The 82,430-nt window shown below is 45.6% G+C and carries 76 protein-coding genes, 1 other RNA gene and 1 riboswitch; of the genes, 41 read left to right on the forward strand and 36 right to left on the reverse strand.

Translation table 11 applies throughout. The annotated features are described in order from the left end of the window. The 7 genes from D1Z90_RS21985 to D1Z90_RS14770 form a co-directional block, all read left to right on the forward strand. On the forward strand, nt 1–2,607 hold a 2,607-nt coding region (locus D1Z90_RS21985), incomplete at its 5' end, for an Ig-like domain-containing protein (protein ID WP_119911550.1). A 65-nt stretch (nt 2,608–2,672) separates the two neighbouring features. Further along, the gene (locus tag D1Z90_RS14745) at nt 2,673–4,841 is read left to right on the forward strand and encodes a type I secretion system permease/ATPase (RefSeq protein ID WP_232525265.1); all 2,169 of its coding nucleotides are present in this window, start codon (nt 2,673–2,675) and stop codon (nt 4,839–4,841) included. Continuing rightward, nucleotides 4,834–6,222, forward strand: a complete 1,389-nt coding sequence (locus tag D1Z90_RS14750; protein WP_119911551.1) for an HlyD family type I secretion periplasmic adaptor subunit — start codon at nt 4,834–4,836, stop codon at nt 6,220–6,222. The genes D1Z90_RS14745 and D1Z90_RS14750 overlap by 8 nt, the downstream gene beginning before the upstream one ends. A gap of 19 nt (nt 6,223–6,241) precedes the next feature. Beyond that, nucleotides 6,242–7,549 carry a TolC family outer membrane protein gene (locus tag D1Z90_RS14755; protein WP_119911552.1) on the forward strand — a complete coding sequence of 436 codons (1,308 nt, stop codon included), beginning with the start codon at nt 6,242–6,244 and terminating at the stop codon, nt 7,547–7,549. Between the two features lie 2 nt (nt 7,550–7,551). Further along, on the forward strand, nt 7,552–8,253 hold the full coding sequence (locus D1Z90_RS14760) for a transglutaminase-like cysteine peptidase (RefSeq protein WP_119911553.1): 702 nt from the start codon (nt 7,552–7,554) through the stop codon (nt 8,251–8,253). Nucleotides 8,254–8,262: 9 nt separating this feature from the next. Next, nucleotides 8,263–10,185, forward strand: coding sequence for a bifunctional diguanylate cyclase/phosphodiesterase (locus D1Z90_RS14765; RefSeq protein ID WP_119911554.1), 1,923 nt, complete (start codon nt 8,263–8,265; stop codon nt 10,183–10,185). 68 nt (nt 10,186–10,253) lie between these two features. Next, nucleotides 10,254–10,946: an SIMPL domain-containing protein gene (locus D1Z90_RS14770; RefSeq protein WP_119911555.1), complete on the forward strand. Its 693-nt coding sequence runs from the start codon at nt 10,254–10,256 to the stop codon at nt 10,944–10,946. Nucleotides 10,947–11,048: 102 nt separating this feature from the next. On the opposite strand, the gene serA is transcribed toward D1Z90_RS14770, so the two are convergent. From serA to zapA, 5 genes are all read right to left on the reverse strand, one after another. Further along, nucleotides 11,049–12,278, reverse strand: coding sequence for a phosphoglycerate dehydrogenase (gene serA, locus D1Z90_RS14775; RefSeq protein WP_119911556.1), 1,230 nt, complete (start codon nt 12,276–12,278; stop codon nt 11,049–11,051). 129 nt (nt 12,279–12,407) lie between these two features. Beyond that, complete coding sequence (rpiA, locus tag D1Z90_RS14780; RefSeq protein ID WP_119911557.1) at nt 12,408–13,061, reverse strand: ribose-5-phosphate isomerase RpiA; 654 nt, start codon at nt 13,059–13,061, stop codon at nt 12,408–12,410. A gap of 63 nt (nt 13,062–13,124) precedes the next feature. Beyond that, the gene (locus D1Z90_RS14785) at nt 13,125–13,712 is read right to left on the reverse strand and encodes a 5-formyltetrahydrofolate cyclo-ligase (protein WP_119911558.1); all 588 of its coding nucleotides are present in this window, start codon (nt 13,710–13,712) and stop codon (nt 13,125–13,127) included. 14 nt (nt 13,713–13,726) lie between these two features. After that, nucleotides 13,727–13,910: non-coding RNA, 6S RNA (ssrS, locus tag D1Z90_RS14790), on the reverse strand. A gap of 4 nt (nt 13,911–13,914) precedes the next feature. Continuing rightward, on the reverse strand, nt 13,915–14,214 hold the full coding sequence (gene zapA / locus D1Z90_RS14795; RefSeq protein ID WP_119911559.1) for a cell division protein ZapA: 300 nt from the start codon (nt 14,212–14,214) through the stop codon (nt 13,915–13,917). 166 nt (nt 14,215–14,380) lie between these two features. On the opposite strand from zapA, the gene D1Z90_RS14800 reads away from it, so the two are divergent. From D1Z90_RS14800 to D1Z90_RS14820, 5 genes are all read left to right on the forward strand, one after another. Continuing rightward, entirely contained in the window at nt 14,381–14,953 is a 573-nt protein-coding gene (locus D1Z90_RS14800) for a UPF0149 family protein (RefSeq protein ID WP_119911560.1), read from the forward strand. Between the two features lie 4 nt (nt 14,954–14,957). Further along, nucleotides 14,958–16,274: a Xaa-Pro aminopeptidase gene (gene pepP / locus D1Z90_RS14805; protein WP_198419206.1), complete on the forward strand. Its 1,317-nt coding sequence runs from the start codon at nt 14,958–14,960 to the stop codon at nt 16,272–16,274. A 1-nt stretch (nt 16,275) separates the two neighbouring features. Continuing rightward, complete coding sequence (gene ubiH / locus D1Z90_RS14810; protein WP_232525266.1) at nt 16,276–17,487, forward strand: 2-octaprenyl-6-methoxyphenyl hydroxylase; 1,212 nt, start codon at nt 16,276–16,278, stop codon at nt 17,485–17,487. Between the two features lies 1 nt (nt 17,488). Beyond that, nucleotides 17,489–18,694: an FAD-dependent monooxygenase gene (locus D1Z90_RS14815; RefSeq protein WP_119911561.1), complete on the forward strand. Its 1,206-nt coding sequence runs from the start codon at nt 17,489–17,491 to the stop codon at nt 18,692–18,694. Nucleotides 18,695–19,124: 430 nt separating this feature from the next. Beyond that, nucleotides 19,125–20,411 carry a GGDEF domain-containing protein gene (locus tag D1Z90_RS14820; RefSeq protein ID WP_119911562.1) on the forward strand — a complete coding sequence of 429 codons (1,287 nt, stop codon included), beginning with the start codon at nt 19,125–19,127 and terminating at the stop codon, nt 20,409–20,411. A 167-nt stretch (nt 20,412–20,578) separates the two neighbouring features. On the opposite strand, the gene D1Z90_RS14825 is transcribed toward D1Z90_RS14820, so the two are convergent. From D1Z90_RS14825 to D1Z90_RS14855, 7 genes are all read right to left on the reverse strand, one after another. Then, entirely contained in the window at nt 20,579–21,430 is an 852-nt protein-coding gene (locus D1Z90_RS14825; protein WP_119911563.1) for a TIGR03899 family protein, read from the reverse strand. A gap of 334 nt (nt 21,431–21,764) precedes the next feature. Next, nucleotides 21,765–22,250 carry a DUF3299 domain-containing protein gene (locus tag D1Z90_RS14830; RefSeq protein ID WP_119911564.1) on the reverse strand — a complete coding sequence of 162 codons (486 nt, stop codon included), beginning with the start codon at nt 22,248–22,250 and terminating at the stop codon, nt 21,765–21,767. A gap of 2 nt (nt 22,251–22,252) precedes the next feature. Beyond that, nucleotides 22,253–23,509: an ABC transporter permease gene (locus D1Z90_RS14835; protein WP_119911565.1), complete on the reverse strand. Its 1,257-nt coding sequence runs from the start codon at nt 23,507–23,509 to the stop codon at nt 22,253–22,255. Continuing rightward, on the reverse strand, nt 23,496–24,215 hold the full coding sequence (locus tag D1Z90_RS14840) for an ABC transporter ATP-binding protein (RefSeq protein ID WP_119911566.1): 720 nt from the start codon (nt 24,213–24,215) through the stop codon (nt 23,496–23,498). The genes D1Z90_RS14835 and D1Z90_RS14840 overlap by 14 nt, the downstream gene beginning before the upstream one ends. Before the next feature lie 19 nt (nt 24,216–24,234). Further along, complete coding sequence (locus tag D1Z90_RS14845) at nt 24,235–25,080, reverse strand: ZrgA family zinc uptake protein (RefSeq protein ID WP_119911567.1); 846 nt, start codon at nt 25,078–25,080, stop codon at nt 24,235–24,237. A gap of 32 nt (nt 25,081–25,112) precedes the next feature. Continuing rightward, a complete protein-coding gene (locus D1Z90_RS14850; protein WP_147378775.1) occupies nt 25,113–25,418 on the reverse strand; it encodes a hypothetical protein in 306 nt (101 codons plus the stop codon). Nucleotides 25,419–25,594: 176 nt separating this feature from the next. Further along, nucleotides 25,595–26,491 (reverse strand): hypothetical protein, encoded by an 897-nt coding sequence (locus D1Z90_RS14855; protein WP_119911569.1) that lies wholly within the window; start codon nt 26,489–26,491, stop codon nt 25,595–25,597. Nucleotides 26,492–26,640: 149 nt separating this feature from the next. Here D1Z90_RS14855 and D1Z90_RS14860 point away from each other — a divergent pair, with 149 nt between their 5' ends. The 3 genes from D1Z90_RS14860 (at nt 26,641) to D1Z90_RS14870 (ending at nt 29,095) form a co-directional block, all read left to right on the forward strand. After that, nucleotides 26,641–26,967: a hypothetical protein gene (locus D1Z90_RS14860; protein ID WP_119911570.1), complete on the forward strand. Its 327-nt coding sequence runs from the start codon at nt 26,641–26,643 to the stop codon at nt 26,965–26,967. 153 nt (nt 26,968–27,120) lie between these two features. Continuing rightward, a complete protein-coding gene (gene mpl / locus D1Z90_RS14865) occupies nt 27,121–28,485 on the forward strand; it encodes a UDP-N-acetylmuramate:L-alanyl-gamma-D-glutamyl-meso-diaminopimelate ligase (RefSeq protein WP_119911571.1) in 1,365 nt (454 codons plus the stop codon). Next, nucleotides 28,478–29,095 (forward strand): flavin prenyltransferase UbiX, encoded by a 618-nt coding sequence (locus D1Z90_RS14870; RefSeq protein WP_119911572.1) that lies wholly within the window; start codon nt 28,478–28,480, stop codon nt 29,093–29,095. Before mpl ends, D1Z90_RS14870 begins: the two co-directional genes overlap by 8 nt. An 86-nt stretch (nt 29,096–29,181) precedes the next feature. Here the strand turns inward: D1Z90_RS14870 and D1Z90_RS14875 are convergent, their stop codons facing one another. After that, nucleotides 29,182–29,802: a TetR/AcrR family transcriptional regulator gene (locus D1Z90_RS14875; RefSeq protein WP_119911573.1), complete on the reverse strand. Its 621-nt coding sequence runs from the start codon at nt 29,800–29,802 to the stop codon at nt 29,182–29,184. Between the two features lie 210 nt (nt 29,803–30,012). Between D1Z90_RS14875 and hpt the strand changes: the two genes are divergently transcribed. The 4 genes from hpt to trmB all read left to right on the forward strand — a co-directional run bounded on the left by hpt (nt 30,013) and on the right by trmB (nt 32,994). After that, on the forward strand, nt 30,013–30,540 hold the full coding sequence (gene hpt, locus D1Z90_RS14880) for a hypoxanthine phosphoribosyltransferase (protein ID WP_119911574.1): 528 nt from the start codon (nt 30,013–30,015) through the stop codon (nt 30,538–30,540). 98 nt (nt 30,541–30,638) lie between these two features. Beyond that, nucleotides 30,639–31,550, forward strand: a complete 912-nt coding sequence (locus D1Z90_RS14885; RefSeq protein ID WP_119911575.1) for an ABC transporter ATP-binding protein — start codon at nt 30,639–30,641, stop codon at nt 31,548–31,550. A 2-nt stretch (nt 31,551–31,552) separates the two neighbouring features. Beyond that, nucleotides 31,553–32,326: an ABC transporter permease gene (locus D1Z90_RS14890; protein ID WP_119911576.1), complete on the forward strand. Its 774-nt coding sequence runs from the start codon at nt 31,553–31,555 to the stop codon at nt 32,324–32,326. After that, nucleotides 32,323–32,994, forward strand: coding sequence for a tRNA (guanine(46)-N(7))-methyltransferase TrmB (gene trmB, locus D1Z90_RS14895; protein ID WP_119911577.1), 672 nt, complete (start codon nt 32,323–32,325; stop codon nt 32,992–32,994). The genes D1Z90_RS14890 and trmB overlap by 4 nt, the downstream gene beginning before the upstream one ends. Nucleotides 32,995–33,049: 55 nt before the next feature. Here trmB and panD read toward each other — a convergent pair whose 3' ends face one another. From panD to thpR, 9 genes are all read right to left on the reverse strand, one after another. Then, entirely contained in the window at nt 33,050–33,430 is a 381-nt protein-coding gene (gene panD / locus D1Z90_RS14900) for an aspartate 1-decarboxylase (protein WP_119911578.1), read from the reverse strand. 60 nt (nt 33,431–33,490) lie between these two features. Further along, nucleotides 33,491–34,354 (reverse strand): pantoate--beta-alanine ligase, encoded by an 864-nt coding sequence (gene panC, locus D1Z90_RS14905; protein WP_119911579.1) that lies wholly within the window; start codon nt 34,352–34,354, stop codon nt 33,491–33,493. Between the two features lie 8 nt (nt 34,355–34,362). Beyond that, nucleotides 34,363–35,157: a 3-methyl-2-oxobutanoate hydroxymethyltransferase gene (gene panB, locus D1Z90_RS14910; protein ID WP_119911580.1), complete on the reverse strand. Its 795-nt coding sequence runs from the start codon at nt 35,155–35,157 to the stop codon at nt 34,363–34,365. 14 nt (nt 35,158–35,171) lie between these two features. After that, a complete protein-coding gene (gene folK / locus D1Z90_RS14915) occupies nt 35,172–35,669 on the reverse strand; it encodes a 2-amino-4-hydroxy-6-hydroxymethyldihydropteridine diphosphokinase (RefSeq protein WP_119911581.1) in 498 nt (165 codons plus the stop codon). After that, the gene (gene pcnB / locus D1Z90_RS14920) at nt 35,666–36,943 is read right to left on the reverse strand and encodes a polynucleotide adenylyltransferase PcnB (RefSeq protein WP_198419216.1); all 1,278 of its coding nucleotides are present in this window, start codon (nt 36,941–36,943) and stop codon (nt 35,666–35,668) included. The genes folK and pcnB overlap by 4 nt, the downstream gene beginning before the upstream one ends. A 209-nt stretch (nt 36,944–37,152) precedes the next feature. Continuing rightward, entirely contained in the window at nt 37,153–38,037 is an 885-nt protein-coding gene (gene gluQRS / locus D1Z90_RS14925; RefSeq protein ID WP_119911583.1) for a tRNA glutamyl-Q(34) synthetase GluQRS, read from the reverse strand. Nucleotides 38,038–38,136: 99 nt separating this feature from the next. Next, nucleotides 38,137–38,586, reverse strand: a complete 450-nt coding sequence (gene dksA, locus D1Z90_RS14930; protein WP_119911584.1) for an RNA polymerase-binding protein DksA — start codon at nt 38,584–38,586, stop codon at nt 38,137–38,139. Between the two features lie 165 nt (nt 38,587–38,751). Beyond that, nucleotides 38,752–39,468 carry a DNA/RNA nuclease SfsA gene (sfsA, locus tag D1Z90_RS14935; RefSeq protein WP_119911585.1) on the reverse strand — a complete coding sequence of 239 codons (717 nt, stop codon included), beginning with the start codon at nt 39,466–39,468 and terminating at the stop codon, nt 38,752–38,754. Between the two features lie 20 nt (nt 39,469–39,488). Continuing rightward, nucleotides 39,489–40,052 (reverse strand): RNA 2',3'-cyclic phosphodiesterase, encoded by a 564-nt coding sequence (gene thpR, locus D1Z90_RS14940; RefSeq protein ID WP_119911586.1) that lies wholly within the window; start codon nt 40,050–40,052, stop codon nt 39,489–39,491. A gap of 76 nt (nt 40,053–40,128) precedes the next feature. Here thpR and hrpB point away from each other — a divergent pair, with 76 nt between their 5' ends. Together hrpB and mrcB are read left to right on the forward strand one after the other, a co-directional pair. Continuing rightward, the gene (hrpB, locus tag D1Z90_RS14945) at nt 40,129–42,579 is read left to right on the forward strand and encodes an ATP-dependent helicase HrpB (RefSeq protein ID WP_158587151.1); all 2,451 of its coding nucleotides are present in this window, start codon (nt 40,129–40,131) and stop codon (nt 42,577–42,579) included. A gap of 9 nt (nt 42,580–42,588) precedes the next feature. Next, nucleotides 42,589–44,967, forward strand: a complete 2,379-nt coding sequence (gene mrcB / locus D1Z90_RS14950) for a penicillin-binding protein 1B (protein ID WP_119911588.1) — start codon at nt 42,589–42,591, stop codon at nt 44,965–44,967. 1,050 nt (nt 44,968–46,017) lie between these two features. On the opposite strand, the gene D1Z90_RS14965 is transcribed toward mrcB, so the two are convergent. Together D1Z90_RS14965 and hemL are read right to left on the reverse strand one after the other, a co-directional pair. Then, a complete protein-coding gene (locus tag D1Z90_RS14965; protein ID WP_119911591.1) occupies nt 46,018–48,462 on the reverse strand; it encodes a beta-mannosidase in 2,445 nt (814 codons plus the stop codon). 303 nt (nt 48,463–48,765) lie between these two features. Next, nucleotides 48,766–50,046, reverse strand: a complete 1,281-nt coding sequence (gene hemL / locus D1Z90_RS14970; RefSeq protein ID WP_119911592.1) for a glutamate-1-semialdehyde 2,1-aminomutase — start codon at nt 50,044–50,046, stop codon at nt 48,766–48,768. Between the two features lie 219 nt (nt 50,047–50,265). On the opposite strand from hemL, the gene D1Z90_RS14975 reads away from it, so the two are divergent. The 8 genes from D1Z90_RS14975 to D1Z90_RS15010 all read left to right on the forward strand — a co-directional run bounded on the left by D1Z90_RS14975 (nt 50,266) and on the right by D1Z90_RS15010 (nt 58,897). Continuing rightward, nucleotides 50,266–50,943, forward strand: coding sequence for a DUF6776 family protein (locus tag D1Z90_RS14975; protein WP_147378776.1), 678 nt, complete (start codon nt 50,266–50,268; stop codon nt 50,941–50,943). Nucleotides 50,944–51,008: 65 nt separating this feature from the next. Then, entirely contained in the window at nt 51,009–51,359 is a 351-nt protein-coding gene (gene erpA / locus D1Z90_RS14980) for an iron-sulfur cluster insertion protein ErpA (RefSeq protein WP_119911594.1), read from the forward strand. 294 nt (nt 51,360–51,653) lie between these two features. Beyond that, nucleotides 51,654–52,775, forward strand: coding sequence for an efflux RND transporter periplasmic adaptor subunit (locus D1Z90_RS14985; RefSeq protein WP_119911595.1), 1,122 nt, complete (start codon nt 51,654–51,656; stop codon nt 52,773–52,775). Beyond that, entirely contained in the window at nt 52,772–55,903 is a 3,132-nt protein-coding gene (locus D1Z90_RS14990; protein ID WP_119911596.1) for an efflux RND transporter permease subunit, read from the forward strand. Before D1Z90_RS14985 ends, D1Z90_RS14990 begins: the two co-directional genes overlap by 4 nt. Nucleotides 55,904–56,019: 116 nt before the next feature. After that, nucleotides 56,020–56,640, forward strand: a complete 621-nt coding sequence (locus D1Z90_RS14995) for a trimeric intracellular cation channel family protein (protein ID WP_119911597.1) — start codon at nt 56,020–56,022, stop codon at nt 56,638–56,640. 9 nt (nt 56,641–56,649) lie between these two features. Then, complete coding sequence (locus D1Z90_RS15000) at nt 56,650–57,117, forward strand: nuclear transport factor 2 family protein (protein ID WP_119911598.1); 468 nt, start codon at nt 56,650–56,652, stop codon at nt 57,115–57,117. Nucleotides 57,118–57,208: 91 nt separating this feature from the next. After that, nucleotides 57,209–58,552: a peptidoglycan DD-metalloendopeptidase family protein gene (locus D1Z90_RS15005; protein WP_232525267.1), complete on the forward strand. Its 1,344-nt coding sequence runs from the start codon at nt 57,209–57,211 to the stop codon at nt 58,550–58,552. Between the two features lie 21 nt (nt 58,553–58,573). Continuing rightward, nucleotides 58,574–58,897, forward strand: a complete 324-nt coding sequence (locus D1Z90_RS15010; RefSeq protein ID WP_119911599.1) for a hypothetical protein — start codon at nt 58,574–58,576, stop codon at nt 58,895–58,897. 84 nt (nt 58,898–58,981) lie between these two features. Here D1Z90_RS15010 and D1Z90_RS15015 read toward each other — a convergent pair whose 3' ends face one another. Both D1Z90_RS15015 and mtnN read right to left on the reverse strand, forming a co-directional pair. Then, the gene (locus D1Z90_RS15015; RefSeq protein ID WP_158587152.1) at nt 58,982–59,989 is read right to left on the reverse strand and encodes a cobalamin biosynthesis protein CobD/CbiB; all 1,008 of its coding nucleotides are present in this window, start codon (nt 59,987–59,989) and stop codon (nt 58,982–58,984) included. A gap of 8 nt (nt 59,990–59,997) precedes the next feature. Continuing rightward, nucleotides 59,998–60,696 (reverse strand): 5'-methylthioadenosine/S-adenosylhomocysteine nucleosidase, encoded by a 699-nt coding sequence (gene mtnN, locus D1Z90_RS15020; protein WP_119911601.1) that lies wholly within the window; start codon nt 60,694–60,696, stop codon nt 59,998–60,000. A 215-nt stretch (nt 60,697–60,911) separates the two neighbouring features. Here mtnN and tyrS point away from each other — a divergent pair, with 215 nt between their 5' ends. Next, nucleotides 60,912–62,192: a tyrosine--tRNA ligase gene (gene tyrS / locus D1Z90_RS15025; RefSeq protein ID WP_119911602.1), complete on the forward strand. Its 1,281-nt coding sequence runs from the start codon at nt 60,912–60,914 to the stop codon at nt 62,190–62,192. A 62-nt stretch (nt 62,193–62,254) separates the two neighbouring features. Here the strand turns inward: tyrS and D1Z90_RS15030 are convergent, their stop codons facing one another. Then, nucleotides 62,255–63,232 (reverse strand): ribonuclease Z, encoded by a 978-nt coding sequence (locus D1Z90_RS15030; RefSeq protein WP_119911603.1) that lies wholly within the window; start codon nt 63,230–63,232, stop codon nt 62,255–62,257. A 270-nt stretch (nt 63,233–63,502) separates the two neighbouring features. Here D1Z90_RS15030 and D1Z90_RS15035 point away from each other — a divergent pair, with 270 nt between their 5' ends. The 3 genes from D1Z90_RS15035 to asnB all read left to right on the forward strand — a co-directional run bounded on the left by D1Z90_RS15035 (nt 63,503) and on the right by asnB (nt 67,043). Next, the gene (locus D1Z90_RS15035; RefSeq protein WP_119911604.1) at nt 63,503–63,964 is read left to right on the forward strand and encodes a type III secretion system chaperone; all 462 of its coding nucleotides are present in this window, start codon (nt 63,503–63,505) and stop codon (nt 63,962–63,964) included. Nucleotides 63,965–63,974: 10 nt separating this feature from the next. After that, nucleotides 63,975–65,012, forward strand: coding sequence for a hypothetical protein (locus tag D1Z90_RS15040; protein WP_119911605.1), 1,038 nt, complete (start codon nt 63,975–63,977; stop codon nt 65,010–65,012). Between the two features lie 138 nt (nt 65,013–65,150). After that, complete coding sequence (asnB, locus tag D1Z90_RS15045; protein ID WP_119911606.1) at nt 65,151–67,043, forward strand: asparagine synthase (glutamine-hydrolyzing); 1,893 nt, start codon at nt 65,151–65,153, stop codon at nt 67,041–67,043. A gap of 113 nt (nt 67,044–67,156) precedes the next feature. Here asnB and D1Z90_RS15050 read toward each other — a convergent pair whose 3' ends face one another. After that, nucleotides 67,157–68,170, reverse strand: coding sequence for an acyltransferase family protein (locus D1Z90_RS15050; protein ID WP_119911607.1), 1,014 nt, complete (start codon nt 68,168–68,170; stop codon nt 67,157–67,159). Between the two features lie 318 nt (nt 68,171–68,488). On the opposite strand from D1Z90_RS15050, the gene D1Z90_RS15055 reads away from it, so the two are divergent. Both D1Z90_RS15055 and D1Z90_RS15060 read left to right on the forward strand, forming a co-directional pair. Next, on the forward strand, nt 68,489–69,472 hold the full coding sequence (locus D1Z90_RS15055) for a hypothetical protein (RefSeq protein WP_147378777.1): 984 nt from the start codon (nt 68,489–68,491) through the stop codon (nt 69,470–69,472). A 116-nt stretch (nt 69,473–69,588) separates the two neighbouring features. Continuing rightward, a complete protein-coding gene (locus tag D1Z90_RS15060; protein WP_119911609.1) occupies nt 69,589–70,203 on the forward strand; it encodes a hypothetical protein in 615 nt (204 codons plus the stop codon). Nucleotides 70,204–70,283: 80 nt separating this feature from the next. Here the strand turns inward: D1Z90_RS15060 and D1Z90_RS15065 are convergent, their stop codons facing one another. Next, a complete protein-coding gene (locus D1Z90_RS15065; protein WP_119911610.1) occupies nt 70,284–70,976 on the reverse strand; it encodes a hypothetical protein in 693 nt (230 codons plus the stop codon). A 177-nt stretch (nt 70,977–71,153) separates the two neighbouring features. On the opposite strand from D1Z90_RS15065, the gene D1Z90_RS15070 reads away from it, so the two are divergent. After that, nucleotides 71,154–71,453 carry an ArsR/SmtB family transcription factor gene (locus D1Z90_RS15070; RefSeq protein WP_198419218.1) on the forward strand — a complete coding sequence of 100 codons (300 nt, stop codon included), beginning with the start codon at nt 71,154–71,156 and terminating at the stop codon, nt 71,451–71,453. A gap of 24 nt (nt 71,454–71,477) precedes the next feature. On the opposite strand, the gene D1Z90_RS15075 is transcribed toward D1Z90_RS15070, so the two are convergent. From D1Z90_RS15075 to D1Z90_RS15090, 4 genes are read right to left on the reverse strand one after another with little or no spacing between them, the layout of a single operon-like run. Next, on the reverse strand, nt 71,478–71,870 hold the full coding sequence (locus D1Z90_RS15075) for a C1orf53 family protein (RefSeq protein WP_119911612.1): 393 nt from the start codon (nt 71,868–71,870) through the stop codon (nt 71,478–71,480). Next, nucleotides 71,863–72,714 (reverse strand): cobalamin-binding protein, encoded by an 852-nt coding sequence (locus tag D1Z90_RS15080; RefSeq protein WP_119911613.1) that lies wholly within the window; start codon nt 72,712–72,714, stop codon nt 71,863–71,865. Before D1Z90_RS15080 ends, D1Z90_RS15075 begins: the two co-directional genes overlap by 8 nt. Further along, entirely contained in the window at nt 72,714–74,072 is a 1,359-nt protein-coding gene (locus D1Z90_RS15085; protein WP_119911614.1) for a cobyrinic acid a,c-diamide synthase CobB, read from the reverse strand. Before D1Z90_RS15085 ends, D1Z90_RS15080 begins: the two co-directional genes overlap by 1 nt. Then, nucleotides 74,065–74,640 (reverse strand): hypothetical protein, encoded by a 576-nt coding sequence (locus tag D1Z90_RS15090; protein ID WP_119911615.1) that lies wholly within the window; start codon nt 74,638–74,640, stop codon nt 74,065–74,067. Before D1Z90_RS15090 ends, D1Z90_RS15085 begins: the two co-directional genes overlap by 8 nt. A 118-nt stretch (nt 74,641–74,758) precedes the next feature. After that, nucleotides 74,759–74,923: riboswitch (cobalamin riboswitch) on the reverse strand. Nucleotides 74,924–75,149: 226 nt separating this feature from the next. On the opposite strand from D1Z90_RS15090, the gene D1Z90_RS15095 reads away from it, so the two are divergent. The 3 genes from D1Z90_RS15095 to D1Z90_RS15105 all read left to right on the forward strand — a co-directional run bounded on the left by D1Z90_RS15095 (nt 75,150) and on the right by D1Z90_RS15105 (nt 76,583). Further along, nucleotides 75,150–75,542, forward strand: a complete 393-nt coding sequence (locus D1Z90_RS15095) for a hypothetical protein (protein WP_119911616.1) — start codon at nt 75,150–75,152, stop codon at nt 75,540–75,542. A gap of 353 nt (nt 75,543–75,895) precedes the next feature. After that, nucleotides 75,896–76,225, forward strand: coding sequence for a hypothetical protein (locus D1Z90_RS15100; protein ID WP_119911617.1), 330 nt, complete (start codon nt 75,896–75,898; stop codon nt 76,223–76,225). Nucleotides 76,226–76,262: 37 nt separating this feature from the next. Then, nucleotides 76,263–76,583, forward strand: coding sequence for a hypothetical protein (locus D1Z90_RS15105; RefSeq protein WP_119911618.1), 321 nt, complete (start codon nt 76,263–76,265; stop codon nt 76,581–76,583). Between the two features lie 116 nt (nt 76,584–76,699). On the opposite strand, the gene norR is transcribed toward D1Z90_RS15105, so the two are convergent. After that, the gene (norR, locus tag D1Z90_RS15110; protein ID WP_119911619.1) at nt 76,700–78,277 is read right to left on the reverse strand and encodes a nitric oxide reductase transcriptional regulator NorR; all 1,578 of its coding nucleotides are present in this window, start codon (nt 78,275–78,277) and stop codon (nt 76,700–76,702) included. 235 nt (nt 78,278–78,512) lie between these two features. On the opposite strand from norR, the gene D1Z90_RS15115 reads away from it, so the two are divergent. After that, nucleotides 78,513–78,785, forward strand: a complete 273-nt coding sequence (locus tag D1Z90_RS15115) for a hypothetical protein (RefSeq protein ID WP_119911620.1) — start codon at nt 78,513–78,515, stop codon at nt 78,783–78,785. A gap of 80 nt (nt 78,786–78,865) precedes the next feature. Then, complete coding sequence (gene hmpA, locus D1Z90_RS15120; protein WP_119911621.1) at nt 78,866–80,080, forward strand: NO-inducible flavohemoprotein; 1,215 nt, start codon at nt 78,866–78,868, stop codon at nt 80,078–80,080. Between the two features lie 74 nt (nt 80,081–80,154). Here the strand turns inward: hmpA and D1Z90_RS15125 are convergent, their stop codons facing one another. Continuing rightward, nucleotides 80,155–80,526 carry a hypothetical protein gene (locus D1Z90_RS15125; RefSeq protein ID WP_119911622.1) on the reverse strand — a complete coding sequence of 124 codons (372 nt, stop codon included), beginning with the start codon at nt 80,524–80,526 and terminating at the stop codon, nt 80,155–80,157. A gap of 244 nt (nt 80,527–80,770) precedes the next feature. Continuing rightward, nucleotides 80,771–82,186 (reverse strand): FAD-dependent oxidoreductase, encoded by a 1,416-nt coding sequence (locus D1Z90_RS15130; protein WP_119911623.1) that lies wholly within the window; start codon nt 82,184–82,186, stop codon nt 80,771–80,773. Nucleotides 82,187–82,430: the final 244 nt, after the last annotated feature.

The raw sequence follows: 82,430 nt of genomic DNA on the forward strand, positions 1-82,430 counted from the left end.
ATCACGTTAGATGAAAACATCACGGCCGATGACATCATTAACGCGGCGGAAGCGGGTCAACAAATTCCAGTGACAGGTAAAGCGAGCGGCGATTTCCAAACTGGAGATATAGTTACACTCACCGTGAACGGCAAAACCTTCACGGGCCCAGTGGATGTTAATGGCAACTTCAGCATTAATGTTCCAGGTGCAGACTTGGTCGCAGATGGCGACAACGTGATTGATGCTTCGCTAGCAGCGACCGATGCAGCAGGCAACAGCATAACTGTCACAGACACCGAAGGTTATTCAGTCGACACTGAAATGACCAACACGGCCATCACGTTAGATGAAAACATCACGGCCGATGACATCATTAACGCGGCGGAAGCGGGTCAACAAATTCCAGTGACAGGTAAAGCGAGCGGCGATTTCCAAACTGGAGATATAGTTACACTCACCGTGAACGGCAAAACCTTCACGGGCCCAGTGGATGTTAATGGCAACTTCAGCATTAACGTGCCGGGTGCAGACTTGGTCGCAGATAGCGACAAAGTGATCGATGCTTCACTTGCGGCAACCGATGCAGCAGGCAACAGCATAACTGTCACAGACACCGAAGGTTACTCGGTTGATACTGTAATGAAAGATACGGCAATCACCCTTGATGCCAATATTACCGCTGACGATAGCATTAGCTTGGCTGAGGGCAACCAAACGATTGCGATTACCGGCCAAGTAACGGGAGACTTCCAGCTTGATGATCTCGTAACGTTGATCATCAACAATAATACTTACACAGGTAAAGTTGCGGCGAACGGTACCTTCAGTATCGACGTAGTTGGCAGTGATTTGGTCAATGACACTGACAGTACCATTTTTGCTTCGTTAGCTGCGACCGATGCCGCTGGTAACTCTGTCACAGTGACTGATACAGAAGGTTATACAGTGCCCCCTGTAGCTGTAGTAGATACAGGAAGTGTGACTGAAGCTTATGGCCAGCCAGTTAATGCGCCGAGTGCAAGTATTAACGGCGACGTACTTGTCAATGACCGCACTCTAGGTGTCAGTGAGCCAGTGATTGGCGTGCAAGCAGGCTCGGCATCTGGTGATGTCTCGGGAAATATTGGCAGTGCAATTCAAGGCGATTTTGGCAGTTTGGTGCTCAATGCTAACGGCAGCTATGAATATGTGCTGGATAACCAGAACTCATCGGTGCAAGGACTAAATGACGGGCAAACGCTGACTGACACCTTTAGTTACACGATCACCGATGGCAAAGGTAACAGCTCAACGACACAAATTAATATTACTATTAACGGTATTACCGACCCTGAACTGCAAGCGGTTGATGACAGTGCCAGCACCTTAGTTGGTCAGCCTGTTTATGTGAATATTTTGGGCAATGATATTAACCCTGCTGACAGCAATACTGGCGACCAAGATCCAGAAATGACGGTTTCAAACGTTAATGTGGTCTCTGGTAATGGCCAAGCCTACTTTATCAATGGTGAGCTGGTGTACGTCCCTGGTCCATCGGAAGAAACTGCGGTTATCGAATACACAGTTACTAACTTACAAGGGCAAACTGACACAGCTACGGTTACCGTAGATGTAACTCAACGAGTCGTCGACAGTGGCACGCTATATGGTGATGCGGGTAATGATCAAATTTCTACCACCAGCGGTGGCGATGCTGACTCAACTAGCTTTACCCTGCAGCTAGGCGCATACCAAGGTTATCGTACCGATGAAAATGGCAATAGAGTCTTTATTAATGAAGGCTCTCGCATTGAAACATTAGTACTCGCTGAAGAAGAGCAAATCATCGATTCGAAAGGCGGTAACGATTACGTTAAAGGCTCGTTAGGCGCAGACACCATCTTCTTAGGCGATGGTTACAAGGGCAATGAAGCCAACACTATTGCTTTCTTGGATGAAATGGCGAAAAAAGACGAAGCAGAATTGCAATCCTACCATACTGGTGGAGTGTCGAGTGCGGTTGTCGATATTGCCGATGGTGGTGCTGGAGATGACGCCATCTTCGGTGGCAACCAAACTCCGGATGATCCCAACAACCTGATTGACGATTTAGAACGCCCTATCGCTCATTATGACTTTATTTACGGTAACGACGGCGACGACATGCTTGACGGTGGTTTAGGTCATGACGTGCTAAAAGGTGGTACCGGCAACGATATATTAATTGGTGGAGTCGGCAATGACGACCTTACCGGTGGCAGCGGCAATGATATTTTAATCGGTGGTGATGGCGCAGACACATTCCGCTTCTTTGAAGAAGATGCGATTGCAGAAGCGGGTAACAGCCAGCAAGACTCTGGTATCGTAGATACCATTATGGACTTTGATGTTAACCAAGATAAATTAGACTTGTCTGATTTATTGGATACACAAGGCACAGATGTCAGTAACAGTATCGAGCAGTACCTCAACGTGATCGAAGAAGATGGACACGTAGTGATTGAAGTAGATAAAGACGGTTCAGGTCAGTTTAATGGTGACAGCGACATGAAGATCTCGTTGGAAAATGTTGATTATGATACCCACGGCTCGTCACTGCTTACTGATTTGATGGATAATAATCAGTTAATTGTGGATATTAATTAATAACTAAGCCTAGTTTCGGGCTAGGCTTAAATTAATCTCACGTAGTAATAAAGGATTATTAAGCGTTGCAAACACACAATAGCCAAAGGCTACAAAACGATCCTTTACTGGAGTCGTTAGTCTTTATGACAAAGTATTATGGTGAGCCTCATTCTGCCGATGTGTTAACAGCAGGCTTACCGCTACTTGAAGGTAGGCTATCTTTGAGGCTGTTTGAGCGGGCAGCTGCTAAAGGCGGTTTGTCTGCGCGCAGCGTTTCTACATCACTAAAGAAAATCTCACCCCTGTTGTTGCCTTGTATCTTGTTACTAGAAGATAACAGCGCTTGTGTTTTGCTAGAGGTCAACCCTGAGCAAGAAACCGCAAAGGTTATTTTTCCTGCCACAGGTGAAGGTGAAACGCTATTACCTTTGGCTGAGCTTAAGGCTATGTACCGAGGTAAAGCAGTTTATTTAAAACCACTCTATCGATTTGATAAACGCACCCCGCCGTTAATTGAAACGCAATCTGGCCATTGGTTTTGGAGTACAATTCGCGGGTCTTTTTCGATTTATCGAGATGTATTAATCGCGTCTTTACTGATTAATGCGTTTGCGATTGCTAGCCCTTTGTTTGTCATGAATGTTTACGATCGGATCGTACCCAACCTGGCATTTGACTCGCTTTGGGTGTTAGCCATTGGCGTTACCATAGTGTTTATTTTTGATTTTATTATGCGCCAGCTACGGAGTTATTTTATCGACGTGGCCGGTAAGAAATCAGATATTTTACTATCCTCTAAAATTTTCAGTAAAGTCATGGGCATGCGCTTGGAAGCCCGGCCAGAGTCTACTGGAGCATTTGCGCGTCATTTACAAGAATTTGAGTCTATTCGAGAGTTCTTCACCAGTGCCACGGTTGCCGCTTTAGTGGATGTGCCCTTTGCGTTATTAACCCTAACGGTTATTTGGATCGTTGCTGGGCCCATGGTCTTTATTCCAGCAGCAGCCTTAGCGTTGCTACTCTTGTACAGTTTTGTGATTCAAATTCCATTACGCAAAAGCATTGATGAGGGCTCGCGTTTAGCCGCACAAAAATACGCCAACTTAGTCGAAGGTTTAAACGGCATTGAAGGCATTAAAGTCAACGGCGCCGAAGGGATTTACCAGCATCGTTGGGAAGAAGCCGTTGCTCACATGGCTAATTGGGGCATACAAACCCGTAAACTGTCGAATTCTGTTGGCAGCTTGTCATCTTTTCTGCAACAAATGCTCACCGTTTGCTTGGTGCTGTTTGGGGTGTACTTAATAGCCGATGGTGAACTAAGCATGGGTGGCTTAATTGCAGCCGTTATGCTCAGTGGTCGAGCGCTTGGTCCTCTTAGCCAATTGTCTTTGCTTATTACTCGGTATTCGCAAACCAAATCTGGTCTAGCCATTTTAGAGAACATCATGGCAATGCCTAACGAGCAAGAAGACGGTCGCAGGTATATCGATAGGCCAAACATGCAAGGCCATATTCAGTTTCGCGAAGTGAGCTTTTGCTACCCAGAGCAGAATAAACCAGTGCTTGAAAATATCAGCCTGTCGATTAATCGTGGTGAGAAAGTCGCTATTATCGGCCGCATAGGCTCGGGTAAAACTACGTTACAAAAACTGCTAATGGGCTTATACCAGGTTTCTGCTGGCGGCATTCAGATTGACGGTATCGATCAAAACCAAATTCATCCGGCTGACTTAAGGCGCACCATCGGCTGTGTATTACAAGAAACACCGCTGTTTTTTGGCTCAATTCGCGACAACATTACGCTAGGCGTCCCATTTTGTGCTGATGATCTAATCTTAAAAGCCGCGCGCCGCGCGGGAGTCAGTCAGTTTACTGACCAAGACAGCAATGGTTTAGATAAACAAGTGGGTGAAAATGGCCGCTTATTGTCCGGCGGTCAGCGCCAGGCGGTAGCGATTGCTCGCTCCTTATTACTAGAGCCCAATGTGCTGATCATGGATGAGCCCACCAGTGCAATGGACAACCGTTCTGAGCTGCACATCAAGAAGCAACTAGCCAGTTTAGATAAACAGCAAACACTCATTTTAATCACCCATAAAACGAGCATGCTAGACGTAGTAGACAGGCTCATCGTGTTAGATTCTGGCAAATTGGTAGCAGATGGCCCAAAAGAAAAAGTATTACAAGCTCTAAAAGAGGGCAGAGTGACTATCGCAGGCAATGTTGGCACTGGGGTGGCGAATGGCTAAGATGCAAAAGCCGCCTCGGCAAGAATTGGACTTTGTAGACGAGACCAGTGCAGCTGCATTATTAAATACAGCAGTCAGGGCCCGTTTATTGCTTTGGTTTATGCTGCTGTTTGTCATCGTCGGTTTAGTATGGGCTTATTTTGCTGAGCTAGATGAAGTGACTGTTGGCAGTGGTAAAGTGATCCCTTCTTCACAAGTGCAAATTGTGCAAAACCTTGAAGGTGGTATCCTCAAAGAGATCTTTGTCGCTGAAGGGGATGTCGTTGACGTGGGTCAAGCCCTGATGCGCATTGATGACACCAAGTTTCGCAGCGACTTTAGAGAGCAAGAGCAACAAGTATTGTCTCTGACTAGCGATATCGTGCGTTTAAGAGCGGAAATTGCGTCAGTACAAATTCAAAAAGATGATGCTTTGCCATGGCAAGCGCAGGTTGTTATTCAACCTCAAACATTGCCTTACGCAGAAGTGTTTTTGACCTCTTACCCGGAGCAAATTCAAGCGGAAACCATTCGTTATGAGCAAAGCATCGCGTCGCTCAATAATCAGTTATTAATTACCGCACAGCAAATTGCGCAAAAGGCGCAGGAGTTGGTTGAAACCGAGTCTAAAGTGATGCATTTAAAGCAATCTTATAACTTGGTGAAAAAAGAACTATCACTCACCCGCCCATTAGCAAGAGAGGGCGTAGTGTCAGAAGTTGAGCTAATCAAGCTACAGCGGCAAGTCAATGAACAAGCCTCTGAGCTTGCCAGTGCAAAATTGGCGTTGCCAAAAATTGAGTCTGCTCGTAATGAAGCTATCAGCAAGCGGCGAGAAATGGCATTGGAATTTAAGCGCCAAGCCATTGAAGATTTAGACGAAGCGGAAGCCAAAATGGCAGCGCTGAATGAAGTGCAAGTAGGGCTGCGTGACCGCGTGGTACGCACGAGTGTGACATCGCCAGTAAAAGGCAAAGTTAAGACTATTAATATCAATACATTAGGTGGTGTAATTCAGCCAGGTATGGATTTGATAGAAATTGTACCGATTGAAGATAACTTACTGGTTGAGGCACGCATCTCACCCAAAGACATTGCTTTTTTACGACCGGGGCTGGATGCCGTGGTCAAATTGAGTGCGTATGATTTTACCGTTTATGGTGGCCTCAATGGCACCCTTGAACATATCAGCGCAGACACCATTGTCGACGAAGAAGGTAATAGTTTTTACCTTATCAGGGTACGTACCCATGACAATGAAATAGGGCAAGGTAAACAAACACTGAGTATTATTCCTGGCATGTTAGCCAGTGTCGATGTGATGACTGGCAAAAAGAGTGTGTTGGACTACCTCTTAAAACCGATATTACGAGCCAAACAGTCCGCCTTGCGTGAAAGATAAACCTTAGGGAAGAATAAATATGAAAAAGACTCTGATTGCAATGTTAACAAGTACCGTACTGGCGGCGCCAGCATGGGCGGAAACATTAGAGTCAAGCGTTGCGAAAACCTTGGTCTCTAACCCAGAAATTAACCAAGTGGTGAGCCGTTTAGGGGCTTTTAATCGTGCCCAAGACGGTGCTTTTTCTGGCTACTTGCCGAGCATTGACTTAAATGCAGGCATTGGCCGTGAGCGAACCGAGCGTGACGACTTTGATACCACGACTTATACCCGTAAAGAACTGGGCTTGAGCTTGCGCCAAATTTTATTTGATGGTTTTGCCACTAGTGCCGAGTATGACAGAACCGGGTTTGAAGCTAACGCTGAGCAATATCGCTTATTTGCCGATGCTGAAGATATGTCTCTGAATGCTGTGGCGGCGTATCTGAGCGTTCTACAAAGCTCTGAAACCTTGGCTTTGGCGGAAGAGAATCTCGCCATTCACAACAAAATATTCAAAAATATTAACAAACGCACCAAAGCCGGTATTGGATCCTCTTCCGATTTATCTCAAATAGAAGCCCGTTTAGCCCGCGCCAATGCCAATGTTGTGAACGCCAGAAACAATTTTTCTGATGCGGAAACGCAGTATTTGCGTATCGTGAATGAGTACCCAGAAAATTTGACTGAGCCACGTCCCGACTTTTCAGCAATACCCGCAGATTTTGCGCAAGTCATTAAAATTGCCATGGATCAGCACCCTCGGCTTAAGTCTTCGCGCCATGATATTTATGCTGCCAATGCGCAAAACGAGGTGGCTAAGTCGAAGTACTATCCTGAATTTGCGTTAGAAGTAGAAAGCAACTTTTTGGATAACGCAGACGGCAATATAGGCCGTAATGATGAAGTTGTGGGTATGGTGCGAATGCGCTACAACCTATTTTCAGGTGGTAAAGACAAAGCCTATGAAGAAGAAACTGCCTATAAGGTGAATGAGGCTAAATTCGTCAGTGAGAATACTTTACGTCAAATCCACCAAGGTGCCCGATTATCTTGGGATGCCAAGCGTTTCTTAGAGCAGCAACAAGACTTTTTGAAAATGCACGTGACTGCCAGTGAAAAAACCCGCGACGCCTATGCCAAACAATTCAATTTAGGTAAACGTACGCTTTTGGATGTATTGAACACCGAAACCGAATTGTTTGAAGCCAAGAAAGACTTAGTTGCAACCCGCTATGAGTTGATGGAGTCGAACTTTCGCATCCTCAATTCTATGGGCCAGTTGCTAGCAAGCCTAAAAGTAGATCGCCCAAGCAATTGGCGTGATGAACTGCGTGAGATCCAATAATCATGATACGGGCTAAAGATCAGCTTGTAGCCGTTAGCGCATATTGGTCTTTAGCTCTTCTTGTTTGTTTATTTAGCGGCTTAACGATTGCGGCTTATAATCAGCAAGAAAAGGCATGGTTTAATGCCGTAAGAGAAACTTACAGTAAAGCTCAACCGCTTCGCAGGGTGCAAGACTGGCGAGCGCTGGTAAACCAAGCGCAAGCCCTGCCTGAGCCAGAACAGCTTAATGTGGTTAACCGCTTCTTCAATCAATTGCAATTCATTCCTGATCATAAGCTTTGGGGTGAAGAAGACTACTGGGCCACGCCGGTGGAGTTTTTAGCCGCTGGCGGCGGTGACTGTGAAGACTTCAGCATTGCGAAGTACTTCACTTTACTGGAACTTGGCGTACCGCAAGATAAGCTGCGCCTGGTGTATGTTAAAGCCCTAGAGCTTGACCAATTTCATATGGTCGTGGCTTATTACTCAGAGCCAACAGCCATGCCGGTGCTACTTGATAACCTTGATCCCAGCATTAAGCCAGCCAATGAACGTCCGGACTTAGCTCCGGTATACAGTTTTAATGGCCAACACTTGTGGCTGATGAAAGAGCAAGGCCGAGGCCAAAAAGCGGGGAAGGCGTCAAGGCTAACCCGTTGGAATGAGTTAAGAGGTGGTTTTGAAAGCAACCGCCTGAATAAACCCCTATTAGATTTGGACTAGAGACTTGTTATGACACTGCATAAACAATTATTGATCGCCATTCTCGTATTATTTGCTGCCATGCTTGCGGGGGTTTTAAGTTATGAACTGCGTAGCCAGCAAGAAGCCTTACTATCATTGCAAGAAACGGATGTTCGTAACGCCAGTACATCTTTAGGGGTATCGCTGACGCCGTTGTTGCAAAGCGGGGATAAAGTAACCGCGGAGGCGGTATTAAAGGTGGTGTTTGATGGCGGTTTTTACCAAACCATTGAGCTTACCTTCTTACAGGATCGCAGCCGTATTAAGTTACAGAACCCGGCATCCTTTCAAAATGTGCCAGACTGGTTTCTTAACCTTGACTTGTTTCCCACCGTGAGTCACGAAGTGGTATTAACCAGTGGTTGGTTGCAACTGGCAGAGCTCAACATTGTGGCACACTCTGGCTATGCATATAGTCAGTTATGGCACTCTCTGAAAGGGTTAACTCAAATTTTCTGTGTGACGTTTATCGTGGCAGCATTGATTTTAACTTGGCTACTCAGTGCGTTGTTAAAGCCACTTAAACAAATTCGGCAACGCGCAGAAGAGATCCAGAAAAACCGCTTTGGCGAACCACTTGCGATCCCAAGTACTCATGAGCTTAAGCAGGTGGTAAAAGCCATTAATAATATGACCAGTAATTTAGCCGCGCAGTTCAAAGAGCAAGCGCTAGATGCTGAGCGTCTGAGGGAGCAGGTGTACCAAGACAATACCTCGGGCTTAGGCAATCGGTCATATTTTATGGCGCAAGCTCAAGCGTGGATCCAAGACTCTGGTTACGGTGGTGTGGCGCTACTGAGTGTGGACATTCTCGATGATATTTACCGTGAGCAAGGCTTTGCGGCGCGCGATGAGCTGGTGAAGCACTGTGGTAACAAACTTAAAGCAGCCTTGTTGCATAAAGAAGATTTTGCTTTGGCGCGGATCTCTGCCAATGAGTTTGCATTTCTATTACCCGGCGTAGAGCAAGAGCAGTTACTATCTTTTGCTGCAGACATTCAAACTCATATTGCCGATTTAGTGGTGAGCCCAATGGCTTTCTCTCCGGCTATTTCTTTTATGGGACTGACTCAGCGCACATCTAATGAGGGCATTGCAGAGCTGCTCACACAAGCTGATAATGCCTTACAAATTGCGCGCTCTAAACGTGAAGACGGCGTGTATTTACATCAAACGAAAGCGGAGCAAAGTCGCGGACGAATGTCTTGGAAGCATTTAGTGCAACGAGCCATTCATCAGCATAAATTTGTCTTTAAAGCGCAGCCCGCACTAGCAAAAGAGGGTGACAAGCCTTATCACTCAGAGTTATTTGCCAGCATCAAAGACGGCGATGAGCAGTATTTTGCTGGGCAGTTTATGCCTGCGGTAGAGCAATTTAAAATGGGGCCGATGTTTGATCAATATATTTTACAACAAGCTCAAGCCAAGTTAGCCGATAATGTCGTGCCTACTTTGGCGGTGAATTTAACCCTCTCAGCTTGTCTTGATATGGACTTTCACGGCTGGCTTGAGAAGTTCTTAAAGCAATACCCAGATATGGCGCAGCGCTTGTACTTTGAAATCCCTGAGACCGCTTGTGTACTGCATCTTGAGGTGCTCAAAAACTTGGTCGCGATCATCCATCAAGCCGGCTTTATGTTTGGCGTGGACCAATACGGCCGCCATTTCCAATCCCTCGAGTACTTAGAGCTGCTCCACCCAACCTATGTTAAGGTGGATCACAGTTACACCAACCAAGTTCAAAAAGATCAAGCTGACAGCGAGTTTTTGGCTTCGGTGTGTCGCGCAGCGCATAAGTTAAACATCATCACAATTGCCACGCGGGTTGAAGACCAAGCCCAATTAGAGCTACTTTCAGACTTGCATATTGATGGTTATCAGGGATTTATTTCACCCCCTGAGAAAATTTAAGAATATTTAACCCAAAATTGCATCGTCTTGGTTAATACTAGGGTTATTAAAATCCTTGGAGAAAGACGATGCGATTATTATGTTGTTTATTGGCATGTGTGAGTTTAAACCTGACTGCGAGTGAGCTGCCTGATGCTGCCCACATTAGCGTGACGGGCTATTCGGAAGTAACGGCTGAGCCAGACATGGCGGTGATTAATATCAGCGCTTTTGAAATACATAAAGACGTTTTAACAGCAAAGCAAAGTTTAGATAAAAAAGTCGCCGGCTTCATTAACAAAGCTATTAAAATGGGCATTAATGAACAGGACTTAACCGCAGAATCCCTTTATACCTACCCCGAATATGAGTACGGCAAAGACAACAAACGAGAGCTGATTGGGTATCGCGCCTCGAGAAATATTAAAGTCGACTTACATCAGTTAGAACAACTGAGCCCATTGCTTGATTTAGCTTTAAGCCAAGGCCTACAACAGGTAGAACAAATTCAGTTTACCTTAAAAGATAAATCTGAAATTGAACTGGCTGCTCGTGCGGCTGCGGTTAAAGACGCTAAAGACAAAGCTAAAGCATTAGCGGCTTCGTTTGAAAGTCATGTCGGTAAAGTGTACAGCGTGCAATACCGCCAACGTAGCAGCGTGCCTGTGATGAAAATGGCAATGGCAGATATGGCGATGGAGCGCGGAGGCAATAACAGCTACGTGAACGGTGAGATTACCGTTCGTGACCAAGTGCAGGTTGTTTTTTTGCTGCAGCCTTAGGCTCTCGTGAAAAAGCCAAGCCGTTGGGCTTGGTTTTTGGACAAAAAAATACCGCCAATAAGGCGGTATTTTTATCATTAAAGCGGTTATAGCATTCTGTGATTAGTGCAGTAGACGTGCACGAATAGTGCCTTCAATGCCTTTTAGTTTAGCAATCGCCTCGTCGCGTTTGCTACTGTCGATATCCATTACCACGTAACCAATGTTTTCATTTGTTTGCAGGTATTGGGCAGCAATGTTAATGCCTTCCTCTGCAAATGCTTGGTTAATCTGGATCAAGATACCTGGGATATTCTTGTGAATGTGAAGCAGGCGGCTAGTAGCTGTGTGCTCAGGCAGAGACACCTCTGGGAAGTTGTAAGCAGACAAAGTAGAACCGTTGTCTGAATACTTGGTTAGCTTACCGGCAACTTCATAGCCAATGTTTTCTTGTGCTTCTTGTGTGCTACCACCGATGTGCGGCGTTAGGATCACGTTATCAAAACCGCGCAGTGGTGAGATAAACTCATCGTTGTTTGACTTTGGCTCAACAGGGAACACGTCAATCGCCGCGCCAAACAGTTTGTCTGTTTTTAAGGTTTCGACCAGTGCATCGATATCCACCACAGTACCGCGAGAGGCATTGATTAAGATAGAGCCTTGCTTCATTTGAGATAGTTGTTCAGGACCAAACATCAATTTAGTTGAAGCGGTTTCTGGCACGTGCAAGCTAACGATGTCAGACATGTTTAACAACTCTTCAAGGGTCGCTACTTGGTGTGCGTTACCCAATGATAATTTGTTCTCAATGTCGTAGTAATGTACCTGGAAGCCAAGGTTTTCAGCCAAAATACCCAACTGAGTACCGATATGGCCGTAACCAATAATACCAAGCTTCTTACCACGGGCTTCGTATGAATTGTCTGCAGATTTCTGCCATTCGCCACGATGTGCCTTGGCGTTTTTCTCTGGAATACCACGCAGTAACATTAGGATTTGGCCAAGGACCATTTCGGCAACACTGCGGGTATTCGAAAACGGTGCGTTAAATACTGGTACACCTTTTTTCTGCGCTGCTTCTAAATCTACCTGGTTAGTACCGATACAGAAACAGCCAATTGCAACCAGCTTGTCTGCCGCTTCTAAAACTTCAGCTGTTAGGTTTGAGCGAGAGCGGATACCGATGAAATGAACGTCTTTGATCTTCTCTTTTAGATCTTCTTCACTCAGTGAAGTTTTTAGGCATTCAATGTTGCTGTAACCGGCTGCTCTGAAAGTGTCTTCAGCACTTTTATGAAGACCTTCTAACAGAAGAATTTTGATTTTTTCCTTACCTAATGAAAAGGTTGACATGCTTACTTCCCTCGACCCGAAATGTGTCATTGCTCAAATATTTACCTGTTTGACAAGATACATTTTATTTTGAAAATTTACTACAAAAAAAGCGGTGATAACGCATTATCCCGCTTTTTTTTGATCTAATTATAACGTTTTAACGCCCTCTGGCGTTCCTACTAGTACCGCGTCTGCGCCACGGTTGGCAAAAAGGCCATTGGTTACTACGCCAACAATGGCGTTAATTTGTTCTTCCAACTTACGTGGCTCGATAATTTTGAGGTTATGTACGTCTAAAATCACGTTGCCATTGTCAGTTACCACGCCTTCACGGTAAACCGGGTCACCACCTAGCTTGACTAATTCACGAGCGACATAGCTGCGCGCCATTGGAATGACCTCAACAGGAAGCGGAAACTCACCCAAAATATCCACGTTTTTGGTGTTATCAACAATACAGATGAATTTGTCAGCCACGGCGGCCACAATCTTCTCACGTGTTAACGCGGCGCCACCGCCTTTGATCATGTGGTTGTAGTTATTGATTTCGTCAGCGCCATCAACATAAACGCCAATTTCAGACACGCTGTTTAGGTCATAAACCTCAATGCCTAACGACTTAAGTTTTTCCGTGGATGCTTCTGAACTCGAAACGGCGCCTTTAATGTCGTGTTTGATCGTACCTAGGGCATCAATAAAATGATTAACGGTAGAGCCCGTACCCACTCCTACAATAGTATTTTCTTCAACGTATTTGAGGGCAGCCCATCCTGCGGCTTTTTTCATTTCATCTTGTGTCATTGTGTGCTCCGGCGCGACCTTGAATAGAGCGCGGATTATAGCGTAATCACGGGGTGAAAATCACTATTTCCATTGCCAGATTTTTGTCGGGGTAATGACTTCAGGAAGTGGCACATCCCAAGATTCTGTTGGCAGTTGTGGTAAGCACTGTAAATCATGAGCTAAACCAATGGGATATGGTCCTGTTTTATGTTCAAACCAAGGCGCTAAAGTGCGGTCATAAAAACCGCCACCCATGCCTAAACGGTTACCGCTTTGGTCAAAGGCAACCAAAGGCGTAAAAATGATGTCTAGGTCATGAGCTTCAATGGCGGTGTTTTGCTGCCGACAAGGTTCATCAATACCAAATTTATTTTTGAGCATTGGGCTGTCAGCGTGATAGTGCAAAAACAATAACTGGCCTTCGTTGTATGGGTCTAACACGGGCAGGTAAGTTTTGATGCCTTGTGCCCAAAACCATTCAATTAAAGGCAAGGTGCATAACTCGCCATCATGGGCTAAGTACAGGGCGACATGTTTAGCCTGCTGTAACTTTGGGTGGTATTGAAACTGTTGCGGTAAGTCTTGGCTCAGACGTCGCTGTTGCTGCTTGCATAAAGCCCGTCGTTGCTGGCGAACATGTTGACGAATTTGGTGACGAGTTTTTTGCATCGCAATTACTGAATAGGGTTCCCAGAGTGCCGTTACATGGTATTAGCCCTTGAACCCTATGGCTCAAGGTGGTGATCCTGTGGTTACCGTAGGCTTCTCAGTACATGCTGAGCCTGCACAATAGTAACAAGCAAGATCGCCGGTATTGCAATTATCGGCTCAGGGACGTCACCATATTGACGAACACCCCAGGAATAAACTGTTATTCGCCTTTTTCTATCAAGGCGTTTTCGATGGTACTTTGTAACATCTTAATACGCTGATCCATAGTATCAGTGTATTCTTGGTTCTTTGCTTGCTCAAGCTTTAATTCATGGCAAAAATTTAACGCCGCCATCACCGCCAGTTGTTCGCTTTTGGTGACTTTGGTGCGGCTTTTCATTTCGTTCAGTTTTTCATTAAGAAGGTCCGCTGCGCCAGTAAGTGCAGATTCCTGACCAACAGGACAAGCCATTTTATACGATTTACCTAAAATATTGACTTCTACTGCCGATTGGCTCATTGATGAACTCCGAACGAAAGATGCTTTGCCTGTCAGTTAGGCAGCCTATGTTGCCGACTATAAATCGCTAGCTATTAAGTTTCAAGTCCTTGCTAGCACCTTATCGGGTGCAATGTTAGGATTAGTTCAGTGCTTTATCCATTCATTAAAAATTTATTAGGTTAATATGAGCAAGAATAACTTACCTGAATTTGATCATGTGACGCGCGTATTAGAAGGAGCGGAGCTCACCGTTGGAGCCGCTGAAGTCCACGGTGTGTTAGCCGGGATCGTGTGCGCCGGGGTTAAATTAGACGGCCAATCTTGGCAAGGGCCTTTTAATGACTTGGTCAATGAAGGATTTGGTTTACCTTCAGAAGCAAAAATTGTTTGCAATGACTTGTACCAATTGATTTGCCAGCAGCTAAGCGACGGCAATATGGCGTTTTCCTTATTACTACCAGATGATGATCAACCCCTAGACGAAAGAGCAGAAGCTATGTCGCAATGGGCGCAGAGCTTTTTAGTGGGATTTGGCATGCTGCAGCAAAAGCTCAACCAAGCCCCAGAGAACATTCAAGAGTTGATCACCGACATTCGAGATATTTCTCAAGTGTCGTTAGATTTTGATATTGAAGATGAAGAAAGTGAAATGGCCTTTACCGAGGTGATTGAATACTTGCGCGTGGGCGCCATGCTTTGTTTTAACGAATTCAGTAAAACTGCCTCTATTTCAACGGATAAGCCAACCATACATTAATTTTATGATCAGTCGTTCAGAGTTTCAGCACAGGCAACAAGCAGTTGCCAGTTTAATTAAAGATAACAGCGCTCTGCTTGTGGTCGCAAACCAAGAGCAAACCCGCAGCCGTGATACTGAATACAGTTACCGTCAACACAGTGATTTTTGGTATCTGACTGGCTTTAACGAGCCAGATGCTTGGTGGCTATTGACCAAGCGAGACGGTCAAGTTAAAAGCGTATTATTTTGCCGAGCAAAAGATCCATTAGCAGAAATTTGGCAAGGTCGCCGATTAGGCCCAGAACAAGCCGTAGCGCAATTAGGCTTTGACCAAGCGTATGATGTTAATGATAAACAAGCCAAATTATCTGAACTGATGAATGGCTTAAATAGCCTTTATTTTGCCCTTGGGGAAGCGGAGCATGCCGACCAAGAAGTACAGCAATTATTAGCCGGTATGCGTGCTGCTGCGCGTCAAGGCGTGCAAGCGCCTACTGAGTTAATAGATTGGCGTCCATTGGTGCATGAGATGCGGTTATTTAAATCCTCAGAAGAAATTGCATTGATGCGAGAAGCGGGGCGTATTTCTGCCTTAGGACACCTTCGAGCGATGGAACAATGCCAAGCTGGGCAACTTGAATTTCAACTTGAAGCCGACATTTTACATGAGTTCGCTCGCCACGGTGCCCGTTTTGCGGCTTACGCGACTATTGTGGGAGGCGGTGATAACGCCTGTATCTTGCATTACACTGAAAACTCAAGTCCCTTGCAAAACGGCGACTTGGTCTTGATAGATGCTGGAGCAGAATATCAGGGTTACGCCGGTGACATCACTCGAACTTTCCCGGTTAGTGGTCGCTTTAGCGAGCCCCAGCGTTTGCTTTATCAATTGGTATTAGATGCCCAAACCGCTGCATTAGCGATTCTTGGCCCTGGGCAAACGATCAAAGCGGCGAACCAGGCGGCGGTAACAGTCATGGTGTCCGGTTTGGTTGAGTTAGGCATCTTAGCTGGTGACGTAGAAAAACTGATCGAAGAAGGCGCATATAAAGCATTCTACATGCATGGACTCTCTCATTGGCTTGGGCTGGACGTGCATGATGTGGGCAGTTATCAGTCGATTGAGCGGGATCGTGAATTACAGCCTGACATGGTGCTCACGGTAGAGCCTGGCTTATACATAAGCCAAGACGCCGAGGTAGATGAGAAATGGCGTGGCATTGGCATTCGTATTGAAGATGACGTGCTGATTACCTCGGATGGCATTGATAATTTAACCGAATTAGCGCCAAAAACCGTGGCTGAGATAGAAGCCCTGATGGCTCAAGCGAGAGGGTAAAGTGACAGCACAAGCAATGGATGCTCACAGCTTCGACGTAGTGATTGCGGGCGGCGGCATGGCTGGCTCGACATTAGCTCTTGCGCTGCATCATTTAGCGCCGTATTTGCGAGTGGCCTTGGTTGAGGCCCAGCAAGCTCCAGTTGGGCTGCATCCTGGGTTTGATGGTCGTTCAATCGCGTTGGCTTACGGCAGCGTCGAAATTTTTCAACAGTTGAACGTTTGGTCGCAGATGCAAGAGCATGCCAGTGCGATTAAGCAAATCCATGTATCTGACCGTGGCCACAGCGGCATTGTTAACCTTAGCGCTAAAGAGCAACAGTTACCGGCACTGGGTTATGTGATTGAGTTGATGCATGCTGGCCGGGTCTTTGAACATGCCTTAAAGCAGACTGCTGTCAGCCTGTATTGCCCTGCCAGTGTGACAGATATCTCTCAGCAAGAAGATGTCAACTTGGTTACGTTAAGCTCAGGTGAAATATTGCGAGCCAAATTGCTCGTTGGCGCAGATGGCGGTCAGAGTGTGTGTCGTAAAATATTAAGAATGTCGCAGCAGCAAGAAAGTTATGGCACCAGTGCAATTATTGCCAATGTCAGCACTTCGCAGCCTCATTTAGGGCGCGCGTTTGAGCGCTTTACCGAAACTGGGCCATGTGCATTATTACCCATGCAACAAGGTCGAAGCTCTCTCGTATGGGCTTTGCATGACGAGCAAGCGCAGCGTTTAATGCACTGCTCAAACGAAACCTTCTTGCAGCAGTTACAAAGTACCTTTGGTTACCGTTTAGGGCGCTTTGTCAAAACCGGTGAGCGGGCTTGTTATCCATTATCGCTCACCAAATCTGACGAGCCTGTGGCGCACCGCGCAGTATTAGTGGGAAATGCTGCCCATACTTTACACCCAGTTGCAGGGCAGGGCTTTAACCTAGGTCTGAGAGACGTCTATGTGCTGGCGAGTCACTTAGCACAGGTTGGCGAGGATAAGGATGTGGGGAGCTTTAGTTGTTTAGCAAATTATTGGCAGCAGCGCCAGCAAGACCATCAAACAACCATTACCATGACAGACACTTTGGCCAGAGTATTTGCAAATCAATATTTCCCCTTAGTTGCAGCTCGTAATGGAGCTCTGCACCTTATGGACTCCATTTCGCTTTTCAAACAACCTTTGGCGCAACAAGCCTTGGGGCGGTTTAATTTATTTTCGGTGAACTAGCATGATGCAATCGTATGACGTCGTGATTATTGGCGGAGGTATGGTTGGTTTAAGCCTAGCCGCCGCGTTAAACAACAGTGCCATAAAGGTGGCGATCATCGAGGGGCAATTACCCGATGAGCATTTTTCTGAGATCGCCGATAACCGCGTAAGCGCGCTCAGTGCAGCCAGCGAGCGTATTTTGTCTCGCCTAGGTACCTGGCCTGAAATTGCCGACCATGCTGCGGCCTATCAAAGCATGGAAGTCTGGGACCAAGACAGTTTTGGTCGTATTACTTTTGCCGCAGAACAACTGCAACAGCAGCACCTTGGACATATTGTTGAGAATCGCCGCATTCAATTGGCCTTACTGGCTAAGGTCAAGCAGCAAACCAATGTGACATTGTTAATGCCTCATCAAGTGAAACAGTTGGCGATGGGAGAGGGGGAAGCTTGGTTGCAGCTTCATAATGGCCAAGCATTAACGGCTAAGCTTGTGGTTGGCGCCGACGGCGCACAATCTTGGACTCGCCAGCAAATGGCTATTCCTTTGGTTTATCGTGATTATCAACATCATGCTATTGTTGCGACGGTTGCAACCACCGAGTCGCACCAAGGTTGCGCTAGGCAAGCCTTTACACCGCAAGGTCCTTTGGCTTTCTTACCCTTATCACAACCCCATCAATGTTCTATCGTTTGGTCTGTGAGCCCTGAGCGGGCGAGCGAACTTATGGCGTTGACAGAGCAAGAATTTAATAAAGCTTTGACCATGGCATTTGATAACCAACTTGGTTTGTGTCGCGTGTTAAGCCATCGTTTTAAGGTGCCTTTAGCGATGCGCTATGCTCGCAATTTTGCGCAACATCGCTGCGCCTTAGTTGGCGATGCCGCTCACACCATTCACCCGCTTGCTGGCCAAGGGGTGAATTTAGGCTTATTGGATGCCGCCAGCCTTGCCCAAGAGATCATTCGCCATCACGCATCAGGTCTTGATATTGGCCAGCTCAGCCAACTGCGTCAATTTGAGCGTTGGCGTAAAGCCGAAGCGGTCGATATGATTTTGGCGATGGAAGCACTAAAACAGGGCTTCAGCGGTAATCACCCGTTGAAAAAGTTGATCCGTGATGTTGGACTTACTTTGGTAGACAAACTGACCCCGCTCAAGCAGAGTTTTATGGTGCGTGCAATGGGGCAAGCGGGAGAGCTACCGGACTTAGCCAAACCCTAAGCGATTAACAATCTTGAGAAGTACGCCGCATTTTCCTAATACTCGGTCTACACTGAAAGTATGGAGTGAAGGTTAAATGTTCGCCGGGCATATGCGATGAGTTTACTACTTTCATGCTGTACCTTGATGCAGGAAGCTTAACATGAAGCTTCAGCCAAATCGCGCTGACTTTGGCTTTTTGTTGCTAAATTTTTGTACGTTATATAAACAATCCTTACTGGAAACATGAACTGTAAAGTTCATTTAAAAGAACAGCTTGAAGAAAAATTTGGTTGTTTTTTGACTTCTGTGTTGACGTTTTGCTTTTAAGTTTAGTTGACCTAAGGGTCAATATTCACGACATTTAACCTTGGTAAAATTTTTTGCTTGAACTGGCGCCTGTTATCTTGGGGATAGATGATAGGCGCCAATACATAGGAATTAGGTTAAAATGCGCTCAAAATCTTTTAGTTTAGGCTTACTAAGTCTAGTGTTATTCACTGTCTGTGCCTTACTAGCGTATAAATACAGTTTTAATAAAAGTCTGGTTATTGACCCTTCATCTGACTATAAGTTTACCGTGATCACTGACGCTTCCCAAGGCGGTCAAACCACGGCTCAGTTGAAAAAAACTAAACGGGCATTTGAGCTAAGTTGCGACATTAAAAAAGCGTATGCTTGGCCATTTTGTGAATTAGCAGTTGAGTTAACCGAACCAGGCCAAGGCCTAGATCTTTCAACCTATGATACCGTTGCTATCCGTGCGCGCTTTGAAGGGGAAGGCTCACAGCGTATTCGCTTTTACGTGCGTAACAGCCACCCTGACTATACCAAACCCAGCAATGATGCGACGCTCAAAGTAAATGAGGTTGAGTACGCGCCAAACATGTACGCTTCAGAAGTGGTCATCCCATTAGATAACTTCCAAGTGTCTGGTTGGTGGATTGATGAAAATAATGTCCCCCTTGAGCACTTTGCAACCGATTTTAGCAACGTTCCATTAATTGAAGTTGCGACCGGTGGTCATGTGGCTGAGGGCAAGATCAAGATTATCGTTGAAGAAATTCGCTTTGACGGCAAAATGATCCCAGAAACTCATTTCTTAACCTTTATCATTTTTATTTGGGTACTTGTGGCGATCTCATTTTTGCTAAATGACGTACGTTTGGCCCGTAACGATTTGGTTAAAACGCGTAAACAAGCGCAAGAGCTAGAGTCTTTGACTGAAACGCTTAAGTTAGAAAGTAAAAAGTTTGAACAAATGGCAAAACGAGATCCTTTAACAGGCGCAAGAAACCGCGCCGGTATTCGTGATTACTTGTTTGAACAAGTGCAGCAGGTTTATCTCAATAAAATGCCGCTATCTATTATCTTTATGGATATCGACCATTTTAAAACGGTCAATGATACACATGGTCATGAGACCGGTGACGAAGTACTAAAAGTATTTGCTCGCTTAGTGACCAATAATACTCGCCAGTCTGACAGTTTGGTGCGTTGGGGCGGTGAAGAGTTCTTGTTAGTGTGTTCAAACACAGATTCAGAGCAAGCTGAAGCCTTAGCTGAAAATATCCGTGCTGCCATTGAAGTAGCAGAGTGGCCACTTGAGCTTGATGTAACCTGTAGCTTTGGTGTCACTCAAATGGGGCAAGAAGGTACGAGTCAATTTATTGCCCGTGCTGATGAAGCCTTATACAAAGCGAAATCAACTGGCCGTAATAAGGTGGTGACTTTCTAAGCCTTAGGTGCTCATTATATCCTGTCCTGATAAGGACGGGCTATTCCATAAAAGCCTGTCTCTGCGACAGGCTTTTTTGTATCCCCCCTGCATGAAAGATCTTTCTGAAGGGACTTGGGGATGCGTTTATTGGGCTAGAAGGGGGTTATAATAGGCGCAGGACTCAGTTAACTGCTGGTTTCGATGCCACTGGCAACCTGAAAGTTACGCTCCAACAATTCAGTCAAGGCTTTGATATATGCCGCTTCCATTTCTGCAGGGATCAAGCTGGCAAGCTCATTACCCACTGGGGTGAACTTGTAATAATACAGTTTAAGCTTTTTACCGTTGGCGGCCAAACTGATCATATGGTCATTGCAGTTTAGTTTAAGCTCTTGGCCAGGCTGCATTTCTCCGGACTCTAATTCACTGGGGTAAATTAAACCAAGATCTGCCAACATTAATATATTACTGTAAGGAAAACGAAACTTCCCCAGCGATAATTTGGCGACGTCGGGTCGGCTAAACAATTGCATTGAGCTTGGTGGGCGAACATAGCCGGTGATTACCTTATGGCCTGAATCTCCTGAAAACATACAACTGAGATTACAGCAACGTTGAAACACTCCGGCTTCGCGCTGGGTCATCTTTTTCAATGTTTCTAATGATTTAACAGAAAAACTACCTGGACTAGTGATTTCCTGGGCCAGAATCTTAGCCCATAAAGCTTTCATATTATTACCGCAGATCTCTTCAGCTAATCGTAAATAAGCTGTCATCCAATCTGGGTCTACCTCGCCGGCGGCATCATCACTGTTACACTCTTGATAAGCTAACAGCATGATTTGCTCTAAATTTTCTTGTTTTTTGATGGCTTCCATCGCAATTCGCTTTTTAGCGCGCTGAGCAATGTTAAATGGTTGTTCTTTTGTTAAGCGTGCTCCTACGCCATAAGCATTGGCTAACTCTACGGTTTTACTTTGGGTACTGGCCGGGCCCGAGTCGTTATTTAGCGGTGCAATGCGTGTTGTTGGAGCCATCAGTATTCCTTAAACGAATTTCGTAATTACAAAATGTTATTATTGTCAGAAGTGACCAACTTGAACCTTGTTATCAAAATGTTAAGATAAAGTCATGTAGCGCTAAATGGAGAATGGCATGTTTGTTTTAAAAAAGAAAGCATGGAATATTTTGCTGGGTGCTGGGTATTTAGTGAGTTTAGTTGGTTTGGCTGTTTATATATATTAATCAATGTATTCATGGTGTTGAGCTACTAGAGCCTGAAAGTAATGCAAAGCGTTACGCAAAAAAAGCCAGTGGGTATTTACCGACTGGCTTTTTTGTAGAGGGTCACACACTCTGGCGTGCTTGGCGCTAATCTTCGTAAACTTCTACGCTAAGACCTTCCATGGTGTAACCCACGGTGGCTAAATCATTACTCATGCTTTCAGCTTTTATAGTGCCTTCAATCCAGATAGCCCCCCACAAGTCATCAATTGGCGCACCTTCAGGGTATTTCACATAAATAATTTGGTTGGGTGGCGGTGGTGGAACGTGAATACAGGCGCCGAAATAAGGCACTAAAAAGAACTCTGTAATTTTAGTTTCATCGCCTTCTAGAGGCACCACAAAGCCAGGTAAGCGTACTTTTTTACCGTTTAAGTCTTTGCGGGTTTCGCCCACCAAGTTTTGCTCCATGTTTACAGGGGCTCCGTCATGGGAGACAACGGGGGCTGCTTGCTGCTGTTTTAAGCGTTCTTCTTCGGGTAATAGCTCTTCCCATGTCATAGTTTGCACCGCTGCAGCGGCGGCAAAGCTGCACAGCCAAAGCAAAGCAGCAAACGAAAATGAGGTTTTCATCTTTATATCCTTATTGTCATACCATCGGACAGCGACATACGATAAGCCCGCCATGCCGGTACCAAGCCGATTAAAAATCCTGCCGCCACCACGATGGCGAGCAAAGTCAACTCATAGTGCGTTAGCATACTAAAGCTGACGTAAATACCAAACATATCCATGGCCAAAGGCTGGATAATAAGCAGTAAGGTATATAAGGATATCACTCCAAGCAAGGCTCCGGCTATCGCTAGAATGCCTGCTTCGGCAATTAGCAGGGTAAATATGTGCCCGGGGCGAGCGCCAACTGAGCGTAATATCGCCATTTCTCTGCGACGTTCATTCAGGCTGGTCAAAATAGTGGTTAACATGCCAAGTAGGCCAGAAACGACAACAAAGCCAGAAACGACAATTAACGCCTGCTCAGCCATGTTCATCGTGCTCCAAAGCTCTTGCAAGGCAACGCCCGGTAAAATAGCCATAATCGCTTCTTCGCGATATTCATTAATGCTACGTTGCAACATAAACGTTTGCATTTTTGAGCTTAAACCCAGCAGAAAGGCGGTGATGACTTTAGGTTCAAGAGAAACTTGGTCGAGCTGTTCAGGTTGTAATTGTCCCCCTTGTGGACTGCCTGACTCCCAACCGTAGTGAATCGCCTCTATACCGGATAATGGTACATGGATGGTACGGTCGACCGGTGTGCCAGTAGGCTTTAGGATTCCAACAATAGTAAAAGGTAGATTATCGTGGTTACTGAATGACACCGCAGCGCTACCATGTGAGATAACGATTTTTTGGCCAACGGAATAGTTAAGTTTGCGTGCCACCTCTGCACCGATAACGGCATCAGTGGGGTAGTTAAAGACAGCGCCGTTAGCCAATTCTAAATCTTGTTTTTTGCCGTATTTATAAAACTTGAAGTAGTCTTCTGTGGTGCCTAACACGCGATAACCTTTGTGCGCATCGCCCAAAGAGAATGGCACCGACCACTTCACCGCAGGGTTATTAATAATGTCTTGGTAAGTTTGCCAGGATACGTTGTTGGTGGCGTTACCAATTCTGAACACTGAGTAAAGCAATAATTGCACTTGGCCTGTACGTGCGCCGACAACTAAGTCGGTACTAGAGATAGTATTGGCAAAGTTTTCTTTGGTTTGCGTGCGCACTCTTTCTACGCCTAATAAAAGGGTCACGCTTAAAGCTATGGCCAGCACGGTTAATATGGCCGTGACGCGACGGTTGTACAAGCTTTTTAGCGCCAGTTTAGCGATGGCCATTGTGTGCTCCTGCTGCCAAATTGATTTCATCAAGGTTAATGTGACGGCTAAAAAGTGGCTGTAGCGACGGGTCGTGGCTGACGAAAATCAGACTGATGTCAGCTTGGTCACATTCATTAAACAGCAGCTTAATAAATGATTCTCTGGCATCGGTATCTAAAGAAGAAGTGGGCTCGTCGGCGATCAAAAACGCAGGGCGGCCAATGAGTGCTCGCGCAGCCGCTACTCTTTGTTGCTGGCCGATACTCAGTTCTGTCACCGGGCGGTGAAGTAAAGCCGCAGGGATTTCTAGATGGTCCAATAAGCGTTTGGCTTCTTGCTCTAAGCTACCGGAAAGCTGTAGTGCTTTTGCTTTGCGACTTTGTGAAAAGTGGCAAGGTAAACTGACGTTTTCTATCAAGCTTAAATAAGGCAATAAATTAAACTGCTGAAATATATAACCTAAGTGATCTGCGCGAAAGTGGTCTTTGGCTTTATTTGACAACTTAGTCATTTCACTGCCAAGGATTTCAATACTGCCACTTGCAGCTTGGTTGATGCCAGTAATCAAACCTAATAAGGTGGATTTGCCGCTGCCGCTTGGGCCTTTTAAAAAAACTTTTTCACCTTGGGCTATGGTCAGTGCAGGAATCGATAGAGTTAACGGCTGGTTTTCACGCCAGCCGAACTTTAGATCCTGAATACGAAGAAGAGTCTTATTATTCATGGTATCCGTCAGTGATGAGTTACCAAGCTAATTTATCATTAGATGGCGTTAAAGTTTGCATTAATTGTTGGTCATTCACAATGCCTTGCAGCATGACTTTTTCAGTGCCACTGAAATGTTTAAACAAAGTGAAAGTGATTGCTTTAATCTCAGTAGGCTTGCTGCACTGCAGTTGGTAATTAATCACTACGTCTGAATGACTTGATTCATCATGGTCATCATGAGCGTGGTCATCGTGGCCGTGCTCTTTGTCATGATCATCATGCTTGTCGTGACCGTGTTCTTTGTCGTGATCATCATGATGGTCGTCATGCTTGTCGTGACCGTGTTCTTTGTCGTGATCATCATGGTGGTCGTCATGCTTGTCGTGGCCATGCTCTTTGTCGTGATCATCATGGTGGTCGTCATGTTTGTCGTGGCCATGCTCTTTGTCGTGATCATCATGGTGGTCGTCGTGCTTGTCGTGGCCATGCTCTTTGTCGTGATCATCATGGTGGTCGTCGTGCTTATCGTGACCAGCTGTTTCAAATGCCAAGCCAGCAACGTCATATTTTAACAATTTACACTCAGCGCTGGCCGGCAAGGCAAGCACGTTGTTAAAGTCGGCTAAGGTTGCATTTGCTTGCTTGACCGCCTTGTGTTGTTCATCCGTTTTAGGTTTGTGCTCAAAGCCCAGCAGGTTTGCGGCAGGAGTACGCCATTGAATAGCTATTTCGGTTGCAGCCAAAATGAGGTCGATGTTTGCTGCTCCGTGTTCGTGAGCGCCATGGGCACGATGCTCGTGTTCACCTGCAACAGCGTGCGGTGCTGCCAGTGCAAGCGTTAAAACTGCAGGAGTGAATAAACCTTGTTTAAATGTTGCCATGTTAAAAAATCCTTAGAAATATAAAAAACAAATTAAAAAGTGGAACCCTGTAAAGAAAATGAATGAGGAGGGGCGCGTTGCCATCCACTGAGTATGGCAGCTTTCATAGGCAAAGCCGAAGGTACACTTTTTATCGTTGGGGCATGCTGCTTATTCGGAAAGACAGAAAAGCTAGGCGTTAGGGCCACTAAGCTCGGAAGTGAGCAATGCGCGCATGCCTCTTGGCCGTGGTTAAGTTGGTGCTTATGATGAACGTGCCAGTGCTCAGCCCATGCGGTGAAAGACAATAACCAACCGGCAAACACAATGATGACAAGTGGCAGTACACGTTGTTTCAAAAAATAATCCGGTGAGTAATCAACAAGCGACATAAAGGCTAAGCTTGCCAAAACTGTTATGTTATATCAATTAATTTCTGTTGCCCCCACACTCTGGTATTCTGCCCCCATGTTTAATGGGGGGGCTTGGTGAGTGACAAGTTATAATCTTGGGCCCTCGCGGACATGCCAAGTGGTTAGTACAAAGGCTCACTGACCATTTGGGTGTTGGCAATCATCATTTCTTTCAAAAGGTTGGAGGAGCCGGTCAACAAGGTATGTTGGGTATTGTTGATAACCACTGGAGATCCTTGTGCGCCGCTTTTAGATTCTATGGTAAGCCATGCCGGCGAGACGCTGCCGTTGCTGTCAGCGGGGTAAACCAGATACATTTGATAGCTTGGCTCAAGCTGGCTGATGATGGTTGCCAGTAGTAAAGCCTTTTCATCGCTGTCGGCTGCATTTTCGAGTAACACACTTAAAGGGGGAGAAAAGTTCGCTGCTTCTTCCTCAGATTGAGGGATCGCAAACACCCAGCTTTGGGCATTACTTATCGAACGAGGTGCTCCCTCGGTTGAGCGCAACTGCTCTGCAAGCAGTTTGAAAGATTGGCGATAATCGTAAAATAGCTGAGAATAGTTAGGACGAATACAAGGTTTGTCTTGATCTTGCACCATGCAAGGACTTACCCGCAGGAATGTGAACGCATCGTCTTGGTATTGATAATAGGCTTGCCAGAACAATCGCGATTCAACAGTGCTGTCTTTGATCGAAAAAGCATGCTCTATACTGCTGAATTTAATTGCATTTTCGGGAGAGTAATAATTGATAGAGTTTACTACATGACTGAGCCTTGGCTCTATGTAAGTGTGCAGCGCTCTGACGGGTTTATTTAATGAATAACTTAGTTTTTGTTGGTCTTCTATACCTTGTTTGACCTGATTGCGACTAAAATTAGCTTTGATCTCTTGAGATTGACCGTGCTCGTTTTGCCAAAACCAATCAAGCTTTAATGTGCTTGGGTTTGATGTAACGTTTGCACTCAACACTTGGCTGGTGAATAAACAACATAAAAGCGACAATATCGGTTTCATAAGAGCACCTCAGCAAAAAAGTGGCTTAATTAACAAATAGGCTAAAAAAACGATCTGGATCAACTTTTCTTATCAATAAAATGAAGTTGATGAGAAGAATTTTCTCAGAATAAAAATAAAAACATTTAGAAACATGAGGTTAATTGGTTATGCGATTTTTTATTAGCTTGTTGTTTTTTTTTTCATGGGGACTTTGGGCTGGTCAAGTCACGGTCACTAAAAGCAGTGAACCGCAAGTCGATGTTTGGCATTTAAAACAGCAGTTACACCAACAACATTTATGGCGAGAAGCCATGCGACAACAGCAAAACTTATTTTGGATCAGCCAATTACCATTGGGGTGTTTGCTTTTACCTAGGCCCATTAATTATTTTCAATGTGGTCAATCCTATTATCGACCTTATCAATATCAAGGTCAGCAGATTTATATTCAAGTAGACCCACCTAAAGAAGAAAAAATACAGATTAATAAGTAAGTTACCTTGTTATTTCAATTTTTTGTGGATGCATATACTCGCGATTGCCACGGCGGTAACAAGAGCTAGAATCGGTGCATCGCTGCAGAAAATCTTGTATCTTGTGCCTAGTTTTGGCAATGATAACAACAATATTTAAATTAGAGAGCCTCTATGCATATTCATATTTTAGGGATTTGTGGCACCTTTATGGGTGGCATCGCCATTTTAGCTAAACAATTAGGCCATAAAGTGACGGGCAGTGACGCCAATGTTTACCCGCCGATGAGCACGCAACTTGAAGAGCAGGGCATAGAGTTAGTACAAGGGTTTGATCCCAGTCAGCTTGAACCTCGGCCCGACCTGGTTGTGATTGGCAATGCCATGAGCCGCGGTAACCCTTGTGTAGAGGCCGTGCTGAATTTAAATCTGCCTTACGCTTCAGGCCCACAATGGCTCAAAGAACATGTACTCAAAGACAAGTGGGTGTTGGCGGCTTCTGGCACCCATGGCAAGACGTCTACTTCGAGCATGTTGGCATGGGTACTGGAATATGCAGGTATGGAGCCGGGCTTTTTGATTGGCGGAGTGCCTGAAAACTTCTCCGTTTCAGCACGCTTAGGGGGCACGCCTTTTTTTGTTATTGAAGCTGATGAATACGACAGTGCCTTTTTTGATAAGCGTTCTAAATTCGTGCATTACCTACCTCGTACGCTCATTATCAATAACTTGGAATTTGATCATGCCGATATTTTTGAAGATTTAGCCAGTATTCAAAAACAATTTCACCATTTGGTGCGTATCGTTCCAGGCCAAGGGCGAATTATTTACCCCGCAGGCACAAAATCCATCGAACATACGTTGGCGATGGGTTGTTGGAGTGAAACGGAAACATTAGCGCAAGACTGGCAATTTGAGAAAATTGCTGAAGACGGCAGCCGCTTTAAGGTGTTTTTTAAGCAATCGCTTCAAGGTGAAGTGAATTGGTCTTTGTTAGGCGAGCATAATATTGCCAATGCATTGGCCACTATCGCCGCCGCGCGACACGTTGGAGTGACGCCAGAGCACGCCATAGCGGCATTGGCCGAGTTTAAAAATGCCAAACGCCGAATGGAACTTAAAGGAGAGGTTGGCACGGTAAAGCTGTATGATGATTTTGCCCATCATCCCACAGCGATAGCGACCACCTTAGCCGGGTTAAGAGCCCATCTAGGTAAGGGCCGTATTCTCGCAGTATTAGAGCCAAGATCAAATACCATGAAGTTGGGAGTACATCAACAAGAGCTGGTGGATTCATTGCAGCAAGCTGATCATATTTTTTGTTTGCAGCCCGAAGGTCTGCAATGGTCCCTTGACGATTGCTTTGCAACCAGCACAGTGCCTTTTGCAATTTGTGCGCAAGTGAGCGCTTTACAACAAGCAATCTTGGCTGAAGTGCAACCCGGCGATACCATTTTAGTGATGAGTAATGGTGGCTTTGGCGGTATTCATCAAAGCTTACTCAATGAACTTGTCGCAAGAGAAGAGCAATATGTCTAAACAGTTTAAAGGTCAGATTACTTTAGCCCTCACAGGCGCATCTGGTGCGGCTTATGGCGTAGCTTTGTTGTCGCGCTTGGTGCAGTTTGGTTATCAAGTACACTTTTTGATGTCTGAAGCCGCTAAAGTGGTCGTGGCCACAGAGTTACAACAAACCTGGCCTCAGCAACCCCATGAATTAGCAAAATACTTGAGTGAACAAACTCAGGCTGTGCCCGAGCAAATTAAGGTGTACAGCGGGTTAGACTGGTTTTCACCGGTTGCTTCTGGCTCCGGTGCGCCTAAGACTATGGTTATTTGTCCTTGCAGTGGCGGAACGCTAGCATCCATTTGTCATGGCTTATCAGATAATCTCGTTGAGCGGGCGGCAGATGTTATTTTAAAAGAACGTGGACGGCTTATTTTAGTGCCTAGAGAAACGCCGTTTTCTACCTTGCACTTACAAAACATGCTGAGTTTGTCGCAAATGGGCGTGACCATCATGCCTGCTGCTCCAGGTTTTTATCACCACCCGCAAAGCATTGATGATTTGATTGATTTCATGGTCGCGAGAATTCTTGATCACCTTAATATCGACAATGAAGTTAGCCAGCGTTGGGGGCATGAATAGCGCTTTATATGAAGTTGATTTAGCAGGGCTAAGCGCACAAAAAAAGGTCGCACAAGGCGACCTTTTTGTTAGCTAATGATTGCAGTTTACTGATCCTTAGGATGTAAAATTGCAGTAATGTAGCTATATACGAACTCCACCACTTTTTCTTTCGAAGCGTGGCCGGGTTGGTTAATCATTTGAATGATCATATAACCACAACCTGAGAGGGCTCGACAGAACTCGTCAACAGACAAGCGACAGTCGAAGTCGTGATTATCAAAACCTGGAGTGATGACTTTTTTCATCAAGTCAGTGTTATGGCTTAGCAACTTCAAGTAGCGCGGCCATATTTCTTCTCGAACAGACGAGCTCCATTCTAGCCAAATATGTGTATAATCCGGTTTTACGTAAGCGGCTTCTACAACTAGCGCGATGTAGTCGTGGATCGCTTCAAGTGGATCTTTACTTTGGCCGAATGCAGCAGAGGCGATGCCTCTAAAGTACAGTTCGACTTCGGTCAGAACGGCGTTAACCAGATCTTCACGAGTGTTAAAGTAGTTAAAAACGGTAGCAACGGAGACTTGGGCTAGCTCAGCGATTTCCGCGTGTCCCGCTCGACCGATTCCTCTTTTAGAGAAAACTTCAAGGGCACATTCCATCAACTGCTTGCGGCGGGCTTCCGGTGCCAATCGTGTACGACGTCTAAATTCTGCTCTTGGTTCCATGATACTGTCTACTAAAGTTAAGATGAAAATATAATTTTAATTTTATCGTTAACCAGATTATCATTTACAGTCATATTAGTACAATGAATAGATGCGGAATTGACTTTTTTAGTCATAAATAGTGTAGATATATTATTTTTCTTTTAAATAATTTTGTTATTAACCGATTTTATTAGATTTAATCTTTTACAAATATATAGGAAGGCATGAATGAAACATTCTGTTGAAGTTTTAATTCCCGAACAAGATATTCTTCTGCGAGTCTCTGAAATGGCGGCGGAAATAGAAGAAAAATATAAAAATACGGAATGTCTGGTCATGATTGGCTTATTAAGAGGGTCTTGTATTCTACTGGCAGACTTGAGCCGCAGAGTGAACCTACCGACTCAGCTAGACTTTATGACGGCCTCTAGTTATGGCAATAAAATGGAAAGTTCTCGTGAGGTTAAAATCTTAAAAGACCTTGATGATGAGATCCGAGGTAAAGACGTTTTGATAGTAGAAGACATCATAGATACGGGTTTTACTTTGAATAAAACCAGAGAAATGTTGATGTTACGTGATCCTGCTTCTTTAACTATCTGTACTTTATTAGACAAGCCAAGTCGCCGGGAAGTCGATGTACCTGTCGATTGGATAGGTTTTTCGATTCCTGATGAGTTTGTTGTGGGTTACGGTATCGATTTCGCTCAAAAATATCGCAATTTACCTTATATTGGCAAGGTTATTCCTGAATAAATCAATTCAAAACCGCTCTAATCGTTATGTGTAAAATATAACGAGGAATTTTTTATTTTTATTGTTTAATTATTATTTTTTGATGTCGAGTTTATATTTTGAAGGCCATAGAGATAAATAACCTCAGTAAAACTTATGCTGGCGGTGTTGAAGCCTTAAAAGGCATAAGTTTAAATGTGGAGGAAGGGGATTTTTACGCTTTATTAGGACCCAATGGAGCAGGGAAATCTACCACCATAGGTATAATTAGTTCTTTAGTGAACAAGACAGCTGGTCAGGTCAAAATATTTGGTCACGACATTGATAATGCATTGGTTCAGGCTAAGCAACAGATTGGCTTAGTGCCGCAAGAGTTTAATTTTAATCAGTTTGAGCCCGTCGAACAAATTTTGGTCAATCAAGCCGGTTACTATGGCGTGCCCCGTAAGCAGGCTTGGAAGCGGGCTGAGATTTGCTTGAAGCAATTGGATCTGTGGGACAAGCGGCAACAAGCCGCGCGCCACCTATCAGGTGGCATGAAACGTCGCTTGATGATTGCCAGAGCACTGATGCATCAGCCTAAGTTACTCATTTTAGATGAGCCTACTGCTGGCGTAGACATAGAGTTAAGGCGCTCTATGTGGGGCTTTTTGAAGCAATTAAACCAAGCGGGCATGACCATCATTTTGACTACTCACTACCTTGAAGAAGCAGAAATGCTGTGCCGTAACATTGGCATCATAGATAAAGGCGAGATAGTTGAAAATACATCAATGAAAGAGTTACTTGGGCGCATTGATATTGAAACTTTTGTGTTAGACACTCAGCCTATCTCGGTATTACCCGAGCTACCCGGACTCACAGTACGTCAGCTCGATACGCATACGTTAGAAGTCGACGTTGAGAAGGCCGCAGGTTTGAACAAGGTGTTCGCTCAGCTGACTCAAGCTGGCATTGAAGTGTTAAGCATGCGCAATAAGTCAAACCGCCTCGAAGAGCTGTTTGTTAATTTAGTTCAGCAAGGCAAATAATCATGTCGCAACAGTTATATTTCACTGCTTTCAAAAGCATAGTGATCAAAGAAATTTACCGCTTCACTCGAATTTGGGTACAGACGTTAGTGCCGCCGGCGATTACCATGACGCTTTATTTTGTCATCTTCGGTAACTTGATTGGCAGCCGCATAGGCCAGATGAGTGGGGTTAGTTACATTGACTTCATTGTGCCCGGTCTCATCATGATGTCGGTCATCACTAATTCTTACTCCAACGTCGCCTCATCGTTTTATAGCGCAAAATTTCAGCGTAATGTGGAAGAGTTACTGGTTGCTCCTGTTCCTAATCATGTGTTGATTTTAGGTTTTGTCGGGGGCGGCGTTGCCAGAGGCTTGGCGGTGGGTTGCATCGTCACTTTGGTCGCCATGTTCTTCACTGATATTCAAATTCATAACTTTCCCATGCTGGCGGTTACTGTGTTGTTAACGTCATTTGCGTTTGCGATTGCCGGTTTTATTAACGCTGTGTTTGCTAAAAGCTTTGATGACATCAGTATTATTCCGACCTTTATACTGACGCCATTAACTTACCTCGGTGGTGTGTTTTATTCGATTTCACTGCTGCCAGAGTTTTGGCAAGGAGTGTCGCAGGCAAATCCCATTGTTTATATGATTAATGCGTTTCGGTACGGCTTTTTAGGCTTTACTGATGTCTCTTTGACTTTGTCATTCTCGGTTATCATCGGGTTTATCGTCATTTTTTACAGTTTGGCCTACCATTTGGTTGAACGAGGAATAGGGTTAAGAAGTTGAGTGATTTAGGAAACTCACGAGTAGTAGTGTCAAACCAAGAGGGTTTGAACGAACACTTGGATGAAGTGGTGTTAAAGCACCTTAAAACGGATTTTAAAAAGCCGTATCGAGCCCATACTCAGGCTGCTTTTGATCAGCTTGCTGAGCAGATAAAAAGCGATCCGCGGCCGCTCATTTTTGATTCTTGTTGTGGCGTTGGAGAAAGCACCGCCATTATCGCTCGAAAACACCCAGACAGTTTGGTGGTAGGACTTGATAAGTCGGGTCACAGGTTGGCAAAAACGCCATTAGAATTACCCAGCAACGCCATTTTGCTGCAAGTAGATCTAAACGATTTTTGGCGCTTAGCAGTAGCAGCGGGCTGGCAGTTAAGTCATCATTATTTGTTATATCCTAACCCTTGGCCAAAGTCTAAGCACTTACAGCGGCGCTGGCATGGCAGCGCAGTTTTCCCCTATATCCTGCAATTAGGAGGTCAGCTAGAGCTGCGCAGCAATTGGCAAACGTATGTCGATGAGTTTGCTCGCGCCTTGGAGCTCGCCGGTTATCCGACTCAAGTTGAGCAATACCAATCCGCTGAAGCAATGACACCGTTTGAGCGCAAGTATTGGGCCAGTGGCCAAAAGTGCTGGCGTTTAGGCCTCACGTTGACGCCTAACCCGGCATAGATTTCAGGCACAAAAAAGGCGCTAATTAGCGCCTTTTTCACATTTCTTGGCTTAGCTAGGCGACCTGAATAGGCACGTCTTTACTGGTACGCACAACATTGTTGTCTGCGTCCAAGTAAACCAAGCTTGGTTTATGAGTCGCTAACTCTGCTGCGTCCATTGATGCGTAAGCACAGATAATCACTCTATCACCTACTGCCGCTTGACGTGCTGCTGCACCATTTACAGAAATAATGTGTGAACCACGCTCGCCTGAAATCGCGTAAGTCGAAAAGCGTGCGCCATTTTCAATGTTGTAAATGTCGATGCGTTCGTATTCTAAGATGCCTGCAGCGTCTAGAAAATCCTGATCGATAGCACAAGAGCCTTCATAGTTAAGCTCTGCGTGGGTAACACGCGCTTGGTGCAATTTACCTGTTAACATTACCTTTTGCATGGCAATCTCTTCTCCGTATCTCAACTCATGTGGAGGGCCAAATGAGCGGTGCAATATAAATTAAATTGACGCTGGGTGCAAATCTACTGTTTGATTATCAATCAATCTGGCTTTACCCAAGAAAGCCGCCATAAGTATCACAACCCGCTGTGTTTTTTCTGTCATCGCTAATAAATTGTCAGCGTCAACAATGTCGATAGAATCTGTCTTAAATCCGCTTGAATTCAGTGTATTAGTAGCTTTTTCTATCACCTTTGTAAAATTTCTGTTTCCCGCTGAGATTTGTTCAGCGATATGCTGCATCACTGCAAACAAGGTAGGCGCTATCGCTCGTTCTGATGTCGTCAGGTAGCCATTACGAGAGCTCATGGCCAAGCCTGAAGGTTCGCGTACCGTGGGCACACCAACTATCTCGATAGGCAAGGCTAAATCTGACGTCATCTTACGAATTAAAGCCGTCTGCTGAAAATCTTTGTCCCCAAAACACGCTATGTCTGGCTGCACAATATTGAACAGTTTAGTAACCACGGTGCTCACCCCTCGATAATGGCCCGGCCGCAGGGCCCCTTCCAATAGGTCGGCAATACCGGGTACGTCAACTCGAGTATGGTTTTCGAGTCCCTCGGGGTACATTAATTCTGGGGTGGGGGTAAATAAACAGTCAGCCCCTTGTTGTACCAACTTATCGCAGTCTTGCTCCATGGTACTGGGGTAATTTGCTAAATCGTCAGCATTATTAAACTGCATTGGGTTTACAAAAATACTGACGATGACTTTATCTGCCAGAGTTTGCGCTTGCTTGACCAAGGTAATATGGCCTTGATGTAAGTTTCCCATGGTGGGAACGAAGGCAATAGTCAGGCCTTGTTGGCGCCACGCTCTTACTTGTTGGCGCACTGCAGCTATGTCGTTACAAATGTTCATATTGGCTCTTAGTAGAAACTGTGCTCTTTAGCCGGGAACTCACCGGACTCAACTTGACTCTTGTAAAGGCCAACCGCTTTGCGGATATCGCCGGTTTCGGCTAAAAAGTTTTTCGAGAATTTAGGGCAAAAGCCCGCAGAAATGCCAAAGGCATCGTGCATGACTAAGATTTGGCCATCGGTGACATTGCCAGCGCCAATGCCAATAACGGGAATGTTAAGTGCCTGAGTAATGGCCTCGGCAAGAGGCACTGGCACACACTCAAGTACTAATAATTGTACCCCTGCGGCTTCTAGCGCTTTAGCGTCAGCTAACAGTTTATCAGCTTGCTCTGATTGCCTGCCTTGTACTTTATAACCACCAAATACGTTGACCGATTGTGGCGTTAAACCCAGGTGGCCACAAACGGGTACACCGCGGTCAACGAGGCCTTTGATGCTGTCAGCAAGCCACTCTCCGCCTTCCAATTTCACCATGTGAGCGCCATTGCGCATTAACGTGGCGGCGTTGTGGTAGGTGTCTGCTGGAGTCGCGTAGGTCATAAAGGGTAAGTCTGCGATGATCAGGGCTTGTGGCGCTCCTGATTTAACGCAGCGAGTATGATAGCTAATGTCGTCAATACTTACCGGTAAGGTTGAGTCATGGCCTTGTAATACCATGCCTAGGGAATCACCAATTAATAGTACCTGGATCCCCGCTTGATCGAACAAGCTAGCAAAGCTTGCGTCATAGGCGGTAATGCATGTGATTTTTTGTTGTGCTTGCTTCATCTTTTGCAAGCTTGCGGCGGTAATCTTACTCATCATTACTCCTCGGGCTAAACCTGAATAGTAGGGCCTGCCTGTACAATTTCTAAACCATTTTTTGCCACGTCAAGGTTGCTGACTTGGTTACCGTTTGGTAAACAAATGTCAGGCGCAATTTCTAACAACGGGTAGATGACGAATTCACGTTGTGACATGCCATAGTGAGGCACGGTCAGACGCGGTGTAGCAATTTCTTGTTGCCCAAACAGTACTATGTCTAGGTCCAATGTTCGAGGGCCCCAGCGTTCATCTTTGCGTTCACGGCCGTGGGTTTGCTCAATGTGTTGCAATGCATCCAGCAAAGATTCTGGATCCAAGTCAGTAGCAATGGCGAGTACCCCGTTGATGTAATCGGGTTGGTCTTGAGGCCCCATTGGCGCACTGCGGTATAAGCTGGAACAAGCCGTCACTGTTAGCCCAGGTGTGCCTTGCAACACCTCAATCGCAGATAAAGCTTTGGCGACAGGATCGCCTAAGTTACTGCCAAACGCTACATAAGCGAGGGTCATTGACTCGCCTTTGGCTTTTTCTTGTAATAACGGCGACGTTTGCCCACCGGCTTGTTGAGCTTGGCAACCATGCTGCGTTTACTGTCTTCATCGACATCTTGAAACTGGGTCCACCATTCACCTAACTCAATTAAGTCACCGCCTTCAATCTCACCGCGAAGCAGCAAAAAGTCGTAAGCGGCGCGAAATTTTGGGTGGTGAAGAATGCGATAAGCATGCTTGCCATAACGTTTCGACATGCGGGTTTGCAACATCCAAATATCACGCATAGTGGTCGTAAAGCGTTTTGGAATAGCAATGCTCTTAATTTGAAAATCCAGCGTTTCATTCATGGCCATTAAGAAGGCATCATTGCTTGGTAAGCCACTCTCAGCCATGACTTCTTGTGCTTTTTGCTCTACGTTGTACCAGAGTAGAGCTGAGTAGATAAATGCCGGTGTTACTCGTTTTTCGTCTGCGATACGTTCGTCGGTATTGCGCAATGCGGCCGCGATTAAGGCTTGAGATTTAGGGTCTTCAGCTTGATCGAACAAAATGGGATAAAGTTGCTGTAGCAAATTGTATTCTTTCAGCATCTGGTAAGTCTGTTCACCTTGGCCAGACAAGAGCAGTTTTAAGCTTTCTTCAAACAAACGCGCGGCTGGAATATCTTTCAACAATGGCGCTAACTGTTTAATCGGTGAGCTTGTACGTTCACTGATGCGCATTTGTAACTTCACGGCAAAGCGAACCGCTCTGAGCATGCGCACCGGATCTTCCCGGTAACGGGTTTCCGGGTCGCCAATTAAGTCAATTCGACGCTGCTCTAAATCTTGTAGCCCGCCACAGAAATCGCGGATAGAAAAGTCAGCAATGTCGTAATACAAGGCATTTACGGTGAAGTCTCGACGCTCAGCGTCTTCTTCGATACTGCCGTAGACATTATCTCTCAGTAACATGCCTTCTTGCGATTGGGAAGACACGTTTTTCCCTTGCGCTTCATCGCTGTGATGGCCTCGAAACGTGGCGACTTCTATGATATCGCGACCAAATAGGATATGCGCTAAACGAAAACGTCGACCGACTAAGCGGCTATTTCGAAATAGTTTTTTGACTTCATCAGGGGTTGCGTCGGTAGCAATGTCAAAGTCTTTTGGTTTTAAACCTAATAATAAGTCACGGACACCGCCGCCGACCAGGAATGCTTTATGGCCTGATTTGTGCAGACGATAGAGAACTTTTAAGGCGTTTTCGCTGATGTCACTGCGAGAGATATTGTGCTCGTCACGAGGGATATGGTCAGAGTAAGTACTTACCACCTTATCAGATTCTGGCGCTGCAACGCTGCTTTCGAGAGCGTCGTCAGACACTGCCTCTGCTGTTTTCTTTTTGCCTAATACCTTCTTGCAAAAGTCTGATATACGCTTAATGGTGGCATTCCTCTAATGTAACGGGCGTCAATTCTAAGGCGCATATAATATGCAAGAGCCTAGCTAAACACAAATTAACTCACCCATATTTGTTCAGTTTTATTGGCAACTTTATCCAATTGCCAATTTGTGATTGCCCAAGCCAATAAATCCGATTGATGGGCAAACTCAGACAAGGCTGGCGGCAGTTGTCCTAAAAAGCTTAATGCGTGCCAGGTGGTTTGCATTATATCTTGCTGTGCAATGCTAGGTGCATGATTTTGCTTTGAAAGCTTCATTCCCGGTGCCGTCACTGCCAAGGGTAAATGTACGTACTCAGGCACGTTGGCGGACAATTGCTGCATTAATGCAATTTGTCGCCCGGTTGGCACCAACAAATCTGCCCCCCGCACTACCTGAGTAATACCTTGGGCGATGTCATCTAAGGTTACCGCTAAATTATAGGCGTATAAGCCGTCTTTACGATGAATGATGAAGTCTTCTTCCGCCAGGGCCTTGGGTATACGTGTCACGCCTTGTAGCAAATCATCAAATTGATATACCGGCTGAGTAGTACGCAAGCGAATAGCAGATTGTTCAACGGGCAAGTTCAGAGATTGACAATGGCCCTGATAAAAGCCGCCAGCTTGCTTGATTTGCGCGCGAGTGCAGCGACAGGCGTAAGTTAACCCTTGCTGGCGCAATTGTTCTAATGTGGCTTGATAACGCTCGTTTTGTTGGCTTTGATACATGACAGTGCCATGCCAGTTAAGGCCAAAGCGCTCTAAAGTGGCTAAGATACTGTCAGCCGCACCGGCAACCTCTCTGGGCGGGTCGATGTCTTCCATGCGAACCAACCAATGGCCGCCTTGATGGTGAGCCTGCAAGTAACTGCCTAACGCTGCCAGTAATGAACCAAAGTGTAATTCGCCAGAAGGGCTAGGAGCAAAGCGGCCAATATAGTGTGGTGAGCGGGTCATGTAGCAACATCCAAATAGCGTATGCAGTCTCGCGCCGGTTAAATAAAGCGCAATAAAAAAGGGGCGTAATGCCCCTTAATCTCTTTATCGCAGAGGGGATTAACCCGCTAGCTGCTTCTCTTTAATTTCAGCAAGGGTTTTACAGTCGATACATAAATCCGCTGTTGGTCTTGCTTCTAAACGACGAATGCCAATTTCAATACCACAAGAATCACAGTAACCGAAGTCACCGTCTTCTATTTTTTGCAGTGTTTTTTCAATTTTCTTGATCAATTTACGTTCACGGTCGCGAGCACGAAGTTCTAAGCTGAACTCTTCTTCTTGTGCTGCACGGTCCACAGGATCAGGAAAGTTAGCGGCCTCATCTTTCATATGGCCAACCGTACGGTCAACCTCTTCACGTAACTGGTTGCGCCAAGCGTCAAGAATGACTTTAAAGTGGTCAAGTTGCGCGTCATTCATGAATTCTTCGCCGGCTTTCTCCTTATAAGGTTCAAGCCCCGCGATAGCTAATACGCCCAGTGTCTTTTTAGCCTTGCCCTCTGGCATGACATTCTCCTCTTACACACTTATTTGGTGATGAAAGCAAAAATAAGGCGGCTATCTATAGCAAAATACCTAAGGCTGATCAAATGTAAATGTTAATTTATTTGCTCAAAACAGAATTTATTGCTTCTGAATCTTAACAGCCTGTGCTTGTCACCAAACTTTTTATTATTTGCTTGGAATAAACGGAATTGGTTGCGAAAGGTGCCAATTCGTTTCAGTTAATTGCGCTTTATAAGCGAAAATCTCTACTCCTGCCATTAATGCCTGATTGATCAAGTCAGTATAGACCGAGTCTACAAGTTTTGCCGGACTGACCCGGTCAATTCCTGTGTGCAATACCGCAAAAAGCAACACAGCCCGTTTTCCAGATTGCTTTACTTTAATGAGTTCGCGCAAATGTTTTTGGCCGCGTACGGTGACGGCATCTGGAAACAGGCCTTGGCCTTGGTTATCAGCGAGTAAGGTGACCGACTTAACCTCCACGTAACAATCTGCTCGTTCCGGGTCGGTCAGTAGGAAGTCGATACGCGATTTTTCCTCACCGTATTTAGCTTCCCGTTTGAGGTGTCGATAACCTGTTAAGGGTGCAAGTTCATCGGCCAATAAGGCTTGCTCTACTAGTTGGTTGGCACGAATGGTGTTGACGCAAATAAAGTGCTGTGTTGACGTTTGAGTTAACTCCCAGCTGTAAGCGTGTTTACGTTTGGGGTTGTCAGAGTGGCTTAACCAAACGGTATCGCCTGGGCTGCCGCACCCTGTCATGGCTCCGGTATTGGAAACGTGGACGGTAATGGTATTGCCATCGGCTAAGGTGACATCAGCTAAAAAACGCTTATAGCGTTCAATCAGTGTTGCGGGCTGTAACGGGGGGGTAAAATTCATAGTGTCCTTGAGGTGTAAAATTAGTAAGTGGATAAAGGCCAGCTTTTAATGACTTGGTATTGCGCCTGATCACCGGTTAAATCAGATTGATATAAAGCAAACTGCTGACAGTGCCATTGCACCGCGCCAAAGCTTGGTAATGACGCACCAAGGTGACTGTGTCGCCGAAGCGTAAGGTGAGCGAGGTATTCGAAATCATCGACTGGGCAGGCTGCTCCTAAAGTCGTGCGGCAAAGTGTACGCAGTGTTGTCACCAGTTGTTGATGGGCCTGACTGATTTGGCTCGCCTGCCAGGTGAGGTAATGACTGTTTCCTAATAGCCCCGGGCGATCCAGACAAAGCTCAAAGGCCGATAATTGCCAGCCATTAATGGCGTTAATTAAGTCTTGTATTTCAGCCGCTGAGACATTGCCAATGAAAGCCAAGGTAACGTGGTGATTTTGCTTTGGTACCTGACGAGACCTGGCCTCGGTGGGCAAGCCTTGGAGCCAGTTTATTGCTTGTTGCTGTACCTTTTCGGGTACGGCCAAAGCAAAAAAGCAGCGGCGCGCAGCGGGAGCATTATGTTGAGGATGGCGGGTCATAAATAAATTGGCATCAGACTATTGCGTGGATTTACGTTACCATAACCCGTGATAAAAGTTATAAATTGGATGCCCCGTGTTACCTATTTCTGAAATATTCCCTTCATTGAAGCAAGCCTTAAACCAGCAAACTCAAATCATCATCGAGGCGCCAACGGGGGCGGGTAAGTCGACCCATTTGCCTTTGTTTTTATTATCTGAGTTGGACTCAAATCTCGGTAAAATCCTGTTGCTGGAGCCTAGGCGTTTGGCGGCGCGCAGTATCGCTCATTATTTGGCTGAGCAACTGGGTGAAAAAGTGGGTGAAAAGGTCGGCTATCGCATGCGCGGGGACACCAAAGTGGGCCCTGATACCCAGCTAGAAATTGTTACAGAAGGGGTGCTAACGCGTTTGATTCAAGCTGATCCTGAGTTGGCAGATTATCAAATGGTTATCTTCGATGAATTTCATGAGCGCAATTTACACGGCGACTTAGGGCTGGCGTTGGTATTGGATATTCAGCAAGGCCTAAGGGAAGATTTACGCCTGATGGTGATGTCGGCCACGTTAGAAAACCAAAGCTTATTAGCGCTTATTCCAGACGCGAAGTGTCTCACCAGTGCAGGGAGAATGTATCCGGTCAACTGTGAATACGTTGGAGTAACCGCGCGCCATCAAGTCAGTAGTGCCATCGCCAATTTAGTGCACCGACTGATTGCCGAGGGGGAAAGTGGCAATTTGTTGGTGTTTTTACCTGGGCAACGAGAAATCAGTCAGTTAGCACAATTACTGGCGTTGCCGAGACATGTTTTAGTATGCCCATTATATGGCGCGCTTACGTTAAATGAACAGCGCCAAGCGATTGCTGCGCCGCCATCAGGGCAACAAAAAGTCGTACTAGCCACCAATATTGCAGAAACCAGTTTGACCATAGAAGGTATCACAGTGGTGATAGATTCTCTGCTAGAAAGGCGCTTAATTCTTAACAATAAAACCGGTATAGGCAGCTTGCAAACGCGCTATATCAGCCAAGGCAGCGCCAAACAAAGGTTAGGCCGAGCCGGGCGCTTAGCGCCGGGTAAATGTTTTCGCATGATTAGCCAAGAACAGTTTGGCACGTTAGATAAGCATTTAACGCCAGAGATCCTCGCCGCAGATCTCACCGCAACCGTGTTAGAGCTCGCCGCATGGGGAGTCACTGAGCCTGAGCAAATGCAGTGGCTAACTGCGCCGAATGCTGCAAGATGGCAAATGGGGGTGAATGTATTACAAGAAATGGCGGCACTTGATGGCCAAGGAAAAATCACTTCCCATGGCAAAGCCATGGCTGCCTTTTCTGCGCCTCCGCGCATTGCCAATATGCTGTTAGCGGCACAGCAATTAGAGCGTGAATATACCTTAACAGGACTCACTCATTTGGCCGCTAATACGATGGTGATTCTGCAGCGCCAAACGCGACAAAGCAATCTTGAGGTGGAGTGCCAGCAAGGGTTGACGGCAGCCGAAAATAAACTTTACCAACAAGCTTTACAGCAATTAGGCTTGTCAGGTAAACCGGCATTGCCTCTTGAATATATCGGCTTGGTACTAGCATTGGCATTCCCAGACAGAATCGCCACTAGGCGAAGCCACTCTGACGCTTGGTTACTCAGTGGCGGCTTTGCTGCCCAAGGTGAGAGTAGCCTGTGGCATAATGCAAAGTTTATCGTGGTGGCTGACATCGGGGCGGATCCCCGTGGCGGAGATGGTCAGATCTACCGCGCTGCGGCACTGGACATCAAACATATTGAAGCGTATCTCGGGCACTGGTTACAGTGGCACGATAGCGTCATTTGGCACAAACAAAAACAACAAATTGTGGCCGAACGGCAATATCGACTGGGGAAAATTGTGTTGCAAAGGCAACCGCTTAATGACGTTAAACCAGCTCAAAAACAGCAAGCATTACTGCAAGGTTTATTCAGCCTTGATAAGCTTCCCTTCTCTGAGGCGGCATTAAGCTTTATTCATAAAGTGAATACTGCGCGTCAGCTATTACCTGAATTAAGCTTGCCAGATTATACTTTGGCAACGTTAGAGCGTGAGGTTGAGCTTTGGTTGGTGCCTTACTTGGGTAACATTAAGAGCTTACAACAGCTACAACAGCTGGATTATTTGCCATTGCTAAAACAGCGTCTGGATTGGCCACAGCAACAAGCCTTAGATAGCGCTTTGCCAAATTACTACGTAACACCAGCAGGCAGCCAGGCGCGAATTTGTTATGATGCCGACAAGCCACCACAAATTGAAGTGAAAATGCAGCATATGTTTGGCTTGAATGAAACGCCAAGTGTGGCAAAGGGCAGGTTGGCCCTTACCGTGTTGTTATTGTCTCCTGCAGGGCGACCATTGCAAACAACACAAGATTTAGCCGGTTTTTGGCAGGGCAGTTATCAAGCGGTGCAAAAAGAAATGAAAGGGCGCTACCCCAAACATTTTTGGCCTGATGATCCCGCCAATGCTATCGCTACAACCAAAACCAAAAAGTATATGGACGTTAAAAACTAAGAGTGCAGCATGGTCAGCAAAAAAAAGCCGGTCAAAAGAACGCCGGCTAAAAAAAGCAGCAAGAAAAAAGCCAAGAGTAAGTTCCCTATTTCATGGATGTGGCTCTTTCAAACCAGTTTAAAGCTTTGCTTGGTCTTAGTGACGGCGGTGTTTGTCTATGGCATATATTTAGACAGTAAAATTCGCAAAAAGATGGATGGCCAAATTTGGTCATTACCGGCGCAGATATATGCCCGACCCTTGACCTTGTATCCCGGCCTTGAAATCAATAAATCAGAGGTGGTGCAAGAGCTTAAGCTACTTAATTATCGCTACGTTAAAAAACCACGCAGAGCTGGAGAATACGCACAGTCTAAAACGCGTTTAGAGATAGTGCGCCGCGGTTTTGATTTTCGTGATGGCCCCGAGCCCGACCGACGTATATTGGTCACCTTTTCAGGTAAGACCATCTCTGAAATTAAGCTGGTCGATGAAAATAAAAAGATGGGGTATGTACGCCTCGAGCCTTTACTTATCGATCGCCTGAGCGCCAATAATGCCGAAGACCGTATGATGGTGCGTTTAGAAGACACGCCGAGTCTGTTGGTAGAAACCTTGTTGCTGGTGGAAGATAGACAGTTCTACCACCACAAAGGGGTATCTTTACCGGCAATCGGACGCGCGTTAGTCGCCAATATTAAAGCGGGCCAAACCGTGCAGGGCGGGAGCACGCTGACCCAACAGTTAGCCAAGAATATCTTTCTCAGTCGACAGCGTTCATTAATTCGTAAGCTGCAAGAAGCTTATATGGCGTTGATTATCGATTTTCGCTACAACAAAGACACCATTATTGAAGCGTATTTGAATGAAGTCTACCTAGGGCAAAATGGCGCCAACGGGGTTTACGGCTTTGGATTAGCCAGCCAGTTTTATTTTGGCAGGCCGATTGGTGAGATATCAGCCAGTCAAATAGCTCACTTAGTGGCACTGGTCAAAGGCCCATCTTATTACGATCCTTGGCGTTCACCTGAGCGTTCTCTGGCCAGGCGAGACTTGATTTTACGTTTGATGGCCAATAATGATCTAATTGATGAAGACACTTACAATTCAGAGGCGAATCACGACGTTGGTGTGATCAAACGCGGAGCCATGAAAAAGCAAACCGCGCCGGCATTTTTATCTTTGGTCAGGCGTGAGCTACGAGAAAAAGTCGGCGATGAGCAGTTAATTCAATCGGGTGTTCGAGTGTTTACTTCTCTGGATCCTGTGGCTCAAAAAAGTGCTGAAGAAGCTTTGCATTACGGCATAAAGGAAATCGAAAAAGCGCGTAAACTCAGTCACCTAGAAGGTGCTATTGTGGTCACCGACAAGCGTAAAGGTGAAATCATAGCCTTAGTAGGCGGTCGTGACGTTAAATATGCCGGCTTTAACCGGGCTATGGACGCGGTAAGGCCAATTGGCTCTTTGGTTAAACCTGCGGTTTATCTTACGGCTTTAGCCGGTAAGTTTAACTTGGCATCACGACTCAAAGACAAACCCATCCGCCTCAAAAATAACAGCGGCAGCAGTTGGTCACCGAAGAACTATGATAAAAAGTATCGCGGTGAAGTGTCTCTACATCAGTCCTTAACTGACTCGCTCAATGTGCCAACGGTGAACTTAGGTTTGTCTGTGGGTATAGATAACGTAGTAAAAACCTTAAACCGGATGGGGATTGAGAAACAGATCAACGCTTACCCTTCATTAGTGCTAGGCAGTTTATCTTTGTCACCACTGCAAATTGCGCAAATGTATCAAACCCTGGTGAGTCAAGGCCGGTACCAACCCTTAGTCACCATTCGTGCGGTCACCGATGGTGAAGGCATGGCGTTATATGAAAAGTCCGAACGAGCAGAGCAAGTGTTACCTGCTGATGCCAGTTATTTGACCTTGTATAACCTTGAACAAGTCACTGAAATTGGCACTGCACGCAGCTTAACCTGGCGTTTACCGGGCTATCAGTTTGGCGGTAAAACGGGCACGACAGATGAGTTAAGAGACAGTTGGTTTGTTGGCTGGGATAATCGTGATTTAGTGTCTGTTTGGGTTGGGCGAGATGACAATAAACCAGCTGGATTAACGGGCTCAGCAGGGGCGGTTCCTATTTTTGCCAAATACATGAAGCAGCGCCAACCTAAGAGCAGCCAACTCTCTGCGCCGAGTTCTGTTGTTAAAGCGTCATTTATTAAAGCAACAGGGCAACAAGCGGAAGAAAACTGTGAAGGAATAGAAACCCTGCCAGTTGCACGCACGCATTTAGTCGAGCCAAAAACTTGCAGTATTTGGACGAACCCTTTTGCCAGTAGTGAAAAGGAAGAGGAGCCAAAAGAGAAAAAGCGTAAAAACATTTTTAGCCGCTTTTTTGACTAGCCGGTCTGCTGTACAAAAAGTGAATTAACGACAGCTGAGAAAGCTTCACTCTCAGCTGTCAAAGCCCACACTCCCAAACTCCCAAACTCCCAAACTCCCAAACTCCCAAACTCCCAAACTCCCAAACTCCCAAACTCCCAAACTCCCAAACTCCCAAACTCCCAAACTCCCAAACTCCCAAACTCGATATTTAAGCTTGTTGGGCTGTTGATATTTGCAGTTGTAGGCTTAGGTTTGACTCAAGGTACTCACTGGCTGTTTGACAAGGTATTTTACTAGCCTGTGACCGCTCTCGGGATTGTGTCAGAACCATACTCAGGCCTTTAATCGTGCTCTACAGGTTGGAGTTGGAGTTCGCACCCGGTATGGGGTAGGCGGTTTCATTCAGAGTAACCTGCCTGATAGACCATCCACCCAAATATGTAAAAAGTCGCAGGACAAGTTCCCCCTCAAGGCTGCACTTATCTGACAAAGTCGGTGTGTGTTTACTTAAAAACAATCTTTTAATGGGTGAATTACACTATTTATGATAATTTGATAGCGCTAACTAAAGGGGGGTGATTAATAATTTTTAATCATTTGTTTCATGTGGTTATGAGTTTTATTGACGATTTTGACGTCTATTTTTAACGTTTTTGACGTGTTTTTGCATGATTGTTAACGAAATTTAAGAACGAATGAGTAGAGATTGAGCAATCTTATTTGCTATCTTTTTCTGGCAGTCTTTTGAAGCGTTTGTTAAGACACCTGTAGTGAATTTAGTGGTTATAGAGCGATTGCACCTCGCACTATATAAATGGCCGCAGCAAGGAGCGCAGTGGTACCTAGTTTAGGGATAAACAATACGTGGATTTTACTATAACCATTTCCTTTCCTATAAATGGTTTTTAAAGGGAGCTTATACGCTCCCTTTTTTTTATGCTGTTGAAATACATTTGCAGACTTGCCCAAACCTATTTTTAGATCTTGCTTAGCATTAAACCTTCCGCTTGGGCACAAAAAAGCCACGCCCTAGCGTGGCTTTCAACTTTACTGAAACTGGTGATCCTATTAATAGGTTTGTCGTAGGTGTTTCAAGCTAAGGCTGGTTTTAAACTCGTCTAAACTGATGGCTTGTTCTGGCGTAAAGCGTAAGCTTCTGACTTCGTCTGCAAGGAGCGTCACGCTGTTATCACTAAATTGGCCAGGGAATGCCGATTCAAGCTGACAAAAGAAAGCCGGCGCATCTGTGCTGAGGTTTATTTCAAAGCCATTAGCACGTTCGCTCACTTGATAAACCACATTAGCATTGGCGAGCTCGCACGCTTTCCACTGGTCGGCGATAAAATCATTTTCTATGATGATAGCTTCACCTTGGTGTTCGCCGGTCAGGCGAATGTGCCAAAAACCTTCCGTATCGCCATGGTGCTCAAATTCACTGATCACTATGCTTTTGTCTGCCTTACTTACAACATTTAATGTGTTAGTTTCGATTTCGCGGCCATTAAAGTCATATTTAGTGAGCTGACCTGTGAGTGATACATCGTCTGCTAAATCACTGACTAGCTTAATTTCGACTTTACCGGCTTTGCTGACAAAGGTAACCAATAACGGCGCAAAAAAGCGCTTTGCATGGTAGTGCAACTGTTTCCAGCGGCCGCTGTACTCAATGCTTGACCAAGACGCAACCGGCCAAACGTCATTCAACTGCCAATATAGAATGCCCATGCAAATAGGCTTGGTGGAGCGCCAATATTCCGAAGCCGTTTTGATTGCCAGCGCTTGCTGCACCTGACTGAGATATAGAAAGTTGTCAAAGCCTTGTGGGAAGCGGAAACAACGGGTAAACATTTCTACAATTTTTGAGTTACCACCTTGGTTGCGTTGGTGCCATTCCATCACTGGCGCCGTAACGTTCCAATCAGTTTCTTTAGCAAAGGTTTTAACGGTTGCCAGAGATGGCAGCGATTGGTAACCAAACTCAGAGCAAAAGCGTGGGTTAACCTCAAGGTATGCTGAAAACGATTTACCTGAATGCCACACATCCCAGTAATGCATATCCCCTTTGTTATCGTCGTGCCATGCATCACCAAAGTCGAGCTCTCCATTACAAGGAGAACTTGGCCAAAAGCGACGGCTATCATCGGTCAGCGCGACATTGTGCTCTAGGCTGCGGTTTAATCTGTCGTAGTTAACGATATATTTTTGTGGATTTTCTCGAGATTCGGGGTACCAAGTAATTGAACCTATCACTTCGTTATCGCCGCACCACAGGGCAATACAGGGGTGGTGCTGTAAGCGCTTTAACTGGTGTTGTACTTCTTGTGACACTTCTTCAATAAACGCATTGGTGGAAGGGTATTGGGCGCAGGCAAACATCAAGTCTTGCCACACCAGTAAGCCTAATTGGTCACACTGACGGTAAAATGCATCAGATTCATACACGCCGCCGCCCCAAACACGGATCATATTCATATTGGCGGCTTTGGCGTCGTTAAGCAGTTTAGCCATTTTTGCTTCAGTCGCGCGGCTCGGTAGCGCATCAGCGGGGATCCAGTTTGCGCCTTTACAAACAATGTCTCTGCCATTGACGCGAAACAGCATGCTAGTCCCCGTGTCATCATCTTGGGTAATAAGCTCGAGTTGACGCAATCCTATATGCTGTTCAAGTGATTGACCTGCGCAGGCAACTGATAATGCGTATAGAGGTTGCTCACCGTAACCCACTGGCCACCAAAGCTTTGGTTGCTTAACGTCAATTTCGAACTCAATGGTATTATCACCGGCCACTAAGTTGACCGTTTGTGAATAGTCTTGTTGGTCAAAATTAAGCGCAAACGTTTGTTGTTGGTCTTGATAAGCGTGGCAGTTAATGCTCACAGCTAAACGACACCCTTGATCGTTAAAAGCTTGCGTGTGGCTAAGATAGCGCAAGCTAACTTGCTGACAGGGACGCAGCTTAGGCACGCTATAAATACCGGCAACTAACAAGCATATACCCCAGTCCCAACCGGCATGACATTGAGCTTTACGCACGGTATTCATATGCGGTACTTGGTTGTTGCCTACCGCCCAAGGTACAGGAAAGGGTAACTGTTCAGCGCGTTGCGCGGCCACTTCAGCGACGGGCCTAAATTCAATACGAATGCTGTTTTCGCCAAGTTGCAGGAAGGGCTTAACGTCTTTGATGTGACGTAAAAACAGGTTCCCGGTTTGCATCACAAGTTGATCGTTGAGATAAACATTGGCAAAGGTGTCGACGTCATCCAGAGTTAACTCTATTTGTTGGTTGGCCAGTAAATCGGCTGACACTTCAAAGTGACGGCTTAGCTGCCATTTAGCTTCTGCAACCCATTGAACTTGGGTCTCGTTTTTGCCTTGGTAAGGGTCAGGAATGTGACCGGCATCTAATAAGGCACTATGTATATCCCCAGGAATGGTAATGGCACACTCTGGCGTATTGCCATCAAGGTGGGTTAATAACCATTTTCCAGCAAGCTCAAGCACGTTTGTCATAAGTCATCTCATTGATTTTATTTGTGATGAAAGAAATCTTCGCTCGATAAAGCTTAGTAAATAAACGAGCGGTAAGTTCAACATTAAGCGAAAAAATGCAGAGGTAAAGTAAGGGATAACCCCTATCAATACAGGCCGGTGAAAGCATGCTTAAAACGCGCTTGTTTGTCATGCCTGATGCAGCTTCGTTTAAGAGAAAAGTAGAACGACAAGGTATCAAATGAAGTGATAAATTTTACAGCGAAATTGAGGTGGCGTGACGAGATGAATTCCCGCCTTTGCGATAAAGGCGGGAAGAGTATGTTACAACTGCTTAAAGCAATGAGCCGCTGCTGCAATTGTTTTATCCAGATCTTGTTGGCTATGCGCCGTGGATAAAAAGCCTGCTTCATAAGCTGAAGGTGCAAGATATACCCCCTGTTCCAACATCAGGTGGTAAAAGCGTTTGAAACGTTCAATATCGCACTGTGCAACTTGAGCGTAAGTGCTGATGTTTGCTTCTTCACTGAAGAAAAAGCCGAACATACCGCCAACATAGTTGACACTTAAAGCGATACCCGCGTCGTCTGCGGCCTGTTTTAAGCCGGTTGCTAAATACGCCGTTTTTTCGGTTAATGCTTGGTGTAAGTCGGGCACGCTGAGTTGTTCTAAGGCCGCTAATCCTGCGCTCATTGCTACCGGGTTACCCGAGAGTGTACCTGCTTGATACACAGGACCGGTAGGCGCAATGTATTGCATAATTTCGGTTTTACCACCGAAGGCGCCAACCGGCATGCCGCCGCCAATAATTTTACCTAAGGTAGTCAGGTCAGGTGTGATGTTATAGTAAGCTTGCGCACCGCCAAGGGCCACACGAAAACCTGTCATTACTTCATCGAAAATCAGTACTGCTTGGTATTTATCACATAACGCGCGCAGGCCTGGCAAGAAATCCGCTTGTGGCGGAATACAGTTCATGTTGCCCGCAACAGGTTCAACAATGATACACGCCACTTGTTCAGGGTAGGCTTCAAATAATGCTTCTACTGAGGTGAGATCATTAAAGGTGGCGGTTAATGTATGCTGAGCGAAATCTGCGGGCACACCCGGTGAATTTGGTTGGCCCAGAGTTAACGCGCCAGAGCCTGCTTTTACCAACAAGGAATCGGCATGGCCATGGTAACAACCTTCAAATTTAATGATTTTATCACGTTGGGTGTAACCTCGCGCTAAGCGAATGGCGCTCATGGTGGCTTCTGTGCCTGAACTTACCATGCGCACTTGTTCCATAGAAGGCACTAACTCGCTGACTTTTTCGGCCATTTGCAGTTCGATTTCAGTTGGCGCACCAAAACTGAGACCGTTTTCCACGGCCGCTAAAACCGCTTCTTTAATCGCAGGGTGATTGTGGCCTAATACCATAGGCCCCCATGAACCCACGTAATCGATGTAAGCTTGGTCGTCTGCGTCAATCAAGTATGGGCCGTTAGCTTGTTTGATAAAAAGCGGCGAGCCGCCGACACCGTTGAAAGCTCGAACGGGCGAGTTAACGCCTCCCGGAATACGTTTTTTAGCTAGCTCGAACAGGCGCTCTGATTGACTCATGATAATCCTTGCATTGTATAGGTTGCAGATAGAAACATGGCTGCAATATAGCAAAAACCCCCTCTGATTCCGAAACAGAAATTGAGCTTTTTTCAGAAGCGGAATTTTAAGCAGCGTTATAAGGCCATTTTTGCTATGATAGCGGCGACAATGACGCAAAAATAGGCAAAATATTTCAACTTGTTATAAGTACTTTGCCGAACAAAAAGAGTAATGAACGTGAAACGATTGATTAGCCTTACTTGGTGGGTAATATTGTTGGCCGCCGGCGTAGGAATGGGCTTTATCTATGGTGAAAGAGATCAGGTTGGCAGTATTGAAGTCGTTGATAAACTCAATCAACAAATCAAAGAGCTCAGCGTTAAGCTGGAAAATGCCAATTTTACTTTAGCGGTAAAAGAAACTGAAATCGAAACCGAAAAAGCCACGGTTGAACGCCTCAGTAAAGACCTCAAAACCACGCAAATGAATGTGTTTGAGTTACGCAAGGAACTGACTTTTTACCAAAAAGTACTCTCGCCCGAGTTAATGGTTGGCGGCGTTGCCATTGATAGCTTTGAATTTGATAAGCTGGCAACAGGGGACTTTAATTATCGCTTGGTGTTGGTGCAGCTAGCGAAAAATAGGCGTGCAATTAATGGTGATGCTACTTTTACCATCATGGGTTCGAAAGGCAATGACAAAATTGAGCTGCCTTTGGAGCAAACCAGCATACGGCAAAAAGACAGCCTCGCTATCGACTTTACTTATTTTCAAATTTTTGAAGGTAAGGTCAGGTTGCCCGCAGGTTTCAACCCGATTGAAGTTGAGCTGGCGTTGGATCTTAAGCCTGATAGCGCGTACAAGGGTGAACAGTGGTCTGCTAAATACATCTGGTCTGACATCATGCCAGAGTGAGCAATACTTGAACTGTTTACTCAGGTATTAGATAATCACCCCATGTAGTGAGACAGAGGTTAAATATGTCGACAGGTGTAGAAACAGCATTACCGATTTATTTCAGTGATGCAGCAGCAAATAAAGTAAAAAGATTGATCACCGAAGAAGAGAACCCAGATTTGAACTTACGGGTTTACGTCACGGGTGGCGGTTGCTCTGGTTTCTCATACGGTTTTACCTTTGATGAAAAGGTAAATGAAGGTGATACCGTCGTAGATAACGATGGCGTGTCCATGGTCGTCGATTCAATGAGCCTACAGTATTTGGTTGGCGGTACCGTTGATTATACCGAAGGCTTAGAAGGTTCACGCTTTTTGGTCAACAACCCAAATGCGACAGCAACCTGTGGTTGTGGATCTAGCTTTAGCGTTTAATACTGCGCTGTAGAAACGATAATTAAACCACCCCTTGGGGTGGTTTTTTTGTGCCTTTAATACGGGCGAGCCATTGACAAAACGCTTGCAGTCTAATGGCTAGGTAACGCTTTGAGATGCGTATCATTTATTTGATTGAGAGCTATTATCATTTGAGTGCTTTGTCTAAAAGTGATTGTTTTATATCAAATAGGTAGTCAAAAGTGACTGCCATTTAAAGTCAATTTGGGGTAAGGTGTGCTGTCGCTCATTCAAGGAGTGTACATTTATCACGCCTATCACAGGGAGATTGTCATGGCTGGCGCGAATTCCTTTCTCAATGCAATTGCAACCCGTCCTTATTTCATCGCTATTATACTCACTGTCTTCTTAGTGGCTTGGATGGCCAGTGGCAACCCTGCGCAATCGGCGCAGCCCGATGTCAGCTCAACAGACAATGCTGATGTTGAAGAAATGGTTACTACGGTAAGGGTCAAGCAGTTTAGCCCGCAGCCTGTGACCAAAACCTTAACCTTGTATGGCCGTACTGAGCCAAATCGTAACGCAAGAATTGGCGCCGAAGTCAGTGGGCAAGTGGTGCAAGTATTTGCTAAACGTGGCGCCATGGTTCAGCAAGGGGATCCGATTGTACGCTTAGAAATGAATGACAGGCAATCTCAACTAGACAAAGCCAATGCCATGCTAAGGCAGCGCCAAATAGAATATGACGGCGTTAAAAAACTGAACCAAAAAGGCTTTCAAGGCCGAGCCCGTCTAGCTGAAGCTGAAGCGTCATTGATTGATGCCAAAGCGAACGTGGCGGCGTTAACCTTGCAAATCGATAAAACCCTGATTAAAGCGCCGCTAACCGGCATTTTAAATGAGCGCATGGTTGAAGTAGGGGATTACCTTGCGATTGGTGACCCTGTGGCACAAATTTCAGACATCGACCCTTTAATTGTTGTCGGTGATGTCACCGAGAAAAACATTACCGGCTTGTCTTTAGGGCAAAAAGCTCACGTTGAATTGATTGATGGCTCTGCCCTTGCTGGCAGTATTCGTTATATTTCATCTGTTTCGAGCCCGGCTACCAATACATTCCGTATTGAGGTGGCAATTGAAAACCCAGATAACAGCCTGTTGGCAGGTTTAAGCGCTGAGTTAGAAGTGCCGCTGGAAGAGACCGCGGGCATTAAAGTGACACCTGCAGTGCTGGCATTGGACGATGACGGGAACCTAGGAATTAAATCGGTAGAGCAAGACCGAGTGGTGTTTTCACCGATTAAGGTCATCAAAGCTGAAGAAGACGGGGTGTGGTTAGCCGGCTTTGAGCAAGAGGTTACTGTCATCACTGTTGGTCAAGGCTTTGTGAATCCTGGTGATAAAGTTTCAGCGGTGACCGCGCAAGATGCAGCAGCAACGGAGACACAACTGTGATCACTGTGATTGATGGCGCTCTCGCGCGTGCCAGAACCATAATCATGATTTTGCTCTTGCTGTTAGTGGCGGGAGCTATCACATACGTGGGGATCCCAAAAGAATCTGATCCTGACATTGAAGTGCCTTTCTTATACGTGTCTATTCATCACGAGGGCATTTCGCCTGAAGATGCCGAACGCCTATTACTGCGGCCGATGGAGCAAGAACTCAAAGGCATTGAAGGCATTAAGGAGATGAAGTCAACCGCAGTTGAAAGCCATGGCTCCATTACCATGGAATTCAACGTTGGCATTAACGTCAAGCAAGCGCTGGCGGACGTAAGGGAAAAAGTCAGTCTTGCGAAAGCGAAATTGCCTGACGGTACCGATGAACCTACGGTTAATGAAGTCACCTTTGCCAGTATGAACCCGGCATTAACCGTGTTGATATCGGGCTCGGCGCCGGAACGCGCATTGGTAGCGATAGGTCGAGACTTACAAGACAAAATTGAAGGCATGCGCGAAGTCCTTGAAGTAAAGCTGCAAGGTGATCGAGAAGACATGGTGGAAATTTTGGTCGATCCGTTGTTACTTGAGAGTTACAACCTTGATACGGGCGATATTTTCCAATTGGTTTCGCGCAATAACCAACTGGTAGCAGCAGGCACCATGGACACAGGGGTGGGGCGATTCCCGGTGAAGGTGCCTTCGGTATTTAATAACATACGTGACGTGATGAGCTTACCCATCAAGGTCGACGGCGATAAGGTGGTGACGTTTGCTGATGTTGCGACGATTCGACGCACCTTTAAAGACCCTGAGTCTTTTGCCAGAGTCAACGGCCAACCCACGTTAGCGTTAGAGATAGTCAAGCGACCTGGAGAAAATATTATTTCCACGGCCGAGAAAGTTCGCGCTTTGGTGGCCAAAGAAAGCGAGTGGTGGCCTAACTCTATCAAGGTAGACTTTGCTGGCGACCAATCAAAAGACGTTAAAAACATGTTGGGTGAGCTACAAGCTAACGTGATGTCTGCCATTGTCTTGGTGGTAATAGTCATTATCGCGATCCTTGGCGTGCGCAGTGCAGCGTTAGTGGGAATCTCTATCCCAGGCTCTTTTTTAACCGGAATTTTGGTCTTAGCACTGTTTGGCATGACCATTAATATCGTGGTGATGTTTGCCCTCATTATGGCCGTGGGCATGCTGGTAGACGGTGCCATTGTTGTCACCGAATACGCCGACCGCGAAATGTCCGAAGGCATGGGTAAAAAACAAGCCTACAAACTCGCCGCACAACGCATGGCTTGGCCTATTACGGCTTCTACAGCTACCACCTTGGCCGCTTTTGCACCTCTATTGTTCTGGCCAGGGATCATGGGGCAGTTCATGCAATATTTACCGCTGACCCTGATTGCGACCTTAACCGCTTCGTTATTCATGGCATTGGTGTTTGTGCCTACCCTTGGGGGCATTTTTGGCAAAGCCAGACCGGTAAGCGTGAAAACCCAGCAATCTATGTTGCAAGCGGAAGGGGGCGATATTTTGTCTTTACCGGGCTTTACCGGTAAGTATGTTCGTTTTTTGAATGCTGCGATCAAGCGTCCTGTAATGGTGTTAATTGGCGCTATCATATTTTCTGTCGCGGTGATGTTCGCTTATGGCAGCTCACACCTTGGGGTGAATTTCTTCCCACAAATGGAACCGGTAGGGTTTAATATTAAGGTGCGCTCGTTTGGGGATTTATCCATCTATGAAAAAGATGCCCTTATGGCCGAGATTGAAGAGCAAGTACTGGGCATGGAAGACATTGAAACCTTAGTGGTTAAAACCGGCTCGGTCGAGGGTAATACCGACCTGATAGGCACCTTTCGGGTTAATTTGTTTGAATGGAACCAGCGTCGTAAGGCTGATGAAGTGATTGCTGACATTTATCAAAAAACGGCGCATATCGCCGGCGTTGATATTGTCATCAAAAAAGACCAAAACGGACCGCCTTCTGAAAAAGACTTAGAGATTGAAATAAGCTCTCGTTTTAGCGAACTGTTAGATCCTGCGGCTAAGTTGTTGCGACAAAAGCTGCAGCAGTCAGGCAAGTTTATCAATATCGAAGATAATGGGCCGAAACCTGGCATTGAGTGGTTAATAAATGTAGACCGTGCAGACGCGGCGCGGTTTGGTGCCGACGCCGCATTAGTGGGCAGCTCGGTGCAATTTATAACGTCGGGCTTAAAGCTGGGTGAGTATCGCCCAGACGACGTTGATGATGAGCTCGATATTCGTGTTCGTTTTCCTGAAGATAAACGCAGCCTCACCCGATTAGATGAACTACGCATTAAAACGGCGGTCGGGCAAGTGCCTATTTCCAATTTTGTTGAAATTGAAGCCGGCCAAAAGCAAGCGACAATTCATAAAGTGGATGGTAAAAAGTCAATCACAGTGGGCGCCGACATGGCCGGTGATGAAAACTTAAGCCTGGTATTGCCTAAGCTTAAAGAAGAGTTAGCCAAGCTGTCTATTGACCCGCGTATCGACGTGAAAATTCGTGGTCAAAACGAGGACCAAGACGAAGCATCAGCCTTTTTATCCAAGGCGTTTATGGTGGCACTCTCCGTAATGGCCATCATTTTGGTGACTCAATTTAACTCTTTCTATCAGGCTGGTTTAATCTTAAGTGCGGTGCTGTTCTCAACCGTTGGCGTGTTTTTAGGCCTGCTTATTGCCCAGCGTCCATTTGGTATTGTGATGAGCGGCATCGGCGTAATTGCCTTGGCGGGCATTGTGGTGAATAACAATATTGTACTGATTGACACTTATAACCACCTCAGGTCTAAAGGCATGGATGCAGTCGAAGCTATCTTACGTACCGGCGCCCAGCGCTTACGCCCAGTATTAATGACCACAGTGACAACCATTTTAGGCCTCATGCCCATGGTGTTAGAGGTAAACATTGATTTGTTATCGCGCTTGATTGAGTTTGGCGCGCCGACAACGCAAATGTGGTCGCAATTAAGCACCGCGATTGCCGGTGGTTTGGCTTTTGCGACAATATTAACTTTGGTACTTACCCCTTGTTTATTGATGCTAGGAACAAAGTTACATCGGTTAATGGGAAAACAGCCTTATAAACCTTTAGCTGAAACCACATAGCCTGGCATAAGCTAAAGTTAACGAGGTCATGGGGCCTCGTTTTTTTTATCTAAAGGATAATAATTTTGACAGGCTTAGGGTAAAATCGCGGCAAATTTTCAGCAACACCTTTAAATATGTTAGAGCAATTCGTTTATTTTTCAGATCTACTGGGCTGTATTGTGTTCGCCATTTCTGGCGTGCTGGTTGCTGGCCGCTTAAAAATGGACCCGTTTGGTGTGGTGGTGCTCGCTTCAGTGACGGCGATTGGGGGCGGGACCATTCGAGATATGGTCATTGGTGCCACCCCGGTTTTTTGGATCCACGATACTACTTATTTGTACGTGATATTTGCCACCGCCGTGATCAGCATGATTTCAGCGCGAAAAGCCCACCATTTACCCAGCTTTTTATTGCCGTTACTCGATGCCTTTGGTTTGGCTCTATTTACCGTAATTGGCGCGGAAAAAGCGTTATCGTATGAGTTACCAGCGGTGGTTGCCGTCGTTATGGGCGTTACCACTGGGGTTGCTGGCGGTATGATCCGTGACCTACTGGCTGGTCAAATCCCTCTAGTGCTGCAAAAAGAAATTTATGCGACGGCCTCGATCCTCGGCGGCCTATTGTACACTGGAAGCATCGCCTTAGGTGTCAATGCAAGTTGGGCGCTAGGTATTGCCATGATAGGCACGCTAAGCTTGCGTCTTGCCGCGCTGAAATGGCACTTGTCTTTGCCTGTGTTTAACTTGCGCCGTTAAGGAGAACAAGTGAAGTTTTTACTGCTACTTTGTATATTGCTGAGTCCAACTGCATGGGCTGACAAACAAGCTCAACGCAAACAATTAGCACAGCGTTACATGGGCTTATTGCTAGCGACGGATTACGCTCAGTTATCAGAGTACTTGAACGATAGCAGTAAATTGATTGATAAAACCGCTTCTAAAACTTACACAGGTAAACGCAGCATTATTGAATTTTTGCGTTTGAGCACCGCAGGTATTGAAACGTATCGCTTTGAGCAAGAGCGTTTTTTTATCGCTAAGAAAACAGCGGTTTTTATCGGCCAGTATCATTACAAAGGTGCTGGGGATTTGTACGGCTATCCCAATCAAACCATCCAGTTTAGCGTTCCTGCGGTGACCGTGCTCAGTGTAGATGAAAAAGAAAATATCATCACCGAGCACCGTGATTACTTCGATTATGAAAATTTGACCCCCGAAGTGCTGAATCAGTAATGATATTTGCGATCTAAGTCTTGATCCTTATTCGCCATTAGCCCCTTGGCTCGCTAAAATCAAGCGTTTGGTTTTTTCAATTGTGATTTTTATGATGCGAGCATTCTTATCGAGTAAGTCGCTGTATTTAGTTAGCGGCATTGTCTGTTTTTCTTGTGTACTGTTTTTACTGCCTGCAACTGCGGCTGATGACACCACCTTATCAACCTCTGGTATTACTGACCCAGATTTATTGCAGCTTCAACCAGGTGAGCAGAAATACCAAGTAGGCGTGAGCTATGAACTGCCATTGTCGAAGGCTTTAGTCATTAACAACGATGAGGCGCCCACCGACGTGGAGATAGCGCAAAGTAATCTCACCCACCAAACTTTGATTGTTCAAAAAGGGGATAATCTATCGTCGATTTTCAAACGCGGCGGTTTTAGTTTAGGCCTGTCTTATAAAATTGATAACCTTGGCGGTGATGCCCATAAACTCAGAAAAATGCGTCCAGGAGATGCCATCGAGTTTATTAGCGAAGGTGAGCAATTAATGTTTGTGCGTTACCCCTTTTCACGCACGGAAACTTTAGTAGTCAGTCGTGTTGAAGGCCAATTTGAAACCGCCATTGAGACCATGGAGCTTGAAACCCGAGTGAATTTCGCTCGCGCTGATATTGTGTCGAATTTTTGGAATGCCGGTATCAATGGTGGCCTCGATGCCGGCCTCATTATGGACTTAGCGAATGTATTTGGTTGGGACGTCGATTTTGCCTTAGACATTCGTGCGGGCGACAGTTTCGCAGTGTTGTTTGAAGAGCAATACGCCAATGGCGAATACATCAAGACCGGCAATATTTTAGCCGCCGAATTTATTAATCAAGGCGACGTGTTTCAGGCTGTACGCAGTGAAGACGGCAACTTCTATACCCCAGAAGGCAAGGCCATGCGTAAAGCCTTTCTGCGTGCACCGGTTAACTTTAAATACATTAGCTCTAATTTTAACCCAAGGCGCAAGCATCCTGTGACTGGGAAAGTGCGGGCTCATCGGGGGATAGATTACGCGGCGCGAACAGGTACGCCAGTGGTTGCTGCGGGTGACGGTAAGATCATTCGTTCAGGTTACAATCAGTTTAATGGTAACTACGTGGTGATTAAGCACAGTGAAATTTACGTGACTAAGTATTTGCACTTGAATAAGCGTAAGGTAAAAAAGGGTCAACGAGTGGGTCAAGGCGACTTGATTGGCACGGTGGGAGCAACCGGCCGTGTAACCGGGGCGCATTTACATTACGAGTTCTTGGTTTCTGGCTTTCATAAAAACCCTAAAACCGTTAAATTACCAGAAGCCCAGTCCCTTGAGGGGCAACCAAAAGCTGACTTTATTGCTTATTCTCAGCCTTTTATGCAAAGCTTAAATAACCAAAAACGCTTTAGTTTAGCGATGGCTAATTAACCACAAAATATAAGGGAACCTTTGCCGCTATTTCGTGTTCAAGTGACTGAACTTACTTCAGGTAAAGTCAAAACAGACGTGAGGGTCCCTTTATTTATTCTCAGCTTGGCTGGGAAGCACACTCCCGAACCCCTCATTCGCTATTTCTTGTCAAAGTCCGGTGTCAGCAGTGCTGAGAGCCCATCGTTTAAACTTGTACTCAAGACGGTCACTCAGGTCATCGTTGAAACGGCTAAAGACGAGAGACTTTCTAGGTATCAAGGTGTTATTGCTGAAATAGAAGATAATGGTGAAAGAATTGTGTTATCTATCACCGACTCATTGCTTGGGTGGCCATCAACCTAGTTATGGTGCGCCGTGGTTATTGCTTATCAGTAACGCATAACAGCCAATAAAAAGTGCGATGACATCCGAGTTTATTACAAAGCGCTAAAGCGGAGAATACTGGTTCGAAGGAAAGTCCAGTGGAGACAAGTCTGTAGGGGCATTTTGGGTAATGAGCCACCAGCTAATATGCACCAAACAGTATGCAATCAGCCAAAACCAAGCGGCTTGTTTGAGGCGCTGCTTTACTTTATCTAGGTGTTGCACCTGAATACTTTGGCCTGTGCCCACTAAGGCAAAACGCATTTGAATCGTTTCATATACTCTTAACCCGCCCAGCTGTATTTGTAAGCTACTAGCCATGGCTGAGAGCACCAGACCTGAGCTAAAGAGCGGCCAAGTTGCCCCCTGTCGAAACACGTTTTTTAAGCCGTATAGGGTATTGCCATAACACAACAGCGTCAATGACAAGGCTAAGTTTGGCAGCCATGCTAACACGCCATAAAGCTGACGAGGCCATGTGCCAAATGCGTGGTAGCGGTGTTTTTTTTGGTTCCAACTGTAGGCGCAAAGTTGCATGATGCGGCACAATAAAGCGGCGTAAATGCCGCCCACTAAATACCAAAACACCACAAAAAACCAACGCCCTGAAAGCTGTAAGGTGAGCGACTCGGTGGCGGCTTTTTGAATGCCAAGTAAAGATAAACCGTCTACTTCCCGCAGGGTAATATCGTTGAGGTGGTTTCTGGCTTGGGTTTTATTGACGATGACGCAATGTTCACGCACCCGATCAAAGCGTTTAACCACGCCGCGCCATTCCAACATGCACAGCAGCACCACAAACTCCAACAAGCCAGGAAAAAAGACCACTTGTTGCAATGCGATCATTAACGCCAAACTGGGAACACACACCACCAGCAAAGCCAGTAGTCCTGCCACTTTTTGTTGTGATTGACTGTGAGAAGGGTTGGCCACCTTGTTGCCGAGTATTTGCAAGCCAAGGTGTGCCAGGTTCATGGGGTGAAGCGTCTGAGGTAAGTTGATGAACATCGAGCACATTACCGCAGCCAGAAAGGCCAGCTGGGGTAAAAATGACAAACTTAACTCAGACATACTCGCCATTAAGTTAAACGCTGCACCATGTTGGCAACCATTTCGCTTGAATGTTTCGCTGCTACGACGAGGTATTCTTCAAATGATTGGCCTGACTCTTTACCTGCAATATCAGATAAAGAACGGATCACCACAAACGGAACTGAGAATTGATGACAAACTTGCGCAATTGCAGCCGCTTCCATTTCTACCGCGGCCATGGTAGGGAAATTGGTGCGAGCATATTCTACTTTTGCCGGATCGGCCATAAAGCTGTCGCCGGTACAAATTAAACCTTCAACTACTTTGACCGCGTCACTCATTGCTGCAATGCTTTGCTTCGCTACATCCACTAAGTTACTGGCAGGAATAAATGCCGCAGGTTGCTGCGCACATTGGCCCATTTCATAGCCGAACACGGTTAAATCTACGTCATGGTGGCGTACTTCAGAAGAGATCACCACATCACCTACCTGCAAGGCTTGATCGTAACCTCCTGCAGAGCCAGTGTTAATAATGACGTCTGGTTGGTAACGTTCTAATAGTAAGGTGGTAGCCACGGAAGCGGCTACTTTACCTATGCCTGATTTCGTTAATACCACCTCAACGCCGTGAAGCTTGCCTGCGTAAAATTCACAACCCGCAATTGCTAAGGTGTCTACGTCAGTCAGTTGCTCGCGAAGAATGGCCACTTCTTGTTCCATGGCGCCAATAATGCCAATTTTCATAGTTCAGATTTCTACTTCAGGTTCAAATTAAGTAGATCTTAGCACAAAGCCAGAGCAGAAAAATGCTGTTAACAGAGTAAGATGGCGTCTTCAGCTCAATGAAATACGAGAAATGCATAATCTTCATCAAGTCTTGCTATTTTTTGCGGGTGCAAATGTGTAAAATCAAGCCCCAATTTTGGATTTAGCATGATAGAAATAACAGGTTTACAGCTATGACAGCAACAAATGAACTTTTGAAAGATTTAGCCGCCCGCGGGCTTATTGCACAGTGCACTGCAGACGAAGAACTGGCAGAGCACCTTTCAACAGGCTGTCGTACCCTTTATTGTGGCTTCGATCCAACCGCCGACAGCTTGCACATTGGTAGCTTAGTGCCGCTATTGGTATTAAAGCGTTTTCAACAGTTTGGCCATAAACCACTGGCATTAGTGGGCGGAGCAACGGGCTTGATAGGCGACCCTAGCTTTAAAGCTGCAGAGCGCCAGCTCAACACCACCGACGTTGTTGAAGGTTGGGTCGAAAAAATTAAAACGCAAGTCAGCGCGTTTATCGATTTTAATGGCTCTGAGAACGGCGCAGAAGTCGTCAACAATTTAGACTGGATTGGCAAAATTGATACCATCAGTTTTATGCGTGACGTAGGTAAATACTTCAGCGTTAACGCCATGATTCAAAAAGAGTCGGTAAAACAGCGTATTGAACGTGAAGGCTCGGGCATTTCTTACACTGAATTTAGCTACATGTTATTGCAGTCATACGACTTTGCGGCGTTAAATAAAGATAAAAACTGTACCTTGCAGATTGGTGGCTCTGATCAGTGGGGTAACATTACCGGTGGCACAGAGCTAACCCGTCGTATGAACAAAGAGCAGGTATTTGGCTTAACCTTACCTTTAGTCACGAAAGCGGACGGCACTAAGTTTGGTAAAACTGAGTCAGGCACGATTTGGTTAGATGAAAACAAAACCTCGTCATACGCTTTCTACCAGTTCTGGTTAGGCACTGCAGATGCTGACGTTTACAAATTTTTGCGTTACTTCACCTTCCTTTCGATTGAAGATATAGCAGCCATTGAAGAAAAAGATAAGACTATTCAAGGGCGTCCTGAAGGTCAGCAAATTCTTGCCAAAGAAGTGACTCGTCTGGTACGTGGTGAAGAAGGGTTAGCTTCTGCTGAACGTATTACTAAAGCTTTGTTCTCAGGTGACTTAAGCGAACTGAGTGAGTCTGACTTGGCACAGTTAGCGTTAGACGGCTTGCCGTGCACCCAAGTCGATGGCGAAGAAAAAACTTTAGTGGAATTATTAACGGCGTCTGAGTTGGCTAAATCCAACAAGATGGCTCGTGAGTTTATTGGTAATGGTGCGGTCTCTGTGAACGGTGAAAAAGTGACTGACAAGGAAGCAAGCTTTAGTGCAAAAGACGCGCTGTTTGGTAAATACAGCGTTATCAAGCGCGGTAAAAAGCTATTTAACCTCTACGTTTGGGCCTAAAGCGGCGAGGTAAAGCAAACACTGTTGTTCAAAAAAGAGAAGCTTAGCTTCTCTTTTTTTACCTAAGATTTGGCGCCTTCCGGCGGTAAATAGTGCAACTTGCCATCACTTTTGAGTTGGTAGCTGTCGAGGTCGTTTGCCAGTGCTAGCTGCCCTTGATACACACTTTGGGCTTCTTGCGCTAATTGTTGCACCGACATTTTACCGGCGCCGCCATAACGGGCACTGAAGTGTGTCAAAAGCAAATGCGCTAAGCCAGCCTGCTGGGCAAACGTGGCCACTTGGCGCGCGCTTGAATGCATTGGTGCTGGCCCGACTTTGTCAGCAATCTCTTGGCTATAAGTGGCTTCATGTATTAGCACCTGGCTGTTTGCGGCTGCAGCTGCTAGTAACTCTGGCTGATCGTTATCGCCCGCTACAATAATGCTGTGGCCTTGATGACTGGTAAGCCAATAATCCTCACATAAGAGTTGTCGCCCTTGATACTCAATCACACCGGTTTGCCGCTGAATTTGTCCCCAGACAGGCCCTTTAGCAATGCCTTCTTGTTCCAATTTCCCTTGATTGAGCTGATGGGGGAGGGCGTGTTCAGTAAATTGCCAAGCGTGGCAAGGTACTCGGTGAGACAAGGGCCAAGGTGTGACTTTCATGCCTGCGACCATCATGGACTCTGTGATGCTTTGGCTTTGCTTAAATATGAGTGGATAGCTAAGGTGACTATCGGTTAACAATAAACTTTGTTTGACGTAGCTTTGCAGTTGCTCGGGGCCAACTATTGTCAGCGGCTCCGTGCGTCCGGCCATGGCTGCACTGGCTAATAACCCGGGTAAACCAAAGGTGTGATCGCCGTGCATATGGGTAATAAATATCGCCGCCAGGGCATTCAATGAATAAGGAGCGTGCAGCAGTTGATGTTGGGTGCCTTCGCCACAATCCACCAAGCACCAAAGTTTTTGGTTACTCATCCGAATAGCCAAGCCTGAGACATTGCGTTGTTTAGTTGGTAGGCCCGCTGACGAGCCTAAAAAAGTAAAAATCATTATCTATCCTGCATGTCTTTTTGATGAAGGCATTATCGGTTAATGCTTTGGTCTGATGCTGTTGTTAACAATCAGTTAGTCATAAATAACTAACTGAAATAAGCGCTTGTGAATGTTGGGCGATTAATTTTAAGAAAACGGCATAGTTAATCAAGTCACCTGTATCTTTTAAACCTCGTTACATATGCTTGCAGTCGAATACCTAGGTCGATAAAACCGCTCGCAGTACCAGAAGTTGCTACGGCCTCCACGCAACATTATGAGGAACTTATGGACTATTATGCCCTTACTCGCCAGCTGATGCTGGAAATTGGTCCCGCGATGGACTTTGATGAAGTCACCGAAGTGAAAGATAAAAACTTCTGGATGATGACCTTTAATAGCTATTTTTACATTGAAGCTGACTTGGACTCTGCACTAGGCAGTTTGAGTTTCACTATGGATATTGGTCAACCAGAGACCAGACGTCGTGCTGAGTTGTTAGAAAGCATGATGGTTTACAATTCACTATGGAAACAGACCGGTGGCGTTCGCTTGGCTCTGGAAGAAGCGAATGGCCATTTTGTATTGATCGTAGAACGCAATTTGATGCAACTCGATATCATTGAGCTACAAAATCTACTGACGAATTACATTAAAGCTTGCATGTATTGGAAGCAGATCGTAGAAGGCGAGATTTTGGATATCGAGCCAGTACTGAATTTGAACGTTAACCATATGATGCGGGTGTAAAGAAAACATTATGGCAGAGATTAATGTAAATCAACAAACGACCATGTCGCAGATCCAAAGCACCTTCAAAGATACAGGTGATGGTAAGGATCTTAGGGTTAACGAAAATGAAGACAGACTGCATACTAAAAGCTGGAAGCCGGGCGGTTTTGGTGCTGACGCTGCAACGCGCCGAGAGGCCAAATACCAAAGCGCGGTAAATATGGTAAAGGACACCATCAACAGAGAATATGGAGATGGTGTAGGTGATAGAGTATTGTCTAAATTGGGCATTACTGATCGAATGAGCGTTGGCCAGCTTAAACAAATGTCTGATAATTACATTGTTCAAACCCGGGCCGAGCTTGCTCAAGAATTAGCTCAGGAAATGACGGCTTTCATAGATGACTTGAAATCCAGTGTGATCCAACATTACAACAACATGGATGATGTTGATCCCAATCAACACGCGATGTTCAAAGAAGACCCCATCCGAGTCACTACTAGCGTGCAGTCGGCGATGGCAAAAATCTCCAAAGACCAAGAAGTTCCAAACGATATCAGCGTCATGAATAGCTGTGGCTGCTTAATGAAGGGGTTCGAATCTGATAAGCAATTATCCAGTAGTAAGATTGATTTCTTGATAAACCTGCCTTGCGTGGAGCAAGCTGTTGGCGATATGACCAGCAAAAAAGGCATCGAATTTAACTATGACAATGAGCAAGCTCGTGACTTATCCATGCACCAAGGGGCGCTAGAGCTTAAATCATTCATCGATGAAGCGCTCAATGACGAGGAGAAGCAATTCCTCAAAGAGCGAGTGGAGTTTGTGCGAGAAATCGCGGGGCTGCAGATAGATAAAATTGGTTATTGTAGTAGCCCTGATGACTCCGATGAGAAAAAGCTACAGCAGTGGATCCGCACGGATTCTGTCAACTCAGGCATCTTTTTAGGCTTTGACATGGTGGAACAAGCGAAAGAGTCGGACATGAAGATGAGAGATGTCATGTTTAACTCCCGAGATTTATTAAGCGCATTAGCCATTCACTGCGATACGATTTTTGATTAATACTGCTTGTGAGTTTGGTCGTTGCTATTGGTATCGATCAAACTTTCTGATTCTCTGCCACACTCCTGTTTTTTGTGTTATTGGGCATGATTATATTGATATACTCATCGTTTTATAAAATTGGCGGAAGGGAATAACATGTGTGGCATTGCGGGGCAAATATCATTTGGCGAGAGTGCTCTTGATCTAAATCAAGTGAATAAAATGGTAGAGGCTCTTTACCACAGAGGGCCTGATCACCAAGAAGTTAAAGTGTTTGGCAATGCTGCTTTAGCTCATACTCGACTGAGTTTATTAGACTTTTCTGAAAATGGACATCAGCCATTTTATAATAAAGAATTTGCCCTTGTATATAATGGAGAAATATATAATTACAAAGCGCTAAGAGATGAGCTTATTTGTAAGTTCAATATTGAATTTATATCTAATACCGACACAGAAGTATTATTCCATAGCTTGATTCGCTTTGGAGTGGAAAAGACGCTAGCTAACTTACAAGGAATGTTCGCATTTGCGTTTTACAATTTAAACACTCAAGAGTTAATACTTGCTAGAGACAGACTTGGTATAAAGCCTTGTTTTTATCAATGTGACGGAAATAGAATGAGTTTTGCTTCCGAGCTAAAAGCATTTAAACAAGCGTTTAACCTTCAAGTTAATTCAACTCTTGTGATGGCTGGGCTTAGCGGCAATGCAGAGAGAAGTAGAAAGTCAACAATGTTTCAAGGGGTTAAGCAGTTAACACCTGGGCATTATATAACCTTTAATAAAGACGGACGTCACGAGGAGCACACCTGGTTTCATCCTGCTGATTTAGTTGACTTTGATTATCACCAGTTACTTGAATCCTACTCTGATCAGCAAATTGTTGACGAGTTCTCGTCGTTATTTAGTGATTCTGTAAAAAAAATGCTAGTGGCTGATGCATCTATCGGGGCTTTTGTCTCTGGAGGAATCGATTCTTCTTTGATCACTTCTGTCGCCAAGAAGAATGGAGTAATACCGAAAGCTTACTCCGTCAACGTGAAAGGACGACACAGTGAGATTGCTTTTGCACGTCAGTTGATGGAGCAAGTAGGCGGCGAATTAAATGTGTATGACTTTGAACCTGAGATGTTCTTACGAGACTGGGTGAAGACGACTTGGTTTAATGACGCGCCGGTAACGATAAATCCTCATGCTGTTCCGTTTGGCAACTTAACTCGAGTTGCAAAAGAGCACGGCGAAAAAGCAGTGTTGACAGGCGAAGGCGCTGATGAACTTTTTTTAGGTTACCCAGTTCACGTAAGAGCGGCATTTGATAATGCGTTAGTGGCCCCCTGGCGTTGGATAAATAAACTGTTTTGCAAGTTACCAGGTTTAGCGCCACAGCAGCAAGTTGCTATTATGCAGCGCAATGAGCAAATGCATAATATGCAGATGGGGTACGAAGAGTTTGAAAATTCAAATCTAATAAGCCAAGCCGTTTCAGTTTTGCCGCTGAAGGAGAGACGGCTGCAATCCAAAAGCCTAGAACTGTTAACAACAACACTGCATGCTCTGCTATGGCGAAACGATAGAATGGGAATGATGAACTCGATAGAGTCACGTTTCCCTTTTCTTGATGAAGCAATATTGAAGTTCGCTGCGAATTTGCCTGTGAAGCACAAAATCAGAAAGCAATGTCGTGTTGGTGATATCAGGCACCCTTTCCATGTTTCTAAGCACGTTGTGCGTCAAGCTGCTGTCAGTGATTTAAGCTCTGATTTAGTTAAACGTCGTAAATATGCTTTTAGAGTGCACGCTCAAGCTGAGAATCATTTTTCAGCGGACTTTTTTAAGGGGGGATTCTGGCAGGACTTCATTGGTTTGAGTGACCAACAATTAGCGTATATGTGTAGCCACACAAGTAATTACATGCTCGGGAATATTGCCTCTATGGACATTTGGGGTAGGCTAAATGTGCAAAATGCATCAATCGATCAAGTGAGTGAACACCTGCTTAGTAAAACGAAGACTCAGCTGGCGGCGCGTCAATTGTCCGATCTCTAAAAACAACGTTATAAAAACAGCCTTATATAAGCACAGACAAGGCTAACTATGGCCCAATGCGACTATCTCGAGACGTAGTCGCATTGACGCCGTTTTCACTGAATCTGGGTTAACTAAGCTTTTGCTGGGTGAGTTAAGTATTCTTTTACGTGCCTTTTTTTCCAGACACCTAGGCATAACAAGTGCGAGAATCGATTTTTACTGACCAATTTTTCGACTAAGATCGGTCCTAAAATACCCAGTACAGAGCCAATAATGATCGCCATCGCTAAGTTATCAATAGGCATCTTCTCCAGCACTTTTCGCGCGAACACAATAAAAAAGATATGAAACAAATAAATGCTGTAAGAGTAATGACCAATATAACTCAGAAAGCGATTATGCCACTGTAGCTTTAGTAAACCGTAGCAAGAAAGTGTACCTATCAACAGGCCGATTACGCTGCGATTATCCACTTTTGATACAAGGTCTAAAATGCCCATCAAGGCGTAAGCCGATGTCAAAGCGAGTACGATAAAAGAGGCTTTTGGTAACTCTAGCTTGAATCTGTAGCAAGCTAGGCCAGCCAGGAAAAATGGCATTAAGTAGATGGCACCATTGATGGAGAAAAAATTAGATGAAAACTCAAAATCAATGGCATACAGTGCCGAAAAGATAAGAAAGCAGACGGTGAACCCAGCTGGTTTATCAAGTAACTTAAGCGCTTCCATCACAATCAATGCCATGAAAATAAGAAACAAAGATTCAACAAACCAATACAGGTTTACTGGGCAAATATGTAAATACAACCAATTGTAATCAACATTACTCGATATGGAGTGAGTGATAGCATAAGTTGTTCCAACCACTAGCATAGGCACCAATAAACGGGTCATCTTTCCGCCTATGAAGCGCTGCCAGTGCCCATTGAACGGCCTAGAGGCATAGATATAACCAGATAAAAAAGTAAATAAGGGCATTCGCATGTAAGCAAGGAAGTCTGTGGCTTGGCGCCAGAACCCTTCTTCTATCTTTAAACCATTTAGGGCATTCACGCCTACAACGTGACAAAGTATAAGCAAGATACAGGCTAAGCCTCGCAGCGTATCTACGCTGAAATCCCTGGGCTTGAGAGGTGTCGCTTTCATTCTTTTGAAATCCTTTTCAATACTGATGTTATCTGTGCCTTGTGGCAGTCGGGCATTCTACGATAGAAGCGAGCAAGTAAAAATGAACAAATGATTAATATTTTGTGGTTTGCTCTGACTCGATCTAGACAGATAGAACGAAATGAACTACGAAAAATTTCAATAATAATTCGTTTTATTTAAATTTAAGCCATTAGTATTATTCAAAGGGCAGTATTCACTAAAAATTGTTTATTTTTTAGCTGAAAAAGTAAAAACTCATTTACCTTTATTGATGTTTTTTTTATCATCTCCCTGCTTGTTGTAGGGAGATAAGTTTTGAGAAAAGTTGTACTTCTTTTGGCGATAGCCTTTACTTCTATAACGTCGTATGTGATGGCGTTTGACCATATAAATGTTAAAAAAACGGCTTGTGAAGAACTTAAGGAATCACAAGAATTAAGCGAGGATATAGTGAGCTCCGAGCAAGTTTTATCGTTATTCTACCAAGCTGCAACAGAACAAAAGTTACTTTACATTGATCAAAAATACCTTGGCTGTTTAGGTTGCACCAATATTAACTTTGGTAGCTTTATGTATAACAATTTTGCTACTAACGAGAGAGTTATCTCTGCCGTCGTTCTTTATCAAATGACTGAAGACCAGCCTACATTGGGCAAAGCTTTATTGAGAGAGCCCTTTAACCTTATTCAGCCTACCGATGCATATACATTATTAAATACTATGGTAAAAGATAAGAGGCAAAAATTTAATAATGATTACCTTTCAGAGACTTATCCGATTAATGTTCCGAGTGAATATCGTGATTGTTTAATAAAGGGGAAGCCAGATCAGGTTGCATATTGTAATGAACAGCAGGCTTTACGTGAAAATCAAAATTTTAAAGAGCGTCAAGCAGAGAGACTTTTTACCCGACATCACTTTCCCAACTTACTATTTATTGATGGCAAAAAGATAAATGTTGAAGCATTAGAGCAAGTGTGCGCAGCCGCCCTGAATGATGAAATTATGTACCATTATGCTCTTGATGATAGTCATTACCGAGTAACGTTTAAGAACGATAGATTTGATAAAGTAGATAAGGCTCTTAAGAGTGTACTTGATGAGCAAGAAAGCCTGTTGTTACAAATGCTCAACTACAATTTATACCTCACCGGCACGGAAACGGCTGAAGATTTGAATATGCAAGGTACTCAGTTAACACTCAAGCAATTACTAACCAGCTATAACCAAGGAAATACTGAAGCGTCAATTGAACTGTATCATCGCCCAGGGTATGAGTTAACTAGTCAATTACGATAACAATTATGATCGTTTTATCCGACTAAGGTGGCAAGTGAGTTTGTTTGTACATTCCATGCTAGTTTATTGGTTTAGGTTAATGCAAAATTAGGGCAATGAAATCAAAAGGAAAAGTGATGATGCGGCTATTTTCATGCTCGATAGTACTATTGATGGCGAGTGGATGTGGTGGAGGAAGCAGCGGCAACGTTGGTCAAAGCCTAGAGCAGATCAGTAGCGATTTAGACCAGCAAGTATCGGATTTGATAACTGATAGCAGTGATAAAGTGATAGACGCGATTGATGAAACGGTAGCAACGGTTACCGACATCAATAAGCTGAAAGGAGTGTGGTTACAAGACTGTGCGCATTTATACCAAGTTGCGAGCCAAGATTACCAGTATCAAACCAGTCGTATTGAGTATGATGGTGTAAGTCATGGCCATATTGAATTTACCTTCTATAGCGACAGCGAATGTAATGCTCAAACCCGTTCTATTTCCTACCCGGTCAGTTTGCACATTGGTGAGCAAAGGTATTCTAGTCAAAGCTTTGTTGCTACAGAGTTTGATCTTAAATGTACTCAAGTTGAAAATGAGCAAGTGTGTAGCGATGAGTTCAACTTACTCTACTTAGAGTCAGAGCGACTGTTCTTAGGTGAAAAAACGATGCAGCAAGATGCCTCAAGTGCCTCGACCCGTCCGATGACATTAAACTTAGACGCTCCTTATCAGTTACAAGCAACTCCCTAAGCTTGAACAAAATGGTTACGTTTAAATATCAAACGGTTAAGTGAGTGCTTAACCGTTTTTTTTGCCCGATACCAAGGAGCTTATTGAGCGCTGGCCACCATCGCTTGCTGCGGCTTAGGAGTAAATACCTGCGCTAACTGAGCCAACTTTTGTGGTGTAATGGTAATGGTCTTTTGCAAGCTATATTGCTGTACGCCAGGTTTAGCAGCGGTTTTTATTGCTTCAACTTGGTTGTGCTGTGCGCCATCAATGTCTAATAACTCTTCTGGATAAATCGCCTGCTGCAATTGCCAGTGCTCTGTTTGTTGTTCTGACAAAGATGCCAGCCAGGCATCTAAATCAGCTTTGCTGGCTGCTTGGCCACCATGATAGCGCAGTGGCACGCTGAGCATGACGATGTCTCCGGCTTCGTTATGATGATGCAAATGCATGATCATCGCGATATCTGACTGCAACTCGGTAGTAGAAGGTAAATGAAAGTGCAATTGAGACAAGGAGTACCATTGTTGGCCAATGCGAATGGCATTGCCTTTTGCAAAGTTTAACTGGCTTAAATATTGCTGACTAGACACCGACTCTGCTGCTTGTGGGTAATCGAAAGTCACGCTCACTTGTTGGTCGTTGTCGCTCGATATTGCATGAGGCAGTCCTTGCCACAAGCAATGATGGCTGTGCTGATGCGTTGATGTGTGAAAATGCGGTTGGCTGGCATCCGTTGCGCTCCAACTTGCACTCGCCACCAACAAAAAAAGAGATGGCCAGAGGCGTACCATGATAATGTCCTTATTATCGAGATTTTGCCGCAGTGTAGACAGGCTGATGTCCAGATGTGAAGTAAAAATCAACAAGTTAAACCATGTTTAATCTGGTGCTCATGTTGCTGCCGCAAGGCTTAAACAGTGCTAGACTGGGGCACTAAGACGTTATCACTAAGGGGAGAGGCTGAGTCGGTGGATTTATCGAATATGGAGCAAAATGCAGCCAAAGCGGTTGCCTTGCTCAAAGCGATGGCAAATCAGCATCGGCTGATGATTTTGTGTGTTTTACTGCAGCAAGAGCAATCTGTCAGCGCCCTTAACCAACAAATCCCATTGGCCCAGTCGGCATTGTCCCAACACTTGGCTTGGTTGCGAAAAGCCGGCTTTGTAACGACCAGACGAGAAGCCAAAACCATCTTTTACTCCCTCGCCAGTGCGGAAGTTAAACAGATGATAGCGTTATTGCATAAAATGTATTGCCAGCCTGAGTAAAGCAAGGCGACTCATCGCAAACGGTTATTTACTCGACTCATCATACGGACAATGACGACAACCGTTGCCACAGCACTGACCTCGTTTGAGGTGAAACCAACGGCTAAACACGTGATAACCATTTTCAATGGTGAAATCTAACCACTCTAATAACGGCCCTTGGTCACGAAATGGTTGAGCTAAATCAACCAATTGAGCCGTACTGTGAGTGCGGTAAAGTTGCTTTAGGCGTTCACTTTGACGTTTTAATAAACACGTTTGACATAAACACTGGTCACTGACTTCCGCTGCGGGCAATGGCGGCAATATGCGAGAAAGTGGCGGCAATTGCATGCACCAACAAGCTTGCTCCGATGCGCGCGCTGCGCCGCACACCACCACTTCTTTACATTGAGGGCAAGGGGAAGCACTAAGCATGACGGTTACCCTTGATATCAGTGGCTGCTAACTGCCGTTGGTGCCATTGTTCAATTACCGCATATACGGCATTGATGCCATCGGTTAACGCGGCGGGACCCGGTTGTAAAATGATGGACGACTCAATCTCGTGTACTTCAGCGTTCATGACCGCAGGAATGCTTTGCCACCCCGGTCGTGCGATCAGTTGTTGAGGTTGGAATTTTTTACCACACCAAGCAGCCATAATAATATCTGGCTGGTGCGCGATAACATCTTCTGGGTGTTCAATAATTCGATGCTTAGCTAAAGACTGTTGGGCGTGACTTGGGTAGCAATCATTGCCTCCTGCTAAAGTGACAATCTCGCTGACCCAGCCAATGCCCGTAATGATAGGTTCATCCCACTCTTCAAAGTACACTTTAGGCCGCAGGCTTAGCTGAGCCACTTTTGCTTCAATACGGGCGATATTTTGTTGCAGCGTATGAATCAGTTTTTGCCCCTTTGCTGGCTCTCCAATGAGCGCTGCTAAGGTTTGGATCATCTGCAAAATACCTTTTACGGTTCGATGATTAAAGCAATGTACTTGAATACCTTGTTGAATCAGTTGTTTGACTATGTCTGCTTGCATGTCTGAAAAAGCCAATACTAAATCCGGCTCTAAGGCGATGATTTTTTCAATGCGCGCATCGATAAATGCAGACACTTTAGGCTTTTCTTGCTTGGCTCGTGCGGGCCTTACCGTATAACTGGAAATGCCAACAATGCGGTCTTCTTCTCCCATCATGTAAAGCGCTTCGGTGGTTTCTTCAGTCAGGCAGATAATGCGCTGCGGAAAGTGTATTTGCGATTTGTTGAGTGTCATTAAACAGTGGCCGTCAGTTGTCGCTTGAACCAAGCAATAAAAAATTGTGGATTAGAAGGAAAATACCAATGCATATAAGACGCCATAATATTGTTGTGGCAGTAGATAAGTTCGCCGGGGCGTTGGTATGGGTGAGTGTAAGCTTGACCTATTTGTTGACAGTGTATATGTGCACTTGAGTAATGAAAGCTATGTCCGCGCAGCTCAGGACCTAGTGTAACGCCTTCTGCAGTTGATAACGCCAGATCATCAAGGCGAATACCTTGCTGACCGACCGCACTGACTCGGGTGTGCATGGTGCCTGCGCCTAATAATATGCCCGCCATGGTGTGCACGTCACCGCTGTCGCAAGTCAATTGCTCTAACAGGTAAAGCAAGCCTCCGCATTCAGCCAAGATAGGTATGCCTTGGTTTGCCGCAGCTAGTAAACTGTTCTTAAAAGCCGTGTTGGCTGCGAGCTGGCTGGCGTAAAGTTCTGGGTAGCCGCCGGGCAAGTAACAGGCGTCAATATGCGCGGGCAAAGCGGTGTCTGTCATGGGGGATACCCAGCACACGTTCGCGCCTGCTTGGGTTAAAACGTCCAAGTTGGCTTGATACAGAAAATTAAACGCCAAATCTTGCGCCACCGCAATACGCATGCCACTGAGCGAGCCTGTTAGGTGGGGCGCTATCTCGGTGGGTGCCACAAACCGACACTGCGCGGGTAACTGCGCCAACTCTGTCGTTGCTATCTGGGACGCTGCCAGTTGCAGCTGCTGCTCAATATCTGCCAGTTCTTTGGCTTGCATTAATCCTAGGTGGCGTTCTGGCAGCTGAATCGCTGGATCGCGATATATGCACCCAAGGAGCTTTTCTTGAGGACGCAAACTTGCAGCTAACATGTCACCGTGCAGTTTACCAGCGACGCGATTAGCCATCACTCCCGCAAAGGGTAAGCCGGGACGATACTGAGCTAAGCCTGCCGCGACTGCGCCAAAGGTTTGTGCCATGGCGCTCGCGTCAATCACGGCCATGACTGGAATATTAAACGCCTCACTTAAATCTGCGGTGCTAGGGTTGCCGTCAAATAAACCCATCACGCCTTCAATCAATATTAAGTCGGCTTGTTGACTGGCCTCGAATAATAGGGCTTGGCATTGAGCGAGCCCCACCATCCATAAGTCGAGTTGGTAGACAGGATGGCCGCTGGCACAGCGTAAAATCATTGGGTCGATAAAATCGGGACCTGTCTTAAATATACGAACGCGCTTACCTTGCTGCCTATGGTACTGCGCGATAGCCGCGGTAACCGTAGTCTTACCTGCGCCAGAGGCGGGCGCAGAAATGATAAGCGCCGGACATAAAGAAGATTCAGACATGCTGCTCCCGTTTGATGCCAAGCGCTGGAGCACAAAAGTACAGTACTAAACTGGCACTTAAATAAATAAAAGGACTTTGCAAATAAGGCAGGTAGTAACGGGCAACACGTTCACTGTATTGACTTATCGATAAGGATTCAAACTGCCCTGAGAACCAATAGTAAGAGCCGTTGGATGTGAAAAAAGCCAAGCTGGTGGCAATAAAGCACAAGCCTGCGATCATCGCTGAGGCTTTAAGTTTGTCTTTGCATGCTAACGCTTGCTGGCCAAATTGGCCAAACAGGTACAGTAGCCAATATCCAACCGCAAGAAATGGATAAGCAGGACTTAAACAAGCACTCATGTCACCACGAAGGGCGCTAGACCATAAGTCAATGACCACGCTCAGGGCAAATAAGCTAAGCCAAGCTTGATGGCGGCCAATAAATAAACCCGCGAGAAAAAAGCATGCTAACGAGGCGCTTGGCAAGTTGATGCTGGAAGCAAAATGCGCAGAGCGAGTTAAGAGCATTAGTAAAGCTAACATGAGAAAAATGATGATGCGCCGCTGCGCAGAAGAAAAGCTCATAACCTGCCTTGTTAAACGGAGGGAGTGAGCTGTGCAAGCCCATGCCTTGCAATAGACAGGGTTTGTTCACCTCAATACCGCCCACCGCAGTATTCATTAATATTACCCGTCGATGACGAGTGAAGGTTTAAATTTGGCCGGTCTCCGGGCTTATCATTGAGCCGTTTTCAAAGCGATTTACTTTGACCTTAGCTGATTGAAATACCGTTGCGGGGGCAGCACTGGTTTTTCACCAGTTTCCCGTTTCACTTGCGTTGCAAGCACCAAAAATTAAAGGAGTGACCGCACTCTACACAATCTCATATTGAGGGTCAAACGGCCTAAAGTGTGATCTGGCTCCGTTTTAGTTAGAGTTAAATAAACAGCTCATAATCAAGGGATTAACAATAATTTAATTGGGCCGGTTTGGATTGACTCAAAAATGAACGACTGCCACTATTGCCAGCGTATTTAGGCCATGCCTAATTATAAACATAATAATAAACAACCTATTTTTTGCAGTTTAAAAAATGAAAAAAATACTATTAGTTCTCTCTCTCGCTGCTTCTTCTATGGCTCCTGTTCACGCCAATAATGTTGCCGCTGGTTTCGTGTATGACATGGGCTGGGGCGTTGGCGCGCAATTTAACAACAACATCAATGTGATGGTGGGTAACAACGGTGTTTCAGCCGATTACTTGTTTTTTCAGGATGCCATAGATGATGCGCCGTTATCTTGGTACATAGGCGCTGGCGGTTCAGCTGAATGGGATGGCGGGCCTGCAGCACGCTTACCCGTAGGATTAAACTGGAATATCAACCAGCAGTGGAATGCTTACGGCCATGTGACGCCCTATCTAGGTTTTGATGATGGCGCAGAGTTTGGCTTAGGCGCTGGCGCTGGTGTGCGTTATCGCTTCTGATCTTGTCGATGGCAAGCCGCCGGGTTTGCCTCTGTTTCCCCTTATTGATCTCGCTTATCCCGTTTTGCCATTACTATTGCCCTATTAGTTGGCGCTATTTTGGGTGCACTTCACCTAATTACCCTCTTTTGTTTCACCCCCTGAATGGGGTTGCTTTTACTTGTGAGCATTAGGCACCGCTCTTGTTTGCATAGTCATGCGTTACCTTTTGTCATTAGCCGTCAAGGTTATGCAGTAAGCGCATAGCTACCATGATTACTAATCATTTTTCATCATGATAAGGTCAACATATACTGAATCTGTTCTCAAATAACGGCGGCTTTAAGCGGCCAAGTTTCAAACAGGAGCAAGCGATGTCAGCCACTACTAAAATTAAACATACCCTACTTACACTTGCATTAATTGGCACTATGGGCCTGACTTATGTTCCTCAGGCACAAGCTGACACCGCGCTGCGAGTAGATGAACGAATGGATGCGCGAGGAGATCGCCGAGGTGACCGCCGTGAAAATACGGTCGATGGCATGGAAGATCGCCAAGATCACCGAGAAGGCCGCCGAGACTGCGTAGGTGATGGTCCTGATTGTCGCGTTGATAATCGTCAAGACAAACGCGGCGATCGCCATGATCGCACTGCTAATCGCATGGATGACCGCCAGCAACGTAACCAAGCGCGGTTTTAATCCAAGCCAATACTAAATATGAATGAGGAGAGATGAAATGTTATTGAACAATCTAAAAACGTTTTCAAAAGCGGCTGTGATCATGATGGGACTGTTTATGGTGCAACCCGTAATGGCAGAGTCAGTGACCCGCGTTGACGACCGAGTTGACTCTCGTGGTGACCGCCGGGATGATCGCCGAGATAATACTCAGCAAAGCAGCCAAAACCGTCAAGATCATCGTGAAGGTCGCCGCGAGTGTACCGGTGATGGTCCCGAGTGCCGCGTTGATAACCGTGATGAAAAACGCGATAACCGCAGCGCAACCACAGACGATAGACAAGAAGACAGAAAAGCGCGCAACGACGAAAGGTTTTAAGTACGGCTGATCCACTTGTGTACTGTAAGGGGGCTGTTTATAGCCCATGAGCGAAGGGGGGAATAAACTCGCCGCTTGCCTTGTAAGTAATTGATAATGCTGTAACTGCACTCACTTTAGCTAAGTAGCTTGGTGATATTGAGACCCAAACGTTTGGCCAGTCGTGTTAAGTTGGCGCGGTCGGTAGACAAGGCTCTGGCCGCCGCAGACCAATTGTAATCATGTTGGCGCAGCGTATCGGCAATCAGTGTGCGCTGGAACGTTTCTGTAGCCACCTTTAAGCCAACAGAGGCTGAGGTAGCAGATGCTTTAACAGCCGAACCTGGCGCATCTTCGATTGGGGAAGCGCTAACAGCATTGAGCGGCCCACAATCAGCTGCCGAGATGGTTACAATATCATCATGGCCTTGACGGGCGAGGGCTTTTAGCGCCCCGCGGTTGATCACGTGCTCAAGCTCTCTGACATTACCAGGCCAATGATAGTGATTTAGCTGTTGGCATGCGGGAGTCGCTAAACGAAGCTGCTGGGCACCGAGTTGACGCTTTGCCCGCTCTAAAAAGAACCCGGCTAACACCTCGACATCACCTGAGCGATCACGCAGTGGCGGCACATTGATGGGGTAGACACTGAGTCTATGATATAAGTCAGCGCGAAAATTACCCTGTTCAACTTCTTGCTTTAAATCACGATTGGTTGCGGCCAGTACACGCACGTCAACGTATTCAATCTTATCTTGACCAACGGGTTGGATCTCATTATTTTGCAGTACACGCAGTAATTTACTTTGAGCTGCCAGTGGCAACTCGCCGATTTCATCCAAAAATAAACTACCGCCATTAGCCAATGAAAACTTCCCCGCACGAGCAGCATCCGCGCCAGTAAACGCGCCTTTTACATGTCCAAAAAGTTCACTCTCGATAAGCTGTTCCGGTAACGCAGCACAGTTCACGTACACCAAAGGTTGCTGGCTGCGCTGAGATTGATGGTGCAAGCTACGCGCCACCAACTCTTTGCCGACGCCGGTTTCACCATAGATTAAAATATTGAAGTGCGAAGGCGCGACCACTGCCACATCCGTTTTGAGTTTGGCCATCGACTGGCTATTGCCAACTATTTCACCGCCATCACGAAGCCAGGCTTCTTCACTTAACTCGGTCACCAGTTGCTGCGAATGCTGCGCTTGGTGCTCAAGCTGCTGTATCGTTAATGCCAGCTTTAAGGTGGAAGCCGCAATGGCTGACAACATTTCAAGTTGTTTGACAGCTAAAGCATCAAAAGCCGTTGCTTGCATACTGTCTAAGGTGAGCACTCCCAAGAGTTCGCCGCTGAAATACAGTGGCATACCCATACAAGCATGGACGGGTAAATTGCCTTCACGGTCGAGTAATAGGCCATCGTAAGGATCCGGCAAATCACACGCTTCTGGAAAAATGACCGGAGCACGAGACTGGCACAAGGTGCGGAGCCTAGGGTGCTCATTTATCACAAAGCGTCGGCCTAATGTTTCCGCGCTCAGACCCTGAATGGCAAGAGGCTCTAACTGATTGCCACGTAATGCCAGCAGAGCAACCGCGTCACACTGAATACTTTTACGGATAGCGTCGAGCAGGCGAGCAAACCGATCGCTGTTAGACAATCCTTGCGCCATATTAATGGCGATATCAAACAAGGTATTACTGGTCATCAATTGCATTACGAGCCTCTTTCGAGTCCTTATATTAATAATTAAAAATAACACGTAAGAGTCATAATGACACGTATTAAGTGTGAGTCATTATGACTTTTATTGTTGAGCATTATAATTAAGCTGTTGAATTTAAATGGTAATATTTTTTGGCACGGTAAATGCTCTATATACAACAGCAGTCACAGCAACCATAGCAAAGACCACATTGTACTTGGTCTGTTTATATAGAAAGGAGAGCAGCATGTTGTCACAGTTTTCACTCAAGTCGCCTTTAGTTCAGGTGCAATATTGCAAGCAGTTTCAACGTTGTTTGGTAGCGGGAAATGTATTAATGCTGATTTCTTTGTTCGCCATACTGGGTTGTTTATACGTGAGTTATTTGCAGCCAGAGCAGTTTAGTTTAGTGCAACAAATAAGTAGCCACATTGCGATGATTTTACTGGCTACGTTTATCAAAGTGGGTTACGTGATGCGTGGCATTGCCATGAACGGCTTTGGCTTGAAGGCTTTTTAGAGCTGAAAAACCCCTCAGTAAGTCATTTTCATTTGGCATTAAACGCCTCGTATTGTGTCATTTCAATTTAAGGAACATGTATGTTAAGCGACTCCGATATTCGTATTATTAAATCCACTATTCCAGTGTTAGAGCAAGCAGGCCCGAGTCTGACTAAGCATTTTTATCAACGCATGTTTACTCATCACCCTGAAGTACAGCATATCTTTAATGCCAGTCATCAAGCTTCTGGCCGGCAACAAATTGCGCTATTTGAAGCCATTGCGGCTTACGCAAAAAACATTGAAAACTTAGCCGCTTTAACCCAAGCCGTTGAACGAATTGCCCAAAAGCATACTAGCTTTAACATTCAGCCTCAGCATTACGACATTGTTGGTGAACACTTATTAGCTACGCTAAGGGAGTTAGCTGCCGATGCATTTACTCCCGAGGTGGAGCAAGCTTGGGCGAAGGCGTATCTGTTTTTAGCGCAGATATTTATTGATCGCGAAGGAGAGTTATACCGATTACGTGCAGCTGCCCAAGGCGGCTGGCAAGGCCTGCGCCCTTTTACCGTGACGGCTAAACGGGTTGAATCGCAATTGGTAACGAGTTTTGAGTTAACCCCTGCAGATGGCGGCGAGGTGATTGATTTTCTACCTGGGCAATATATAGGTATTGAAGTGGCGATCCCGGGGAGTGCATTTCGCCAGGTAAGACAGTACTCATTGTCTTGTCACCCAAATCGCCATCACTATCGTATTTCGGTCAAAAGAGAACCGGGTTCAACAGAGCATGCCGGTGGCCTAGTGTCCCATTATCTTCATCAACAAGTGAAGCAAGGCGATGAGGTGATGCTGTACCCGCCGGCAGGGGACTTTTATTTGCATGAGCGTCAACAACCTGTGGTACTCATTTCTGCTGGCGTAGGGTTAACACCGATGCAAGCCATGTTGGAGCATTTAGCAAGGCAGCAATATTCACAACCAGTCACCTACTTGCACGCTTGTGATAATCCTCGCCAGCATAGTTTTTCTGAGCAGGTCAGCGAGCTCTTATTACCTCATTGGCAGCAGGTTGTTTGGTATGAAAACCCCGACAAACAACTTACAGCAGATAAGCCTCCGACTCACTTGCATAAGCAAGGACGCATGGACTTAACGAGCATCAAAAACATGCTACCCATTAAAACGGGTGATTTTTACCTGTGTGGCCCAGTGAGCTTTATGCAACATGTGGTGCAGCAATTGCAAACTCTGGGGGTGAATAAAGCCAATATCCACTACGAAGTGTTTGGGCCGCATGAGCAGTTCTAATGACTCAATGCTATAGCGGCTGGTCTATCGCGATTAGGTTGATGCGAATGGCAGCAACCTTATCCATTGGCCTGTTACCAAGGTTTGTTGGCTTTACATTTACCGTAGTATTGTTGCGGAAACAAGCTGCCTTGCAGGCTGACTTGATGGCGGCTGTGGGTCGAATTAAGCTGGCGGTCTACGGTGGTTAAAAACACCTCGCCCGTGCTGCTTTCGTCAATAAAAGATGCGCCGTTACCTTTATAGACTAATTGCACTTGGCGGGTGCCCTTATCATCAATAACAAAGCCTCTTGGGCCGTCTGGGTTGAGTTCAAACTTTAACTGCAACTCGGTTGGAGTAAGCCCGTCGCGATCACTGACTTGGGTATAGGTACAATCAATCACAGCATTAGCGAAACTGCTAGTTGAAAAAAGTAGCGCTAAGCAAGCAAAAGAGTATTTCATAAAACCACTGTATGTGAATGAGGATTTGCATAGATTATGCCGCACTGTGATCATATTTTCATTGCCAAATATGCGGCTTGTGAAGTGTTTATACGCTTTTTCGATAATAGGGCGATTTTTATACAGCTAAACGCTTTGTTATTTTACCGCCAAGCAAACCCTTGGTAAGTCAAAGCGCAGCGGTAATTGCTCAGCGCCAAACGGTGCTGAGCAATACAAGTAGGGTCTTTAGCAGTTAGCTGATTTAGACGCCGAGGTAGTCCATGATACCCTCTGCAGCCTTTCGGCCTTCATCTATCGCCGTCACAACTAAGTCGGAGCCTCTGACCGCATCACCGCCGGCAAAGATTTTGTCGTTACTGGTTTGAAATGCAAACTCGGCCTTAGCTGGCGCTTTAATGCGTTGCCACTGGTCTAGTTCAACGCCAAACTCTTGCAACCATGGTGCGGGACTCGGCTGAAAGCCAAACGCCATGATGATGGCATCTGCAGGCATCACTTCTTCTGAGCCTGCAATGGGCTCAGGGCGACGACGGCCATTGCTGTCTGGTTCACCCAATTGCGTTTTAACTACTTTAACACCGGCAACTTGACCTTTGTTATCAAGTTCAATGGCAATAGGTTGTACATTAAAAACAAACTCGACTCCTTCTTCACGAGCATTTTGTACTTCTCGTTTAGAGCCAGGCATATTAGCTTCATCGCGGCGATATGCACAATGTACACTGCTTGCACCTTGTCGAATGGAGGTGCGCACACAATCCATCGCGGTGTCACCACCGCCTAGCACCACCACTTGCTTGTCTTTCATGTCGATAAAATCAGCAGGGCTTTTTTCAAAGTCCATTAAACGGTTTACATTGGCGACCAGAAAAGGCAGTGCATCATATACGCCGGGCGCATCTTCATTTTCTAATCCGGCACGCATGTTAGTGTAAGTACCTGTTGCCACAAACACCGCGTCGTAATCCGCGATAAGACTGGCAAATTCCACGTCTTTACCGACATCCGTATTAAGCTTAAACTCGACCCCCATTGTCGTGAAGACTTCACGGCGGCGAACCAAGACTGACTTTTCCAGTTTAAAGGGCGGAATACCGAAAGTTAACAAGCCGCCAATCTCTGGATAACGATCAAACACAACCGGTTTTACACCATTGCGCACAAGTATATCAGCGCACGCTAGACCTGCTGGTCCAGCGCCAACAATGGCGACTTTTTTATCTGTGGCTATCACCTCAGACATATCAGGGCGCCAGCCCATCTCAAAGGCTTTTTCGGTAATGTACTTTTCTACATTGCCTATTGTGACCGCGCCAAAGTCATCATTAAGGGTACAAGCGCCCTCACAAAGTCTGTCTTGTGGACACACTCTTCCGCATACCTCTGGCAAGCTATTGGTTTGGTGGCACAGCTCTACCGCTTCCAGAATTTTTCCCTCGGTAGCGAGTTTCAACCAGTTTGGAATGTAGTTGTGTACAGGACACTTCCATTCACAATAAGGATTGCCACACTCAAGGCAGCGATCTGATTGCATTTGCGCTTGATTGTCATCAAACGTTTTGTATATTTCTACAAAGTCTTCTTTGCGGACCTGCAGCGGCTTCTTGGTTGGGTCTACGCGCTGCACGTCGATAAATTGAAATACATTTTGGCTCATAACTCTGTCCTTATTGGGCGTGTACGCGCAGTTCTGCGGTCGAGCGACTTTGATGGCCCAGCAGCGACGACAGCTCAGCAGATTTAGGTTTAATTAACCTAAAGTGCGGTAAAAATTGATCAAAATCCGTCAGTATCTGCTCGGCTCGGTCACTGCCCGTTTCATCAGGCGTTGTTGACTAAATAGGGAACCTTTCTCGAAAACTGCGATCAGATCATTGAGCACGATACATGGAAGTGATTCT

Source organism: Motilimonas pumila (assembly GCF_003596335.1).
Lineage (GTDB): Bacteria > Pseudomonadota > Gammaproteobacteria > Enterobacterales > CBDFNC01 > Motilimonas > Motilimonas pumila.

Excerpts from the sequence above, each read along its gene's own strand:
- D1Z90_RS15075 (WP_119911612.1), bottom strand. The coding sequence starts at position 71,870 with ATGCTTAGTGCTTCCCCTTGCCCTCAATGTAAAGAAGTGGTGGTGTGC.
- D1Z90_RS14785 (WP_119911558.1), bottom strand. The coding sequence starts at position 13,712 with ATGCAAAAAACTCGTCACCAAATTCGTCAACATGTTCGCCAGCAACGA.
- thpR (WP_119911586.1), bottom strand. The coding sequence starts at position 40,052 with ATGACCCGCCATCCTCAACATAATGCTCCCGCTGCGCGCCGCTGCTTT.
- D1Z90_RS14840 (WP_119911566.1), bottom strand. The coding sequence starts at position 24,215 with ATGAATAATAAGACTCTTCTTCGTATTCAGGATCTAAAGTTCGGCTGG.
- D1Z90_RS14755 (WP_119911552.1), top strand. The coding sequence starts at position 6,242 with ATGAAAAAGACTCTGATTGCAATGTTAACAAGTACCGTACTGGCGGCG.
- D1Z90_RS15115 (WP_119911620.1), top strand. The coding sequence starts at position 78,513 with ATGTTGTCACAGTTTTCACTCAAGTCGCCTTTAGTTCAGGTGCAATAT.
- D1Z90_RS14965 (WP_119911591.1), bottom strand. The coding sequence starts at position 48,462 with ATGACAAACGTGCTTGAGCTTGCTGGAAAATGGTTATTAACCCACCTT.
- D1Z90_RS15015 (WP_158587152.1), bottom strand. The coding sequence starts at position 59,989 with ATGTCTGAGTTAAGTTTGTCATTTTTACCCCAGCTGGCCTTTCTGGCT.
- mtnN (WP_119911601.1), bottom strand. The coding sequence starts at position 60,696 with ATGAAAATTGGCATTATTGGCGCCATGGAACAAGAAGTGGCCATTCTT.
- panB (WP_119911580.1), bottom strand. The coding sequence starts at position 35,157 with ATGAGTAAGATTACCGCCGCAAGCTTGCAAAAGATGAAGCAAGCACAA.
- D1Z90_RS15125 (WP_119911622.1), bottom strand. The coding sequence starts at position 80,526 with ATGAAATACTCTTTTGCTTGCTTAGCGCTACTTTTTTCAACTAGCAGT.
- D1Z90_RS15050 (WP_119911607.1), bottom strand. The coding sequence starts at position 68,170 with ATGAAAGCGACACCTCTCAAGCCCAGGGATTTCAGCGTAGATACGCTG.
- mrcB (WP_119911588.1), top strand. The coding sequence starts at position 42,589 with ATGGTCAGCAAAAAAAAGCCGGTCAAAAGAACGCCGGCTAAAAAAAGC.
- dksA (WP_119911584.1), bottom strand. The coding sequence starts at position 38,586 with ATGCCAGAGGGCAAGGCTAAAAAGACACTGGGCGTATTAGCTATCGCG.
- hpt (WP_119911574.1), top strand. The coding sequence starts at position 30,013 with ATGAAACATTCTGTTGAAGTTTTAATTCCCGAACAAGATATTCTTCTG.
- D1Z90_RS14995 (WP_119911597.1), top strand. The coding sequence starts at position 56,020 with ATGTTAGAGCAATTCGTTTATTTTTCAGATCTACTGGGCTGTATTGTG.
- D1Z90_RS14770 (WP_119911555.1), top strand. The coding sequence starts at position 10,254 with ATGCGATTATTATGTTGTTTATTGGCATGTGTGAGTTTAAACCTGACT.
- D1Z90_RS14875 (WP_119911573.1), bottom strand. The coding sequence starts at position 29,802 with ATGGAACCAAGAGCAGAATTTAGACGTCGTACACGATTGGCACCGGAA.
- D1Z90_RS14870 (WP_119911572.1), top strand. The coding sequence starts at position 28,478 with ATGTCTAAACAGTTTAAAGGTCAGATTACTTTAGCCCTCACAGGCGCA.
- norR (WP_119911619.1), bottom strand. The coding sequence starts at position 78,277 with ATGCAATTGATGACCAGTAATACCTTGTTTGATATCGCCATTAATATG.
- D1Z90_RS14820 (WP_119911562.1), top strand. The coding sequence starts at position 19,125 with ATGCGCTCAAAATCTTTTAGTTTAGGCTTACTAAGTCTAGTGTTATTC.
- tyrS (WP_119911602.1), top strand. The coding sequence starts at position 60,912 with ATGACAGCAACAAATGAACTTTTGAAAGATTTAGCCGCCCGCGGGCTT.
- panD (WP_119911578.1), bottom strand. The coding sequence starts at position 33,430 with ATGCAAAAGGTAATGTTAACAGGTAAATTGCACCAAGCGCGTGTTACC.
- D1Z90_RS15090 (WP_119911615.1), bottom strand. The coding sequence starts at position 74,640 with ATGAGCTTTTCTTCTGCGCAGCGGCGCATCATCATTTTTCTCATGTTA.
- rpiA (WP_119911557.1), bottom strand. The coding sequence starts at position 13,061 with ATGACACAAGATGAAATGAAAAAAGCCGCAGGATGGGCTGCCCTCAAA.
- D1Z90_RS14855 (WP_119911569.1), bottom strand. The coding sequence starts at position 26,491 with ATGAAACCGATATTGTCGCTTTTATGTTGTTTATTCACCAGCCAAGTG.
- D1Z90_RS15100 (WP_119911617.1), top strand. The coding sequence starts at position 75,896 with ATGTCAGCCACTACTAAAATTAAACATACCCTACTTACACTTGCATTA.
- D1Z90_RS14860 (WP_119911570.1), top strand. The coding sequence starts at position 26,641 with ATGCGATTTTTTATTAGCTTGTTGTTTTTTTTTTCATGGGGACTTTGG.
- zapA (WP_119911559.1), bottom strand. The coding sequence starts at position 14,214 with ATGAGCCAATCGGCAGTAGAAGTCAATATTTTAGGTAAATCGTATAAA.
- D1Z90_RS14985 (WP_119911595.1), top strand. The coding sequence starts at position 51,654 with ATGGCTGGCGCGAATTCCTTTCTCAATGCAATTGCAACCCGTCCTTAT.
- hmpA (WP_119911621.1), top strand. The coding sequence starts at position 78,866 with ATGTTAAGCGACTCCGATATTCGTATTATTAAATCCACTATTCCAGTG.
- asnB (WP_119911606.1), top strand. The coding sequence starts at position 65,151 with ATGTGTGGCATTGCGGGGCAAATATCATTTGGCGAGAGTGCTCTTGAT.
- D1Z90_RS15035 (WP_119911604.1), top strand. The coding sequence starts at position 63,503 with ATGGACTATTATGCCCTTACTCGCCAGCTGATGCTGGAAATTGGTCCC.
- D1Z90_RS14830 (WP_119911564.1), bottom strand. The coding sequence starts at position 22,250 with ATGAAAACCTCATTTTCGTTTGCTGCTTTGCTTTGGCTGTGCAGCTTT.
- D1Z90_RS14760 (WP_119911553.1), top strand. The coding sequence starts at position 7,552 with ATGATACGGGCTAAAGATCAGCTTGTAGCCGTTAGCGCATATTGGTCT.
- folK (WP_119911581.1), bottom strand. The coding sequence starts at position 35,669 with ATGACCCTCGCTTATGTAGCGTTTGGCAGTAACTTAGGCGATCCTGTC.
- D1Z90_RS15065 (WP_119911610.1), bottom strand. The coding sequence starts at position 70,976 with ATGGTACGCCTCTGGCCATCTCTTTTTTTGTTGGTGGCGAGTGCAAGT.
- D1Z90_RS15130 (WP_119911623.1), bottom strand. The coding sequence starts at position 82,186 with ATGAGCCAAAATGTATTTCAATTTATCGACGTGCAGCGCGTAGACCCA.
- D1Z90_RS14845 (WP_119911567.1), bottom strand. The coding sequence starts at position 25,080 with ATGGCAACATTTAAACAAGGTTTATTCACTCCTGCAGTTTTAACGCTT.
- D1Z90_RS14890 (WP_119911576.1), top strand. The coding sequence starts at position 31,553 with ATGTCGCAACAGTTATATTTCACTGCTTTCAAAAGCATAGTGATCAAA.
- D1Z90_RS14750 (WP_119911551.1), top strand. The coding sequence starts at position 4,834 with ATGGCTAAGATGCAAAAGCCGCCTCGGCAAGAATTGGACTTTGTAGAC.
- D1Z90_RS15085 (WP_119911614.1), bottom strand. The coding sequence starts at position 74,072 with ATGTCTGAATCTTCTTTATGTCCGGCGCTTATCATTTCTGCGCCCGCC.
- panC (WP_119911579.1), bottom strand. The coding sequence starts at position 34,354 with ATGAACATTTGTAACGACATAGCTGCAGTGCGCCAACAAGTAAGAGCG.
- D1Z90_RS14825 (WP_119911563.1), bottom strand. The coding sequence starts at position 21,430 with ATGGCTCCAACAACACGCATTGCACCGCTAAATAACGACTCGGGCCCG.
- erpA (WP_119911594.1), top strand. The coding sequence starts at position 51,009 with ATGTCGACAGGTGTAGAAACAGCATTACCGATTTATTTCAGTGATGCA.
- D1Z90_RS14765 (WP_119911554.1), top strand. The coding sequence starts at position 8,263 with ATGACACTGCATAAACAATTATTGATCGCCATTCTCGTATTATTTGCT.
- D1Z90_RS14800 (WP_119911560.1), top strand. The coding sequence starts at position 14,381 with ATGAGCAAGAATAACTTACCTGAATTTGATCATGTGACGCGCGTATTA.
- pepP (WP_198419206.1), top strand. The coding sequence starts at position 14,958 with ATGATCAGTCGTTCAGAGTTTCAGCACAGGCAACAAGCAGTTGCCAGT.
- D1Z90_RS15040 (WP_119911605.1), top strand. The coding sequence starts at position 63,975 with ATGGCAGAGATTAATGTAAATCAACAAACGACCATGTCGCAGATCCAA.
- D1Z90_RS15105 (WP_119911618.1), top strand. The coding sequence starts at position 76,263 with ATGTTATTGAACAATCTAAAAACGTTTTCAAAAGCGGCTGTGATCATG.
- D1Z90_RS15080 (WP_119911613.1), bottom strand. The coding sequence starts at position 72,714 with ATGACACTCAACAAATCGCAAATACACTTTCCGCAGCGCATTATCTGC.
- sfsA (WP_119911585.1), bottom strand. The coding sequence starts at position 39,468 with ATGAATTTTACCCCCCCGTTACAGCCCGCAACACTGATTGAACGCTAT.
- serA (WP_119911556.1), bottom strand. The coding sequence starts at position 12,278 with ATGTCAACCTTTTCATTAGGTAAGGAAAAAATCAAAATTCTTCTGTTA.
- D1Z90_RS15060 (WP_119911609.1), top strand. The coding sequence starts at position 69,589 with ATGATGCGGCTATTTTCATGCTCGATAGTACTATTGATGGCGAGTGGA.
- gluQRS (WP_119911583.1), bottom strand. The coding sequence starts at position 38,037 with ATGACCCGCTCACCACACTATATTGGCCGCTTTGCTCCTAGCCCTTCT.
- D1Z90_RS15030 (WP_119911603.1), bottom strand. The coding sequence starts at position 63,232 with ATGATTTTTACTTTTTTAGGCTCGTCAGCGGGCCTACCAACTAAACAA.
- D1Z90_RS15095 (WP_119911616.1), top strand. The coding sequence starts at position 75,150 with ATGAAAAAAATACTATTAGTTCTCTCTCTCGCTGCTTCTTCTATGGCT.
- hemL (WP_119911592.1), bottom strand. The coding sequence starts at position 50,046 with ATGAGTCAATCAGAGCGCCTGTTCGAGCTAGCTAAAAAACGTATTCCG.
- mpl (WP_119911571.1), top strand. The coding sequence starts at position 27,121 with ATGCATATTCATATTTTAGGGATTTGTGGCACCTTTATGGGTGGCATC.
- D1Z90_RS14815 (WP_119911561.1), top strand. The coding sequence starts at position 17,489 with ATGATGCAATCGTATGACGTCGTGATTATTGGCGGAGGTATGGTTGGT.
- D1Z90_RS14835 (WP_119911565.1), bottom strand. The coding sequence starts at position 23,509 with ATGGCCATCGCTAAACTGGCGCTAAAAAGCTTGTACAACCGTCGCGTC.
- D1Z90_RS15005 (WP_232525267.1), top strand. The coding sequence starts at position 57,209 with ATGATGCGAGCATTCTTATCGAGTAAGTCGCTGTATTTAGTTAGCGGC.